At 55.9% G+C, this 96359-nt stretch carries 94 protein-coding genes and 1 pseudogene; 44 read left to right on the top strand and 51 right to left on the bottom strand.

The genetic code is table 11. The features are described from left to right. Nucleotides 1-110: 110 nt before the first annotated feature. The 7 genes from BLW10_RS03700 to BLW10_RS03670 all read right to left on the bottom strand — a co-directional run bounded on the left by BLW10_RS03700 (nt 111) and on the right by BLW10_RS03670 (nt 6744). Nucleotides 111-680, bottom strand: a complete 570-nt coding sequence (locus BLW10_RS03700; protein ID WP_091332442.1) for a Uma2 family endonuclease — start codon at nt 678-680, stop codon at nt 111-113. 46 nt (nt 681-726) lie between these two features. After that, entirely contained in the window at nt 727-1581 is an 855-nt protein-coding gene (locus BLW10_RS03695) for a glycosyltransferase family 2 protein (protein WP_091332441.1), read from the bottom strand. A 107-nt stretch (nt 1582-1688) separates the two neighbouring features. Next, nucleotides 1689-3671 (bottom strand): hypothetical protein, encoded by a 1983-nt coding sequence (locus tag BLW10_RS13685; RefSeq protein WP_143116997.1) that lies wholly within the window; start codon nt 3669-3671, stop codon nt 1689-1691. 82 nt (nt 3672-3753) lie between these two features. Beyond that, on the bottom strand, nt 3754-4185 hold the full coding sequence (locus BLW10_RS14395) for a pilin (RefSeq protein WP_091332439.1): 432 nt from the start codon (nt 4183-4185) through the stop codon (nt 3754-3756). Nucleotides 4186-4550: 365 nt separating this feature from the next. Beyond that, nucleotides 4551-5708, bottom strand: coding sequence for an RNA-guided endonuclease InsQ/TnpB family protein (locus BLW10_RS14190; protein ID WP_245709073.1), 1158 nt, complete (start codon nt 5706-5708; stop codon nt 4551-4553). Then, on the bottom strand, nt 5674-6219 hold the full coding sequence (locus tag BLW10_RS03675; RefSeq protein ID WP_091332438.1) for an IS607 family transposase: 546 nt from the start codon (nt 6217-6219) through the stop codon (nt 5674-5676). Before BLW10_RS03675 ends, BLW10_RS14190 begins: the two co-directional genes overlap by 35 nt. A 33-nt stretch (nt 6220-6252) precedes the next feature. Continuing rightward, nucleotides 6253-6744 carry a tRNA (cytidine(34)-2'-O)-methyltransferase gene (locus BLW10_RS03670; RefSeq protein WP_091332437.1) on the bottom strand — a complete coding sequence of 164 codons (492 nt, stop codon included), beginning with the start codon at nt 6742-6744 and terminating at the stop codon, nt 6253-6255. A gap of 105 nt (nt 6745-6849) precedes the next feature. Here BLW10_RS03670 and BLW10_RS03665 point away from each other — a divergent pair, with 105 nt between their 5' ends. The 6 genes from BLW10_RS03665 to ssb all read left to right on the top strand — a co-directional run bounded on the left by BLW10_RS03665 (nt 6850) and on the right by ssb (nt 10612). Continuing rightward, on the top strand, nt 6850-7074 hold the full coding sequence (locus BLW10_RS03665; protein ID WP_091332436.1) for a hypothetical protein: 225 nt from the start codon (nt 6850-6852) through the stop codon (nt 7072-7074). A 163-nt stretch (nt 7075-7237) separates the two neighbouring features. Beyond that, complete coding sequence (locus BLW10_RS03660) at nt 7238-7657, top strand: DUF2384 domain-containing protein (RefSeq protein WP_091332435.1); 420 nt, start codon at nt 7238-7240, stop codon at nt 7655-7657. Nucleotides 7658-7748: 91 nt separating this feature from the next. Further along, nucleotides 7749-8297: an ATP-dependent protease subunit HslV gene (hslV, locus tag BLW10_RS03655; protein ID WP_091332434.1), complete on the top strand. Its 549-nt coding sequence runs from the start codon at nt 7749-7751 to the stop codon at nt 8295-8297. A gap of 65 nt (nt 8298-8362) precedes the next feature. Then, complete coding sequence (gene hslU, locus BLW10_RS03650; RefSeq protein ID WP_091332433.1) at nt 8363-9691, top strand: ATP-dependent protease ATPase subunit HslU; 1329 nt, start codon at nt 8363-8365, stop codon at nt 9689-9691. 18 nt (nt 9692-9709) lie between these two features. Continuing rightward, the gene (locus BLW10_RS03645) at nt 9710-10072 is read left to right on the top strand and encodes a gamma-butyrobetaine hydroxylase family protein (RefSeq protein ID WP_091332432.1); all 363 of its coding nucleotides are present in this window, start codon (nt 9710-9712) and stop codon (nt 10070-10072) included. 30 nt (nt 10073-10102) lie between these two features. Next, nucleotides 10103-10612 (top strand): single-stranded DNA-binding protein, encoded by a 510-nt coding sequence (gene ssb / locus BLW10_RS03640; RefSeq protein WP_091332431.1) that lies wholly within the window; start codon nt 10103-10105, stop codon nt 10610-10612. 237 nt (nt 10613-10849) lie between these two features. Here ssb and BLW10_RS03635 read toward each other — a convergent pair whose 3' ends face one another. Continuing rightward, on the bottom strand, nt 10850-11269 hold the full coding sequence (locus BLW10_RS03635; RefSeq protein WP_091332430.1) for a sulfur globule family protein: 420 nt from the start codon (nt 11267-11269) through the stop codon (nt 10850-10852). Between the two features lie 186 nt (nt 11270-11455). Between BLW10_RS03635 and BLW10_RS03630 the strand changes: the two genes are divergently transcribed. From BLW10_RS03630 to BLW10_RS03595, 8 genes and pseudogenes are all read left to right on the top strand, one after another. Beyond that, the gene (locus tag BLW10_RS03630) at nt 11456-12412 is read left to right on the top strand and encodes an AAA family ATPase (protein ID WP_091332454.1); all 957 of its coding nucleotides are present in this window, start codon (nt 11456-11458) and stop codon (nt 12410-12412) included. Then, nucleotides 12396-13430: a DUF58 domain-containing protein gene (locus BLW10_RS03625; RefSeq protein ID WP_245709072.1), complete on the top strand. Its 1035-nt coding sequence runs from the start codon at nt 12396-12398 to the stop codon at nt 13428-13430. Before BLW10_RS03630 ends, BLW10_RS03625 begins: the two co-directional genes overlap by 17 nt. Further along, complete coding sequence (locus BLW10_RS03620) at nt 13427-13915, top strand: DUF4381 domain-containing protein (RefSeq protein ID WP_091332429.1); 489 nt, start codon at nt 13427-13429, stop codon at nt 13913-13915. Before BLW10_RS03625 ends, BLW10_RS03620 begins: the two co-directional genes overlap by 4 nt. A 30-nt stretch (nt 13916-13945) precedes the next feature. Then, complete coding sequence (locus BLW10_RS03615) at nt 13946-14782, top strand: metallophosphoesterase family protein (RefSeq protein WP_091332428.1); 837 nt, start codon at nt 13946-13948, stop codon at nt 14780-14782. Nucleotides 14783-14849: 67 nt separating this feature from the next. Next, nucleotides 14850-14963, top strand: a pseudogene (locus BLW10_RS03610) (UvrB/UvrC motif-containing protein); the annotation flags it as partial. A gap of 313 nt (nt 14964-15276) precedes the next feature. Next, on the top strand, nt 15277-16131 hold the full coding sequence (locus tag BLW10_RS03605; protein WP_091332427.1) for a RepB family plasmid replication initiator protein: 855 nt from the start codon (nt 15277-15279) through the stop codon (nt 16129-16131). 151 nt (nt 16132-16282) lie between these two features. Next, complete coding sequence (locus tag BLW10_RS03600; protein ID WP_091332426.1) at nt 16283-16987, top strand: NYN domain-containing protein; 705 nt, start codon at nt 16283-16285, stop codon at nt 16985-16987. A gap of 98 nt (nt 16988-17085) precedes the next feature. Further along, nucleotides 17086-18345 carry a TerD family protein gene (locus BLW10_RS03595; RefSeq protein WP_091332425.1) on the top strand — a complete coding sequence of 420 codons (1260 nt, stop codon included), beginning with the start codon at nt 17086-17088 and terminating at the stop codon, nt 18343-18345. A gap of 95 nt (nt 18346-18440) precedes the next feature. Here the strand turns inward: BLW10_RS03595 and BLW10_RS03590 are convergent, their stop codons facing one another. Together BLW10_RS03590 and BLW10_RS03585 are read right to left on the bottom strand one after the other, a co-directional pair. Beyond that, on the bottom strand, nt 18441-19610 hold the full coding sequence (locus BLW10_RS03590) for a dicarboxylate/amino acid:cation symporter (RefSeq protein ID WP_091332424.1): 1170 nt from the start codon (nt 19608-19610) through the stop codon (nt 18441-18443). Between the two features lie 3 nt (nt 19611-19613). Beyond that, nucleotides 19614-21113 (bottom strand): UDP-N-acetylmuramoyl-L-alanyl-D-glutamate--2,6-diaminopimelate ligase, encoded by a 1500-nt coding sequence (locus tag BLW10_RS03585; RefSeq protein ID WP_245709071.1) that lies wholly within the window; start codon nt 21111-21113, stop codon nt 19614-19616. A 100-nt stretch (nt 21114-21213) separates the two neighbouring features. Between BLW10_RS03585 and BLW10_RS03580 the strand changes: the two genes are divergently transcribed. Genes BLW10_RS03580 through mtaB form a run of 3 tightly spaced genes read left to right on the top strand, consistent with a single transcriptional unit; the run spans nt 21214 to nt 23566 of the window. Continuing rightward, a complete protein-coding gene (locus BLW10_RS03580) occupies nt 21214-21831 on the top strand; it encodes an Hsp20 family protein (RefSeq protein WP_091332422.1) in 618 nt (205 codons plus the stop codon). Then, the gene (locus tag BLW10_RS03575) at nt 21828-22256 is read left to right on the top strand and encodes a YybH family protein (RefSeq protein ID WP_245709070.1); all 429 of its coding nucleotides are present in this window, start codon (nt 21828-21830) and stop codon (nt 22254-22256) included. The genes BLW10_RS03580 and BLW10_RS03575 overlap by 4 nt, the downstream gene beginning before the upstream one ends. After that, on the top strand, nt 22253-23566 hold the full coding sequence (gene mtaB, locus BLW10_RS03570; RefSeq protein WP_177168973.1) for a tRNA (N(6)-L-threonylcarbamoyladenosine(37)-C(2))-methylthiotransferase MtaB: 1314 nt from the start codon (nt 22253-22255) through the stop codon (nt 23564-23566). Before BLW10_RS03575 ends, mtaB begins: the two co-directional genes overlap by 4 nt. 6 nt (nt 23567-23572) lie before the next feature. Here mtaB and BLW10_RS03565 read toward each other — a convergent pair whose 3' ends face one another. Genes BLW10_RS03565 through hemB form a run of 4 tightly spaced genes read right to left on the bottom strand, consistent with a single transcriptional unit; the run spans nt 23573 to nt 27194 of the window. Further along, a complete protein-coding gene (locus BLW10_RS03565) occupies nt 23573-23974 on the bottom strand; it encodes an EAL domain-containing protein (RefSeq protein WP_177168972.1) in 402 nt (133 codons plus the stop codon). Continuing rightward, nucleotides 23959-24900: a PAS domain-containing protein gene (locus tag BLW10_RS03560; protein ID WP_091332420.1), complete on the bottom strand. Its 942-nt coding sequence runs from the start codon at nt 24898-24900 to the stop codon at nt 23959-23961. Before BLW10_RS03560 ends, BLW10_RS03565 begins: the two co-directional genes overlap by 16 nt. Nucleotides 24901-24934: 34 nt before the next feature. Next, nucleotides 24935-26140: an AMP-binding protein gene (locus BLW10_RS03555; RefSeq protein WP_245709069.1), complete on the bottom strand. Its 1206-nt coding sequence runs from the start codon at nt 26138-26140 to the stop codon at nt 24935-24937. Nucleotides 26141-26180: 40 nt separating this feature from the next. Further along, the gene (hemB, locus tag BLW10_RS03550) at nt 26181-27194 is read right to left on the bottom strand and encodes a porphobilinogen synthase (protein WP_091332418.1); all 1014 of its coding nucleotides are present in this window, start codon (nt 27192-27194) and stop codon (nt 26181-26183) included. Between the two features lie 396 nt (nt 27195-27590). Between hemB and BLW10_RS03545 the strand changes: the two genes are divergently transcribed. From BLW10_RS03545 to BLW10_RS03520, 6 genes are all read left to right on the top strand, one after another. Then, complete coding sequence (locus BLW10_RS03545) at nt 27591-29744, top strand: molybdopterin-containing oxidoreductase family protein (RefSeq protein WP_091332417.1); 2154 nt, start codon at nt 27591-27593, stop codon at nt 29742-29744. Then, entirely contained in the window at nt 29741-30271 is a 531-nt protein-coding gene (locus BLW10_RS03540) for a 4Fe-4S dicluster domain-containing protein (RefSeq protein WP_091332416.1), read from the top strand. The genes BLW10_RS03545 and BLW10_RS03540 overlap by 4 nt, the downstream gene beginning before the upstream one ends. Further along, nucleotides 30268-32451, top strand: coding sequence for an FAD-dependent oxidoreductase (locus tag BLW10_RS03535; RefSeq protein ID WP_091332415.1), 2184 nt, complete (start codon nt 30268-30270; stop codon nt 32449-32451). The genes BLW10_RS03540 and BLW10_RS03535 overlap by 4 nt, the downstream gene beginning before the upstream one ends. Before the next feature lie 85 nt (nt 32452-32536). Next, nucleotides 32537-33019: a DUF2939 domain-containing protein gene (locus BLW10_RS03530; RefSeq protein ID WP_091332414.1), complete on the top strand. Its 483-nt coding sequence runs from the start codon at nt 32537-32539 to the stop codon at nt 33017-33019. A 173-nt stretch (nt 33020-33192) separates the two neighbouring features. Beyond that, entirely contained in the window at nt 33193-34047 is an 855-nt protein-coding gene (gene modD, locus BLW10_RS03525; protein ID WP_091332413.1) for a ModD protein, read from the top strand. Nucleotides 34048-34159: 112 nt separating this feature from the next. Next, a complete protein-coding gene (locus tag BLW10_RS03520) occupies nt 34160-35365 on the top strand; it encodes a TraB/GumN family protein (protein ID WP_091332412.1) in 1206 nt (401 codons plus the stop codon). A gap of 28 nt (nt 35366-35393) precedes the next feature. Here the strand turns inward: BLW10_RS03520 and BLW10_RS03515 are convergent, their stop codons facing one another. Then, on the bottom strand, nt 35394-36317 hold the full coding sequence (locus tag BLW10_RS03515; RefSeq protein ID WP_091332450.1) for a hypothetical protein: 924 nt from the start codon (nt 36315-36317) through the stop codon (nt 35394-35396). Between the two features lie 182 nt (nt 36318-36499). Here BLW10_RS03515 and BLW10_RS14390 point away from each other — a divergent pair, with 182 nt between their 5' ends. Further along, nucleotides 36500-36628, top strand: a complete 129-nt coding sequence (locus BLW10_RS14390) for a hypothetical protein (protein ID WP_281241124.1) — start codon at nt 36500-36502, stop codon at nt 36626-36628. Between the two features lie 72 nt (nt 36629-36700). Continuing rightward, nucleotides 36701-37366: a protein-L-isoaspartate O-methyltransferase family protein gene (locus BLW10_RS03510; RefSeq protein WP_091332449.1), complete on the top strand. Its 666-nt coding sequence runs from the start codon at nt 36701-36703 to the stop codon at nt 37364-37366. A gap of 117 nt (nt 37367-37483) precedes the next feature. Here BLW10_RS03510 and BLW10_RS03505 read toward each other — a convergent pair whose 3' ends face one another. Next, entirely contained in the window at nt 37484-38992 is a 1509-nt protein-coding gene (locus BLW10_RS03505) for a M48 family metalloprotease (RefSeq protein WP_091332411.1), read from the bottom strand. Between the two features lie 251 nt (nt 38993-39243). On the opposite strand from BLW10_RS03505, the gene BLW10_RS03500 reads away from it, so the two are divergent. Next, on the top strand, nt 39244-39441 hold the full coding sequence (locus tag BLW10_RS03500) for an Alvin_2107 family globule sulfur oxidation protein (RefSeq protein ID WP_091332410.1): 198 nt from the start codon (nt 39244-39246) through the stop codon (nt 39439-39441). Nucleotides 39442-39629: 188 nt separating this feature from the next. On the opposite strand, the gene BLW10_RS03495 is transcribed toward BLW10_RS03500, so the two are convergent. Both BLW10_RS03495 and BLW10_RS03490 read right to left on the bottom strand, forming a co-directional pair. Further along, a complete protein-coding gene (locus BLW10_RS03495; RefSeq protein ID WP_091332409.1) occupies nt 39630-40232 on the bottom strand; it encodes a hypothetical protein in 603 nt (200 codons plus the stop codon). Between the two features lie 44 nt (nt 40233-40276). After that, nucleotides 40277-41455, bottom strand: coding sequence for an efflux RND transporter periplasmic adaptor subunit (locus BLW10_RS03490; RefSeq protein ID WP_091332408.1), 1179 nt, complete (start codon nt 41453-41455; stop codon nt 40277-40279). A 126-nt stretch (nt 41456-41581) separates the two neighbouring features. Here BLW10_RS03490 and BLW10_RS03485 point away from each other — a divergent pair, with 126 nt between their 5' ends. From BLW10_RS03485 to BLW10_RS03475, 3 genes are all read left to right on the top strand, one after another. Further along, nucleotides 41582-42199, top strand: coding sequence for a TetR/AcrR family transcriptional regulator (locus BLW10_RS03485; protein WP_091332407.1), 618 nt, complete (start codon nt 41582-41584; stop codon nt 42197-42199). A 137-nt stretch (nt 42200-42336) separates the two neighbouring features. After that, nucleotides 42337-43851 (top strand): amidophosphoribosyltransferase, encoded by a 1515-nt coding sequence (gene purF, locus BLW10_RS03480; protein ID WP_091332406.1) that lies wholly within the window; start codon nt 42337-42339, stop codon nt 43849-43851. Further along, nucleotides 43829-45040: an O-succinylhomoserine sulfhydrylase gene (locus BLW10_RS03475; RefSeq protein WP_245709068.1), complete on the top strand. Its 1212-nt coding sequence runs from the start codon at nt 43829-43831 to the stop codon at nt 45038-45040. The genes purF and BLW10_RS03475 overlap by 23 nt, the downstream gene beginning before the upstream one ends. A gap of 39 nt (nt 45041-45079) precedes the next feature. On the opposite strand, the gene der is transcribed toward BLW10_RS03475, so the two are convergent. The 8 genes from der to ndk all read right to left on the bottom strand — a co-directional run bounded on the left by der (nt 45080) and on the right by ndk (nt 53271). Continuing rightward, nucleotides 45080-46483, bottom strand: a complete 1404-nt coding sequence (der, locus tag BLW10_RS03470) for a ribosome biogenesis GTPase Der (protein ID WP_091332404.1) — start codon at nt 46481-46483, stop codon at nt 45080-45082. Between the two features lie 5 nt (nt 46484-46488). Then, entirely contained in the window at nt 46489-47781 is a 1293-nt protein-coding gene (gene bamB, locus BLW10_RS03465) for an outer membrane protein assembly factor BamB (protein ID WP_091332403.1), read from the bottom strand. Between the two features lie 30 nt (nt 47782-47811). Continuing rightward, complete coding sequence (locus BLW10_RS03460) at nt 47812-48438, bottom strand: YfgM family protein (RefSeq protein WP_091332402.1); 627 nt, start codon at nt 48436-48438, stop codon at nt 47812-47814. 27 nt (nt 48439-48465) lie between these two features. Continuing rightward, nucleotides 48466-49728 carry a histidine--tRNA ligase gene (hisS, locus tag BLW10_RS03455; protein ID WP_091332401.1) on the bottom strand — a complete coding sequence of 421 codons (1263 nt, stop codon included), beginning with the start codon at nt 49726-49728 and terminating at the stop codon, nt 48466-48468. A gap of 68 nt (nt 49729-49796) precedes the next feature. Continuing rightward, on the bottom strand, nt 49797-50834 hold the full coding sequence (locus tag BLW10_RS03450; RefSeq protein WP_091332400.1) for a RodZ domain-containing protein: 1038 nt from the start codon (nt 50832-50834) through the stop codon (nt 49797-49799). A gap of 96 nt (nt 50835-50930) precedes the next feature. Further along, the gene (gene pilW, locus BLW10_RS03445; RefSeq protein ID WP_091332399.1) at nt 50931-51725 is read right to left on the bottom strand and encodes a type IV pilus biogenesis/stability protein PilW; all 795 of its coding nucleotides are present in this window, start codon (nt 51723-51725) and stop codon (nt 50931-50933) included. After that, a complete protein-coding gene (gene rlmN / locus BLW10_RS03440) occupies nt 51713-52819 on the bottom strand; it encodes a dual-specificity RNA methyltransferase RlmN (RefSeq protein ID WP_091332398.1) in 1107 nt (368 codons plus the stop codon). The genes pilW and rlmN overlap by 13 nt, the downstream gene beginning before the upstream one ends. A 23-nt stretch (nt 52820-52842) precedes the next feature. Continuing rightward, complete coding sequence (gene ndk / locus BLW10_RS03435) at nt 52843-53271, bottom strand: nucleoside-diphosphate kinase (protein WP_091332397.1); 429 nt, start codon at nt 53269-53271, stop codon at nt 52843-52845. Nucleotides 53272-53360: 89 nt separating this feature from the next. Here ndk and BLW10_RS13925 point away from each other — a divergent pair, with 89 nt between their 5' ends. Then, on the top strand, nt 53361-53537 hold the full coding sequence (locus BLW10_RS13925; protein WP_177168971.1) for a hypothetical protein: 177 nt from the start codon (nt 53361-53363) through the stop codon (nt 53535-53537). Between the two features lie 253 nt (nt 53538-53790). Then, nucleotides 53791-54852, top strand: a complete 1062-nt coding sequence (locus BLW10_RS03430; protein WP_342707500.1) for a metal ABC transporter solute-binding protein, Zn/Mn family — start codon at nt 53791-53793, stop codon at nt 54850-54852. Here the strand turns inward: BLW10_RS03430 and BLW10_RS03425 are convergent. The 8 genes from BLW10_RS03425 to BLW10_RS03390 form a co-directional block, all read right to left on the bottom strand. Then, nucleotides 54835-55137: an RnfH family protein gene (locus tag BLW10_RS03425; RefSeq protein WP_091332395.1), complete on the bottom strand. Its 303-nt coding sequence runs from the start codon at nt 55135-55137 to the stop codon at nt 54835-54837. The two genes, BLW10_RS03430 and BLW10_RS03425, sit on opposite strands and share 18 nt — an antisense overlap. Then, nucleotides 55134-55568: a type II toxin-antitoxin system RatA family toxin gene (locus BLW10_RS03420; protein WP_091332394.1), complete on the bottom strand. Its 435-nt coding sequence runs from the start codon at nt 55566-55568 to the stop codon at nt 55134-55136. Before BLW10_RS03420 ends, BLW10_RS03425 begins: the two co-directional genes overlap by 4 nt. 18 nt (nt 55569-55586) lie before the next feature. Next, nucleotides 55587-56921, bottom strand: coding sequence for a phosphoglucosamine mutase (gene glmM / locus BLW10_RS03415; RefSeq protein WP_091332393.1), 1335 nt, complete (start codon nt 56919-56921; stop codon nt 55587-55589). Nucleotides 56922-56924: 3 nt separating this feature from the next. Beyond that, entirely contained in the window at nt 56925-58835 is a 1911-nt protein-coding gene (gene ftsH, locus BLW10_RS03410; protein ID WP_091332392.1) for an ATP-dependent zinc metalloprotease FtsH, read from the bottom strand. A 72-nt stretch (nt 58836-58907) separates the two neighbouring features. Next, nucleotides 58908-59531 (bottom strand): 23S rRNA (uridine(2552)-2'-O)-methyltransferase RlmE, encoded by a 624-nt coding sequence (gene rlmE / locus BLW10_RS03405; protein WP_091332391.1) that lies wholly within the window; start codon nt 59529-59531, stop codon nt 58908-58910. A 119-nt stretch (nt 59532-59650) separates the two neighbouring features. Then, nucleotides 59651-60508: a hypothetical protein gene (locus BLW10_RS03400; RefSeq protein ID WP_091332390.1), complete on the bottom strand. Its 858-nt coding sequence runs from the start codon at nt 60506-60508 to the stop codon at nt 59651-59653. Between the two features lie 82 nt (nt 60509-60590). After that, the gene (locus BLW10_RS03395; RefSeq protein ID WP_091332448.1) at nt 60591-60959 is read right to left on the bottom strand and encodes a high-potential iron-sulfur protein; all 369 of its coding nucleotides are present in this window, start codon (nt 60957-60959) and stop codon (nt 60591-60593) included. 191 nt (nt 60960-61150) lie between these two features. Continuing rightward, nucleotides 61151-61642 carry a C40 family peptidase gene (locus BLW10_RS03390; RefSeq protein ID WP_091332389.1) on the bottom strand — a complete coding sequence of 164 codons (492 nt, stop codon included), beginning with the start codon at nt 61640-61642 and terminating at the stop codon, nt 61151-61153. Nucleotides 61643-61885: 243 nt separating this feature from the next. On the opposite strand from BLW10_RS03390, the gene trxB reads away from it, so the two are divergent. The 4 genes from trxB (at nt 61886) to infA (ending at nt 64698) form a co-directional block, all read left to right on the top strand. Then, nucleotides 61886-62854 (top strand): thioredoxin-disulfide reductase, encoded by a 969-nt coding sequence (gene trxB, locus BLW10_RS03385; protein WP_091332388.1) that lies wholly within the window; start codon nt 61886-61888, stop codon nt 62852-62854. A gap of 10 nt (nt 62855-62864) precedes the next feature. Then, entirely contained in the window at nt 62865-63602 is a 738-nt protein-coding gene (aat, locus tag BLW10_RS03380; RefSeq protein ID WP_091332387.1) for a leucyl/phenylalanyl-tRNA--protein transferase, read from the top strand. Nucleotides 63603-63612: 10 nt separating this feature from the next. Then, complete coding sequence (locus BLW10_RS03375) at nt 63613-64386, top strand: arginyltransferase (protein WP_218139686.1); 774 nt, start codon at nt 63613-63615, stop codon at nt 64384-64386. 93 nt (nt 64387-64479) lie between these two features. Next, nucleotides 64480-64698: a translation initiation factor IF-1 gene (gene infA / locus BLW10_RS03370; RefSeq protein WP_012971469.1), complete on the top strand. Its 219-nt coding sequence runs from the start codon at nt 64480-64482 to the stop codon at nt 64696-64698. Here infA and BLW10_RS03365 read toward each other — a convergent pair. The 3 genes from BLW10_RS03365 to BLW10_RS03355 form a co-directional block, all read right to left on the bottom strand. Next, nucleotides 64683-65462, bottom strand: a complete 780-nt coding sequence (locus BLW10_RS03365; RefSeq protein WP_091332447.1) for an HAD-IA family hydrolase — start codon at nt 65460-65462, stop codon at nt 64683-64685. The two genes, infA and BLW10_RS03365, sit on opposite strands and share 16 nt — an antisense overlap. 125 nt (nt 65463-65587) lie before the next feature. Next, the gene (locus BLW10_RS03360; RefSeq protein WP_245709067.1) at nt 65588-66658 is read right to left on the bottom strand and encodes an HD-GYP domain-containing protein; all 1071 of its coding nucleotides are present in this window, start codon (nt 66656-66658) and stop codon (nt 65588-65590) included. A 16-nt stretch (nt 66659-66674) separates the two neighbouring features. After that, complete coding sequence (locus BLW10_RS03355) at nt 66675-67856, bottom strand: PP2C family protein-serine/threonine phosphatase (RefSeq protein ID WP_177168970.1); 1182 nt, start codon at nt 67854-67856, stop codon at nt 66675-66677. A 440-nt stretch (nt 67857-68296) separates the two neighbouring features. Here BLW10_RS03355 and BLW10_RS03350 point away from each other — a divergent pair, with 440 nt between their 5' ends. Further along, complete coding sequence (locus tag BLW10_RS03350) at nt 68297-69592, top strand: MFS transporter (RefSeq protein WP_091332384.1); 1296 nt, start codon at nt 68297-68299, stop codon at nt 69590-69592. A 104-nt stretch (nt 69593-69696) separates the two neighbouring features. Here the strand turns inward: BLW10_RS03350 and cydC are convergent, their stop codons facing one another. From cydC to BLW10_RS03295, 11 genes are all read right to left on the bottom strand, one after another. Beyond that, nucleotides 69697-71424 carry a thiol reductant ABC exporter subunit CydC gene (cydC, locus tag BLW10_RS03345; protein WP_091332383.1) on the bottom strand — a complete coding sequence of 576 codons (1728 nt, stop codon included), beginning with the start codon at nt 71422-71424 and terminating at the stop codon, nt 69697-69699. Continuing rightward, a complete protein-coding gene (gene cydD, locus BLW10_RS03340; protein WP_091332382.1) occupies nt 71421-73199 on the bottom strand; it encodes a thiol reductant ABC exporter subunit CydD in 1779 nt (592 codons plus the stop codon). Before cydD ends, cydC begins: the two co-directional genes overlap by 4 nt. Before the next feature lie 35 nt (nt 73200-73234). Then, complete coding sequence (gene coaE, locus BLW10_RS03335; protein ID WP_091332381.1) at nt 73235-73879, bottom strand: dephospho-CoA kinase; 645 nt, start codon at nt 73877-73879, stop codon at nt 73235-73237. Further along, entirely contained in the window at nt 73876-74802 is a 927-nt protein-coding gene (locus BLW10_RS03330; RefSeq protein WP_245709066.1) for a prepilin peptidase, read from the bottom strand. The genes coaE and BLW10_RS03330 overlap by 4 nt, the downstream gene beginning before the upstream one ends. Further along, entirely contained in the window at nt 74803-76065 is a 1263-nt protein-coding gene (locus BLW10_RS03325; RefSeq protein WP_091332444.1) for a type II secretion system F family protein, read from the bottom strand. 21 nt (nt 76066-76086) lie between these two features. Next, the gene (gene pilB, locus BLW10_RS03320; RefSeq protein ID WP_091332380.1) at nt 76087-77802 is read right to left on the bottom strand and encodes a type IV-A pilus assembly ATPase PilB; all 1716 of its coding nucleotides are present in this window, start codon (nt 77800-77802) and stop codon (nt 76087-76089) included. Between the two features lie 33 nt (nt 77803-77835). Beyond that, nucleotides 77836-78669 carry a LabA-like NYN domain-containing protein gene (locus BLW10_RS03315; RefSeq protein WP_091332379.1) on the bottom strand — a complete coding sequence of 278 codons (834 nt, stop codon included), beginning with the start codon at nt 78667-78669 and terminating at the stop codon, nt 77836-77838. A 181-nt stretch (nt 78670-78850) separates the two neighbouring features. Further along, nucleotides 78851-80797, bottom strand: coding sequence for an acetate--CoA ligase (gene acs, locus BLW10_RS03310; RefSeq protein WP_091332378.1), 1947 nt, complete (start codon nt 80795-80797; stop codon nt 78851-78853). A gap of 123 nt (nt 80798-80920) precedes the next feature. Then, the gene (locus BLW10_RS03305) at nt 80921-81595 is read right to left on the bottom strand and encodes an exonuclease domain-containing protein (protein WP_091332377.1); all 675 of its coding nucleotides are present in this window, start codon (nt 81593-81595) and stop codon (nt 80921-80923) included. A gap of 278 nt (nt 81596-81873) precedes the next feature. Further along, nucleotides 81874-82920 carry a cytochrome-c peroxidase gene (locus BLW10_RS03300; RefSeq protein ID WP_091332376.1) on the bottom strand — a complete coding sequence of 349 codons (1047 nt, stop codon included), beginning with the start codon at nt 82918-82920 and terminating at the stop codon, nt 81874-81876. 43 nt (nt 82921-82963) lie between these two features. Continuing rightward, nucleotides 82964-83683: a Crp/Fnr family transcriptional regulator gene (locus BLW10_RS03295; protein WP_091332375.1), complete on the bottom strand. Its 720-nt coding sequence runs from the start codon at nt 83681-83683 to the stop codon at nt 82964-82966. Between the two features lie 204 nt (nt 83684-83887). On the opposite strand from BLW10_RS03295, the gene BLW10_RS03290 reads away from it, so the two are divergent. Together BLW10_RS03290 and BLW10_RS03285 are read left to right on the top strand one after the other, a co-directional pair. Beyond that, a complete protein-coding gene (locus BLW10_RS03290; protein ID WP_091332374.1) occupies nt 83888-85861 on the top strand; it encodes an alpha-amylase family glycosyl hydrolase in 1974 nt (657 codons plus the stop codon). A gap of 83 nt (nt 85862-85944) precedes the next feature. Continuing rightward, nucleotides 85945-86466 (top strand): DUF7931 domain-containing protein, encoded by a 522-nt coding sequence (locus tag BLW10_RS03285; protein ID WP_091332373.1) that lies wholly within the window; start codon nt 85945-85947, stop codon nt 86464-86466. A gap of 62 nt (nt 86467-86528) precedes the next feature. Here the strand turns inward: BLW10_RS03285 and BLW10_RS03280 are convergent, their stop codons facing one another. Beyond that, a complete protein-coding gene (locus tag BLW10_RS03280) occupies nt 86529-87236 on the bottom strand; it encodes a hypothetical protein (protein WP_091332372.1) in 708 nt (235 codons plus the stop codon). A gap of 355 nt (nt 87237-87591) precedes the next feature. Here BLW10_RS03280 and ppsA point away from each other — a divergent pair, with 355 nt between their 5' ends. The 6 genes from ppsA (at nt 87592) to BLW10_RS03250 (ending at nt 94487) form a co-directional block, all read left to right on the top strand. Continuing rightward, nucleotides 87592-91173: a phosphoenolpyruvate synthase gene (ppsA, locus tag BLW10_RS03275; RefSeq protein ID WP_091332371.1), complete on the top strand. Its 3582-nt coding sequence runs from the start codon at nt 87592-87594 to the stop codon at nt 91171-91173. 394 nt (nt 91174-91567) lie between these two features. Next, entirely contained in the window at nt 91568-92347 is a 780-nt protein-coding gene (locus BLW10_RS13675; RefSeq protein ID WP_143116995.1) for an HNH endonuclease, read from the top strand. A 164-nt stretch (nt 92348-92511) separates the two neighbouring features. Next, nucleotides 92512-92724 carry a hypothetical protein gene (locus BLW10_RS03265; RefSeq protein ID WP_091332369.1) on the top strand — a complete coding sequence of 71 codons (213 nt, stop codon included), beginning with the start codon at nt 92512-92514 and terminating at the stop codon, nt 92722-92724. A 6-nt stretch (nt 92725-92730) separates the two neighbouring features. Continuing rightward, nucleotides 92731-92937, top strand: a complete 207-nt coding sequence (locus tag BLW10_RS03260) for a type II toxin-antitoxin system HicB family antitoxin (RefSeq protein ID WP_091332367.1) — start codon at nt 92731-92733, stop codon at nt 92935-92937. Next, nucleotides 92937-93158 (top strand): type II toxin-antitoxin system HicA family toxin, encoded by a 222-nt coding sequence (locus tag BLW10_RS03255; RefSeq protein WP_218139685.1) that lies wholly within the window; start codon nt 92937-92939, stop codon nt 93156-93158. The genes BLW10_RS03260 and BLW10_RS03255 overlap by 1 nt, the downstream gene beginning before the upstream one ends. Before the next feature lie 510 nt (nt 93159-93668). Further along, on the top strand, nt 93669-94487 hold the full coding sequence (locus tag BLW10_RS03250) for a PDDEXK family nuclease (protein ID WP_218139684.1): 819 nt from the start codon (nt 93669-93671) through the stop codon (nt 94485-94487). 41 nt (nt 94488-94528) lie between these two features. On the opposite strand, the gene BLW10_RS03245 is transcribed toward BLW10_RS03250, so the two are convergent. Then, a complete protein-coding gene (locus tag BLW10_RS03245; protein WP_091332362.1) occupies nt 94529-95779 on the bottom strand; it encodes a DNA cytosine methyltransferase in 1251 nt (416 codons plus the stop codon). Next, complete coding sequence (locus BLW10_RS13670; RefSeq protein WP_143116994.1) at nt 95776-96048, bottom strand: hypothetical protein; 273 nt, start codon at nt 96046-96048, stop codon at nt 95776-95778. The genes BLW10_RS03245 and BLW10_RS13670 overlap by 4 nt, the downstream gene beginning before the upstream one ends. Between the last annotated feature and the right edge of the window lie 311 nt (nt 96049-96359).

The following is a 96359-nucleotide window of genomic DNA, read 5'->3' as shown; positions in this document are numbered from 1 at the left end:
GTGAGTCTCAAGTTTACTTAGCGTCTAGTCGATTGTTGCTTCGCCAAATTTGCAATAATCAAGTTCGCTATAAATTAGCCGCTGGCTAGAAAAAACTGATTTGCCAGTTTCTAGACAGCCTCTGATAGCGGCACATCTTCATACAACGTCTCTAACGACACCTCAACATCCAGACATTCAATCCGCACGCTACCCTCCGTAATACGCTCCAAAGCCCAGCCACGAGCGCGGCGATGAATTTCAACAGCGCGACAGTTTTGCTCAATCAATATATATTCTTGCAGACTAGGAATAGTCTGATAAGCAAAGAATTTCTCGCGCCGATCAACTCGCGCTGTTGAATCTGAGAGCACTTCGACCAATAAGCAGGGAGCCGTACAGTAATAGGCCGCCCGATCATCTGCATTGCAGCTTAGAACGAGGTCAGGATAATAAAAAATATCCTGATCAGCGATTTTAAGTCGGACTTTCATGTCATTAGCGAAAAGCTGGCAAGGCGTACCGCGTAGTCGGGAACGCAGAAAAGTAGCTAAGTTAAGCGTAATGAGACCATGATTGCGACTGGCACCGGTCATAGCATAGATTTCACCGTCGATATACTCATGGCGAATCTCTGCACCATCTTCAGCGGCAAGATAATCATCGACGCTCAGGCAAAATTGTCGGGCTAGGTTAGTCATGGATTCAGCCTCATAATAAACTCAGAATATGGCAACAAATCAAATTCTATTGATCGCCTTCACGATATGAGAGGGCAGTAATTTGCTCCGAAATCAATCCCATCATAAATACCACGATGGCGGCAGTGAATAATAACGCACTCATATTCGTAAATTTGTGCATCGTCGCAAAAGTATAAAAATAGTAACCCAATCCGGTGCAAAACAGCGCACCACTGACGGGAAAAAACACTTTAAGCGGTGAATACAGTGTAGCGACCTTAAACAGGATCAGCAAAAAGCGCACACCATCGCGCAGTGGGTGCAGATGGCTAGGGCGACCTTGACGCGGCCCAGCGTGGATCGGGACATACGCAACCGGATAGCCAGTGCGAAAGAAGGCCATCGTAATAGTGGTTGGATAAGAAAAGCCATTCGGTAGCAGATACAAAAAACGCCGGAAATGACCAGCACGCACCGCACGAAAACCTGAGGTCAAATCCTGAATGCGATGTCCCGTCATCAGTGACGCAAAGGCGTTGTAAAACATATTGGCCATAGCGCGTCCAATGCTGGCCTGCGAGCCGCGACCGCGTGCGCCGACAGCCATGTCATGTCCAGCGTTCAGGCTGGCGAGCAGGCGCGGGATGTCAGCGGGATCGTGCTGGCCGTCGGCGTCCATAAAAACCAGAATCTCGCCGGTCGCTGCGCGAGCACCGCTCTTGACCGCCGCACCATTGCCTAAGCTGTAAGGGTGGCTAATGACCCGAGCACCGTGTTCACGCGCAATCTGGGGCGTGTCGTCGGTCGAGCCGTCATCGACCAAAATGAGTTCAGCTTCGGGCACTTGCTCGCGCAAGCGCGATAGCAGCGACCCGAGACAGGCCGATTCGTTTTTGGCGGGGAGGATGATAGATAGCATACGGAAAGCCAGTAAATAGAGATTGTGTTGTGTGCCGTTTGGATTGAACCATTTAACATCAATCTCGTATCTGGCACACAACCTAACCTACGCAACTGAAAATTTACTCACAAATTTCTACAAACCGCTGCTGATGTTACTCCAGCACGAGCTTGATCTTCATTCAGTGTTTGCTCTAATCGAGCGATTTCATCCTCATACCAAGTAGGTGGGAAGCGTAACTTAGCTTGAGCACCGAGCGGTATCTTAGCTTTAGCCGATTCGAGGAAATACCGTGCATCGGCATAACGTTCATGACTAGCCATCAAAGCAAAAATAAGCAGATCAGTGCCAATATTTCCAGTCAAAGCCTGCATCTGACCAAAAGCTCGACAGGAGTCTTCCATGTTGCCGTCGTGTAGTTCAATCAGGCCGCGTGCATAAGCGTAAGACTGAAGATCCAATCGATCGGCATACGCTTCGCGTTGTTGAAAGGCATCTATTACAGCCAAATTGGATGCGCGGGATAAGGCCCATGGTTTGTTGTCGGCATAAGCATCAGCCAACGGTTCGATTATATCCGGAGCATGAATATCCAAAGGTCCATTTTTAATAGCTGCAATAGCGTGCTTGACCTGCAAATCAGACTCTTCGTGTCGACCGGCGCTATTCAGATAACTCATATAACTTAACTGTAAGGCCGGAGAATCTGGATGGCGATTCAGCGCATCTTCAAGCAAACTAAGAGCCAGTGGTAAGTGTTGTGCTTTGGCGAGCGCACCTGCTGCTACCACTTGAGCACGATAAGAATCCGGATTTTTATGTGCCCAATAATAAGACAATTCCAGCGGTCGTCCCCAAAGCGAAGCATGGCTAAAAGTCATGCTTGCAAAAATAAATGCTAAAGAGACGCCGGCAAACAATCCGATCAAGTGCAAGCGTACTACTAAAGCTGTTATGATCGGCAAAAATAAAAATATGGAAGGTAAATAACTGCGATGCTCAAATTTAAGCTCGAGCATTAAGATGCTTGATTCAATAATATGACCCGCAAAGAAAAAAAGAATAGCTAAAGCTAAAAGAGGTTGATGACGACGCCAAAAAAATGCTGCGAAAATTAAACCTAAAACAATCAAAATTTGAAAGATTGTAATCGGTGGGGATAGCAGTCCGTGCGCAAACGGATAGTTTTCTTGAAAAAGCCCGGCATAACCCGGTTTTGGAATCAAAAGATCACCAAGATATTCAAGAAGTATTCCGGGTTGAGTGATGAGACGCTCATACATGGAAAAAGGTCGAGTATGACCTTGTACAAAAAAGCTCTCGACATCGATATGGTGAGTGAGATAAAGGAGTAGGGCAAGGCTTGGCAAAACGAGAAGGGTCAGTAGCAGGCTGCGTTCAGTCCAACTTGAGGGACGCAGTTTCCATAGTTGACGAACCGCTGCGAACTCAACTACTAGAATAAGCAACGGAAGTACGGCGGCATTTTCTTTAGAAAAAACACCTAGCACAGTTCCAGCGCCAATGCCAATAGCGGTAATCCACCAACCTTTACGCTGTTTTACGGGTGAATCGGAAATTGTGAGTAAGCGGCCTTGTAAGTAAAGCACTAATCCAAGCAAACAAAAAGTCGCTGAAAGTATCGCCATCCGCTGTACAGCATAAAGAACAGTTGAAACCCAGTAAGGATGGAGAAGCCAAAGTAGTGCGGTGAGTGTGGCGATTGTCAACGCCTGGCCGGCAAAACGCGTATCTTGAGCAGGTTTCAACAACAACCAACAGGCTAAAGCCAATAAAGTCGCGTTGATAGCATGAAGAATGGCATTAGTGCGCAGAAAGGGCTTGGGGTCTGTCGGCCAAGTCTGGGCGTCGATCAAAAACGAAAGTAACGATAGCGGGCGACCAGTTGGGCCAGCGATGCCTGAAAATAAATAGCTAAAAAAATCGTCGAGTGAATTAATTTTCCCAAAATCGCCTAGCGCAGAAAGATTTGGGTAATCGTCAAAATGAAATGCACCATTGCTAATACCAAAAGAGTAAATGAGTATTCCAATTCCAATAAAGACTATTGAGTATAATATAGCAACAAAAAAACGCCACTGCGCCATCAGTAAACCTATTTTTTAGTAGAAAACAAAAGCCCTAACTATCCAGTTAGGGCTTTTTGAAATTTAGTCTAAGCGTGGTTATTTAGCTGTCACGACAGTCGGCAGGAAGATACTTTTCAGCAATTGCGCCTTTTTGGCAATCCCAATCGACCTTAGCAGCACTCGTAACTGGACTTAAATAAAAAGCTATAGTACCTAATGGTGCGCCTGGCACAACATTAGCTTTTAGTGTAACGTTAACTTTATTGCTTGCAAATTTAACTGAAGCAACATATTTGGAGTCTATGTTTGTCATAAATCCAGCTACAGCTTCAGATGCAGGCAGTTCGCCTTGAGAAATAAAATACTCAGAAACGCTGGTTTTTGCTGGTGCGGCTGCCATAACAGCTTCTGATACTTTTGCGCGAACGGTGTAATCCTGATAAGCAGGAACCGCAATCGCCGCCAAAATACCAATGATCGCCACAACGATCATCAGTTCGATCAAGGTAAAGCCTTGCTGATACTTTTTCATGGAAGTGCTCCAGTAATGCGTGAATTGGGAGTCGTCTCGCTCGGAGACGCAAGCGGTTTCGGCTCCACCGCTCTGGTCTTTTTAGTTCAAAGATTGGGCCAACTCTGCGCAATCCATGCAAGTGATTGATTTATCAAGTTGTCAACAATTCGACCCCAAGCCCTCAGTCCGCCTGGCACACCTGCTACCTGTGCCAAATGCGGTTTGGCACACCTCAGCACTGTGCCAACAACGGTGGCGACTTTGCTGTACGCGCCAAGTTCTACTAAAGTAGGACGTGCAACCGACAGGAGATTTCCCCATGCAGCAAACACTTCGCAAAGCCGGCGGTTCACTGGTGATGACCGTCCCCAAAGCCGATACTTTTATGCTAACGCTTGCTCACAAGCGCCAACACATGCACACTCATTTTTGAGTGAGGGTGTATCGACCAAAGCACGCAGGAAGATCCCGCGTGCGCCATTGAGGTCACGATCCAGCGTGACCCCGCCGCTGGTGATCGTTTTCGCGCCGCCAATCGGCTGGATCTCGCCAGTCCAACTGGCCGTTTTCGAGGTGTAGGCTTCGTTGACGCGCAACACGACCTTGCCGAGCCGTTTGGCCGCCGCCTCCAAGCGTTGACCGAAACGAAAGAAGGCATAGCCGAGCAGGGAACGCACCGACTTGGCGCGAATCCGGCGTTTGGAGCGCCGCACCATCTCGCTGGTCTCAAAGGTCGGCAGCAGGATCAAATCGAAGCGATCGAGCAGGAAGTGGATGGCCTGAAAGTGCAGTTCATCGACCAGATCGCGGATCTTCCAGCGCAGTCGGTTCGCCGCCTTCTTGAGCCGGGCTTTTTGCCGACAGCGTGCTTGAGCGATCTGAGACAACAGTCGGTCAAGGTGATGACACAGCCGAGCGAGGCGGGCGAAATCGCCCTGACCGATCTTGAACGCCTGATCTTCAGCAAAGCCGGTTAAAAAGGTGCGGATGCCCGGATCGAGCGCCACCACCCGACCTTGATTCTCGGTCGGGGCGATGGGCACACGGTAGGGGACGATCACGAACCAGCGCCCTTGTTCAAAGACCAAGCGCGAATCCCTCGGGTTGTCGGGGAACTCCTCAGCCCGTTTGAGGCTCCCGGCGATCCGGGGGTAAACGCCCGTGTCCTTGAGGGCGGAAGAAGGAATGAAACAGGATTGCTTCGGGTTCTTGCGTGAGCGCAAGCGAAGATCAAACGGCGCTCCGGTGTGTTTCCATTTCCGAATGCCATTTGAAAACGCGGTATAGGCATCTTTAACGGCGATCTTCTTGATCTGATACGGGATCGCTCCGGCCCAGTCCGGCAGGCTCGCCAGGATGATCTTCGCCGCGCCCATCCAGTGCCGCTCCCGCTCCTCCTTGGGCAGACCGAGATGCTTGACGGTCGCGTTGTAGACGTATCTTGAGGTTCCGAGCCACTGCCGAAATAGGCTCTTCTGCTCCGATGTCGGATAGAGCCGAATCCGCTTAGCTTTGATGACTGCGCCGACCGGGCAGTCCACCCGCGAACTGATGGAGGATGGCGAGTAGATCGGCGGTGCGTTCGGCTTCTCGGGATGGATCCACTGGCTGATCGAGAACCACGATCTCGCCGCCGTTGTGTTCGACGAGGAAGGCGATGAGGTCGAAACCGAAACGGGCGAGTCGGTCACGGTGGGCAACCACAACCCTGAGCTTGTCTCCGCGCAGGAGGCGTTCCAGTAGGGTGCGCAGTCCTTGGCGTTTGAAGTTGAGTCCGCTGCCGATGTCTTGGATGACTTCCGCGTCGGGGTAGACGCGCCGCAACCGCTCGACTTGTCGGGCCAGATCATCGCGGTGCTTGGCGCGACTGACGCGGGCGTAGACGACGGTGCAAGCTCCAACAGCGCGGCGCAGATAGGCGTCAACGTCAAACAATCGCTGCCCGGCGGGGTTGCGGATTGTTGGGATGCGTCCTTGATCAGCATAGCGGCGTAGCGTGTTGGGGTGCAGCCCGAGTTCGGCCACAGCCTTGCGTAAGGGGACGTAGGCCATGTGTTATTAAAAGTAATTAAAAGTAAGTTTATGTTAGTTTATGGCTAACTGTTTCGCAACCTCAGCCGCCCCGCTAAATCCCTGCTGTCGCCACGCTTCATACAACACGACCGCGACGGCATTGGACAGATTCAGACTGCGATTGCCCGGATACATCGGGATGCGCAGCCGCTGCGCTTCGGGGATCGACGCGAACGCCGCATCGGGCAAACCGCGTGTTTCGGGGCCGAACAAAAACGCATCATGCGGTTGAAATGCTACTGCCGCATAGGGCACGCGCCCACGGGTGCTCACCGCCAGCACACGCGGCGGCTCTAGTGCAGCAAGACAGGTCGCCAGCGAGGAATGCACGCGCACCTCAGCCCATTCTCGATAATCCAGCCCCGCCCGCCGCAGTTGCCGATCCTCCAGCGTAAATCCCAGCGGTTCAATCAGGTGCAAACGCGCCCCCAAATTGGCCGTCAGGCGCATCACATTGCCGGTATTGGGCGGGATTTCTGGCTCGTAGAGGATGATGTCGAACATGGCGCAGTGGTTTAATCTTTTGTAAGTCGCGTGCTATATTAGTGCATTCTCATCGCTTGTAACCACAAGGCTTCACAGCCAATCCCAGATTGGGGGACACGTTTCATGACCGACATCGCCGCGCTAAAAACCGAAAAGCAAGAATTGATTAACAAGATGCTGGAGATGCAAAAGCAGTTCATCGAGCATGAACATCAGAACGGCGTCTCCGGTAAGGATTACTGGGCTTCTGAAGACGGGCTGTTGGCGAATTATCGCCAAGAATACATGGACATGGCCAATCGAGTTGTGGACTTAGCGCACGAGATCGTCGGTTCATCGCGCAATTGATGCTGTAACCTTCAGCGCACCGGCTCACGGTGACGCGCTCGGAGGTTGCTCAAAAAAACCCGTGCTCTGTCGCGGGTTTTTTTTCGGCAGCTTGCCGCCATCTCGCTCCCTACCTACTCACACCGCACATCAGCGGCGATTCCACTGGCGCGAGAACCGACCTATGACCCACCTCACACGCGATGAACGATTGCTGTTGACGCGGCGCACTATGCAGCTACTCGAAGATTGGGGCGCGACCGCACGCGATATGATCGACCTGCTGCAACTGCCGAACACGATCAAGGCGCGTCATCTCGGGCGCTTCCGCGATCAAGATGTGTTCCCAGATGATCCGGTCATCAATCGCCGTATCGCCTATTTGGAGCGCATCGAGCAGGCGCTGCACACCTATTTCCCGCGCAATCCTGAGATGCGCAAACTCTGGGTGCGGCGTGCGCATAAACAATTCGGACAACGCGCACCGATGGCGGTGATGATTGAGGACGGCGAAAGTGGGCTGATTGCGGTGCTGTCGCATCTGGATTGTACGTTCGCTTGGGATCTGACTGGTTCACGCGCTGATTATCAGCGTGCGTCCTAACAGGCGTGAGGACTTCGGGATTGCCGCGCTTTCGATTAAGATGATCGCTTGTTCACACACACGCGACAGATCGCGCAACAATTCAAGTTCAATGGATAATTTTCGCGGTACGACAATCCTTTCGGTGCGGCGCGGTGCGACCGTCGTGATCGGCGGCGATGGCCAGGTTTCGCTCGGCTCGACGGTGATGAAAGGTAATGCCCGCAAGGTGCGGCGGCTCTACAAAGGTCGGGTGTTAGCCGGTTTTGCTGGCGCGACAGCCGACGCTTTCACCCTGTTTGAGCGGTTTGAAGGCAAGCTCGAAAAGCATCAGGGTCATCTGACGCGCTCGGCGGTGGAAATGGCAAAAGATTGGCGCACGGATCGGACATTACGGCGGCTTGAAGCCCTGTTGTGTATCGCTGATGCGACGACTTCGCTGATTTTGTCGGGCAATGGCGACGTGATCGAGCCAGAACAGGACATTATGGCGATTGGGTCGGGTGGTTCTTTTGCGCTCTCAGCAGCGCGGGCGCTGTTTGACAATACTGAATTATCAGCACGCGCAATTGTCGAGAAAAGTCTGCATATTGCGGCAGATATTTGCGTCTATACCAATCATAATTTAGTGATTGAGGCGTTGGATACGCCAGATTGCTAATTGCTTGCACGTTGAATAAACGCCACCTGCCTTCCCTCTGATGCGACGCTTACATTTATTACACCATGTCTGAAATCACCCCCCAACGTATTGTCGCCGAACTGGATAAACATATCGTCGGCCAACATGACGCCAAACGTGCCGTTGCAATTGCCCTGCGCAATCGCTGGCGGCGCAGTCAAATTGATGAGCCATTGCGCTCAGAAATCACGCCGAAAAATATCTTAATGATCGGCCCCACCGGAGTCGGTAAAACCGAAATTGCCCGGCGCTTGGCTAAATTAGCCAATGCGCCCTTTATTAAAGTTGAAGCAACGAAATTTACCGAAGTCGGCTATGTTGGGCGCGAAGTGGATTCAATTATTCGTGATTTAGCCGACATGGGCGTCAAAATGGCCCGCGAGCAAGAAATGGCGAAACTCGCCGATCTTGCTGAAGCGGCTGCCGAAGAACGGATTCTCGACGTTTTATTACCGCCGCCGTCCGATTTTGAAGAAGACAGCCGCTCAACCGTCAGTTCAGCAACCCGCGAAAAATTGCGCAGTAAATTACGCGCCGGTGAACTCGACGAGCGCGAAATTGAAATTCAAGTTTCTGCTGCGCCGCTTGGCGTTGAAATCATGGCTCCGCCTGGCATGGAAGATATGTCGAGCCAACTGCAAAGCCTGTTTCAGAATCTCGGCCAAAGCCGCACTAAACGGCGCAAATTACGCATCCGCGATGCGCGAAAAGTTTTAAATGATGAAGAAGCTGCCAAGCGCGTGAATGATGAAGAGCTAAAATTACGCGCTCTGGAAAATGTCGAACAAAACGGCATTGTCTTTATCGACGAAATTGATAAAGTCGCCAAGCGTGAAGGCACCACCGGTGTTGATGTTTCACGCGAAGGCGTGCAGCGCGATCTATTACCATTAGTTGAAGGCTGTACGGTTTCAACCAAACATGGCGCAGTGCGCACCGATCATATTTTGTTTATTGCTTCGGGCGCATTTCATTTATCCAAACCCTCGGATTTAATTCCCGAATTACAGGGTCGCTTGCCGATTCGCGTCGAACTGAAAGCTTTAACCACTGATGATTTTGTGCGCATTCTCACCGAACCGGATGCTTCACTTACCGATCAATATCAAGCACTGCTGGCAACTGAAGGCGTGACGGTAGAATTTACCGATGATGGTATTCAGCGCATCGCTGAAATTGCTTGGCAGGTGAATGAAAAAACCGAAAACATCGGCGCACGGCGCTTGCATACCGTCATGGAACGGCTGCTCGAAGATGTGTCGTTCAATGCTTCAGAACTCGACCGTGTGACCGTGACCATCAATGCCGCCTATGTTGAGCACAACATGGCTGATTTAGCGGCGGATGAAGACCTGTCGCGCTATATTCTGTAAACAACGGATTTAACCATCATGCCCATCCCTATCGAGTTAAGTTTGCATCGTCATTCCCGCGTGCTTGAAATCGCTTACGAGGATGGCACGCGCTTCAAATTACCCTGTGAATATTTGCGCGTGTATTCGCCCTCGGCGGATGTGCAAGGTCATAGCCCAGATGAGCGCGTGCTTCAGGTCGGTAAAGAACAGGTCGGCATTGATAAAATCGAGCCGATTGGTCATTATGCAGTGTGTTTGCATTTTGATGATGAACACAATACCGGCATTTATTCTTGGGAGTATCTCTATCGTCTTGGCAACGAATATGAGGCGCGTTGGAACGCTTATCTCGATGAACTCAAACAGGCTGGTCATGTGCGCAAAACACTTGACGCCTAATTGTCATTCGTGCAAATAGGAGAAAATACGATGTCGCGTGGTGTGAATAAAGTTATTTTGATTGGTAATCTTGGCGCTGATCCTGATGTTCGCTATATGCCGAGCGGTGATGCAGTCGCTACGGTCAGTTTAGCGACTAGCGAAGCTTGGAAGGATCGCAATACCGGCGAAATGCAAGAACGAACTGAGTGGCATCGCACGGTTTTCTTTGGCAAACTTGCTGAGATCGTCAAGCAGTATCTACGCAAGGGGTCTAAGGTATACGTTGAGGGTAAGCTACGCACGAAGAAGTGGCAGACTCAGGATGGGCAAGATCGCTATACCACTGAAATCATCGTAGATAACATGCAAATGCTTGATAGTCGCCAGGGCGGGCCGTCTGCGGTGCCATATCCAGATGATGCGGCACCAGTGGGGCGGAGTCAGAATGCGGGTGCGAATCGTCCGGCAGCGTCTGAAGCGCCGCGTTCAACTGCACCGGAGAGCGGAAGTCATCATTTCAGCGGTGCGGCTGATTTTGATGATGATATTCCGTTTTAAGCCGGTTTGTTTATTAGACAGGATTAACAGGATGATTCAGGATTGACAGGGTTTTGAATTTAATCTGTCTAATCTATTCAAGCCGGTTAATGCTGTTTATTGGGTTTTATCTGAAAAACTGCTGAAAGCTGGCCGCTGAAAGCTGATTGCTAATAAAAACGCCCCGGCTCAAATAAGCACGGGGCGTTTTTGTGCCGTAGCGCAAACGTGCCGCTACGTTTTTAAAGCAACTGCTGCTTAACGGTTCGGAGCGGCCTGCTGCTGAACCGGAGCGGCCGGCATCTGCTGGGGCATCATCTGCGGCGGCATCACACCATAGGGTGCGCCATAACCGCCGCCATAGGGCGCGGCGCCGTAAGGTGCGCCATAGCCGTAGGGGGCACCATAACCATAGGGAGCGCCATAGCCATAGGGGGCATCATAGCCGTAACCGTAGCCATTGCCGCGACCATATCCACGCCCATAGCCGCGACCGCCGCCGCCCATGTTCATGTTGAAGTCGCCATAGCCATCACCGAACATGTCACCCATGTTGTCCCAGAGGCCGTTGCCGCCGTTGCCGTAACCTGGGCCGCCCCACCACGCGCTTGCGGAGAAGGAGGCACCAGCGAACAGTGCGGCGAGTGCGCAAGCGGTAATCCGGTTGGATTGAATCATTGTGTCGTGTCCTCGATTAGTGGTGCCGGAATGGCGGTTTCAGTATAGGGGCGCGATTGCCGCTCGGCAATGGACGACATGCGAATCTTACAGTTAGGCTAAAAACGGAGAGTTGTTTTGGAACTGCATCAGCCATCGATCCATCAACATTCGCCCGCTCCGTCAGCGGTTGCGGGTACCGCGCAACTGGCGCACCGCTTTGCGGCACTGCGCGATCAAATCGCCCGCCGCATTTTGGGGCAGCGCACGCTGGTCGAGCGGCTGCTGATTGCGCTGCTGGCCGATGGGCATTTGCTGGTCGAGGGTGCGCCGGGCTTGGCGAAAACCACAGCGGTTAAGCATCTGGCCGCTGGGCTGGAAGGTGATTTTCATCGCGTGCAGTTTACGCCCGATCTGCTGCCCGCCGATCTGACTGGCACCGAGATTTATCGTCCGCATGATGGCAGTTTTCGCTTTGATCGCGGCCCGATTTTCCACAATCTGCTGTTGGCCGATGAGGTCAATCGCGCTCCGGCAAAAGTCCAATCCGCATTGCTCGAAGCGATGGGCGAGCGTCAAGTCACAGTCGGGCGTGAGACTTACCCGCTGCCAGACCTGTTTTTGGTCATGGCGACGCAAAATCCGATTGAGCAAGAGGGCACCTATCCGCTGCCCGAAGCGCAGCTCGACCGCTTTTTGCTGCATGTGCGCGTCGATTATCCCGATCTGGAGACCGAACGTGCGATTTTGCGCCTCAACCGCGAGCAAGCGCGACACACGCCGGATACGGAGCCGAGCGTGATCTTGACACAAACCGAAGTGTTCGCAGCACGCCGCGCCATTCTCGATCTGTATATGGCCCCAGAAGTCGAGGATTATTTAGTGCATCTGATTCTGGCCACGCGCCGCGCTGGTGCCTATGCGCGTGAACTAGAGGGCTGGTTGCGCTTTGGGGCCAGTCCGCGTGCGACCATCGCGCTCGACCGCAGTGCGCGGGCGCGAGCATGGTTAGCGGGACGGGATTTTGTCTCGCCCGAAGATCTGCAAGCACTGGCGGGGGATGTATTGCGACATCGCGTGTTATTGACCTACGAAGCTGAAGCCGCCGGACGGAGTGCTGATGATTTCATCGCGGCACTGTTAGCCCATGTTCCGGCCCCCTGAGCCGCCGCCGATGTTTCAAGCGCATCCGTTCACCGCAAATACCGCGCACACTGCGCAAATTGATCCGCAATCCAGTGCGCAAGCAAGCGGCGTTCGCGCCGAGTTGCACCAACTCATTACGCTCCGCGCTCAAGCACAGCGGCTCGATCTAGCACCGCGTGGGCGGGTGCTGGCCACGCGCAGTGGCGGGCATCTATCGCGCTTGCGCGGGCGCGGCATGGAGTTCGATGAATCGCGGGTGTATCTGCCGGGCGATGATCCACGTAACATGGATTGGCGCGTGACGGCGCGTGCTGGCACCCCGCATGTCAAATTATTTCGCGAAGAACGTGAGCGCCCAGTCTGGTTGCTGGTCGATCAGGGGCCGTCGATGCGTTTTGGTACGCGGGTCGCGTTTAAATCAGTGATCGCCGCGCAGGTGGCGGCATTGCTCGGCTGGGCGGCAGTGGATCGCGGGGATCGTGTCGGCGGGTTGATTTTTGATGAATCGCGCCAGCTTGAGCGCCAGCCGGCAGCGCGTCATGCCGGATTGTTGCCGCTGTTGGAACGACTGGCCACGCCACTCGGCGCAACCAGCGTGACGGATGATCGGCACCGCCTCGCCACCCTAGCCGCACAGTTGGCAACACGGGTGCGGCCGGGGAGTTTGATCGCGTTAATCAGTGATTTTGCTGCGGTCACTGAAGCCGATAACGCTTGGTTGGCGCGGTTGGCGGCGGGGAATGAGGTACTGTTCATCATGGTTCACGATCCGCTTGAAGCGCAGGCGCCCGCGCTCGGGCGCTATCCGGTGCTGCGCGATGGGCGACGCGGGATCTGGGATCTCACTACCGCTGAAGCCCGCTCGCGCTATCAGGCGGCCTTTGCGCAACGGCTTGAGCATTTGGAACGACTGGCACGCTTGCACGGCGCACATTGGGTGCGCTTGACGACCGCCGATCCCGTCGGCCCGACACTGGCGCAGGCGTTGGGTGGGCGACGGGCGCGGGGTGCGCTGAATGCGAGGTCAACACGATGACCGCCGATGCGCTTGCCGAGTTACGCGACTGGCATCTGCCCGATCCGGTGTCTTGGTGGCCACCGGCGTTCGGCTGGTGGCTGGTGGTAGTGGTAGTGCTGATCCTGATTGCGCTGATCGTGGCGCGATCTCGCGGATGGCAGTGGCAACACTGGCCGCGCCGCACCATGCTGCAACGGGCGGCGCGGCGTGAACTGGCGCAGTTGCAGCGCGAGCTAGAGGCCAGTGGCGACCGACGGCGTTATCTGGCAGCCATTTCGCGACTGTTGCGACGGCTGGCGCTGGCACAGTATCCCGCCGCACAGGTCGCTGGCCTGACGGGTGAAGCGTGGCTGGCTTTTTTGGATGCAACCGGCGGTGCTGGGGCATTCAGCGACGGCGTTGGGCGGGTATTGATTGAAGCGGCATATCGGCCTGATCTGGCCGATAACTGCGATATTGAACCCGTCGCGGCGCTGGTGGAACGCTGGGTTAAACTGCGTTAAACCGCGTTCGCTCACCAGAGGTTGTTCCGCATGAAGGTCGCCATTTTCTCCGATGTGCAAGGCAATCTCCCCGCCTTCAACGCGGCCATCGACCGCATCCTAGCTTGGGGGCCAGAGCTGGTGGTGATGGCCGGCGATCTTATCAATCGCGGCCCCAGCAGTCTGGCCTGTCTCGAACGCTTCGATACCCTGCGCCGCTCGCACGGTTGGCTGCCGGTCAATGGCAATCACGAGACTTGGATTCAGCAATGCGGACGCGAGCCGCCCCGCGATGCGCTGGCCGCCGAGATGCGCCGCTTTGCCGATTGGACGTATCAGCAAATCGCCCCGCGTCTCGATGCGCTGGTTGATTGGCCGGATCATCTGTGTTTTCACGCCGAAACCGAGGCATCCTGGGTGCATGTTACGCATGGCACGCTGGCCAGCAATCGTTGCGGCATTAGCGACCGCGTGCCGGATGCTGACCTGCGCGGGGTGTTGCCGCAGGATGTGGCGCTGTTTGTGACCGCGCACACGCATCGCCCGCTGGAGCGCGTGCTCGATGGTCTGCCGATTTTGAATGTCGGCTCGGTTGGCTCGCCGTTTGACGGCGATCCGCGTGGCAGTTTTGCGCTGCTACGGTTTGAGCGCGGTGCGTGGCGCTCGGAGATTGTGCGCTTTGCTTATGATCGGCAGCAGGCGGCGCGTGATTTTGATGATCTGGGTTTTATCGAACAGGGCGGGCCGGTGGCGCGGATTCTGTTTGAAGAGTGGAAACGCGCCCGTCCACTGATGTCAGGATGGCGGAGCGATTTTGAGCCTGCGGTATTAGCCGGTGAGCGCGAGTTGTCGGCAGCGGTTGGGGCATTTTTGGCGACGTTGGGGTGACGTTGGGGTGACGTAGCGCAGTAGTCGTAGGTTGGGTTGGGAATACGCAACCCAACTAGATCTAGATCTGGCTAAGCGTTTAAAAACGCTCGAAAAACAGATGTATCAGCACGCGAAGAATCTGGAATTTGAACAGGCGGCGGCGATCCGCGATCAGATTCGGGCGTTGCAACTGACCTGATAGATGAGTTGATCGGCGCAGAGCGGCGCAGAACACATAATGTTTGCAATCTGTAGCTCGAAGCGATCCACGCAAAGCTGACGCTCAACGTGCTTTGCAGCGCGGATTGCTTTTCTGTTTTATGTTTTAAACCTTGTTTTAAGCGCCGTTTTTTGTTTTGAAATCAATAGCTTATAAGCCTATTGTGTGACAAATTCCGACAATAGTGAGACAAATCCCGAACAATGTTGTGACAAATCCCGAACAATAGTGAGACAAATTCCGAATATAATGTGATACGTTTTTAGCACTAAAAATCACATGATCCGCAACGATGCCGCGCAAACCAAACGTTGTCGTTACCAAATCTAATCACTTGGTTGAAGCGACCTACGCGCTTTCATTAGCTGAACAACGGTTGCTGTTGCTGTTGCTGGCGCTGGCGCATGTGGACAGTCGCCAGCCGCTCACTGTCGGAATGTGTCACACCATTCGCTTGACTGATGTGATGGAGGTCTATGGCGTGAGCCGCCCGCAGGCCTATGAGCTGTTATGCCAAGTTGCCCAGCGTCTGTATGCGCGTTCTGTCGTGATTCATGGGCCGTTTGCCCATCAGCCCGATATCGCTCAGATTGAAACGCGCTGGGTTGCTTCGATCCGCTATCACGATGGGCAGGGGGCGTTGTCGCTGGTGTTCGCGCCGGACATCCTGCCGTTCCTGTCTCAGCTTCGGGAGCGATTTACGTCCTATCGCCTCAAATCAGTGGCCAGCATGACCTCTGGTTATGCGATTCGGATTTATGAAATGTTGGTGCAGTGGCGTGAGGCGGGCAGTCGCACGATTGAACTGCGCTGGCTGCGTGAGCATTTGGATCTGGGCGAGAAGTATCCGAATATCCGCGACTTCAAAAATCGCATCCTCAATCCCGCTATCGCGCAGATCAATGCCCACAGTGATCTGTGCGTCAACTGGGAACAGCATAAACGCGGGCGTGTGGTGTATGCGCTGACCTTCATTTTTAGCCCTAAAACCGAGCCGCCGCAGTCTGACGACCCGTTTTTAACGCCATCCGAATCAAAGCCGCTCAAAGTTCCGCTCACCCGCGAGTATGTTCAGCAACACGCCCAGCCGGGTGAAAGTTGGGATGATGCTTGGGAACGGTTGCGGCGCAAACAGGACAAGCTTTAGCTTTATTAGCGTCTGCAATGCGCCGCAGATGACACATTGACCGGGGCGTATGCAGTTGCTAGGATAAAAACATCCCGCCCATGGCAGTAAGCGTGTCCTTATCCATATCGGATGCGCTGATCCCTTGGGCGTTTTTGCGTATGGAGAACCGATGCTAACTGCAATTTTGATTGATGGGGCTTACTTTGTGCGGCGTTTTCGCGCCATTGAGCCGCATAACTACCACGATGCTGCGCGTGCGGCTGATCTAGCTTACCGTTGGGCGATGCTGCACTTATCAGAAGGCCGCCGCTCAAAATCTCATAGCACGCCAACATACCGCCGTCATCTATACCGTATTTTTTTCTACGATTGCCCGCCACTCGATAAGAAACTACACAATCCAATCTCTGGTTTGGCTTGCGATTTTAAAAAATCCGATGAAGCTGTTTTCCGTCTAGCACTTCATTCAGCGTTGTTAAGTAAGCGCAAAGTTGCCCTGCGTCTTGGTCATCTCTCCAGCGACACTCCTTGGACGATTAAGCCAACGAAGATTGAGGAATTATTAAAGAAAAAGATCAAGTTTGAAGACTTGACTGAATCTGATGTAATCCCGAATGCACGTCAAAAAGGTGTCGATATGCGAATTGGTCTCGATATTTCATCTCTAGCTTACAAGAAGCAAGTAGACCAAATCGTGTTATTCGCTGGAGATGCCGATTTTGTGCCAGCAGCTAAACTTGCACGTCGTGAAGGCATTGATTTTGTGCTTGATCCGATGTGGCGCTCGATCCCTGATAGTTTAAAGGAACACATTGATGGCCTTCGCTCAACCTGCCCAAAACCAATAAAGCACATTCAACAGCCCAAAAGCTAACCAGATCGGCGCTGTCAGCGGTTGTAATGGTTCACGACTTTCCATTCTGACCGCCGCTTGGGTAAGATCGGGGCGTCAATTCATCAAAGGAGATCGGGATGGGCGTTGAGCTGCAACAAGGCGCAAACGCGCCGATTCAAAAAGATCATGTTTTGATCGGCATTGGTTGGGGCGCGGGGACTGCGTTGGAGGCTGATGTCAGCGCGTTTCTCGTTGATGCGTCCGATAAAGTGCGTAGCGATCAGGATTTTGTGTTCTACAACCAACCTGAGACGCCATGCGGAAGCCTCGCTATGGAGCCTGATTTTGACCGAGATCGTTGCGCCTTCCGTGCATGGTTAGATCGTGTCCCCAACGATGTCGCCAAAATCGTCTTTACCATCACCATTGGTACGGAAGCTGACGCAGATGGCCGCCCGCACTGTGGAATGATGAATGGTCTTTATATCCGGGTCGCGCAACCGACCGGCGAAGACTTGATCCGATTTCCGTTGACGCACATCAATCAAGAGCGTGCCTTGATGCTGGGCGATCTGTATCGCCATCAAGGTGCGTGGAAATTCCGCGCCGTTGGGCAGGGCTATAACGGCGGATTGGAGGCGTTGGCGGCCTCATTTGGCGTCAATATTGGCGAGCCGGATGCCGAGAGCGCGACGGGGCAAGGTGATGTAGTCGCGATTGGGGGTCGCATGCCGCCGCGTGAGGTATGGATTGAAAAAGCGCGGGCGATGCAACAAGCATTGCGGGCATTTTTGCCACAAATCAGCGCCGCCGTGGCGAACGGTATCAACGAAAGCAATACGCGCATGATCCTAGATCGCATCCTAATCGATGTGTTCGGATATTCGATGGACGAAGTTAAAGCCGAGCAGAAGATTCAGGGTCGCACGGCTGATTATGTGCTGGCCGTCGATGGTGCCGATTTAATTGTTGGTGAAAGCAAACGCGCCGGTACGCCATTGCGGGATAAGCATGTTTTTCAGGCTACGTCCTATGGTGCTTATTCTGGCATTGGTTGGGCATTGCTCACTAACCTCTCAACGTGGCGGATGTATCACATTTCGACCCAAAATATTGTCGATGCCAGCCTAGTCTTTTCAGTCGATCTGTTGCCAGATGTCAGCTTGGAGGATTGTGAAAAGCTCGTCCTGATTTCACGATTTGGCATGGAAAATCCAGCGGCATTGGAAAAATGCTGGCGGGAAGTCAACGCCCTAACACGCGAAAGCCTGATTCGTGCGATTTTGACAGATGATGTCGTCAGCAAGCTTCGGTTTGTGATTCAGCGTGATACTGGCTGTGATTTCGATAATGAAATCGTGCAACAGGTTTTACTGGATGTGCTCATTCATCCTTAGCGCAGTAGCAGTCGGTTGGATTGCCCGTCCGTTCATCATGCCATCATCACGCCGTTAAGGTTCATGGACGGGCAACTCAACAGTGCCATTGACCGCTAATCGCTAACCGTCTCAGCTACACTCGCCGCCACCACTAAATCTCCCCAGACATTGACCGCCGTGATCGGATAATCAAAAAAGCGATCCACGACCAAATACAGCGCCAAATAGGTCTGCGGCAAACCCAAAAAATCGAGCATAAACGCCATCATCGCAATACCCCCACCCGGAATCCCCGCCGTGCCTGCTGAAGAGGCCATCGTGAGCAGCACAATCAACGCTGCTTGCCCGAGCGTGAGATCAACACCAGCTAACTGCGACATGAAAATCAGCAAAATCGACTGATAGAGCGCCGAGCCGTCCATATTCAGCGTTGCGCCGAGCGGTAGGGTCAGACTGGTGACACGCTCCGGCACGCCGAACCGCTCCAATGCCCGTTTTGAGACCGGATAGGTCGCCGAACTCGATGCCGTCGCAAGCGCCGTCAACAGCGGTTCCCGACAAGCACGCAGCAGCGGCCAGGGTGCGCGATGCGTCAACAGGCGATAGAGCAGCGGCAGCACCAGCAGCGCATGTAGACCGGCCGCCAGCGCCACCGCCCACACAAATGAATGCAATTGCAGCATCTCATGCCATGCCATCCCCGCCAAGCTGCTGTACACCAGTGCCGCAATGCCCAGCGGGGCCAGCGTCAAAATGCCGCTTAAGGCCTGCATCAGCAGCGCATCGAGTGCGCGTGCTCCAGTGAGCAGCGTCAGGCGTGGCGCATCAAGCAGTCGCCGCGAGGCCAGTGCCGCAAGCACCGCAATCACCACGCTTTGCAAAATATTCCCCTCTGCCAGCGTCGCAAACAGGTTGGTCGGGATCACATTGGCGATCAATCGTTCCAGACTAAATCCCGCGCCCTCGGCGGCGACCGGCTCCAGATCGAGCAATCCGACCGGCACGCCCTGCGCAAAAAACAATCCGATAGTCGTACCGAGCGTGGCGGCGATGGTCGAGGTGATGAGGTAATAGAGCAGCGTGCGACTGCCGAGACGCTGAAGATCTGTGCCGCCGGCCAGTGACGCATAGATCGAGACCAAAATCAGCGGCAAAATCAATAGCTTGAGCAGAGATAAAAAAATCTGCCCAATCCACGCAACATAGGGCGCACCCTGTGGCAGCAGCAGCGCCAGCACAATGCCCAGCAGCAGACCAATGGGGATCGAGTACAAGCGGCGCATAGCTCAGACCCCAGTGTTTCCAGTATTTCCAGTGTTTTGAAGCGTCCAGCCGAGCCGCTGAAGAGCGTGCGCGACCTGTTCTTGATCGCTGTACGGGGTTTTATGGCCGTTTTGGTCGATATACCGTTCATGGCCCTTGCCAGCGATCAACGCTACCCAGCATTCCTCAGCGGGGCGGGTGTCAAGCTGATCGAAGAGTGCGGCAATGGCTTGGGCGCGATCCACAATCACGCGGTAATCCTGATCGGCTGGAATGCCGCGCACAATGTCTTCAATAATCCGCTCCGGTGCTTCGTGGCGCGGATTATCTGAGGTGACGAAGATTGCGTCGCTGTGACGTGCTACTGCCGCGCCCATTAAGGGCCGTTTCGAGCGGTCACGATCCCCGCCACAGCCGAAGAGCGCGGCGATCCGCGCCTCAGGAAAGCCGCTGCGAATCGCGCTTAAAATCGTGTCGAGCGCATCCGGCGTATGGGCGAAGTCGATGACAATGGCGCGTTGACCGTAGACTTGACACTCAAAGCGCCCGGCGACGGGCTGAAGCTGGCGCCACGCATCCGCTGCTGGCGCGGTGCCCAAGACGCATTCAGCGAGCGCCAGCGCCAGCGCATAGTTAGCGCGATTGTGTGCCAACGCTAAAAACGGCTGGGCGGTCAGCGCCTCGGGCGCAAGCTGCGCCGGTTCCAACAGCGTGACGGCAACCGGCAGCGCCCCAGCTGCGACATCTGCGGCGAGGCGCTCGACGACCGCCGGACTGGTGCAGTAGAGCTGTCCGCCGGGCTGAATCAGCGCCAAAAGTCGTGCTTTGGCCGCAAAATAGTGCGCTTCGTCGCGGTGATAATCGAGATGATCTTGGGTGAAATTCGTCCAACCGCCGGCCTGAAATGGAATGCCAGCGACCCGCCCTTGATCGAGCGCATGACTGCTGGTTTCCATCAGCACCACATCAGCGTGATCTTGATGTGCGTGTAGCAGACGGCGCAATTCGATCAGCGGCGGCGAGGTAAAGCCGGTTTCAACCAGCCGTTCCCCGTCCAAAAAGACGCCCAATGTGCCAATCGACAGCACGCGCTGGCCGTGAGCGGTCAAGAGTGCTTCGAGATATTTAACCGTCGTGGTTTTACCATTGGTGCCGGTGACGCCGATAAAGCGCAGGCGAGCGGTATCCAGCGGATAGACCAGATCGCAGAATTGGCGCACCACCTCAGCCCAGCGTTCGGGGCCGGTGACAGCGAGCGCGATTGTCGGCGGTAGCTGCTCAAAACAGTCGAGCCGCCGATTCGTCACCAGCGCGGCGAAGCTGCGACCCGCAAAATAGCGTTGATAGAGTTCCGCATCGGTCAGATTGTCGTCGAATCGCTGAAAAAACAGGATCGACCGCGCATCACAGGCATCAGCACGCCATTGAATATTCGTCAAGTGCGGCGCGGTCGGCGCGGGACGACTCCAGATAAAATCGGTCGTTGCAAGCAGTTGGGCGAGGGTGGTGGTGGGCATAGCCATCTGGTGAGCTGAGGCGAAATTTGGAATAACTGGCCTTATACTGAGTCGGCAGTCTGTCCGTCCATTCTCACATTCCCGAACCTGACTTGCGGAGCACCTCATGCGTCGAATCCCGCTTACTGCCCTAGCCGTTTCAGCGTTGTGGCCGATGCTGACAGTCGCCCAGCCCTGGACGCCGCCTGCTGGCCCGCAATCGGGCTATCCGGGTGCCTATCAACCCTATCCTTATGGGCCGCCGGCTGGCTCGGATCAGTGGTCAACACCTCCCGAACCGCCCCATGCACTGCGCCCGATGCCGCCGCGTGATCGTGATTGGCGAGATCAGGACGAGACGCCTTGGTCACAGCAAGATGATGACTGGACAGCGCCCCGCGCTCCAACTGCTGAACCGCGTCTGGATGTGCGCCGCCGTGCGACTGAAAAGGCGTACATCATTGAATTGCGGCTCAATCAGCTCTCGCCCGATCAAATCGAGGTGCGTCCGGTCGCACGCGGCCTGCTGATTCAGAACAACGCGGCCAGTCATTTCAGACAGCACCAGATGCGACCGGATGGCCAAGGCTATCAGTATCAGCAATCGCGGCAGCGTGATGCGAGCAGTCGGCGCATCGGTTTACCGCCGGATGCGAACGTTGCCGGCATGACCCGCGAAGTCAAAAAAGGCCGACTGATTATTCGTGTCCCACGCGGTACGCCACAAACGGGCGGACGGCGGTGAGCGAGCCGATGGGCTGTTTTGCTACCCCACAAGCCGCCGAAGATGCCTTCTATGATGCGTTGGAAGCGGGCGATCTGTCCGCGATGATGGCGGTCTGGGCGGATTCGGCGGCGAGCTGTTGTCTGCTGCCGATGCTACCGCTGGCCGTCGGTGCGCCACAGATCGAGCGCCTGTGGCAGACGCTGTTTGCACATGGACACGGCTTTGAGTTGCAGATTGCGCATCGGCTCTGGATCGAACAGGACGACTATGCCGTGCATCTGGTCGAAGAACAGCCGCTCGCCACGCCCCAGCCGCCGCCGCTCTATGCGCTGCATGTGTTTACACGCACGGATACGGGCTGGCGCTTGCTGGTGCATCAAAACTCCCCAACGCCACCGCCCGCGCCCGCTTGGATCGGCAGCGGACAGACGGCGGTCGCGTGAACGTGCCGGGCGCGGTGCAGCGTGTGCGACTGCACACGCTCGGCTGTCGTCTCAACGAAGCCGAGTTAGAAGCTTGGGCGCGGGCGTTTTTGGCGCATGGCTGCGAACTGGTCGAGGATGCACAGGCTCCAGCAGATTTAATCGTCATCAACACCTGCGCCGTCACTGCCGAGGCGGTGCGCAAATCGCGTCAGCTCGTGCGCCGAGCGCGGCGCGTCCAGCCTGCCGCTCGCGTGATCGTCAGCGGCTGTTGGGCGACGCTCGATCCGACTGCCGCCGCTGCTGCTGCCGATCTTGTTATTCTTAATCAGGATAAAGATCAACTAGTTGAGATCGCACGAGCGGCGCTGAATCTCACTGGAGATTCACGTTCAGCCGTCACTGCGCTCGATCTGTCAGTGCCACTGTTTGCGCGGGGCCGTCAACGCGCATTTATTAAGATTCAAGATGGCTGCCGCTATCAGTGTACGTTTTGCATCACTACCCGCGCACGCGGCGCTGAACGCAGTCGGCCACCATCGGAGATCGTGCGCGAAGTCAGCCAATTTGAACGCGCTGGCGTGCAAGAAGTGGTGTTGACTGGCGTGCAACTTGGCGGCTATCGCGCCGATGACGGCACCGATCTCGCCGGCCTGCTGGAGCGGCTGTTGCGTGACACGGCGATTGCGCGGATCCGCCTCGGCTCGCTCGAACCCTGGGATCTGCCCGAACGCTTGTGGGCGCTGTTTAGCGATCAGCGCCTGATGCCGCATCTGCATCTGCCGCTGCAATCTGGCTCAGACGCGGTGCTCAAACGCATGGCGCGGCGCTGCAAACGCGCTGAATATCTGCAATTAGTCGAGCGAGCGCGGCAGGCGATTCCCAATCTGAATCTGACCACCGACATCATCGTCGGCTTTCCGGGCGAAACGGACGCTGATTGGCAACACACGCTGGAATTAGCCATTCGCGTCGGCTTTGGTGATATTCATGCGTTTGGCTATTCACCGCGCCCGGGCACACTGGCAGCGGGGTTGAGCGAGCCGGTAGACAGTCGCACCCGTCAGCGGCGTCTTGCCGAACTGGACGCGGTGGCGCAGGCGTCGCGGCAAGCAGTGATGCGGGCGCAAATCGGCCAAACGGCGCCAGTGCTGCATGAACGGGTGCCGACGCTGCCCGCTGCGACCGCGCTGCGCTCCGGCTACACGCCGAACTATCTGCCGGTGCAGGTGCGGAGCGCGATGCCGATGTGCGAAGGTCAGGTGGTGAGGGTGCGCCTGATGGATCTGGATCCGGCGGCTGAGGTGTTGGTTGGGGAGGTGGTGCCATAAAAGTCCTCACCCAAACTCAGCAAACGCCTGCTCCGGCGCAATGGGCCGCGACCACAAATAGCCCTGCCCCCAATCACAGCCAATTTCAGTCAAGCGTTCAAGCTGGCGCGGGGTTTCAATTCCTTCGGCAATTACTTCTTTGCCGATTGAATGCGCCATCGCAATCATACCGGCGACGAGATTGCGGTCACGCGCTGTCTCAATACCGCGAATAAAATCGCGATCAATTTTTAAACTGCTAATCGGCAATTCCCGCAGATAAGCCATCGAGCTAAAGCCGGTGCCGAAATCATCAAGTGATAATTGAATCCCGCCACGATTGAGGCTGTGCAGCGTTGTTTTTACGCTGGCGGTCATGCGCAATAATAGCGATTCGGTGATTTCAATTTCAATCAACTCCGGCGGCACATCAGCACATCGACGGCTTCCTGACAGACGCGCTTGATCTCATCGCTGGCGCGTAAACGGCGCTGGAATGATTCGATATCAAAACCGCGCATCCGTACATCGTGCTCCATTTCGCCATACGGCTCGATTTCCAGCAACAGCCGCTCATGCCAGCGATGCAGCCGTACTGATAAGGCGTGCGCATCCAGCGGCGCACGGGCAAGAAAGAATGACGGGACAAAATGCGCCGTCGCCACATCCGCTGCCAGCGCCGCGTAGAGCGCAGTGGCATGAGCACTGGGCAACGCCTGTTCCAGCGGGGCATCAAGCAGCAGCTCAGGAGTGAGGCCGAGATACATTTCAGTATTGGCGCTACAGGCTTGAATGTGCTGTGAAACGGGATCGACGACCAATAAACAGCCGAACGGCTGAATCATCCCGCAGGTACTGATGGGTTCCAGATCGCACTGCGAAAAATCAAAGGATGCAGCGGAGACAGCGGCGATATGTTCGCAAAACTTACCAGCGATCAGGTCATAGGCCGTCTGTTCATTGCGCGGCGATAAGCGATCTTGCGGCTGCACGATGATCCAGAACTCACCGGCTCGCTCGGCGGCCCGCATGGTGATGCGTACCCGCACCGGAGCCATTTGAAAATCAAAGATAAATTCAAAGGTTGTTTCGAGATGGCCGGTGAGCACGCCGCGCCGAAAGCGCCCGTAAAACTCCGGCACCACAGTGCAGGGCGCGACCTCGGAGAAAAAATTGCGCCCGAGTACGGTTTCAACTTCGCGCTGCGACAGCACTGATTGAGCGCGGCTATAAAACAGAATCCGCCCTTCGGCATCGACGCGGATGGTGCCAACAGGCAAGTGATCCAGCTCGGCTTCGGTCAAATGATCGAGGCGGCGCGGGTCGTGGATGTCGATGGCGTCTTCGAGATTCATCATTATGTTATGAGCTGAAAACTGAAAGCTCTATTCACTCCCAATCTGCCGCCTTGCCGAGTGCCGATTGCGGCAGACTGGAGCCGAGGGTGATGGATTTGGGGCGTTCTGCTGGAGCGAGATGATCGGCTAACCAGGCATTGAGCCGCGCTGGTAGTCCGGTGTGATCGACGCATAGCGCACTCGGCACCACGAAGGCTTTGAGCCGCTGATCGGCACCGATTTCATAAGGACGTACCTGTGCGGCTGCGACTTCGGGATGCTGGGCGATGCAGGCTTGCACCCGCTCCGGGTAGACCTTGAAACCGCCAATCTGTACCGCGCCATCGTGGCGCTTGAGTACCCGAAGCTGGCGCTCGTCGCACCATGCGACGGCATCCGGCAGCGCGACCCGCTGCGGCACACCAACGGTCGGCTGCCGCTGGAGCGCGTCGGGTGCATCCGCTGCGCGTGACCAATAGGGCAAGAGTGCAAAGGGCGCATCTGCCGCCTCGCGCCAGCCGATCCCGGCCGTTTCCGAGGAGCCGTAAATCTCAATCAGCCGCGTACAGCCGCGCTCGGCAAGCCGCTGCCACAGAAGCGGCGGACAGGGACTGGTTGAAGTTAGCGCCACGACATCCGGCTGCATGGTCAAGGCGGCGCGGGTAGCTAGATCGAAAAACGCCGGATGTCCAAGCACCAGATCGCCCGGACGGGCTTGGCGCAAAATCGCGCCGGGCAGATTGGTGCGGATGTCGAGCACCGGAATGCCCAACTGCGCCGGCAGCATGAACGCAAATAAACAGCCGTAAATATGATGACTGGGCACGGCACGTAGAATGCGCCGCCGATCACCGAGCAGGGTGGCGAAAAAGCCGATCTCTTGCTCCAGATGCGCCGTCTGATGCACACAGAGTTTCGGCTGGCCGGTTGAGCCAGAGGTGAAAAACCCAAGCGCCTGATCGTGCGCGGCGCGGCTCTCAAGAATGCTCTCGATCCAAGCTGATAGCTGACGAGACGGAATCAGGGCCGCATCGTGTCCGGTTTCATGCAACTGAAATTGCACCGCCACCGTTGTCGCCAGATCGAGCCATTCCAGCGAATCCAATGCGAGGCTGTCAAAATCATCGCACTCCAGATTGCGCACACACCGCTGTGCAACATCCGGTTGCACACCGGGGCGGCGGCGCGTCAATTCCGCTTCAATCAGATCGAGCAACAGTGCGCGGACACTGTTTGGGTTCCACCAAGGCTTTAACACACCTGCATCCAACCGACGACACCGACCATCCGCACCACCGTTACTCGGCCAACCAACGGGCGACATCCTTCGCGTAATAAGTCAGGATGCCATCGGCTCCGGCGCGTTTCATCGACACCATCGCTTCCAGCACGACGGCGCGTTCATTCAACCAGCCGTTCATGCTTGCGGCTTTGAGCATCGCGTATTCGCCGCTAACGTGATAGACAAAGGTCGGTGCGCCGAATTGATCTTTAATCCGGCGCACGATGTCCAGATAAGGCATTCCGGGCTTGACCATCACCATATCCGCGCCTTCGGCCAAATCGAGCGCGACTTCGTGAATCGCTTCGTTGGAATTGGCCGGATCCATCTGATACGTGTATTTATTCCCGGCGCCCAAATTGCCGGCCGAGCCGACGGCATCGCGGAACGGGCCGTAATAACTCGACGCATATTTTGCTGAATAAGCCATGATGCGGGTGTGAATATGCCCCGCTGCTTCCAGCGCCGCCCGCACCGCCCCGATGCGCCCGTCCATCATGTCCGAAGGCGCGACAATATCGGCTCCGGCTTCAGCGTGTGAAACAGCCTGACGCACCAGCACATCGACGGTTTCGTCATTCATCACATAGCCGGAGGCGTCGATCAAGCCATCCTGACCATGCGTTGTAAACGGATCAAGCGCGACATCAGTCATCACGCCCATATCGGGAACAGCCGCTTTGAGCGCCCGCACCGCCCGCTGTGCCAGCCCATCAGGATTGAACGCTTCGCGAGCATCGAGCGATTTGACTTCCAGCGGCGTGACTGGAAACAGGGCGATCACCGGAATGCCGAGCTGATAAGCCTCGCGTGCTGCTTCAACTAATAGATCAATACTCAGGCGCTCCACACCGGGCATCGAGGCCACCGCCTCGCGCTGATTCTGGCCTTCGAGCACAAACACCGGCCAGATCAAATCATTGGGCGTTACGGTTGTCTCGCGCATCAGCCGCCGCGAGAAATCATCGCGGCGCATCCGGCGCATCCGTGTAATCGGGTAAGGCGAGCGGGGCGTATCAAGATCAGCCATAGTCTTTTAGGGAACCTCAGAGGTTAGATGCGGCACAAGCTGACTAAAATAGCTCAGGCGTGACCGCGGCTCCAGTGTTGGGGTGTTTTAGGTGTTTTAATTTCAGCGTTTTTCAGCGTTTTCAGCGGCCAACAGCAAAGACTCTTGGTCAAGCCAAACGCTTCAAGATGGCATTTTTCCCCAACTCCCGCCATAATTTTGCTGTAGCGATCTCCCGCATACACAACTCTCCCGCCGCCGTTGCCCCGCGTTACTCCGCGACCCGCACGGCCGTTTTCTTCTTCAATACCAACAACTACGGAGGACGCGAGTCCGACGGACTGAGCACGCCTTGTGCGCTGATCTCGGTCATCGCGCTTGATTTGAGCGCGGAGTCTGGCTCGCTGAAAGTCAATAATGAATGCAAATTTGGCAACTGCCGGACGCGGATCGGATGCTCCCGACACGCGCACGGTCTACAGCCTCTGCGGCATGTGCGCCGTCCGCTGCCCGATTGAAGTACAGGTGCAGGACGGGCGCGTTACTTGGATTCAAGGCAACCCACACGACACCGCGCTGGGCGCGAGTCTGTGCGCCAAAGGCGGCGCGGGCCAATCATTCCAGAACGATGACGAACGCCCACAAACACCGCTAATCCGCAGCGGCGAGCGCGGGGCCGGCCAGTGGCGGTCAGCGTCTTGGGACGAGGCGCTGGACTACATCGCCGAGCGCCTACAACAGACACTGAACGAATGTGGCGGACGCGGCGTGGCGCTTTCCGACCGAGGCGGCCCGTTCACCGACCTGACGCGCACCTTTATCCGCTCGCTCGGCTCACCGAACTATTTCAATCACGATGTCACCTGCGCCAGCAATGTCTACAATGCGGCGCGGTCGCTGTTCGGCTTCCCGCATTCCAAGCTGGTGCTGGATATTAAAAACACCAAGCATCTGGTGCTCTACGGGCGCAATATCGCCGAATCGCTGATGGTCAAGGAAGCCAAAGCCTTTATGTCGGCAGTCAGCAACGGGATGCGCGTGACCTATATCGACCCGCGTGCCACCGTGACCGCCTGCAAAGCGACGCGCTATTGGCAGATTCGGCCCAACAGCGACTACGCCCTGAATCTGGCGCTGATTCACGAGATTCTGAAACACGATCTGTACGATCACGACTTCGTTGCGCGATACGTGTCGGGACTCGACGCACTCCGCGCCGCCGTCGCTGAAACGACACCCGAATGGCAAGAAACCCACACCGGCATCCCAGCGGACGACGTGCGTGCGCTGGTGCGCGAGATCGCCGCCGACGCCCCACAGGTGATCTTCCATCCCGGCTGGATGGTAGCGCGTCACAGCCAGTCATTTCATGTCAGCCGCACCGCGCTCATTCTCAATGTGTTAATGGGCAATATCGAAATGCCCGGCGGCTGTCTGCTTGGCAAATCACCCGAATTTTATGGCCGCGCCAGCCTCAAGCGCCTGATCGACCGCGCACCGAAGGTCGATGAACCGCGTGTCGATGGGGCCGGAACCGAGCATCCGAGCTGGGATCCGGCCATCGGTGTGCTGCATCGGCTATTCGCTGCGCTGGAGACCGACCAGCCCTATCCGATTGGCGCGTATTTTATCTATCGTCACGATCCACTGACGGCGATGCCCGACGCCGAGGCGTTGCAACGGGCGCTCGACCGGCTCAAGCTGATTGTAGCGATAGATGTCCGCTATTCGGAAACGGCTTGGTATGCCGATGTCATCCTGCCCGAATCGACTTATCTGGAACGCGCCAACATTCTGGGGCTGACACAGGGCGCGGTGCCAACGCTCATCATGCGCGATCAAGCGGTAGCGCCGCGTTTCGACAGCCGTCCGGCGTGGTGGATTTTCCGCGAGATTTTGCGGCGTGTTGAGCGCGGTGCGGCGCTCGATTTTGAGCACATCGAAGAACTGTGGAACTATCAGCTCGACGGCGTCGGCGTGAGCGTTGATGAACTGCGGGCGCGGGGCGTCATGGCGCTGGCCGATGCGCCACGTTTACAGGAACGCGATGCGCTCGAATTTCCCACCCCCTCAGGCAAGATCGAGTTTGACAGCACGTTGCTGGCGCAAGCTGGACTGCCGAGTCTGCCGCCCTATGCGTCCAAGCCCGCGCCGACCGGCGACAGCTTTTATCTGCTGTTCGGACGCGCCGCGACCCTGACCCATGGCCAATCGCTCAACAATCCGCTGCTCAACGAGATCGCGCCCAAACAAGAACTCTGGATGCATCCCGACCGCGCTCAGGCACTTGGCATCACCGACGGCGCACTGGTCGAGATCACCGGCGGCGGCCGCTACAGCGGTCAATTGCCCGCAAAGGTCACGCCCTGGATTCACCCCGACGCCGTGTTCATGCTGCACGGCTATGGCGCAACAGTGCCGCTGGCCACCCGCGCTCACGGCCTCGGCGTGGCCGATCAACGCTTGCAGCATGGCAAGCTCCATGACTTCGATCCAGCCGGCGGCGGCTGCTCGCTGACCGAAACTCAGGTGCGCGTGCGTCCGGTCGCATCCAACGGAGGTGCGGCATGAGTCGCTATATCCTGCGTCACGACGAGGCCAACTGCATCGGCTGCGAAGCCTGCGAGGTGCATTGCAAGGCCAATAAAGCCCTCGAACCCGGGCCAGTGCCGTGCAAGATCGTCACCATCGGCCCGATTGCGGTTGATGGCCGTCCGCGCATCCGCTTTGTGTTCATGCCCTGCTATCACTGCGAAGAGGCGTGGTGCGTCAAAGCCTGCCCGACCGGAGCCATGCAGCAGCGTGCTCAGGATGGCATCGTCTTTGTCGAAGCGAGTCTCTGCATCGGCTGCAAAAGCTGCATCGCCGCCTGTCCCTGGGGCACGCCACAATGGGATCCGGTCACGCGCAAGGTCGTTAAATGCGATTACTGCAAAGATCGCCTCGATGTTGGACTGAAACCGGCCTGTGTCAGCAAATGCGTCACCGGCTGTCTGTCCTTTGAAGAAGCCAACGCCGCGCCCGATCCGCGCCGCGACCGCTATGCGCGGGCGCTGATGGCTGAATCCTGCATCGAGACCAACGGAGACCGCCGATGAGCACCGCCATGCAACCGACGATTCAATCTAATCTTGCCGATCCGCTGGCTTCGGTCAATGAACATGTCTGCGTGGTGCGGCTGACGCGCCAAGCACTCTATCGCACCTGGGATCTGGGCGAAGGGCTGGCGGCTCCGGTGCGCGGACGGCTGGCGCGGGCGCTGCGGCTGACCACTGAAATCACCCTCGGACGCGCCACCCCCGGACATCTGACCGCACTGGCTGCGCTGGTGCCGCAACTGGCCGCCGATGGTCTCGATGTGGCCGACACGCTAGGCCGGGCGCTGCGTGATTTCCGCGATCAGTGGGACGCACATATCCGGCGCGAGTCCTGCCCCGAGGGGCGCTGTCTGACCCTGAACGCCGCGCCCTGTCACAGCACCTGTCCGGCCAATATCGACATCCCCAGCTTTATGGCCTATCTAGGACACGGCGATCATCGCGCCGCGATTGCGGTGATCCGGCGCGACAATCCGCTACCGCTGGTGTGCGGTCTGGTTTGCCCCGCGCCCTGTGAATCGGCCTGTATGCGGGCCGACCATGATGGCTCGGTGTTTATCCGTCCGATGAAAGCGCGAGCGGCGGAACTGTGTTTGGAAGAAGGCGGCTATCCGCATCCCGAACTGGCCGCGCCAACCGGACAGCGCATCGGCATTATCGGCTCTGGCCCCGCTGGTCTGACAGCGGCGTACTATCTGCGACTTCAGGGGCATGAGGTCGAGATTCTCGAAGCACAGGAACACGCGGGCGGCATGTTGCGCTACGGCATTCCGGCCTATCGGCTGCCGTCCGAGCTGCTCGAACGCGAACTCGATCAAATCCGCACACTGGGCATCTCGATTCAAACCGGCGTCAAGATCGACCATCTCGCCGACTTCCGCGCCCACTATGACGCAGTATTCATCGCCGTCGGCACCCAGAAATCGCGCTTCATCCCGATTGACGGCGGCGATCAGCCCTGGGTGCTCGGCGGTATCGACTTTTTGCGCGAGGTGCGCAGCGGCGAGCCGGTGCGGGTCGGGCCGCGGGTCGTGGTTATCGGCGGCGGCAATGTCGCGGTAGATGTGGCGCTCACGGCCCTGCGTCAGGGCGCGACTGATGTGGCGATGGTGTCGCTGGAACAGCGCGACGAGATGCCCGCCAGTCCGCACGAGATCAAGGCGGCGCTGGCGCATAACGTCCAGTTATATCCGGGCTGGGGGCCGTTGCGCATCGAGGCCGAGGGCGCGGCGGTGTTCCAATATTGCGCACGGGTTAAGGATGAACTTGGGCGCTTTGCCCCGAGCTTCGATCCCGAGCGGTTGTTGCGACTGGAGGCCAATCAGGTGATTCTCGCCGTCGGTCAGGGCACGGATATGGCGTTTTTGGATGGCAGTGACGTCGAAACCCAGCGCGGCTTCATCGTCACCGATCCCGATACCCTGATGACGACTGTGCCGGGCGTGTTTGCCGGTGGCGATGCCCAGCATGGGCCGCGCACGGCGGTCGAGGCGATCCGCTCCGGCAAGCTGGCGGCGGCGGCAATCGATGCGTGGTTGATGCAAGCGGAACTCGACAGCAGTCGCGGTCAGCCACAGCGCCGCGCCGAGGTGGTGCCGTTGCGGGTGGCAGCGGGCAAACGCGCTCAACAGGCGCGTGCCGAGATGCCCGAAAAACCGATCAGCGCGGTGCTGGGCGACGGCAACTATACGCAGATCGAAAATGGCCTGACTGAGCATCTGGCTCATGACGAAGCCAGCCGCTGTCTGCGCTGTGATATTTGCATCGGCTGTGGACTGTGCGTGGCGGCCTGTAGCGAGATGGGCGTCGAAGCATTGCGGATGGCGACCACGACCGCAGATCGGCTGGTCTATCTCGATTTCGAGCGTCCGGCATCGCTCTGTATCGGCTGTGGAGCCTGTACCCAAGTCTGCCCGACCGGAGCCATTCGCATCGAAGATCAGGACGGAATGCGCCGCACGGTGATTACCGGTACTGTGGTGCGTGAGCAGCCGTTGCTTCGATGCAGTCACTGCGGAGTGCTGACCCAGACAGCGGCACAGCGCGATTTCATCCGTTCGCGACTGCCGGCGCACATGGCGCTGTCACTGGAGCGCGAACTGTGCCCAGACTGTGCGCGGGCGCTGGCGGATCGGCCGCTGACTGGGGCGCATATAGCGGCAGTGGTTGAAGTCGCGTAGGATCGCGGTAGAGCACGGCGCTTGGCATCCCGTAACGCGCCGTGCTAACACCACAGACAGTCCGCACTGAGAGGGGTAACACGTCATGCGCTTAATCGGTTATTTCCTGTTGTTGCTGCTCATCACCTACGGACTGTGGCCGTATTACAGTCTCTATCGGCTCGATGGTGCGCTGGTGCGTCCAGATACCAGCGAACTGGCCACGCTCGTCGATCTGCCGAGCATTCGCGCCAATTACAAACGCCGTTTAGCCAATGGCGTCGGCAATATGCTGCCGGCGCATCAAAATCCGCAGAGCATCAGCGGCTGGTTACGCCAGAATGTCGAGCGGCTGGGCGATTCGGCACTCGAACAGGCGATTACGCTAGATTGGGTGCGCGAGACCAGCGGCGATGCCATTAGTCAGGTCACCGGCCAGCGTCCACCCTATTTAATCGGCGCGGTGGAGTTTGCGTTTTTTGAATCACACGACCGCTTTTTGATCCGGCTGGGGCAACTCGGCGAAAACGCGACCCATATTCGGCTGTCGCGGATCGGCGCACAGTGGAAAATCACTGACATTATTTGAGCTTTCAGCGGCCAGCGATTAGCCGCCAGCTCAGGCCAGTCATTCCAAATCTTCTCGTGACGAAGCGCCCGCTTCGTCATGCTTCAAGCGCACCCTGCGCTCGACCGCAACACTCCGGCCTTGTTCTTGCTTAACCCGCGCTCAGTTCAGGCATTCTCACAGGAATCAACACCATGTACACTGCTGAAGGGTGCGCACTCAGCGACCACGCTCTACACAATTTGCTTGCCGAAGATGTCCCCTTTGGTGACTTAACCACAGAAACACTGGGTATCGCCGCCCACAGTGGCGAGATTCAGTTTGCGGCCCGCGATCCGATGCGCGTCTGTGGCATTGAAGAAGCCGCCCGCCTGCTGACGCTCTGCGGTGCAGTGGCTGAGATTCTGCTGCCTTCGGGAGCCGATGCGCCCTCGGGCACGCCGTTACTGCGGGCACGTGGGTCAGCCGCTGCGCTACATCGCGGCTGGAAAAGCGCACAAACGCTGGTGGAATGGTGCTCCGGCATCGCCAGCAGTGCGGCGGCGATTCAGACCGCCGCTCGGCGCGGTCATCCCGAGGCTGTGGTTGCCGGAACCCGCAAAAATGTCCCCGGCACGCGCCAGCTTGCGGTCAAAGCATTTCGCGCTGGAGGCGCGGTCATGCACCGCTGTGGCTTGTCAGAAACCATCTTGATCTTTGCCGAGCATCGTCAATTCTTGGGTACGGTCACACCCGCAGTTGCGATTGCGACGCTACGCCGTCAGGCACCCGAAAAACGTATCGTGGTCGAAGTCCATTCACACGCCGAGGCGCTTATCTGGGCTGAAGCGGGCGCGGATGTGCTGCAACTGGAAAAATTCCCGCCCGCTGCTGTCGCTGAGGTGGTTGACGCAGTGACGGCGCGTGCTGCCGCCGTGTTAGTCGGGGCCGCTGGTGGGATCAATGCGCACAATGCTGAGGACTATGCCCGCGCCGGTGCGCGTTTGCTGGTCACCAGTGCGCCACATCAAGCGCCGCCACGCGATGTTCAGGTGCGGTTTGTGGTGTGAGTGATGCGCAACAATGCGCAATGCGTCTTCAAACCGTTCGAGCAGTGCTCCATCCGCCCCCCACTTGCGCTAGGATGCCAGCCTTGATGTCACCTTCCACGAAGCATACAGCATGGTTGATGCGATAGAACCTCGGCGTGATCTCGTGATCGATGGGGTCGAACTGACGCTGCTTGGCACGGCGCATATCTCACGCGCCAGCGCCGAGCAGGTACACAAACTCATTCAATCGGGTGATTACGATGGCGTGGCCGTTGAGCTGTGCCGCAGTCGCTTCAATGCCCTGATGGATCCGCGCACCCTGGCGCAGATGGATCTGTTTTCGGTCATCCGTCAGAACCGCGTCTATATGGTCGCAGCCAATTTGGTGCTGGCCGCCTATCAGCAGCGGCTCGCCGATCAGTTCGGCATCGAACCCGGCGCGGAACAACGGGTCGCGCTGCGCTTGACGAAAGAACAGAATCTGCCGCTGCTGCTGATTGATCGAGAAATCGGTATCACGCTCAAGCGTATCGCGGCGAATCTCGGTTGGTGGAAACGCGCTGGGCTATTTGCCGGACTGCTGTCGGCGATGCTCAGTTCCGAAACCGTCACGGAAGATGAAATCGAGCGCCTCAAAGAAGGCGATGTGCTCGAAACCGCCTTTGCTGAGTTGGCAGCCGATCGGCGCGATCTCTATGTCCCCTTGATCGAAGAGCGCGACCGCTATATCGCCGCCAAGCTCAAGCGCGAGGTCGCTCGCGTCGGGGCACAGCGCGTGCTGGTGGTGCTGGGCGCTGGCCATCTCAAAGGGGTCACAGCAGCACTGGAACACGAGCGCGGCGATCCAACAGCGGTGCTCACGGAACTCGAACAGGTGCCGCCGCCGAGTCGCTGGTCGCAGGTGTTGACCTGGACGCTGCTGCTGGTGATTTTGGCTGGCTTTGCCTATGGCTTTGCCGTCAGTCCAGAGCTGGGGCTAGACCTGTTGCTCAGTTGGGCGCTGATTACCGGCGGTCTCTCCGCGCTCGGCACGCTGCTGGCCGCCGGACATCCGCTCACCGTGCTCGCGGCACTGTTCGCGGCACCGCTGACGACGCTCAACCCGGCGATTGGTGCGGGCATGATTACCGGTGCCGTCGAACTGTATTTACGCAAACCGAGTGTCGGTGATTTCAGCCGCCTACGTGCTGATGTCGCGACCTGGAGCGGCTGGTGGCGCAATCGCGTCTCACGGGTGCTCGTGGTGTTCGTGTTGAGCAGTCTGGGGGCAGGTCTCGGCACCTATTTTGCGAGTTTGCAGTTAATTAAGCAGTTATTGGGTGCCGAGCTCCCCTAACGCGCCCGCGTCGGTCAGGCGCTGGCGGTTACGCCGGAACGCTCAAATACGATTCGATATAGGCGCGGCGGAATTGCTGGCAGCGATCAATATATTCGCGGGTGCTTTTGGGCATTGGCACCCGCGCCCGCACGATAAAACCGATTAAATCCGTGCCATCGTGGAGCAGCCGCGACCCCTCGACCGCTTCGCGCACATCGACGGCATCATGCTGTGCCGGCATGATCGGCTCAAGATTGCGCACGCGGTCACTGGCGACGACATAGCTCGGCCAGATGTCGAACACCGCCGGATCGGTGCGCAGAATCTCGCATTTGCGTTTGGCGGTGACATTAAGTTCATCGAGCCGTGCATCCAAGCCGACGATCTGCCGACTGCCGACAAAGGTCGCTTTCATCGCGCCGGTGATGCGATCAACATCGTGCATCGTCATGGCGATTTTGAGATAGCGACTGGAATAAAACGCATCAATCGGCATCGAAAAGGCTTTAAACGGCTCGCCCCAGAGTTCGTCAATGCCCTCATCGCCACCGCGATGACGCACCATCTTGCCCAATTCGAGTGCCTCGATCAGACAGCGCCCGCATTGACGCATCAACGCATGATCGGGCGAAATTTCGACTCCGGCCGTTTGCAAATCAACAAGGCTATGAAAAATATCGGCGGCGCGATTAAACAGCGCCCCGGCAAGCATGGCCCCATTGACCCGTTTGCGTTCGGTATCGGTTTCGGCTTCATAGGCTTCGCGGGCTTCTTTCAGCCGCGAGCCGGGGATATTGATGCCGGGTTCAACATGGTTGAACAGGCGGCGCGTGAGCGCCTGAATCAGCTGGCGGCGCACCTCGAAGCTATCCGGCGGTGGTTCGTAATACTTGATCCAATAGCCGTCATAATAGACCCGCGTGACGCCATCGATTGTGCGTTTACTGCCATTGAGTGGGGACTGATACATCATGCGGCGCATCAACGTCCGTAATCATGGAGAGAAATGAAGGAAGAGGGTGAGGAAGCCGCGCCCGAGCGCGTCGGCTACGGGTATTTAATCACGCAACCGCTGCTTGGTGCATCGACGATTATGGGATAATCGGACTTCAGCGCGAGGCGGGCGCGGCCCTGAACCACGAGGATTCAAGCATGATAGTACTGTTGATTGGTGTAGTAATTGGCGTGATGATCGGCTGGAATTGGCCGCAACCGCACTGGGCGCGTCAGTTACAACAGCGCTTTGTGATGCTAGTGCGGTTGCCGGAGAAGCGCGACTGAGCGCGGCGCTGAATCGACACTTGGCATTCAATCATTATCAGACGGGGGCAGCAGATGGGGGACATCGAGTTCATGGCTAACAGCAGCGATTTAGCCCGTTTTAACATGATTCAGCAGCAAATTCGCCCCTGGGGCGTGCTCGATGACCGCGTGCTGGAGGTGATGGGCGCGTTGGAGCGCGAACAATTCGTTCCAGACGCTTATCGGGCGCTGGCCTATGCCGATCTTGAGATCCCGAACGCTAACGGCTCGCTGATGCTGGCCCCCAAGCTAGTCGGGCATCTGTTGCAAGCATTAGCGGTCGCACCCGGGCAGCGCGTGCTAGAAATCGGCACCGGTTCGGGCTATGTTGCCGCGTGTTTGAGCCGACTGGGAGCGCGAGTGATAAGTCTGGAACTCGACGCGGCGCAGGCCGAGCTGGCCCGCTCGCGGCTGGCGGCGCTCAAATGCGATTGGGTTGAGGTGCGCGAGGGCGATGGACTGGCGGGCGCAGTGAGCGGCGGGCCGTTTGATGCGATTGCTGTCAAAGGATCGCTGCCGACTGAGGACGCATTGCCACAGCTTTGCGAGCAACTCAACATCGGCGGGCGGCTGTTCTGCATTCTGGGCACTGCGCCAGCGATGGAATGCGTGCGCATCACCCGCGCTGGACGTGACAGTTATCAGCGCGAATCGCTGTTTGAATTTACCGTGCCGCCGCTGCGCAATGCGCCGGAAGCGGCTGGCTTTGTGTTTTAAATAATTTGAACCGCAAAGCACGCAAAGACCCCAACGTTTTTTGATTGTTAATTAAACAATTTCTTAGCGTTCTTTGCGCCTGTGCGGTTCCCAAAAGCCCGTCAGCTAAACGGCTGATTATTCGCGTTCACGCCGTTTCGCCTCGCGTTCTTCCGCTTGCCACATTTCCAGTCGCGCTTGAATCTGCGCCGCTTCGTGATACGGCAGGTCGCGTTGACGGAGCGCGATTTCAAGCTGACGGATCGCCGGTTCGCGGTCGCCTTCTGCATACAGTTTTTCTGCACGAAAACGATGCGTTGCCGCCTGCTGACCGGCGCGAAATGCCGCCTGCTCCAGCTTGTCGTACAACATCGGGTTGCCGGGACGTAATCGCGCTACGGCACTTAATTCATCCATCGCCTGCTTCGGTCGTCCGGCGTGCAATAGCGCCTCAGCATAGGCCACGCGCAGCGGCCAATGACTCGGCGACAATCCGACCGCTTGCGCGAGATGCTGCACCGCCCGCTCGCTCTGCCCCTGTGCGTGATCGAGCCGCGCTTCGAGCACGACAAATTCCGGCACACTGACATGCGCCTGCATCGCTGTTGTCAGCGCCGCCCGCGCCGCCTCAAGCTGACCAGCGCGGGTCAGCGCCAGCGCATAGCCATAGTGTTCAGCGATGCTACTGCGGTGGCGACCTTCGCGCAGGGTGTCGCGGAAATGCGCGACCGCTTGTTCGGGTCGTTTATAGCTACGTTCCCGCAATGCCGCCCGCGCTAGATGAAACCTTAGGCTATCGGGATGCTGCCGTGCCCCAAAATCATCGGCCCGCCCGAGTGCCTCAGCGATACGATTGCTATTGACTGGATGGGTGCGCAAAAACTCCGGTGCGCTGTACGCCGCGATCCGACTGGATTTCGATAACCGCTCAAAAAACCCCGCCATCGCATAGGGATCAAATCCGGCTTTAGCCAGCGTCGTGATGCCGAGGCGGTCAGCTTCGTGTTCATTCTCGCGGGTGAAGTTAATTTGACGTTGCAGCGCCGCCGCTTGCACCCCAACCATCGCCGCTGCGCCAGCATCCGGTGAAACCTGCGCCCCGAGAATCGCTGCCGCGATCATCAGCGCCATCGCTGGCACGCTGATTTTGCTTTGATCTTCCAGCCCGCGCAGCAGATGACGCTGGGTGACATGGGCGATCTCGTGGGCGATAACGGCAGCGAGTTCGCTTTCGGTCTCAGCGGCGAGAATCAGCCCGGCATAGACGCCGATATGACCGCCCGGCCCCGCAAACGCATTGACGACAGGTTGATCGATCACAAAAAAGGTAAAGCGTCCCGCCGCTGCGCGGTCGGCGCTGACCAGCGTTTGACCGAGTGACTCGATGTAATCCGTCAACAACGGCTCATCGAGCACCGGCAGCGCCTCGCGCACGCGCCGCATAAACACCTGCCCCAAACGCACCTCCGCGCCGCTTGAAAGCAGCGTTTCAGCCGAACTGCCCAGATCGGGCAAGCGATATGTTTGCGCGTGCAGCGGTGACAGACTGGTCAGCAGCACCAGACCGCTTGCCAGTTGCACCGCCGTGCGCTGCCAGATGCGATCCCAAGTCAGATTCAAGCGAGCGAGCCGTTGCGCACAAGACATAATTAGATGCCATCTTCGGTTAGGTACGCGCTGTCCAAGCGTACTTGTCGCCTATTAGAAAAACGCTGTATTCTTAACCCTCTTCTCGTCCCCGCGATCGCGTCCGTCCCCGGGCGGCGTTCCGTCCAAACGATGTAGCGAGAGAGGACAGGGCGGCTAGCTTAAGATCAGCCGTCTGCATAACGATATCGAGTTGGCGCAGTCGGCAACGACTCAGCCCTCAACCACATGACATTGCTCGGAGACCGGAAATGAATCAGTTCTACTACGACGCCGTGACCAAGATGGAACAGTTGGGCGTCGATGATGAGTACATCCAGGGGTGGCAGTGTGGTTTCCTGCAAAACCCCAAGCGCGAAGAGCAGCGCCTGACCGAGGCGTATGAAGCCGGTTACAGCGACGGCGAAGAGAAGAGCACCGACAATTTCGAGCAGTGGGTCACGGCCTGATTGGTCTAGCCGACTCTGGCGCATCGCTCGGCACGCGACTGCATCCCGCATGGCAGTTGGGTTGCCCGTCCAGTTTACACCGCGTCGTTTAATCGCTCACCAGCGTGGACGGACAACCTAACCTATTTCGATTGCAACACACCGCTCGAATCGCTGTTTGGGCGGTGCGCATCTTCTCTCTAGCGCAGTTATAAATAGCGCAGTGCCGCAATAACCAACATCGTCATCGTGGCGATAAATCCGATCAGCCACATAAACTGTTGATCGTGACGCTTGAGCATTTCATCAAAACGTTTATCGACTTTTTCAAAGCGTTTATCAACCTGCTCGAAACGCTTTTCCACCTGTTCAAAGCGTTTGTCTATATCCTCGCGCAGTGCCGCGAATTGTCGATCAGCTTGCTCGAAGCGTTTATCGACCTGCTCGAAGCGTTTATCCATCTCCACGCGCAGCGCCGTGAATTGCCGATCAGTTTGCTCGAAGCGTTTATCTATATCCTCGCGCAGCGCCGCGAATTGTCGCTCCGATTGCTCAAAGCGTTTATCCATTTCACTGCGTTGCGCCGCAAAACGTGCGTCCATGTCGATCCGCAACGCGGCAAAGCGTTCGTCCATGCGCTCAAAACCTTCGCGCATCAGGTCGCGCTGGTGTTTGAGTTCCTCTTCAACACGCACCATCCGTTCACGCAGTTCGATTTCGTAAACAACCGGCGGCCGACCGAGGCTCTGTTCGGCCAGCCATTCGCCAAGATGTTGTTTAATAAAGGCGATATCTTCTTGAGCAAGCGCCATGTGGGACTCTCCAACTGTGAAAACGCGAGCGCGTTGCGCGGTTTTCAAGCACCATCCGAGGGCGCATCCAGCACCACCGGCTTGGCCTGACCGCCCGGCCGCACCTTCTGCAAGCCGTCGATAATCAACCGCTCACCGCCCGTCAAGCCATCGTTGATTAACCAATCGCTCCCGAGCGCACGATCTATCTGCAACATCCGCTGTTCAACCACCCCGTCCGCATTCAACACCAGCGCATAGGGTTGACCACGCCGATCACGCTGCACGCCGCGCTGTGGCACCAAAATCGCCGCTGGGCGTGTACCTTCTTCGACCCGTGCCCGCACGAACATGCCGGGCAGAAGCACCTGATTGGGATTCGGAATAATGGCCCGCAAGGTGACGGCCCCTGTGCCCGGATCGACGCTCACCTCGGAAAATTCCAGTCGTCCCGCGAGCGGATAATCACTGCCATCTTCTAACACCAGCGTCACACGCGGCAGCGTATCTGCCGGACGCTGAAGCCGCCCATCTTCCAGCGCCCGCTGTAAACGTAACAGTTGCGCACTCGATTGCGTCAGATCGACGTAAATCGGATCCAATTGCTGAATCGTCGCCAGCGCCAGTTCCTGATTGGCCGTGACCAGCGCACCTTGCGTGACCACCGAGCGCCCGATGCGCCCATCAATCGGGGCCATCACCCGCGTGTAATCCAGATCAATCCGCGTCCGCGCTAATTCCGCTTCATCGACGGCGACACTGGCTGCGGCTTCTTTGAGCGCCGCTTCAGCATCATCGAAATCTTCCTGACTGACCGCCTTCACCTTGACTAGATTGGCGTAGCGTTCAGCCTTCAATTGCGCCCGCTCGAAGGTCGCACGCGAGCGATTCAGCGCCGCCTGCGCACTATCATAGGTCGCCTGATAGACCGCCGGATCGATCTGATAGAGCATCTGTCCGGCGTGAATCAGCGCCCCTTCTTTAAACAGCCGCTGCTGAATAATCCCGCCGACCTGCGGCCGCACCTCGGCGACCCGATATGAGGTCGTGCGTCCGGGCAGTTCGGTCATCAGCGCCGCCGCCCGCGCCTGCACCGTGATAATCCCGACTTCCGGCGCTGGCCCTGTGTGGCCGCTCGGCCCACCCGCTGGCGGGGCCGCTCGCTCACAGCCCAACAAACTGAGGGCGGCGATGAGTACGCCCACTCCAATCACCATGCGTGACCAACCAAGTACGGAATCCATCGCAACCTCAAAATCGGGAACTAGATAACAGGGGAACTAGGTTTGCTAGAACAATCATTCTATACTAGACGCTCAAGCTAGTCACTCCTAACTATCGCGTCAAGCGCAACCGAGGCCTCCCCGACTATGCCCCAGCCCAGCCCAGCCGCAGAACCCGAACCGTCACGCAGTCAAGCGCGGCGGCGGCAGATTCTCGACGCAGCGGCGATCTGCTTTGCGCGGACGGGTTTTCATGGCACCAGTATTGCCGCGCTTTCGCACGCAACCGGCATGAGTCCGGGCCATATTTATCACTTTTTTGCGAATAAAGAAGCGATCATCACCGCGTTAATCGAGCGCAAGCTCGAACGCTCATTAGAGTTAGTTCAGCAATTTGAAAAAGCTGAAGATATTTTTCAGGCACTGATTGATCGCGTCGATGTCGGATTCTATGAAAAAACCGATCTCGATAATGCCGCGCTGGAATTAGAAATTTTAGCGGAAGCGGCCCGTAATCCGCGTGTTGCCGCGAGTGTGCAAGCAGCAGATCGAATTAAACGCGAACGTCTAATCGGCGTTTTGCGGAGCGTTCAAGATGCACAGCATCCCGCGCCTGAGCGTGCGCAAACCGCCGCGATGACTGAGCTATTGATGGCGCTGTTTGATGGACTCGCGGTGCGGATTGTTAATCATCCGACTATTGACCGCGAAGTTTTATTACCGCTGCTGCGCACGGCTTTGCAGCTATTAATTGCCCGACTTTAAATCTTGAAATCACAGCATTCGCCTGCGCATACAGCCGTCTTGATACGGATAGCTTGATGCTATAGGTACGCTTCGGTTATTCTGCACTGTTACTAATCACTTGCGCCACCCCGTCGCGGTGTGGTCGAGGCTCTTTCATGTGTGGAATCGTTGGCATCGTTGGCCAAACGCCGGTCAATCAATCCCTGTATGACGCGCTGCTCGTCCTGCAACATCGCGGTCAGGATGCCGCCGGCATTGTCACCTGCGAAGGCGGCAAACTGCATCTGCGCAAAGACAACGGGCTGGCGCGCGATGTTTTTCAAAACAAGCACATGCAGCGATTGCGCGGCGCGATGGGTGTCGGCCATGTGCGCTATCCGACCGCTGGCGCGTCGAGTTCGGCCGAGGCCCAGCCGTTTTATGTCAATTCACCGCATGGCATTGTGCTCGCGCACAATGGCAATTTGACCAATGCTGGCGAACTGAAGCGCGATCTAATTGTTGAAGATTTGCGCCATCTGAATACCGAATCTGATTCAGAAATTCTGCTCAATATTCTCGCGCATGAATTACAGGTACAAGGCCGCTTGCGGATTGATGAGCAGGATATTTTTCGCGCTGTCGCTGGTGTGCATCGGCGCTGTCGTGGTGGCTATGCCGCTGTTGCGATGATTCCGGGCTTTGGTTTATTCGGCTTCCGCGATCCGTTTGGTATTCGCCCATTGGTATATGGTCGGCGCGAAACGCATGAAGGCTGCGAATATATGATCGCTTCCGAAAGCGTCGCGCTCGATACCAGTGGGTTTGAATTGATCGCTGATGTCGCACCGGGCGAAACCGTATTGATTACCGTCGATGGTCAATTACATACGCGCCAATGTGCCACGAACGCATTGCTGTCGCCCTGTATTTTTGAATTTGTCTATTTTGCACGCCCTGATTCAATTATTGATAATATTTCAGTACATAAAGCGCGTTCTCGAATGGGAAAAAAGCTGGCAGCAAAAATCAAACGCGAATGGTCAGATCATGATATTGATGTTGTGATTCCGATTCCCGATACCAGCCGCACCGCTGCCTTGCAATTAGCGAATCAGCTTGGCGTACATTATGCCGAGGGGTTTATTAAAAATCGCTATATCGGTCGCACCTTTATTATGCCCGGACAAAAAGTTCGGAAAAAATCGGTGCGTCAAAAACTCAATGCGATTGATTTAGAATTTCGCAAAAAGAATGTGCTGTTAGTCGATGATTCGATTGTGCGCGGCACAACTTCACAGCAAATTATTCAAATGGCCCGCGATGCAGGAGCCAAGCGCGTCTATTTTGCTTCAGCGGCCCCGCCAGTGCGATTTCCGAATGTTTATGGTATTGATATGCCAGCGGCCAGCGAATTGATTGCTCACGGTCGCACCGAAGAAGAAGTCGCCCGCGAACTCGGCACTGATGGGTTAATCTTTCAGGATTTAGCTGATTTAATTGAAGCGGTACAGAAAAAAGGCAAATCCTATGTTGATCGATTTGATACCTCGGTGTTTGATGGTCAGTATGTCACGGGTGATGTGACGCCCGATTATCTCCAAGCGCTCGAAAATCGCCGCAATGATGGGGCGAAAGAGCAGCGCACTGCCCAGAGCGAGAGCACCCTTGATCTCCACAACTCCAATTGATTCCGAGGCCGAGGCGCTCGGTTTTGCGACCCGTGCGATTCGCACCGGCCATCAGCGCACGGCGGAAGGCGAGCATAGCGAACCAATTTTTGCCACCTCAAGCTTTGTCTTTTCCAGCGCCGCCGAAGCAGCGGCGCGATTTTCTGGTGAACAGGCGGGTAATATTTATTCGCGCTTTACTAATCCGACGGTGCGGGCATTTGAAGAACGGCTTGCGGTATTAGAAGGCGGTGAATCCTGCGTTGCAACCGCATCCGGCATGTCAGCGATTTTAGCGGTCTGTCTTGGATTACTCAAAAGCGGTGATCGGATACTAGCTGCCCGCAGTTTATTCGGCAGCACGACCATGCTGTTTGATAAATATCTGACGCGCTGTGGGATCGAAACCGACTATGTGCCGCTGAGTGATTTAATGGCGTGGGAAGCCGCATTGGAACGCGACACCGAGCGTCGCATCCGTTTATTGTTTTGCGAAACGCCCTCTAATCCGCTCACCGAAATGGTTGATTTACAGGCGTTGGCAGCAATCGCGCACCGCTATGATGCGCGATTGGTGGTTGATAATTGCTTTTGCACGCCGGCGCTGCAACGTCCGCTTGCATTGGGCGCGGATATTGTGGTGCATTCGGCGACTAAATATCTCGATGGTCAGGGGCGCTGTGTCGGCGGGGCGGTGGTCGGTGATCGCAAGCTGGTCGGCGAGGAAGTCTACGGCGTGTTGCGCACGACCGGGCCGACGCTCAGTCCGTTTAATGCGTGGGTGTTTCTCAAGGGGCTGGAAACGCTCGAACTGCGGTTGCTCGCGCAGTCGCGGGCGGCGGCGGATTTGGCAATCTGGCTGACTCAGCAACCGGCGGTTGAGCAGGTGTATTACCCGGGATTGGCTGACCATCCGCAGCATCAGCTTGTCGGCACGCAACAGCGCACGGGTGGTGCGATTGTCGCGTTTCGGGTGCGTGGCGGACGGGCGGCAGCGTGGCGGGTGATTGACGCGACGCGGCTGCTGTCGATCACGGCCAATCTGGGCGATGTCAAGACGACGATCACCCATCCGGCCACGACAACGCACGGGCGTTTGACACCTGAGCAACGCGATGCGGTGGGGATCAGCGAGGGGTTGATTCGGGTCGCGGTCGGTTTGGAAGCGCCAGCAGATATTCAGGCGGATTTAGCGCGGGGATTGGGTTAGTTAGAGCGGCCAGCTTGCAGCGACCGGCCGCTCACAACCTCACGATTTCCGCTGGGTAAATTTCTTCAACCGCTGCTTTTTGGCAATCTGCCGCGCCGTGAGAATATTGCGCTTGCCCTGATAGGGATTGGTACCGCTTTTGAATTCCAAGCGGAGCGGCGTGCCCAGCAAGTCGAGTTCTTTGCGGAAGCGATTGATTAAATAGCGTTTATAGGTTTCGGGCACCACATCCGTTTGATTGCCGTGAATCACAATGATCGGCGGATTGCGTCCGCCCTGATGGGCGTAGCGCAGTTTGATGCGTCGCCCATGCACCAGTGGTGGCTGATGTTCGATCACCGCCGCTTCCAGCAGGCGTGTCAATTCCGGTGTCGATAGATCGCGGGTCGCATTGGCATAGGCCAAATCGACATCATCGAGCAGATGCCCAACACCACTGCCATAGAGCGCCGAGACGCGGTGCAGCTTGGCAAAATCGAGAAACGCCAGCTTGCGCATAAATTGATCGCGCACGCGATTCCGCGCATCGGGGTCGAGACCATCCCATTTGTTAATCGCCACCACCAGCGCCCGCCCGCTGTCGATAATGTGTCCGGCCAGCGTCGCATCCTGCTCGCCGATGCCCTCGTGTGCGTCAATCACCAAAATGATGACATTGGCCGCTTCAATCGCTTGCAGGGTTTTGATGACGCTGAATTTTTCGATGGGGTCATTGACCCGCGAGCGCCGCCGCAATCCAGCGGTATCAATCAGGGTGTAACGCTGCGCGTGGCCCGGGCGCTCGAACGGAATAAAAATGCTATCGCGGGTGGTGCCCGGACTGTCGAAGGTCACGACCCGTTCTTCACCGAGCAGCCGATTGATGAGCGTTGATTTGCCGGCATTGGGCCGCCCAACCACCGCGACCTTGATCCGCCCGTCGTCGCTGTCCGGTGCATCGCTGTCCTCAGCTTCGGGCAACTGCGCAAATACCTGCTCGATCAGCGGGCGCACGCCTAGCCCTTGCGTCGCCGAAGCCGCCCAAGGTTCACCTAATCCGAGCTGATGAAAGTCCGTCACAGCCAGCGTCGGATCAGTCGTATCGCTTTTGTTGACAACCAGCGTGATCGGCTTGCCGAGACGGCGCAGACGCTGCGCGATGTCGAGATCGTCCGGTGTGCAGCCGTCGCGGGTATCGACCAAAAACAGCAGATGATCGGCCTCGGCAATGGCGCGTTGCACTTGGCGTTCCATCAGGGCTTCAACGCCCTCAGCGGCGGTGCCGATGCCGCCGGTATCGACGATGATGTAGGGACGCGGCCCGATGCGCCCGATACCGTATTGACGGTCGCGGGTCAGGCCCGGAAAGTCCGCAACCAGCGCATCGCGGGTGCGCGTGAGGCGATTAAACAGCGTCGATTTGCCGACATTGGGACGGCCGATCAGAGTGATGACGGGCAACATACAGATCAGCGTTTCCCTTGAGTGGTGGCGGGCGGTGTCGGTTTGGGTGTAACGGTTGCGTGCGGGTTGGGTTTTGGGGCCGGTGGCGAGGCCGCCGGTTGGGTCATCGTCGGTGCAGCAGTCAACGCGGCCAGCGTGCCATCTTCAGCGTAGACATACACACGATTGCCGACAACCAGCGGGCGGGCGCTGAGGCTGGCTTTGGTCAAGCGCGTGCGCCCGACAAGTCGCCCATCGTGTTTATCGAGCAGATGCAGATAGCCTTCAAAATCACCGACGATGAGCCAATCGCCGAGGCGTTCCGGCGCAGTGAGTCGGCGATAGCGCAGTTGATCTTGTTTCCAGCGACCCGCACCGTCGCTGCGTTCCGCGCCCCAGACTTGATCTTCGGAATCGGTCACATAGAGTCCGGCATCATCGGCGGCGAGTCCGGCATGAGCCGACAGTTCACGTCGCCATAACACCTCGCCCTGCTGCATGTCTACGGCGGCCAGATCGCCATTGTATGCGCCGACATACACGGTTGAATCAATAACAATCGGATCGGCGTCGAGATCGGCAATCCGCGCCAGCTCGGAACGGCCACGCGGTCGCGTCACGATCACTTCCCACAGCGGCAGACCATCAGCCGGATCGAGTTTTACCAGCTTGCCGCCCGATAGCCCGACGATAATGCCGCTATCAGTCAGCGCCGGCGTGCTACTGCCGCGCAGGGTCAGCACCGGCGGCGGATAGGTTACGCGCCACTGCACTTGACCGGTTGCTGGATTCAAGCTGAATACACTGTCATCGAGTGTATGGACGATCAGCCGTTCCGCCGATTCCCAGCGCGGCTGCGCCAGCACTTCGCTCCCCAACGGCGTGCGCCACAGTTCGCGGCCATCTTGGGTGGAAAGCGCGATCAATTCGCCCTGACTGGTGCCGAGCGCCAGCCGCTCGCCCTGCACCGCTGGCCCGCCACTGAATGCTAAACCGGTGTCACGTCGCCACAGTTCGCGCCCCGAATCTGCCGCCAGCGCGACGATGAGGCCTCGCGCATCGGCGACATACAGCCGCCCGGCCGCCAGCGCCGGCACCAGCGCCAGTTGTCGCCCATCTGTCCCGCGTGTCGGGCGCTGTGACCAGAGCAGATTGAGCGTCACCGTCGGCGCAACTGTCGGTAGCGGCGACGGCGGCATGGGATCGTCGTCCTTGCCCAACCCAAACAGCCCACCGCCACCGCAGCCGACCAGCGTCTGCGTCAGCAGCACCACTAAGCTGAGTCGTACCAGCACCGATCCAACGCGCACGCTATTCATGGATATGTGTCCGTTACCCGTGATCGTCGGCTAACCGGCAGCAGGCAGGTTATCGAGCTTGAGACGAATCAGCGATGACAGGCTACTACCCAGCTCAATGGCGCGTTGATAGGCGGCGCGGGCGGCATCCAGATCGCCGCGCACCGTCGCTAAATCACCGCGCACGGCGGCAAATTCAGCGGCAAACGCCGGGCTGACATCGTACTGTGCGAGCGTTTTCGCCGCCGCATCAAGCTGTTGCGCGGCTAACTGCAACCGCGCCAAGCGTAACGCGGCGACGTGCGCAATCGCTGGATCGGGCGCGGTGTCAATCGCCTGTTGCAGCGCCGTCAGCGCCGCGTCGTGTTGCCCAGCTTCGTGCAAGGCTTTGGCCGCGACCAATGCGCCTAGTGCCGCGTAGGGCGTGGCGGCAAAGTCATCATGCAGTGTCGCCGCCTGCTGAGTCACAGCGTCGGTTTTATGGTCACCGGCATCGAGCATCAGTTGCTCAAATACGGTCGAGGCGTGCATCGCGGTGCTGTCTTGATAATTGAGCCACAGCCGCCAGCCCCAGATGCCGCCCAAGCCAACCAGCGCCCCGGCGAGGATCGACAGACCATTCTGTTTCCACCAAGTTTTGATGGCTTCGACTTTTTCGTCGTCGGTTTCGTAGCTCACACCAGTCTCCGTTCAATACAGTTAGGGCTAAAGCCGGGCGGCGAGATACGACGCCAGCTCGGCTTGCGACGGCGTGCCTTGTTCTGAGTCACCGCGCAGATCTTTAACGCCAATCACGGCGCGGTCGAGTTCATCATCGCCGAGAATCAGGGCGAAGCGTGCGCCGCTTTTATCAGCCTTTTTGAACTGGCTCTTAAAACTGCCGCCGCCACAGTGACATTGCATCCGTAAATTCGGCAGCGCATCGCGCAGCCGCTCGGCCAGTGCCGGAGCTGCCAATTCAGCGCGTTCGCCGACCGCCACCAGATAGACATCCAGCGCCGGAGCCGCCGTAAAACCGGATTGCTCCAAAATCTCAACCAGCCGCTCTAAACCCAGCGCAAAGCCGACCGCTGGGGTCGCACGTCCGCCGAGTTGCTCGACCAGCCCATCATAGCGCCCACCGGCACACACCGTCCCCTGTGCGCCGAGATCATCGGTGATCCACTCGAACACAGTGCGGTTGTAATAATCCAGTCCGCGCACCAGACGCGGATTGATCTGATAGCGCACCCCGGCCGCATCGAGTCCGGCGCACAGCCGCTCAAAATGAGCGCGGGTTTCGCTGCCGAGCACGTCGAGCAGACGCGGCGCATCCGCCAGCAGGCGCTGAGTTTCGGGATGCTTGGAGTCAAGAATGCGCAGTGGATTGGTGCTCAGGCGGCGCTGGCTGTCAGCGTCAAGCTGATCGGCGCGGGATTGGAGATAGGCGACCAACTGTTCACGATAGAGCTGACGCTCGGCACTGTCGCCGAGCGTGTTGATTTCTAAACGAAATCCGCTCAATCCCAGTCGCTGCCACAGTCGCGCTGTGAGCAAAATCACCTCAATGTCGATATCCGGCCCGGTCAGCCCAAAGACTTCAACGCCGATCTGATGAAACTGACGATAGCGTCCGCGCTGCGGGCGTTCGTAGCGAAACATCGGCCCCTGATACCAGAGCCGCTGCGGTTGCGTCAGCAAGCCGTGCTCAATCGCCGCTCGCACACAGCTTGCCGTCCCCTCGGGGCGCAGGCTGAGGCTATCGCCATGCCGGTCGGCAAAGCTGTACATCTCTTTTTCGACAATATCGGTCACTTCACCGATGGAGCGTTTAAAAAGCTCAGTCACTTCGACGATTGGGGTACGAATTTCGCTGTAACCATAGCTGGCCAGCACGGCGCGGGCGGTGTGTTCGATCTGCTGCCACAGGGCGAGACGCTCGGGCAGAATATCGTTCATGCCACGAATGGCTTGGATGTGTTTACGCATGGATCAGGGCGGTTGGAATCAGAGCAGATACGGGCGGGCGGCGGATCGAAGCTTGGCAACAGTCCGGCTTATTCAAACGATTTTGGATCAAGCGCAAAGCGGGCAACATTGCCCTGAGCGCGGCGTTTGAGATCAAAGGGTCGCCCGCCGATGGTCAGTTGGGTGGCAGCGGCATTGCCGATGACAAATTTGTAGGGCGGCTCACCTTCCAGCACGCGCCGGTCGCCGGAGCGCATCTCGCCGTTGAGCACAACCCGTCCATTGGCGGCCCGCACATCAACCCACGAGGTGCCGACAAACTCCAGCACGACTTCTGTTGAGGTGGGCGGCGGTGCCGCCGTCTCAGCGGCAGGTTTTTTATCGGGCGGATCGGCGTCCTCCTGATCGGCGTCGCGTTCCTCATCAACCAGCGCGGCGGGTTGACTCGGCACCTTAGCCAGGGTCGTTGCCGCAACGAGGGTTTCAACTGGCGCGGGCACGGCGGCAGCCGTTGGTGTCAACGCGGGCGTCTCGGTCGCAGCGGTGGCTGGCGCGGGCGTATTGCGCAGTGGAATGCTCTCCGGCGGCGCGGCCTGCACCGTCTCCGTCTCCGAGGCAGCGGCTGTATTCGCTGCTGCATCAGTTTGCGTCGAGAGCGAGAGCACATCGCTTGCTTGCTCGGCGGCCGTCTGAGCACGAATCCACAGCGTCGCCGCGCCGATAATCACTCCCAGCAACACCACACCGAACAGCCAAATCCAGCGTCCGCTTGACCCGAACGAGTGCGGCATATCCGGCGGCGTCAAAGCGGGAGTCAAGGTCAATTCACGCGGCGGGGAGAGACGGCGATAGGCGTCGAGAATTGGCGTCGGATCGGCCCCGAGCAAGCGGGCATAATTTTTGAGATAGCCGACCACGAACACCGGCGCGGGCAGGGCGTCGTACTGATCGCCCTCAATCGCCTCCACGACCGCATGCTGAAGATGCAACTGTGCGGCCACGCGCTCGATGTCGAGTTTTCGCGCCTCGCGCAACGCCCGCAGATGACTCCCCGGACTGGGGAGCGACTCCGGCGCAGGGGCGGCATCCGCGTCAGCATCAGCAGGGGTGTGGATCGATAAACTCATGGCGTCATCAATATTTGGTGTTCAATGGGCGGTATCACAGTCACTGGCGGTCGCGCCGTCAGCGCCGCTGCGCCGGTGGGATGCGGGCGGTTCAGGCTAGGGCGCACGACCGGCAGCAGCGGGCGCAGCCGGAAAATTGCTATCGAGCGCATTGCGATAAAACGCCGCCCGTTTGCGATTGCCGAGCGCCTGTTCAGCCTCGGCACCGACTTGCAGCGCGATGCGGGAATCCGACGGCAGCCGCACCGTGTCCGGCTTAAAATAACGGTCAATATAATCCTTAGCGACTTTGGCATCGCCGCGTTTGAGCGCCTGTTGCGCCAAGCTCGCCAGCGGTGCGCCGAAATTTGGGTTGCCCAGCAAGGCAGCGCGATAATGGGTTTCGGCTTTGGTCGGATCGCCGGCTTCTAGCGCACAGTTGCCAGCATTAGTCAGCGCAATCCAGGGCGTTGGATACACCGGATTTTTCGACGCCTTGACAAACTGCGCATCAGCCTCGGCATAGCGGCGTTGATTGCACAAAAACGAACCATAGGCGTTGAGCACATCGGGATTATTCGGCGCGAGCTTCATCGCCCGTGCATAATGATCCGCCGCCTCATCGGTCTGGCGCAGTTGTTCGAGCAAAAACGCCAGCCACACATGCGCCGGGGCATAGCTTTTATCGGTCTTGACCGCCTGTTGCGCTCGGCGCAAAGCGACCTCGGTCTGACCGAGACGATGATATTCCTTCGCCAACGCCACATAGAGTTCGGCTGGGCTATCTTGCTGCGCCAAACCCAATTCCGTCGCCCCGCTCGCTGAGCGCGTGCTCTGACCGCCACAGGCCAGCAGCGACCAAGCACCAACGACGCTCACCGCGACCCGCACCGCGTTGCTTATGGACTGCATCGCGCCTCCCGCTGGGTATCCAGTGTCACGCGCAACCGCTCGCGCCGTCCCGTGCGATCCTCGACCCGCCCGACCAATTGCCCGCAGGCCGCTGCGATCTCATCGCCGCGTGTTTTGCGCGTCATGGTAAAAATCCCCGAACGCGCCAATCGCGCCCGGAACGCCTCAACCCGTTCCGGCGGTGAAGTGCCAAACGCACTGCCGCTGAACGGATTAAACGGAATCAGATTGACTTTCGACGGCACGCCTTCGAGCAAGCGGATCAACTGCTTGGCGTGCGCCAGACTGTCGTTGATGCCGTCGAGCATGACATATTCCCAAGTCACTTTGCGCCGCGTGTCACCCGCGACATAGTGCTTACATGCTGGAATCAGCTCGGCGAGCGGATATTTGCGATTGATCGGCATGAGTTCATCGCGCAGGGCATCGGTCGGTGCGTGCAGCGAGACGGCCAGCGACACCTCACTGACTTCGCGCAACCGATAGATATTCGGCACAATGCCCGACGTGCTCAGGGTCACGCGCTGTTTGGCCAGCATATAGGCCAGATCATCCTGCATGATGTTCATGGCCGTCACCGCCGCCTCAAAATTGGCCAGCGGTTCACCCATGCCCATCATCACTACATTGGTTGGCGCAACACCGAGTTGACGCGCCGCCTGCCACACCTGACCGATGATCTCGCCGACGCTCAGATTGCGATTAAACCCCTGCTGCGCTGTAGCACAGAAGGCGCATTCCAGCGCACAGCCGACCTGCGAGGACACGCAGAGCGTGCGGCGCTTGCCTTCGGGGATAAACACCGTCTCGACGCGCTGACCGTCGTCGAGTTCCAGCACCCATTTGATCGTCCCATCAGCGGACGGATGGGACTGCAACACCTGCGGCACGCGGATCGCGACCTGTTCGCGGAGCACCGTGCGCAGTGCTTTGGGCAGATCGGTCATGGCGTCAAATTCGCTGACGCCGTGTTTATGGAGCCATTTGAACAGATTGCGCCCATGAAACGCCTTAAATCCCAGCCCAGTCAGCAGCGACTCACACCCCGCAAGATCGAGGTCGAGCAGATTCAACGGGCGCGACGCGGTGCGCATGGTGCGGCGGGACGGCGAGCAGTTCAGCGGGTGCGCGGGCAGACGCCTTCGGGGAAGAAGAAGGCGATCTCCACGGCGGCATTGTCCGGTGAATCCGAACCGTGCGCGGCATTTTCGGTGAACGAGTCAGCGAAATCCGCCCGAATCGTGCCCGGCGCGGCCTGTGCTGGATTGGTTGCACCCATAATCTCACGGTTTTTGGCAACCGCGTCCTCACCTTCGAGCACCTGCACCATCACCGGGCCAGAAATCATAAAATCGACCAGTTCATCAAAGAACGGTTTGCCCTGATGAATCGCATAAAACGCGCTGGCTTGCTCGCGGCTCATGTGCAACATGCGGGCAGCGACGATCTTGAGTCCAGCGGTCTCAAAGCGGCCGAGAATGGCACCAATGGCATCTTTGGCAACAGCATTCGGTTTGATAATAGACAGGGTGCGCTCAATAGCCATACTGGCTCCTAACACTGGGGCATTGATCTGAATGAAAGACTTGGTTTAAGGCGGATTGGAAACGCGCTTGAGAGGCGGCGGGATGCCGTGTGTCTGACAACGGCCCACAGGCGGCTGACAACTCGATTGCCGATCCGGGGCGGCGGATGGTACGCCATCTGCTGTTAGCTGCTGCTCCATTTAACTTGAGCAAACTTGCTCAATGGATTTATCTGCACTTGGTTGACGCGGCGAACCGCCCAACTCAAGCCCGTGACGCTCAGTAGCGCCGGATTCCCTCAATCGATCAAGCTCTCCAAAGGTTTCATCCCCTTGCGGTAAAGCGCCAAACCGAAGCTTGGCCACTTGCAATGTCCTCTATCAGCTCGTCGTTAAACCGCTGTTAGCGGCCTCAAGCAATGCTCATCCTGAGCATCTGTCAACACATTTGAGCAAAAATCAGCGATCAGTTAGCAGCTCCAAGTATCTGTGAGGCAACCGCCACGCGAATACAACGATAAGATTAACGCGCATTGGGTATTGAAACAACCATTTCGGGTACCGACGAGCACGGCAACCGCGTGCGTTCCAGCGAACGGCGCAGTTGCCGAGGCCAGCGATGATCTCATCCATCTTGAACCGACTTACCGCCTACACCTAACCGTATACCTAACCCTGACTGAGGTCGCCATGCACCGGTATGTTGTTACCTTCATCTTTCTACTCTGTCTGCCAGCAACCCTACTGAGCGCCGAGCCAATCCGCGTGTTTGTCACCGTGTTACCGCAACAAACCTTCGTCGAACAGATCGGCGGCGAGCACGTACAGGTCGAGGCGCTGGTCAATGCGGGTTCTAATCCGCACGCTTATGAGCCGACTCCAGGGCAAATGGCGCGACTGGCACAGGCCGATCTTTATTTTCGGATTGGTCTGCCCATTGAAGCAGCATGGATGGAGCGGATTCGCGCCGTTAATCCAACGCTGCGCGTTGTTGATCTCAGCAATGGTATTGCTCGCCGTCGTTTAGAAGCGCATGACCATGACCATGAAGATCAACATGCGCATGAGCATGAACATCAAACCGAAGCCGAGATTGAACCCGATCCACATATTTGGATGAGTCCACTATTAGTGATTCGCTTGACCGAACAGATTGCGCTGACATTAAGCGAATGGGATCCGGCGCACGCGGCTGATTACCAAGCACGGCTGATGCAAACCAGCGCCGAATTAAATGCACTCGATGCCGAGATTCGCGCCCAGTTAGATGTATTACAGCATCGCCGCTTGATGGTCTATCACCCAGCTTGGGGCTATTTCGCCGATGCCTATGGCTTAACCCAGATTCCCATTGAATCCGAAGGCAAAGAACCTGGGCCGCGCTATTTAGCTGCGCTGATTAAACAAGCACGCCGTGACCGAGTGCGCGTGATTCTGGCCCAGCCGCAGCTTTCAACAAAGGCCGCACAACAGGTTGCGCGTGAAATCGGCGGGCGCGTGGCAGTGATTGATACGCTATCGGCGGATTATATCGGTAGCCTGCGTCATCTGGTGCAGGTGCTCACGGCAGTTGATTCGTCACAGCTAGATACGGGTCGCTGAAAGCTGGCGGCTGGACGCTGACTTCCGCGCCGCTTTCGGATCGGCTAATAACGGGCGGTAAATCTCAATGCGGTCGCCTTCTGCGACCGCTTGATCGAGCTTCACCAGCCGACCAAAGATGCCCACTTTATGAGTAGTCTCCAGATCAATTTCGGGGAATTGATCGAGCAGACCGCATTGCTCAAGCGCATCGCGGACACTGGTGCCGGTGCGGACTTCCAGTGCCCGCAGTGCTTGATCAGATGTGCCAACATAGGCCACAGCGATTTGCAAATACTCAGTCACTGTCGATAGACCTCATCGGCACGTTTGCAAAACGCATCGACTAAGGTATTGGCAATTTGATTAAAAACACTGCCAAACGCTTTATCAATCAAGCGCCCAGAAAATTCAAATTCCAATTCCAATTCGACTTTTGAGGCATCGTCGCGCAGTGGCGTAAAGCGCCACGCCCCGACTAATTTCCGAAACGGCCCATCGAGTAAATCAATGTGCATCAAGCGGTCGCGTTCAAACCGATTACAGGTGCTAAAGGTTTGACGAATGCCCATGCGATGCACGCCGATTTGACCGCAGATTTTTTCATCAGTCTCCGAAATGACGCTGGCGCTATCACACCAGGGCAAAAATTGCGGATAGGCTGTCACGTCATAGACGAGATTAAACATACGCGCCGCTGAATACGGCACCAGAGCACTTTTTCTAACAATAGCCACGATGGTTCCGAAACACGATTAAACGGTGAGTGGCGCACGCACAGCGGCGGCGAGGTGTTCGGCCAGGTGTTCGACCTGAACCCGCTCCGCCCCCTCAACCATCACGCGCACCAGTGGTTCCGTGCCCGACGGACGCAACAGCACCCGTCCACGTCCGGCCAATTCCTGCTCGGCAGCCGTCACCGCTGCTTGTACCTCGGGCCGGTCGAGCGCCGCTCGCGGTTGGTCGAGCCGGACATTGATGAGCACCTGTGGATAGCGTTCGACTTCCGTGGCGATGTCTTCGAGCCGCGTGCCGAGTCGGTCGAGCGCCGCCAGCACTTGCAGCGCCGCAACGATGCCATCGCCGGTCGTCGTGCGGTCGCGGCAGATGAGATGCCCCGAAGGTTCGCCGCCGAGAATGCCATCCTGTGCCTTGAGCCGCTCCATGATGTAGCGGTCGCCGACCTGTGTCCGCGCAAAGCCGATACCGAGCCGCTTGAGCGCGTGTTCAACGCCGAGATTGCTCATCAACGTCCCGACCACATCGCCGCGCATGGCGCCACTGAGTAGACGCGATTTGGCGATCACGTACAGTAGTTGATCGCCGTCGATCAGGGTGCCGTGCGCATCGACCATCAACACGCGGTCGCCGTCGCCATCGAAGGCGATGCCGAGATCCGCGCCCTCGCGTACCACCGTCTCACACAGCGCGTTCGGTGCGGTCGAACCGACGCCCTGATTGATGTTAAAACCATCCGGTTCGGTGCCCAGCCGGATGACCTCAGCGCCCAATTCCTCGAACACAAATGGTGCGGTATTGTAGGTCGCACCGTGAGCGCAATCGACGACCACTTTTAGCCCGCGAAAATTCATACACGCCGGAATCGTGCTCTTGCAAAACTCGATATAGCGCCCGTTGGCATCATCGATGCGTTTAACTTTGCCGAGTTCGCTCGATGCTACCGTGCGCAACGGCTGGGCGAGTTCAGCTTCAATCGCCAGCTCGACCTCATCGGGGAGCTTATCGCCGTCAGCCGAGAAGAACTTGATGCCATTGTCATCGAACGGATTGTGCGAGGCGGTGATAACAATTCCGGCGCAGGCGCGAAAGGTGCGCGTCAAATACGCAACGCCGGGCGTGGTCATCGGGCCGAGCAGCCGAATATCGACCCCGGCCGCGACCAAACCGGCTTCGAGCGCCGACTCGAACATATAGCCAGAGATGCGCGTATCCTTACCAATCAAGATCTTACCGCGACCCTGCCCGAGCACGCGCCCGGCGGCCCAGCCGAGTTTGAGCACAAAATCCGGCGTGATATGACCGCGACCGACCCGCCCGCGAATGCCATCAGTGCCAAAATACTGGCGCATCGCTCAGTGCTCCCCGGCCGGTCTACCGACCTCAAAGCCATCGTCGCTATCATCTTTCTGTGCATGCTGAGTCGGCACGCGCCGATGCGGCTCATCATCCTCCCAATCACGCGGCGGACGCGGCTCACGTCCGGCCAAAATATCGTCAATCTGTGAAGCGTCGATGGTCTCATATTTCATCAACGCGGCGGCCATCGCGTGCAACTGCTCTAAATGCTCGCGTAATAGATTGAGCGCCCGCACATAATTGCGATCAATAACGCGGCGAATTTCTTCATCAATTAAATGCGAGGTTTCATCAGAGACGCTTTTATGCTGCGTGACCGAATGACCCAAAAACACTTCTTGCTCTTCTTCGCTATAGGCTAATGGCCCGAGTCGATCCGATAGCCCCCATTTTGTGACCATATTCCGTGCAATTTCAGTCGCACGATGAATATCATTCTGCGCACCCGTGGTGACGCTATCGGCACCGAAAATTAATTCCTCGGCACAGCGCCCACCGAAGAGACTGGAAATATTACTTTCCAGCCGCTGCTTGCTATAGCTAAAGCGATCATCTTCGGGCAAAAACAGCGTCACGCCGAGCGCCCGCCCACGCGGAATAATGCTGACTTTATGCACCGGATCATGATCGGGCACCAGCCGTCCGACAATCGCGTGACCCGATTCGTGATAGGCCGTCAGGCGCTTTTCCTCTTCGGTCATCACCATTGAGCGGCGTTCTGCGCCCATTAAAATCTTGTCTTTGGCCTGTTCCATGTCGCTCATTTCGACCAATTTTTTATTGGCGCGAGCGGCAAAGAGCGCGGCTTCATTGACCAGATTGGCTAAATCAGCACCGGAAAAGCCCGGCGTGCCGCGTGCCAGAATCGACGCTTTGACATTTTCGGCAGCGGGAATTTTGCGCATGTGAACTTTCAAAATCTGCTCGCGTCCGCGCACATCCGGCAGCGGCACCACGACCTGCCGATCAAAACGCCCGGGCCGCAACAGCGCCGGATCGAGCACATCGGGGCGATTGGTCGCAGCAATCACAATCACGCCCTCATTGCCCTCAAAGCCGTCCATCTCGACTAAAAGCTGATTTAAGGTCTGCTCGCGCTCGTCATGCCCACCGCCGAGACCCGCGCCGCGATGCCGTCCAACGGCGTCGATTTCGTCGATAAAGATGATGCAGGGCGCGTGCTTTTTGGCCTGCTCGAACATATCGCGCACCCGCGATGCGCCGACGCCGACGAACATCTCGACAAAATCCGAGCCGGAAATGGTGAAAAACGGGACTTTAGCTTCACCAGCAATCGCCCGCGCCAGCAGCGTCTTACCCGTCCCGGGCGGGCCAACCATCAGCACGCCTTTGGGGATTTTGCCGCCAAGTTTTTGGAATTTGGCCGGATCTTTAAGAAAATCGACCATCTCGACGACTTCTTCTTTGGCCTCTTCCGCGCCGGCGACATCCTGAAATGTGACCTTGACTTGATCTTCCGAGAGCATCCGCGCTCGACTTTTGCCAAACGACATCGCCCCGCGCCCGCCGGCGCCGCCCTGCATTTGGCGCATGAAAAAGATCCACAGCGCCACTAACAGCAACAGCGGGAACCAGTTAATCAACAGTTGCATCAGCAGCGACTGCTCTTCCGGCGGTGCGGCCTTGATAATGACGTTGTGATTGAGCAGATCGCCGACTAAACCATCATCGCCCGGGCTGTAAGTATGAAACCGCTGACCGGCCTCGGTGACGCCCTCGATCACCCGCCCCTGAATCGTCACTTCCTTCACGCCGCCTTGCTTGACCTGCTCAATAAAATCGGAGTAGTCCAGATCGCGCGGCGTCGAGTGGGTCGCGGTGAAATTATTAAACACGGACATCAGCACAATGGCGATGACCACCCACAGCAGTAAATTTTTCGCCATATCAGTCACGGCTCACGACCCCGTAAAAAAAACGCGACAACGCGGGAAACAACGACGCTCGATGCAGGAATTTTAGGGCCGAAAAAAGCCCTTTGCGACCAAAAACACTTCACGACTCTCAGCGCGTGATGCGTTCGGCTTGCGCGAAGCGACCTGTTTAAAGCTCGCCCGCAGGGTGCGCAGATAGTCATCAAAGCCCGCGCCCTGAAACACTTTGGTAACGAGCGTTCCGCCGGGTTTTAACTGGCTGTGCGCCAGTTCTAAGGCTAATTCAACTAGATACATCGCCCGAGTTTGATCGACAACCGCCGTGCCGGTGATATTCGGGGCCATATCCGAGAGCACGACATCAAGCGGTGCATCGCCGATTGCGTCGCGTAGTGCTGCAACCACCGCTGCTTCCCGAAAATCACCACAGAGCACGCTGACGCCAGCGATTGGCTCCATCGGCAAAATATCCAGCGCCACCACACGCCCAGTTACGCCGACCAATCGCTGGGCAATCTGTGACCAACTGCCCGGCGCTGCACCCAGATCGACCACGCGCATTCCAGATTGGAGAATGCGGTCTTTTTCTTGAATCTCCAGCAGTTTATACGCGGCCCGCGAGCGGTAGCCGTCGCGCTGCACGCGCTGAACATAGGGATCATTGCGATGGCGGTCGAGCCAGCGGCGACTAGATGAACTGCGTGCCATGCGTGTCACTACCAATCTGCGATCAAATAGACCAATAAACTGAACCGGCCCGCCGCAGCGGGCCGCGAATCGGACAGCCTACCACAGGCGCAGCGGCTATCTGCGTGTCTGCAACCCGCTTAGACATCATGTACCCAGGGAAAACGGAAGAGTTCGAGCAGCATTCCCGCCAGACCGCCGCCGAGTAGTCCACCCAAAAAAGCGGACGGAATTTCATCGTGCATCGTCAGACTCGCCAACTGCCAGAACCCAGCCGCTTCCAAGCCGAGCAAGGGCGAGACCACCATCCAGACGCTACCAGCGGCAATCGCGCCCAAAATCGCCATCGTGACGCCCTCGATCAGCTCACAGGGATGCGACTCCATTCCAATGCGCCGCGAGAGCTGAATCCAACCGCGCACGCTGCCAGCGTATAAAATGCCGTTGGCGCTGGTTAAAAAGGCCAGCGCAGCAAAGGTCGAAAACGCATGAGCGTGCCAGGGTTCGGCGATGGCCAGTACCGCGCCGACAAAGGCTCCGGTCACCACGCCGGCGACTAATTTACCGGGAACATGGCGCGTGCAGCGACGCGGAAACGACAGCGTAACGCCCACCACCGCCGCCAACAGCGCGGCAATAACGACTGTATTGGTTAGGCTCGCTTGCGCCGGAGCCAGAATCAACAGTCCCAGACCCGACACGGCACCAACACCCGTGCTAATCAACGCCAACTCACGGGCACCGTAGAGAATCGCGCCCGCGCCGCCAGCCAGTGCAGCGGCGAGTACATAGGACACACTGCCCAATTCAGCCCCGCGTGCCAGTGACAGTAGCCCGATGAACAACGGAGCATAGATCATCCCGATTAGGCTCCAAATAATGCCGCGCACAAAGACCAGTGATAACCGTCGTGGTGCGGCTGATTCGGGCGCAGTGTTCGCGTTCAAGCCTTTGTAGGGACGGGCATGGGCAAATTCGCTGGAACCTTCGGATGACATGCGTAGAACCCCAGAAATGACACGACCACGAAAAACGGGGCCAGCGGCCCCGTTTGCATCCGAACCGATCAGGCGTGGGCGATTAGCCAGCCTTCAGCGTCCAAGAAGCGCACCAGCCGTTGACGTTAATCAGCTTGCCGGGGAAGAGCTGGCAGCCTTTCCACTCATCAGTTGCGCCAGCGGCGTCAGCCTGCATGAACTGGCAGTTAGCGCAGTGCTGTTCTTCCGGCGGCAGACCCGGACGGGCTGCCGAGACGCGCTCGGACTTGGTGGCGTCCTGATTGTACTTCAGGGCAATCGCGGTCGCATCGTCGGCGGACACAGCATTAGCCGGAGCTGAAGCGCGAGCAGTGCCGAAACCGACTAAGTTAATCATCGGGATGGCGGCAGCGGTGCCCAGCATCACTTTGACAGCGTCACGACGGCTCTGGCTGATTGGCTGATCGGACATGAATGTCACTCCTAAATAGAATATCGAGGTGATGAGTTCAACACTTCCGGCAGACAACCGGAAGCCGTTCGGCATTGTGCTACAGCTTGACTGAAAAGGCGAGCCTGTTTGCCGCTTTGAACCGTGCTTTTCAATCAGGCTGCATCCACGCCGCGTTCTGTATCATGGCGCGGATGCGTGCTTTGAAGGTGTTAGCGCAGATAGGTTCCCGCACCAATGTAATGCTTGTTCCAATATGGCGTATCAAGCTGATCGACGCGCACCTGACTGCGCGAGGTCGAGGCATGAACAAAGCGTTGCGGGTCGATCATCAGCCCGACGTGATAATCCGTTGGCCCAGTTTTGAAAAACACCATATCACCCGGTTTTAATTGACTGCGCGGCACCGGATGCGCTGCCCGTTGCTGATCGGCGGCGGTGCGCGGAATCGCTAACCCGGCTTGACGATGGGCATAATGGGTCAGGCCGCTGCAATCAAAGCCTTCTAGCGGTGACTTGCCGCCGTAGACATAGGGCGTGCCGACTTGGGCGAGGGTTTTGCCGACTAATTCAGCGCGGCGGGCGCTCAGTCCGTCATCCTGTCCGCCCTTGCTGGCACAACCAGCTAGAATCGCCAGCGCCAGCAGCCAGAGGCTCAGGTGCAGGAGACGGGGACGTGTGGGGGGCGTGGTTTGAATCTTCATCAATCACTCGCAAACACTGAGCTAGATCACTGGAATTGTTGAATTTTGCGTTTGTAGCGCCGCGACGGGTCGGCTGTCAATCGCGCTGAACCCAGATCGCGGCCGGCTGGTCTTTACGCTACATTGCAGTGCGTTTACAGTGATACGCCACAACACCACTGTGTTTTATGACCTTCCGTTATGGTTGTGCCGCTCTGGAAAGCACATTGCAGGCCAGTGCTGGCGCTTGCGAGTACATAAAAAATGAGCAACACCAAACACTGCCGACTGTTAATTCTCGGTTCTGGCCCCGCCGGTTATACCGCTGCCGTGTATGCCGCCCGCGCCAATCTCAAGCCGGTGCTGGTCACTGGCTTAGAACAGGGCGGCCAATTGATGACGACCACTGAAGTGGATAACTGGGCGGGCGATCCCGACGGGGTGCAAGGCCCGGAGCTGATGGAGCGGATGCGCCGTCATGCCGAACGCTTTGAGACTGAGATCATCTTCGATCACATCCACACCACGGATTTATCCGCTCGCCCGTTCACGCTGATTGGCGATTCGGCGACCTACACCTGTGATGCGCTCATCATCGCCACTGGCGCGAGTGCGCAATATCTGGGGCTGCCGTCAGAACAGACATTTCGCGGGCGCGGCGTTTCGGCCTGCGCGACCTGCGATGGGTTTTTTTATCGCAATCAAAAAGTTGCGGTCATCGGCGGCGGCAACACTGCCGTCGAAGAGGCGCTCTATCTCTCGAACATCGCCTCGGAAGTCACGCTGGTGCATCGCCGTGACACGCTCCGCGCTGAGAAAATCTTGCAGCAACAACTGCTCGATAAAGCTGCAACCGGCAATGTGCGGATTGCGTGGAACCACGTACTCGACGAGGTGCTCGGCGATGCTACCGGCGTCACCGGTATGCGCATCAAGCAGGTGCAAACTGGCGAAACGCAAGAGATTGATTTACAAGGTATCTTTATTGCCATCGGCCACACGCCGAACACGGCGATTTTTGCCGGTCAACTGGAGATGGAAAACGGTTATATCAAAGTCCAGAGCGGCACCCAGGGCAACGCAACCGCGACCTCGGTACCGGGCGTGTTCGCCGCTGGCGATGTGATGGATCAGGTTTACCGGCAAGCGATCACCTCAGCGGGCAGCGGCTGTATGGCGGCGCTCGATGCCGAAAAATATCTCGAGGCGCTCGCGCTCGCCGGACACGCCTGACGCTTGCATCATGTTGACGCTGCTTGATCCATGCGACTGCACGCGCTTTCCCGATCCGGCGCTGGCGCTACGTGAACCGAATGGTTTGCTCGCTGTGGGCGGCGATCTCAGCCCCGAACGTCTGCTCCACGCTTATCGGCGCGGCATTTTTCCCTGGTTCAGTGCCGGCGATCCGATTCTGTGGTGGTCGCCCGATCCGCGTGCGATTTTGCTGCCTGAGCACTTTCACGGCTCGCGCAGTCTGCGCAAACGCTTGCGGCGCAGTACGCTGGTGACGACGCTAGATCGGGATTTTGCCGCTGTGTTGCACGGCTGTGCCGCGCCCCGTGATGCCGAGGGCGGTACCTGGCTGGTGCCGGACATGATCGTCGCTTATCAACGATTGCACGCGCTTGGGCTGGCGCATTCGGTCGAGGTCTGGCAGGACGATATGCTCGTCGGCGGCCTCTATGGGGTGGCGATTGGTCGGGCGTTTTTTGGTGAATCCATGTTTAGCCGTGTTAGCGATGCCTCAAAAATCGCGCTGGCGCGGTTGTGTGAACAGCTACGCGACTGGGGATTCGGGGTGATCGACTGCCAGATGACCACTGCGCATCTGTTGCGCATGGGGGCGCGTGAAGTGTCTCGCGTCGAGTTTTTAACGCGCTTGGCGCATCATGGCTCACGTCCGGGCTATGTCCACAGTTGGGATGATGGCGGCGAGCGTCCGGCCAGTGCCATCCAGATCGTCACGGCGGCTGACGCTTAGAATGCGCGTGATGAAACTCGACACGGGCCAGTTACTATCGCTGTATGTGACGGGCGAACATGACTGCGCGTATCTCGACAGGCAGCAAGCGCGAACGCTGTTTGTCGATCCGCGTGTGCGTCTCGACAGCGAGAGTTATCAGGCGCTTATCGATTGTGGCTTTCGCCGCAGCGGTGCCCATATCTATCGACCGGCTTGTCAGAACTGCACCGCCTGCACACCAGTGCGTTTGCCGGTGGCAGCCTTTGTGCCGAATCGCTCGCAGCGGCGCACCTGGCAGCGCAATGCCGCTGACATCACTTGGCATGACGGCCCGGCTGCATTTTGCGCCGAACATTTCGCGCTGTATCAGCAATATCTACAGGCGCGTCATGCGGACGGCAGCATGGCGGAGGATGCCTCAGAGGACAGCTACCGGCGTTTTTTAATCGACCCCTGGGGTGGAAATACACGCTTGATCGAATTTCGGCTCGGTGGGCGCTTGGTCGGCGTGGCCGTGACCGATCTGCTCCCGCTGGGGTTTTCGGCGGTGTACACCTTCTTCGATCCAGCATTGCGCGAACGGGCACTCGGTACCTTTTGTGTGCTGATGCAGATTCGGATGGCCCAGCTTTTTCGGCGACCGTATCTTTATCTCGGCTACTGGATCAGCGCCTCGCGCAAGATGGTGTACAAAGAACGCTTCCGTCCGATAGAAGCGTGGGATGGGCGGCAGTGGCGGCGTTTTGAGCGCGGGCAGGGGTTGACTGGCAGCTTGGGGCGCACCGGCGCAGGCAGTGCTTGAGAATCCGTGATCGGCTTCGCGTCTTTGGGAGCGAATGTGGTACACTCCTTTGTTTTCAAGGGCTACCCGCGCAATCCAAACCACGCATTTATTATGTCAAAAGACGACGTTATTCAGATGGAAGGCACGGTCACGGAGACCCTGCCAAACACCGTGTTCCGTGTTCAGCTTGAGAACGGTCATACCGTGACTGCGCATATCTCCGGCAAAATGCGCAAGCACTATATCCGCATTCTGACCGGCGATAAGGTCACAGTCGAGCTGACGCCCTATGATTTGACCAAGGGCCGAATCGTTTATCGTGCGCGGTAACAGTCAGCCGCAAGCTGTGTGAGCACAGCGAGATCAACCCACGCCCGCCCGCCCAGATCGCCGGCCAGCACCCGCACGGGTGAATCCGGTTCGCCGAGTTGATCGACCACCAGTGCCGCCGCGCCAAAGTCCTGATCGGCTGTGTAAGCGTTGACGGTGACGACTAGCGCCCGAATCCCCGCCGCCAGCGCCGCCTGTGCGCCGTTGTCTGAGTCCTCAATTGCTAGGCAGTCCTCCGGTTTTAGGTCGAGCTGTTCTAAGGCATAGGTGAAAATATCGGGTGCAGGCTTTTTGTTCGGCACCACATCGCCGGCGGCGATGACTTCAAACCAGCTTGCTAATCCGGGTTCGCCGGCATGTTCGAGCAGCGCGATGACATTCTCCGGCGTGGTGGTGGTCGCAATTGCCAGCCGCACCCCAGCGGCCCGCGCCTCGCGCCAGAGCCGCAACACCCCCGGCCGCAGTGGAATCGCACCCTGACGCAATAGCTTCACGTAGTGTGCGGTTTTATCACGATGCAGCGCCGCAATAGATGCCTCAACATCTACACTTGGGTCGAGCGTGATCCCCGCCCGCTGCATGAAATAGCGGATGCGTTCCTTGCCGCCTGTTACCGCTAACAGCTCCCCATACAGCGCCGGATCCCAGTGCCAATCCAGCCCAGCAGCGGCAAAGGCTGCGTTGAACGCCGGACGATGGCCGTCGCGTTCGGTGTCGGCGATGGTGCCATCGACATCAAAAATCAGTGCTTTTAATCCGTACATGCGCGTTGGCTCCGGTCTGCTGAGGGGGCGGGCGGTTGTGTCATCAAGCATTATTTGATGGTTTGTTAATTCAGCCGCTGAATGCGCAGAAAATCGCAGAATGAAGAGAATTTTTTAAATCTGTTTTAATTCAGCGGTTCATCAGCGAAGCGCAATTTGATTTCTAAAATTTCGTGCTGAATCCGTAAAAAATGATCGAGTAATTGTGGATCAAAATGCCGCCCGCGTTGTTCGTGCATCCAGTCTAAAGTCTGTTTGACTGACCAGGGTTCTTTATACGGACGCGCCGAGGTCAGTGCATCAAATACATCAGCAATCGCTACAATGCGTCCAGCTAATGGAATTGCTTCGCCCGCTAAGTGTTGCGGATAACCATTGCCATCCCAGCGTTCGTGATGGGTAAGTGCAACCGTCCGCGCCAGCGACATTAATGCGCTGTCGCGGCCTCCGAGAATCGCTGCGCCAATTTCTGGATGTTGACGCACGCAGGTAAATTCTTCATCCGTAAGCGGCCCAGGTTTGAGCAAAATGCCATCTGGAATGCCGATTTTGCCAACATCATGCAGCGGCGCAGCACGAAATAGTAGTTCCGTATTTGTTGCGTCTAACTCAGCCGCCCGCGCCAGCAGTCGGCTGTAATGGCTCATGCGTTGTACATGCTGACCAGTCTCGTTGTCGCGGAACTCAGCAGCACGTCCTAATGTATCGAGCAAATCTTGCTGGAGCCGTTCGTTTTCTTGAGTGCGTTCGGCGACACGCTGTTCGAGAACGCGCTGATTCTGAAAAAAAGCGAGATGCGCTCGCACGCGAATTTGTAATTGACGCGGGCTGATCGGCTTTGATAAATAATCAGTTGCGCCGTGTTCAAAGGCGCGGATTTCACAAAATTCGTCATTGTGACTGGTTAAAAAAATAATCGGTATGTGCTGTGTTGTCGGATGAATGCGCAGGGCATGGCAGACAGCATAGCCATCCAGTCCGGGCATGGCTAAATCAAGCAGAATTAAATCCGGGGATGGGTCGCGTTGCGCGAGATTTAAACCGTGTTCGCCGTCTTGTGCCGCCAAAATGCGAAATTCTTCACGTAACGCCGCATCAATAATCGACAGCGTCATCGGGTCATCATCAATAGCCAGCAGCGTTTGACGGGTGGTGAGTGCGTTCCAGTGGAGTGCGGTGCTGGGCGGTCGCATCATCGCAAAATGTGTCCTGTTACAGGGTCAATTCTAAGATCAAGACATCATCTTCAAGCGCAGTCCGGCCCCGATGATAGCGCAAGTCTGCAAGCATGTCGTGTAGCGAACCGCCGCGTTGCCACAGTGTTTGATAGGACGTAAGTAGCCGTTCTAGCCCAAATTGTTCACCATCGGGCGCAGTCGTTTCGAGTACGCCATCACTGACCAAGAGCAGCCGCGCCCCCGGCTCAACCCGCAACGTTTGCAGCCGATCCGGCGCAGCAAATTCAGGCGCAATGCCCAGCGCCAGTGCCCGTGAGGTCAGATGCTCACACGCCCCCGACGGCATAAAGAGCAGCCCTTCCGGCATACTCGCATTCATCAGCCGCAATTGCTGCCGGTCGGCAGATACCTCCGCAAGATAGGCCGCCATAAAGCGTCCTGTTGGGAGCTGTTCGTATAGATGTGTGTCGAGCGTCGCAATCAGCGTTTCCAGCGCATCACCAGCGGCGCAATGACTGTAAAAAATCTGTTTAACCAGTGGCCCGGCTAATGCCGCAATTAAACCATGCCCCGTAAAATCACCCACTAAGACCCATTGCCGATCATCCGGCGTCCAAGCAACTAAACACAAATCACCGCTAGTACGCTCAACCGGCTGCATGAAATACCGAACATAACGTGCATCAAAGCGTCGGTCGGTATGCAATCGCATCAGGCATGCTTCAACCAGCGCCCGCTCTTCGGCTAATTGATTCAGATGCTGTTGTAATGCACAGCGCACCCGCGCTAATTCAAGATGCGTATTTAAGCGAGCGTGCAGCACGGCGGGAACAATGGGTTTTGCCAGATAATCAACCGCGCCTAATGATAAGCCAGTCACTTCATGGCCTTCATAATCCAGAGCAGTTAAAAAAATCAGCGGAATCTGACACCAATCAGGATGCGCTTTAATTCGTCGGCAGGTTTCAAATCCATCAGGATCGGGCATCAAAACATCAAGCAGAATTAAATCTACGCCGGGCGCTTGTTCCAGAATCTCCAATGCCCGTAATCCGCTGTTGGCAACCAGAATGCTGTACTGGGCCTGTAACAGCGCGTCGATCTGGCAGATTACCTCAGGACTATCATCAACAATTAAAATGCGGGGCCGCATCGCTCGCGGCAGCGGAGCAGACGACACCAGCGCATCTGGGTCGTAGTCGTAAGCTGTATCCATTTTACACGCATTGGCAGGGAAACAATCCTCGCGCACTATAATCGAGAGCACCTGCCGCTTCGATGAAGATTCCATGACCTTTTCGGCGATCAGCGACTCGCAGGCAAAAAATCCAGTAACGGCGTGTTGTTTTGGCGGCAGTGCCCTGGCGCTTCCCGTAGTCCTTCAGTTCTGCCGATCCTCAGGGTTTGCCATAAACTGACAGGCGTCACACTTCAACCTGTTGGGGCTTGACAATTGAGAATTTTCAAATCATTCGCGGCGCATCATTGCTAATCTCGTATCCACGAAATCATCTACTCCTCCTGATATCGAGCCGCTCACAGTTTTTTGAGCGGCTTTTTTTGCTTCGCTGACCACTAATTCAAATCGAGACGTCGTGCGCGGCGGATGGAATAATGCACAGTTCCCTCCACCCATCCAGCCCTGAGATTCACGCGATGTCAGACCTCACTTCTACTGCGCCTACTGTCCGCCTCGGCCCGATTCAGCTTGTTTCGGGGGTTACGCGCTGGCAAGCCGCAACGCTGCTGTTTAGCGCCTTTTTTTCCATTGGCTTAATGACTTTTATCGCCATTGGGCAGACTTATATTCTCAACGCGCATCTTGGTATTCCGATTGACCAACAGGGCACAATTAGCGGTAATCTGGTATTTTGGACAGAGATTATTACCCTAGCATTGTTTATTCCGGCCGGGATTTTAATTGATCGCGTCGGGCGGCGGTTAATTTTCGCAGTAGGTTTTCTGCTGCTGGCACTGACCTATGTGCTCTATCCCCTAGCCGGTTCGGTTGATGAACTCTATTTTTATCGCGTCATTTATGCGCTGGGTGTGGTCACTGTGGCGACCGCCTTATCAACGGTGATGGCTGATTATCCCGCCGAATGCTCACGCGGTAAATTAGTTGCAACGGTTGGCTTTCTCAGTGGTTTCGGTATTGTTTTTATCAATCAATTCGTTGGTAGTCTGCCAAAACATTTAACGGCGAATGGCTTTGACACGATAACAGCCGGTTATATAACGCATTACTTGGTTGCAGGAATTGCAAGTGTAGTCGCGGTGCTGGTGTGGTTGGGATTACAAAAAGGCACACCGACGCATCATTCTGAGCGGCCCTCGGTGCGCGATTTATTGACCAGTGGTTTTGCCCAAGCACGCAATCCGCGTATTTTTTTAGCTTATTTGGCAGCCTTTATTGCACGCGGCGATCAAGCAGTCAATGCAACCTTTTTAATTCTTTGGGGTAACTTAGCCGCTCAAGCAGCAGGATTTGATACTGCTGAAGCGATCAAAAACGGTACGATTATTTTTGTACTTGCGCAAGTTGCCGCATTGATCTGGGCCCCAATTATGGGGCCGTTTATGGATCGCATCAATCGCGTAACTGGATTAGCGATTGCGATGGCATTAGCGGCGATTGGCAATTTAGCGGTGATTTGGATGACGGACATCACGCCAAGCGGGGCCTGGTTCTTCTGCGTGCTGCTGGGAATTGGGCAAATCAGCGTGTATTTAGCGTCACAGTCACTGGTTGGACAGGAAGCGCCACCGCATCAGCGTGGTTCGGTGATGGGCGCATTTAATGTCGCTGGTGCGATTGGCATTTTAATTATCACGGCGATTGGTGGGCGGCTATTCGACGGAATTGCTTCCTATGCGCCCTTTGTGCTGGTTGGTGCGATTAACGTCCTGCTATTAGGGTTATGTTTAGTGGTGCGTTTCAACGAAAAGTAAATTGATTTGTAACCACAAAGGGCGCAAAGATTTTTTAAAAATACTTAAAAAGACTTCGTGTCCTTTGCGCCTGTGCGGTTACATAAAACAATTCAAACACGGAACTATTCCACAGCCCGCAATGGCAACAGCACCGCCTGCATCGCCTGCGGAATCACCGAGACATCCCCCCGCGCCAGCTCGCGTCCCTGATCGAGCACCAGCACCTGATCGACCCAATCTAACCCCGCCGGACGATGCGTAATCAACAGCACCGTGCGCCCGACCATCAGCGCGTCAAGCGCCTGCATCAGATCGCGCTCAGTAGCTGCATCCAGCCCTTCGGTCGGCTCGTCGAGCAGCAGAATCGGCGCATCCTTGAGCAGCGCCCGCGCCACCGCGATCCGCCGCCCCTGACCGCCCGACAGCCGCACGCCGGTTTCACCGACCCAGGTGTCATAGCCCTCGGGCAGCGTGGCAATGAAATCGTGAATCTGCGCCACGCGACACGCCGACTCAATCGCGTCCTGACTGGCTTCAGGATTGGCCAGCAGCAGATTCTCGCGGATGGTGGCATCGAACAGATGCGTGTGTTGACTGACAACAGCGATGTGACGGCGCAGCGCGTCGCCGTGAAAATCCAGAATCTCATGCCCGCCGATGCGGATACTGCCCGCATCTGCCGCCCAAAATCGTAGCAGCAGATTAAACAGCGTGCTTTTGCCGGAGCCGGTCGCACCGATCACCGCCGCCCGCGTACCCTGCGGAACCTGTAGCGTGATATTGGTGAGTGCCGGACGTGCGGCATCGGGATAGCTGAAGCTGACAGCCGTGAACGCGATGTCAAACCGCTCCGGTTGCGGTGAAGGCGTACTTGGCTCGGCGACTGCCGGTTCGGTATCGACAATCGCAAACAGCCGCTGGGCAGCGGCCAGCGTGCGCCCGAGCATCTGGAAGGCTTGCGGCAGCGGCGCGACCGCCTCGAAGCTGGCAAGCATGAACAGCGCCAACATCGCCAATTGCGGTGGCAGCAGCCGTCCGCTCTCAACCAGCGGAATCGCAATCCACAGCAACACCCACAGGCTCAAACCAGCGCAGAGTCCAACCGCCGCTTGCGTCAGTCCGTGATCGCTCGACAGGCGTGCTTGATCGGCAATCAAACGGCGGCTCAGACCGTCGATATGCTGGGCGTGGCGCTCGGCTGCGCCATAGAGCGTCAGTTCGGCCAGCCCCTGCACACCGTCGATCACCGCCGAGCGCAACGCGGCCTCGTCCTCAGCAATGCGCTGTCCGGGTTGTCGTCCACGCGCTTGCGACCAAATCGGCAGCGCCACCCCAGCCAGCACCCAAAAAGTCAGACCTGACAGCGCCAGTAGCGGGTGATAGATCAACAGGAAAATCGTAAACAGCAGCAGGCTGACATTGGCCACCACCACCGGCACCAGCACTCGCACATAGAGAGTATCGAGCGCGTCGATGTCAGCGCGGATACGGCTCAACAGATCGCCGCTGTGATAGTGCTGTAATCGCGCCGGAGCGAGCGGTTCGAGATGCTGATAAAACCAAACACGCAGACTGGCAATCAGCCGAAAGGTCGCCTCGTGGTTGACGAGCCGTTCGCTGTAGCGGCCAGCGGTGCGTAGCATGGCACTGGCGCGAATCATGGCCGCCGGCGTGAAATAATTCATCGCCACGCCCGCTGCACCGGCTGCTGCCATCGCGGTCAGGAACCAACCAGCAGCGGCCATCAGCATGACATTAGCCAGCAAGGTCAGAATCGCTGCCAGCGTGCCGACTAGCATCCAAGCACGATAGGGCTGAAAAAGTTGCCATAAACGGCGCAGTTCGTTCATGCCGATTGACTCCGATGCTGACGCTGGCCGTGCGCCGCGATCATTCTTGCATAGCGTCCGTCGGCAGCCAGTAGCGCATCATGGGTGCCCTGCTCGACAATCCGCCCGCCGTCGAGCACGAGGATTTGATCGGCACGGCGCACGGTGTTGAGACGATGCGCGATAACTAACAGCGTGCGGTCGCGGGCCAGCTCGTCGATGCCTTCCTGAACCAGCCGCTCGCTCTCCGGGTCGAGATTGGCGGTTGCCTCATCGAGCACCACCAACGGCGCATCACGCAAAAAAGCTCGCGCTAACGCAATCCGCTGAATCTGCCCGCCCGACAGCCCCGCGCCACGCTCACCGACCGGACTGTCATAACCCAGCGGCAGCGCGTCGATGAACTCCGCCGCCCGCGCCCGCCGCGCCGCCTCGCGCACCGCGTCAAGTTCGGCATCTGGTCGCCCGAGCCGGATGTTATCGGCCAGTGTGCCCTGAAACAGACGCGGCGACTGCGGCACCCACGCCAGCTGTCGCCGCCAATCGGCCAGATCGAGGTCAGCTAATGCCTGTTCGCCAATCACAATCCGTCCGCCGCTCGGCACCAAAAACCCCAGCAACAGATTGACAACAGTTGTTTTGCCCGCGCCACTGGTGCCGACGAGCGCAATGCGTTGCCCGGGCGGAATCGCAAAACTCAGGTCAGTGAGCGCCTCGCGCCTCGGCTCATAACTAAAACACACGGCCTCAAACCGCACCCCAAGCGGACGAGTCACCGCCAGCGGCTGGGTGCCAAGATTGATCTGGGTCGGCGCGGTATCGAGCACCTGCATCAACTGTTCAGCCGCTGCGACTGCGCCCAATCGCGCATGATATTGGGTGCCGAGATTGCGTAAGGGTGCGTAAAACTCGGGCGCGAGCATCAGCACAAATAAGCCCTGTAAATAGGTCACATCGGGAATCACAATCCAAGTCGGCATCGGCACCGCCAGCCCGTAGAGCCGAAAGCCAATAAACACCGCGACAAGCGCAATCCCGACAGTGGCGAAAAATTCCAGCACCGCTGAAGATAAAAACGCCACTCGCAATACCTGCATCGTACTGTGGCGATACGCATCGGAAACCTGCGCAATAATCGCCACCTCGCGCCGACTGGCCCCAAATAGCTTGAGCGTGGTTAATCCCTGAATCACATCGAGAAAATGCGCACTCATGCGCGTCAACTGCGTCCATTGGCGCTGATTGCGTGCCTCCGCGCCTGAGCCAATCAAGATCATAAACAGTGGAATCAGCGGCGCAGTGACTAACAGCACCAGCCCGGCGAGCCAATCCATCGGCAAGACCGCCGCGAGAATCGCCAATGGCAGAATCATCACCAGCGTCATCGCCGGTAAAAACCGTGCGTAATAGCCCTCAAGATCGTCGATACCCTTCGTCAGCGTCTCGACGAGCGCCCCGCTACGCTGACCGGCGAGATAACTCGGGCCGAGCCGTTGCAGATGCCGCTGTACCTGATCGCGCAAGGTCGCCCGCACCTGCGCGGCAGCGTGAAACGCCGAGCGTTCGGCCAACCAGACACTCAGCGCCCGCATGCCAAATAATCCCAATAACCCCCACAACCAGGGCTGCACCGCGCTCAAACCCGCGTGTTTGAAGATCACCGCATCGAGGATCACCGCCAGCGCCCACGCCTGCATGATCGCGAACACGCCGTTTGCAGTGTTAAACCACACAGCACGCAGCAGCGCCGCTCCCGCGAGCGGACGGTGTGATTTCAGCCAAGCATTGACAGACATGCGCTATTCCTAATGCCGAATTCAGTGAGCCTGGATCACGAACGGTTAAAACCGTTACAAGCTGGACGCTGACCGCTGGCGGCTGAAAGCTGATACCGCACATGCAGCGCCCTCACCTGCGGTTCTAATTGCGCCAGCGAGCCGCTGTTATCAATCACATCATCCGCCCGTGCATTGCATGCTTGACGTGGAATCTGACTGGCGATGATGCGCCGCACTTCAATTTCTGTCAGACCACTGCGCTGCATCACCCGCGCTATCTGAATAGATTCCGGCACATCGACCACCAGCACTCGATCCGCGTGGCGCTCCTGTCCGGTCTCAAATAACAGCGGAATCACCAGCACGGCATAAACCGTCTGCAAGGCAGCAAGCTGCTCCAGCATGATTGCTTCGATACGTGGATGGAGAATTGCTTCTAATTGAGCGCGTGCGCCTGAATCCGCAAACACCCTGTCGCGCAAGCGGGCGCGGTCGAGTGTGCCATCAGCACAGCGCAGCGCCGCCCCGAAGGTCTCAATAATCGGCTCGAGCGCCGCGCCATTCGGGGCCGTCAGCGTCCGCGCAATCACATCAGTGTCGATCACGCCCGCCCCCAGTGCCGCAAGCCGATCCGCGACCGTCGTTTTGCCGCTGCCGATACCGCCAGTCAGCGCCACCACCAGCCCGACGCCGCTCACGTCAGGCCACTCAGACGCAGATAAGCACCGTTGATGACCTCGCCCCAGAGCAGGCTAATCCAGCCCGCCGCCGCCAGATACGGGCCAAAAGGCAGCGGTTTCCCAGCGGTATGCCGCCCCGTCAACAGCAGCGCGACACCAACCAGCGCCCCAACTAGCGCCGAGAGCATAATAATCTGCGGCAGCGCCGCCCAACCGAGCCAAGCGCCGAGCAGGGCTAAGAGCTTAAAATCGCCATAGCCCATGCCTTCTTTGCCGGTCGCTAATCGAAATAATTGAAACACTGTCCACAGACTTAAATAGCCCGCAACTGCGCCGATGATGGCGCTCTGACTCGCAATAAATACTTCAAAAAGACTGAAGACCAATCCCAACCATAAAACCGGCAGCGTTAAACTATCGGGTAATAATTGGGTATCGAAATCAATCAACGCCAGCGCAATCAATACCCAAGTCAAAATCAGCGCCGCTGCTGCTTGGGCAGTCAGGCCAAAATGCAGCACCACGATTAAACTCAAGACTGCCGTCAAGCCCTCAATGATCGGATAGCGCAGACTAATGCGGGTATGACAGGCAGAACAGCGTCCGCGTAATAAGAGATAACTCAGAATTGGAATATTTTCATACGCTCGAATCCGATGTCCGCACTGCGGACAGGTTGAAGGCGGATGCGATAAACTCAGCGGTTTTTCTAATGCGTCGGCGGTATTCGATGTCGTAATGACATCTGCATTTTGTTCGGTATTCGCATTGAGCAATTCAGTGCAATCGCGCCGCCAACTCGCTTCCATCATGCGCGGCAAGCGTGCTATCACAACATTGAGAAAGCTCCCGATTAACAAGCCCAATAGCACAGTGCTGCTATACAGCAGCCAGAGATGCTGCGCAAATAATTCGCGCCAAGTTGAGAGCACGTCCATCATTTAAACAACCGACGCCAATTTGAAGATCGGCAGATACATCGCCACAATCAAACTGCCCACCAAACCGCCGATGACTACCATAATCATCGGCTCCAGCAGACTGCTCAACGCATCAACCGCGTTATCGACCTGTTCTTCATAAAAATCGGCAACTTTCGCCAGCATATGATCGAGTGCGCCTGATTCTTCACCAATAGCAGTCATCTGAATCACAATATGCGGAAATAATTCACGCTGGCGCATGGCTAATTGTAAGGATTGACCTGTTGCAATATCTTCGCGCATTTTCAATACGGCATCTTGATACACGATATTGCCGGTAGCACCAGATACGGATAACAGCGCCTCGACCAATGGCACACCAGCAGCAAACATGGTCGAAAGCGTCCGCGCAAAGCGGGCAATCGCCGCTTTATTCAAAATCGGGCCAATGATTGCGATTTTGAGACTCGCACGATCAATCATTTCACGAAATGCCCGTGAACGTTTAAAGGTTTGACCAAAAATATACGACACAGCTCCGAGTCCGGCGAGTAACGCCCACCACCATTCACGGATCATATCTGATAACCCAATGACCATTAACGTAAAGGCTGGTAGATCAGCACCAAAACTCGTAAACAAATCTTTAAATTGTGGAATGACAAACAATAAAATTACGACTGTAACGACAATCGCAACGACAATAACCGCTGCTGGATAAAACAAGGCTTTTTTAATTTTCCCTTTGATTGACTCGGTTTTTTCTTTGTAGGTTGCAATTTTATCGAGCAGTGCATCTAGCACACCCGCTTGTTCACCAGCGGCCACTAAACTGCACACTAAATCATCGAAATAGAGTGGATGTTTAGCCATTGCAACTGACATTGCCGTTCCGCTTTCGATGTCCTGCTTAATCGCAAGAATTATATCTTGCATTGCCGGGTTTTCATGTCCACGCCCAACAATATCGAATGCCTGTACTAAGGGCACGCCAGCGGCCATCATCGTTGCCAATTGTCGCGTGAAAATCGACAAATCTTGGCTAGTAATTTTCTTTTTACCGCTACCCAATAACGGCTTGGGTTTAGCTTTGATTTTATTGACATTAACACCTTGCCGACGCAAATCGGCACGCACCACATTCGGATTCAATGCGCGTAATTCACCTTTGAGCTTTGAACCGCGCCGATCCGTGCCTTCCCAGAGAAAGACTTTCGATTCGTCCGTTTTCGGTTGCGATTTAGACGCCGGCTTGAGCTTGGTGTTTGCGGCAAGTGCCATGCGCATATGCTCCGTAAATAATTATTCGGTTGTAACGCGATTGATTTCTTCCAGACTGGTAATTCCAGCCTTGACCTTACGTAATCCAGAAGCGCGTAGATCGGCGATTCCTTCGCGGCGTGCTTGATCGGCAAGCTGTATTGCATTGCCGCCTTCAAGAATTAAGCGCGTGGTTTCTTCGGAAATCGGCATGACCTGAAATAAACCAATGCGCCCGCGATAGCCTTTATTACATTTATCACAGCCAACCGGCCCATAAATAGTTAAACCAGCGTCAATCTCTGCCTCACTAAAACCCGCTGTTAACAGCGCCGGATGTGGCAAATTCAGCACGGTTCGGCAATGAACGCATAGCTTACGCGCTAAACGCTGCGCCATAATTAATAGCACCGAAGAGGCGATATTAAACGGCGGCACGCCCATATTAGCTAATCGGGTTAGGGTTTGCGGTGCGTCATTGGTGTGCAATGTTGACAGCACTAAATGTCCCGTCTGCGCAGCTTTTACAGCAATTTCGGCGGTTTCTAAATCACGGATCTCACCGACCATGAGAATATCTGGATCTTGACGCAAAAAAGCACGGAGCGCAGCAGCAAAGGTTAAGCCGCTTTTTGGATTTAGATTGACCTGATTGATGCCGGCCACCTGAATTTCGACCGGATCTTCGACAGTAGAAATATTGATTTCTGGATCGTTGAGAATATTCAGCGCGGTATAGAGTGAAACGGTTTTACCGGAACCAGTTGGCCCAGTGACCAAAATCATGCCATAGGGCTTTTTAATTGCATTGAGAAACGCATCACGTTGTTCCGGTTCAAAGCCAAGCGCATCAATGCCAACTTGCGCCGAACTGGAATCCAAAATTCGCAATACAATCTTTTCGCCATAAATCGTCGGCAGGGTATTGACACGAAAATCAATATCACGATTACGGCTGAGTTTGAGTTTAATGCGCCCGTCCTGGGGTACGCGCCGCTCGGCAATATTCATGCGTGACATGACTTTAAGACGCGATGTCAGCCGACTGGCCATATTGAGCGGTGGATTAGCAACTTCGCGCAATAAGCCATCTTGACGAAAGCGAATACGAAAGTATTTTTCAAATGGCTCAAAGTGAATATCCGAAGCGCCAGCGGTAATCGCATCGACCAGAATTTTATTGACATAGCGGACAATCGGCGCTTCATCTACAGCAGCGTCGAGATTTTCCGTGTCTTCGCTTTCGGTATTTTCAATTTCGAGTTTTTCTAAATCAGCATCGCCGAAATCGCTAATACTACTGGTATCTTGCGCATGACCGGATTTTTGAATCGCTTGGCTGAGTTTCTGTTCATCGACCAGAATCGGATCCGTTGCGAGACCGGTATTAAAGCGGATTTCTTCGAGTGCTTGATCATTGGTGGGATCAGAGACGGCTAAAAAGAGCCGATTACCGCGCCGCATTAAGGGCAGGGCGCGATGTTTATTGATGAGCCGCTCATCGACGAGCGTGAGCGGCAGGGTGTCGGTCTCGAATGCGTCTAAATCAAGCAGGGGAACGCCAAATGCTTGCGAGGCAAGAATTGCGAGCTGGCGGCTATCGAGGATTTTTTCCTCGACGAGATGTTGCACAAAGGTACGTCCTTTATTGCGTGCTTCCTGATAAGCTGCCTGCATTTGCGTTTCAGAGATTAATTGCTCTCTGACTAATTGCCAAGCTAATCCCGATGGTTTATATGCGGCTGGTTCCTTTGACATCGGCGACCCCTTCTGGCTGACAGCGGCTGATGATTAGCGATTGACCGAGAAAGCTAATCTCACATTATTGGCAACTAGGCCGTTGTCTTTTTGCTCGCTTTCGTTGACATAAAATTCGAGGATGGTTTCGCGGTTCATCAACAAATCTTCGGTCACTTCATCGGCGACTTCATTGGCGTGACAGAAGATGCTGATATAGGGCGAATCTGGTTCGCGTGGATCCGTGACCCAGAGATTCGGCGAGATGTTATTCATCACGCGCAAAAAGCCGTAGCCTTTTTCAGGGAACCATTTGGTGCAGACCCCACGCACGCAGGAATTAGGTTTGCCCCATTCATTGCGTGGTTCGTAATAAATCGGGAGCAATTCAGGAATAATAAAGCCCGAATAAAACGCATCAACCCGCTGCTGTAACAAGCGCGAGACGTTTTTAAAGCCGATCAATTCAACGCGGCAGCCAGTATTTTGCAAGGCTTCGACAACTTGCAGAAAATCGCCGTCACCCGTAACCAGTAATACCTGATCGAGCCGATTCGCTTGCAGCATGGCATCAACCGCCATGTCGAGATCGGCATTGGCTTTGGTGGTCACATTGCCGTTTTCATCGGTATAGCGGCGGACGGTTTTGGCGGTGATTTTCCAGCCAAAATCACGCACCATTTGCTGATAGGCGTGGGCCTTCTTTTTGTATTCGTAATCTTCGCGGGCACGCTCGGCATCAAAAGCCATGTAGGTATTGAGGCGTTGCAAAACACCGCCTTCACGGGCGGCAAAGCGGCGCAGAATGTCGTAACGCATCTGATAACCGCCGTTGTAACGCACATTTTCGGCGTCAACGAAGACTCCAACTCGAAAATTAGCAGACAAGATAAACCTCGTGAGATGAAACGTTCAAACGGTTTGGTAAATAGATGAACACATGCGTGTTATTGATGCAGACCGTTTGAAACCAGTTATAAAAACAATCAAGTTCAATCCCTGTGGGTCAACTGACCGAGTCCTTGTTCAAGACGAGTAGCGCGGCCCGGCGCACCAGGCCGCGAGCGTCTTACTGGATGGCGCGGTTGGCGATCAGATCGTCTACCACGGTTGGGTCGGCGAGGGTGGAGGTGTCGCCGAGCGAGTCGATCTCATTGGCGGCGATCTTGCGCAAAATGCGGCGCATGATTTTGCCTGAGCGCGTTTTGGGCAGTCCGGGTGCCCATTGAATGATGTCTACAATGGCAATCGGGCCGATTTCGCCGCGTACCAGTGACACCAATTCCTTTTTCAGTTCGTCAGTCGGCTCCACGCCGGCCATTGGGGTGACATAGGCATAAATGCCCTGGCCCTTGAGATCGTGCGGATAGCCGACGACGGCGGCCTCGGCGACATGCGGATGCAGCACCAGCGCCGATTCGATTTCTGCTGTGCCGAGCCGATGCCCGGAGACGTTGAGCACGTCGTCGATGCGGCCGGTGATCCAATAGTAGCCGTCGGCGTCGCGGCGTGCGCCGTCGCCGGTGAAATAGTAGCCCGGATATTGCTTGAAGTAGGTGTCGATATAGCGTTGATGATCGCCGTAAACAGTGCGCATCTGGCCCGGCCAGGGTTTGCAGATGACCAACGCGCCTTCGCCCTCGCCTTGCAGCGGTACGCCGGTCGAGGGATCGACCAGCTCTGGCACCACGCCGAAGAATGGGCGCGTAGCCGAGCCGGGCTTGAGCGCGGTGGCACCCGGCAGCGGGGTAATCAAGTGACCGCCGGTTTCGGTCTGCCACCAGGTATCCACGATGGGGCAACGCTCATCGCCGACCACGCGGTAATACCATTCCCAAGCTTCGGGGTTGATCGGCTCGCCGACTGAACCGAGCACGCGCAGCGATTGGCGCGAGGTCTTTTTGACCGGCTCTTCACCGGCACGCATCAGCGAGCGGATCGCAGTGGGCGCGGTGTAGAAGATCGAAACCTGATGTTTATCAATCACATCCCAAAACCGCGACATATCGGGATAGTTCGGGATGCCCTCGAACATCAGCGTGGTCGCGCCGTTGGTCAACGGGCCATAGATGATATAGGTGTGCCCCGTGACCCAGCCCACGTCGGCTGTACACCAATAGACCTCGCCGTCTTGATAATCGAACACATATTTATGTGTCATCGCCGCATAGACGAGATAGCCGCCGGTGGTATGCAATGCGCCCTTTGGCTTGCCGGTCGAGCCGGAGGTATAGAGGATGAACAGCGGATCTTCAGCGTCCATCTCGACTGGAGCGCAGTCGGGCGCGGCGGCATCTAAGGCTTCGTGATACCAGACATCGCGGCCCTCGACCCACTCGACGTTACCCCCAGTGCGGCGCACCACGAGCATGGTCGAGACATTCGGGCATTCGCGCAGGGCAATATCAGCGTTCTTTTTCAGCGGAACATGCCGCCCACCGCGCACGCTTTCATCGGAGGTGATGACCAGCTTGCATTCGGAATCGAGCACGCGGTCGCGCAGCGAGTCGGGCGAAAAACCGCCGAACACAATCGAATGCACCGCGCCGATGCGGGTACAGGCAAGCATGGCGACAGCGGCTTCGGGGATCATCGGCAAGTAAATGCAGACGCGGTCGCCTTTATTGACGCCGTAGGTGGTGAGCACATTGGCGAGGCGGCAGACTTCGGCGTGTAGCTCGCGGTAGGTGAGCTTGCGATCTTCGTTCGGGTTATCGCCTTCCCAGATGATGGCGACTTGATCGCCACGGGTGGCGAGATGACGGTCGAGGCAGTTGTAAGAGACGTTGAGTTGACCGCCGTCAAACCATTTGATATGCAGATCGTCGGCGTGGTAGCTGTAATCGAGAACCGTATTCCATTTTTTGCTCCAAGTGACGAAGGTTTCAGCCTGTTCAGCCCAAAAACCCGCCGGATCATCGAGGGAACGCTGATACATGGCCGCGTACTGCTCGGCGTTGACGTGCGCGTTAGCGGCGATGGCCGCTGGAACAGGATAGAGCTTTTCTTCAGACATGAATCGGATCTCCTCGATCTCTTCGATGATGTGTTGCCTGCTTCGATCAGGGGGATCGAAACAGACTAATAGTAAACCGGCGACTCCGTGCCGATCTAGCAAAGTCGCGCCGAGTGGGTGCGTTTAGCTTAAAAATTCTGAAAGATTGAGCCGCTTGCCGTCATCGCGATAGGCGGCTTGGGCTAAAAACAGCTCGGCAGCGGCCAGCGCATCGCTCAGGGCATTATGCGCACTGTGGCGCGGCAGATTGTAGCGGGTCGTGAGGGCATGTAAGCGTAAATCGCCGGATTTGAACGGAATTTGTCGTCGCTCGAAGGTGCGATGAGCGAGCGTTTGGGTATCGACGATGCGCAGCGGCAGACCGCGACCCCAGCAGCGTTTACAGGCATTGGATAAAAACCCCTGCTCAATGCTGGCGTGGTGGGCAATCAGGACGCGCCCGCTGAGAGCGGCGAGGGTGTCGCCGAGCACCGCGATGAGTTCGCGGCCGGTGGCGGCTTGGTCGTCGGTGATCTGATGAATCACGGCACTGGCTTCGGGAATGGAGCGGTCGATGCGCACCAGATGATGCCGCGCAGTTGAGAGGTCAATTTCTGGGCCGTGAAGTGCGACATAGCCAACGCTGAGAATCAGGTCGTGGTGGTGATCGAGGCCGGTGGTTTCGAGGTCGAGGGCGAGATAGTCAACGTCTCGATAATTGGTGCTCGGATGCGGCAGGGGTTGGGCGAGATAGTCGCGCAGCGGGCCGGGTGGGGCGCGGTGATGATGCCAGCGGCGGGGCCAGTCGGTGAGTAGCATGGGGTGGGGGCTAGTTCAATTTTGTTTTCTGGTCACGAGTCTGGAGCTTCGTCACGAGAGAAGCAGGGTCAGTTAATCAATAGCGAAACCAGCTTCGGCTGGAGCATATCGTTAAATGATTGTCCGGTTAATTAAATTTCTCAGAACTAAATTGAACCTGACCTCTTTAATTTGACCACTTTAATTCGCTGAGGTGGTGCGACGAACGCCGCTTTATAATTTTCATCACAAAGCGGCGTTTTTTGAGCAATCGCCAACTGCCGTCAATCAAATAACTTTCACAGTTGCGGACGTGGTGTGCTGACTGTCTCAACTGGCAATTGCGGATACTGAATTTGCGGTGCAACGCCGGTCAGTGATTTGAGAAATTCGGCAATCTTGCCTGCGTCCGCATCGCTGAGAGCTAAACCCAATTGCGCCGTGCCCATCACGCCGACCGCCTGTTTCAAATCCCACACCTGCCCCGAATGAAAATAGGGGGCGGTCACTGCGACATTGCGTAGCGGTGCGGCGCGGAAAACATATTCATCAGATGCCGAATGCGTGACTTCAAAACGGCCTTTATCTTCAGGTGGCAGAATATCTGCGCCCGGACGTTTAATGAGACCGAAGGGAAAGTAATTCTGTCCGCCAACATTGACGCCACTATGACAGGCAGTGCAGCCGCGATCAACAAATAGCGCCAGCCCTTCTTTTTGCTCGGCGGTTATTGCAGTATCGACACCCTGCATAAAATGATCGAAGGGCGCATTTGGGGTGAGCAATTTGACTTCAAAGGCTTCAATTGCTTTAACAACATTTTCAAAGTTAATCGGATCGGCTTCGTCGGGAAAGGCCGCGCTAAACCAGGTTGCATATTCCGGCATACTTTTCAGTGTTGCCACAACATGATCCGGTTTATTAGCCATTTCAACACCGGCTTGAATTGGCCCCTTCGCCTGCTCTTTGAGATCGGCAGCGCGACCATCCCAGAATTGCGCCCGATTAAAGACTGAATTATAGACCGTCGGCGCATTACGCGGCCCTTGTTGCCAGCCATGCCCAACTGAGGTTGACATATTATCATCGCCACCCATGCCGACATTGTGGCAGGTATTGCAGCTAATCAATCCGCTGACTGATAACCGTGGCTCAAAAAAGAGCGCCTTGCCGAGCTGCACTTTTTCAAGCGTCACGGGATTATCAATTGGATCCGGTGCGCTTTCTGGTAATGGCGCGAGTCCAGCGCGGGCGGCTTTATCGCGCAAGGCTTGATCGTCGGCCAGCGCACTGCCTGAAATCAATAGCGCCAGTGAAATACACGCTGTCAATTTTGAGTGTTTCATAAAATCAATGGATTCCTTGTTTGTGGTTTAACTTGCGCAAAATTCAGGGACGTTGCGAACCCAAACTGCCGATTGAGATCGGGCCGGGTTCGAGCGCGTCGGTTAATTCAGCGATTTCCAGCAGTCGGTGCGGATTAAGCGCGCGCACCAGCGTGCCATCCATGTGAATAATACCGCGCTCACTGAGCGATTTGATGACACGCGAAAAGGTTTCCGGCTGTACCGATAGCCGCGAGGCTAACACGCCTTTGCGCACATCCAGTTCGAGCGTATCGGCTCCGGCTGGCAGGCGCGAGGCCAGATAGCGGGCGACGCGGCTGGTTGCAGTGTGAAGGGTGAGATCGTCGATTTCGCCGATGAGACCGCGCAACCGCTGGCTCAGGGCACCGAGCAACATAAAACAGGTATCCACAGATTCGCGCAACATCGCGGCAAAATCGGTGGCATCAATAGCGAGCAATTCAGAATCGGCGAGCGCAGCGGCGCAGACTGGATAGCGCGGAGCGTTGAGAAACATTAGCGCCTCGGCGAAAGTCTGGCCTGGACTGACAATCTCGATGACCTTTTCGGCGCCCTCAGGCGAGAGCCGAAATAAGCGCATCTGACCGTTGAGGAGCAAATAAAAGCGCGTGGCGGCATCCCCTTGACTGAATAGCAGTTGTTCTGCCGTCAAGCTGACACGACTGGCACGCCGTGCGATACGCTGGAGTTGTACCGACTCCAGACGCGCAAGCAACGGCGCACGGCGTAGTTCGTCGATCATCAGTGTTGCGCGAGCACCTCGTTGTTGAGAGCGGGGAGGGATAGCGTGCCGCATCTAGCGCGCTTCGTTCTTTGTCAACAGGAAGAACTTAACGACCTGCTCGGACAGATCCTGACAAGCTCAGAACAGAGGATAGCGCATTTTGGAATATGATTACACGGTATCAAGCAGGTAGTATTCATCATTTAATTGGACATTCTTACCATGTACGAACAGGTTTCACACGCCCTGCTCAACGACATTCTCGACGATCTCAGCCATCAGGTCGTGCGCGAGGATTTGCGCCATTTTTACACGCGATTGGGCGCGAACTTTTATGCTATTCACTCGCTGTTCGCGCATCTCTACGGCCATCGCGAGGATTTTAAAGAACGCCTCACCGAACTGACCGAGCGGCTGGCGCGGGCTTATATCGCCCGTCCTGAACCCCTGCGCCAGCTCGATATGACCCGCGAGGAAAACCACACCTGGTTTTTAAGTCAAGACTGGGTTGGCATGGCGCTGTATCTCGACGGCTTTGCCGGTGATCTCGCGGGACTGATGCAGCGGCTGCCCTATCTGCAAGAACTCGGCGTCAATTTGGTGCATGTGATGCCGATTCTGCGCTGTCCGCTTGGAGCCAGCGACGGCGGCTATGCCGTGAGCGATTTTCGCAACATCGATCCCCGCGCTGGCACGGTTGCCGACATCCGCGCCCTCAGCGAGGCGATGCGGGCACGCGGGATGCTGCTGACACTGGATGTGGTGGTTAATCACACCTCAAATGAACACGACTGGGCGCAACGGGCGCGGAGCGGAGACAAAAGCTATCAGGATTTTTATTACGTGTTTCCGAATCGCGATGTGCCCGATATGTTCGAGGAAACATTACCAGAGATTTTCCCCGAAACCGCGCCGGGTAATTTCACTTGGGATGCGGAAATGGGCCGCTGGGTGATGACGGTTTTTAACAGCTATCAATGGGATCTGAATTATTCTAATCCGGCTGTTTTTATTGAAATGCTGGATATTGTGCTCTTTTGGGCCAATCAAGGGGCAGATATTTTGCGACTTGATGCGGTGGCGTTTTTATGGAAAAAGATCGGCACTACATCGCAAAATGAACGGGAGGCGCATCTGATTTTGCAAATGATGAAAGATTGCTGTCAGGTCGTCGCTCCGGGCACCTTATTTATTGCTGAAGCTATTGTTGCGCCATCGGAGATTATTAAATATTTTGGTGAAGATGCGGTGATCGCTAAAGAATGCGAGATTGCCTATAACGCGACCTTTATGGCACTGCTCTGGGATGCGGTGGCGACAAAAAATGCCAAGCTACTGAGTCAAGGGATTAAAAGCCTGCCGGTTAAGCTCGACCGTGCGACTTGGCTTAATTATGCCCGCTGCCATGATGATATCGGATTGGGATTTGATGATGCGGATATTCGCGCCTGTGACTATGACCCGCACGCGCATCGCCGCTTTTTAGTGGACTGGTTTACCGGCACATTTGATGGCTCGCCAGCGCGTGGGCGACCATTTGGAGTGAATCACAAAACGGGTGATGCGCGGATTGCTGGAGCTTTAGCATCGCTGGCGGGGCTGGAAGCGGCGCTCGAATCCGGTGAGCAGAACGCGATAGATCAAGCTATTGCATTGATTTTAACTCTGCACGGCATGATTTTAGCGTTTGGCGGGATTCCATTGATTTGGTATGGCGATGAAATCGGCACGCTCAATGATCGTTCTTTTCTGGATGATGTGAATAAAGCCAGTGATGCGCGGTGGATTCATCGTCCGCGCATTGACTGGAATCGGGCTGAACGTCGCCGCGAATTGGGAACCGTTGAACAGCGGATTTTTGATGGACTCAAGCGCCTGATTGCGGTGCGCAAGAATATTCCGGCTTTTGCTGATTTTAATAATCGTGAATTGATTGATGCCGCCAATCCGCATATTTTTGCGTTTTTGCGCACCCATCCGAGTTTGCCGGGGAGTTCGGTGCTGGTTGCAGCGAATTTTGATGCCGCCCCGCAATATCTTGATCTGGATGCACCAGCATATCGCGGATTATTCCGCAGTGGTCAAATTCAAGATTTAGTCACGGGCGATGCGCCAGCGGTGCTAAATAGGCGCGTTGTGATTCCACCGTATCATTTTTATTGGCTTGCCGACCAGCGGGCGCGGTCATTACTTTAGTCTGCTTGGTCTGTTTGAGCATGAGTGAAACGCAATGCACAGTTTAACGCACAGTTGCTGCGGTGGAATTAGGAACAAGTTGTATGTCGAATGACGTTGAATATTTAACGCGCACGCTTGGTGATACAAGCGGGCGCATACAACTGATTGGCCGCCAAGCGATTGCCGCTGTCAGCACGCATCTGGTCGCGCAGGCGCGACGCGAGGTGTTGATTCAAGATCCGGTGCTTGATGCGACGATATACGCGCAGGAGCCATTTGTGCAGGCGATCAAGCGGCTGGCGCTCGAACGTCCGAGCTACTGTGTACGGGTGTTAATCAGCGATCCACGCACCGCGCTTCAGCGCGGACATCGGCTGATTGAGTTAGCGCGGCGGTTGACCTCGCGTATTGCGATTCAGCGCGTGGCCGATGATGAACCAGATCAGCTTGAAGCGATGCTGATTGTCGATGCGACTGGCTATATGCGGCGGCGGTTGGTCGAGCGGCTGGAAGCGGTGGCCGATTATGATGATTCGGTGCTGGCGCGGCGCTGGCGGTTGGAATTCGAGCAGCGGTGGGAACGGAGCGTGGCGGATGTGGAATTGCGGCAGTTTGTGATTTGAGGCGAGGGGGTCATGCGTTGCTGAAAGACCAGCAACGCACGACTTGAACCGAGCGGACTGTATTATTTCGGTGCAGAGAGCGGAGCCATGTGCAGCATCCAAGCGGGCATTGGGCGCTGAACCGGAGCGGCAGGTTTGGCGACCGCTTCAACAGCGACCGGAGCCGGAGCGGTTTCAGCGGCAACAGGAGCAGCTTCTTCAACAGCCGGAGCGGTTTCAGCGGCAACAGGTGCAGCTTCTTCAACAGCCGGAGCAGTTTCAGCAGCAACAGGTGCAGCTTCTTCAGCAGCCGGAGCGGTTTCAGCAGCGACTGGTGCAGCTTCTTCAACAGCCGGAGCGGTTTCAGCAGCGACTGGTGCAGCTTCTTCAGCAGCCGGAGCGGTTTCAGCGGCAACAGGTGCAGCTTCTTCAACAGCCGGAGCGGTTTCAGCGGCAACAGGTGCAGCAGCTTCTTCAACAGCAGGCGCGGTTTCAGCGACTGGAGCAACAGCTTCCGCGTTTTCCGCGTTTTCAGCGGCAACTGGCGCAACCTCAGCGACCGGAGCTGGAGCTGGCGGCGTCACCAACGTCACATTACCAATCGGAACGACATTGGCTTCGATCTGCGCCAGCGGCAGCGGCGGAGCATCGCCATAGAGCGCATCGGTGGACACCACATAAAAAGTTCCAGCGGCGACGGCGATACTCAAACCGCGCACGATCAATTGACTGGTATCGCTTGCGCCCAACATCGCCCGCAATTGTGCAAGGCCGGGTAATTCTTCGCTCATGTGACTTGTCCTCTCGGTGTGAGTAATCGACTAGATCGGTTCAGAAACGGCTCGGCACAACTAGGCTGCCCGAACAACGCCGTTGATTCAAGATAACAATTGCCGTGACCGGAACACCAGCGCATCCGGGGCGCGACACACTATCGGCTAATCTGCCACTTCAATGCTCAGGATTGATGGACTCTCAGGACGTTTGCTGTCCGGCTGGGGTATATTTTCCAGATTATAACGCGGTTATTGCAACCGACGATCACCCGTTCCACGCCCGCTTTGACTGATCCAGACTGTGACGGCACGGCTGAATCACCCCTCGCGCACGATCTTACAGACAAGACATGACTGGAGTAGCACAACGATGACCGACTACGTCCGCTGGCTCAGCGACCTCGGGATGGACGATGTTCCCGTCGTCGGAGGCAAGAACGCCTCTCTCGGCGAGATGATCCAGAACCTGACCCATCTTGGCGTAAGCGTGCCGGGCGGCTTTGCCACCACCGCTGACGCTTACCGCGAGTTTTTGGCCAAAGATGGACTCGATGAGCAGATTCAGTCCGTGCTGGATGCACTGGACGTAGAAGATGTCAGCGCCCTCGCGGAAGCTGGCCCGCGCATTCGCGGCTGGGTGATGGCGCAGCCGTTTCCGGCCGAACTCGATGCCGCGATCAACGACGCCTACGCCAAACTGACCGCTGACGCTGGAACCGATGAAGTTTCGTGGGCGGTGCGCTCCTCAGCGACGGCAGAAGATTTGCCGGATGCGTCCTTTGCGGGTCAACAAGAAACCTTCTTAAACGTCCACGGGCTTGACAACATCAAGCATCGGATCAAAGAAGTCTTTGCCTCACTGTTCAACGATCGCGCGATCTCCTACCGCGTGCATCAGGGCTTTGAGCATCGCCACGTCGCGCTATCGGCGGGCATTCAGCGGATGGTGCGCAGTGATCTAGCCGCTTCGGGCGTGATGTTCACGCTCGATACCGAATCCGGTTTCCGTGACGCTGTATTCATCACCGCCAGCTATGGTCTGGGCGAAATGGTGGTACAGGGCGCGGTCAATCCCGATGAATTTTATGTCCACAAGCCGACCTTAACGGCCGGGCGTCCGGCGATTCTGCGGCGCACGGTCGGCGATAAAGCCATTCGCATGGTCTACAGCGACCCAGACCATGATGCGCATGTCAAAACCGAGCCAGTGCCCGAAGACCTGCGCCCGCGCTTCAGCATCACCGATGCCGAGGTGCAAGAACTGGCCAAACAAGCGATTCTGATTGAACAGCATTATGGCCGCCCGATGGACATTGAATGGGCAAAAGACGGCACCGACGGCAAGCTCTACATCGTCCAAGCACGTCCTGAAACCGTGCAAAGTCGCACCGGCAATGTCATCGAGCGTTATCTGCTCAAAGGCAAGGGGCCGGTGCTCACGACCGGACGCAGCATCGGCAACCGCATCGGCGCGGGGGCGGCGCGGATCGTCGAAAGCATCGCCGATATGCACAAAGTTCAGCCCGGCGATGTGCTGATTACCGATATGACCGATCCCGATTGGGAGCCGGTGATGAAGCGTGCGGCGGCGATTGTCACCAATCGCGGTGGGCGCACCTGTTTTGCGGGCGATACAAAACTGTTGACCAACAAGGGCTTTATGTCCTTCGCGGAAGTCTATGCCCAGGGTCACGAAGGCTTGAGCGTGCCGGCGCTCGACCGCACGACGCTCAAAGTTGAGTGGAAGCCGGTCGAGGCGGTGATGAAAAAACAGGCGCAGACCATCCGCGTTGAGGTCTCGCAAACCGGACGGATGCAGGGCAATACGCTGACGCTGACGCCCGATCATAAGATGCTCAATCTCGCCGACGGCGCACTCGTCGATAGCGAAATGCAGCAGATGCTGGCCAATGACGACGCGGTGCTCTTAGCCCAGCAGTTACCGGCACTCGCCAGCTCGACCGGCAAGGAACGCTCGCTGGCCTATCTGCTCGGCGGTCTGATGAGCGATGGGCAGATTCATCTGACCCGCACGCATGGCGAAGTCGCGTTTATCCAAAAACCGACCGAACTCAAGCAACAGTTCATCGAGCGCATGAATGAGGCGCTAGTTGAGAATTACGGCAAACGCTTCAGCGTCTCGACCAAAGCCGTGTCAACGGGCGTGATTCGTGGCGCACAGGTCATCGGTCAGGCCAATGCCTATCGCTGTTATTCCAAAGCGATTGCTGAGGATCTGAGCCGCGAACAGGACACCATTGTCACCACGCTGCTGAAATCTGACCGCGAACTGGCCGCGCATTTTCTCGCTGGTCTGATTGACGGCGACGGCTGTTTTAACAACGGGCGCGTGAATCTGTATGTGTCCGATACCGAAACGCTGCAAGCCGTGATCGTCGCCTGTCTGCGTCTCGGCACCGTGCCCCAGGTCACACGCAACCGCCATATTCATAACGTGCAGATTGTCGAGCAACTCGATCTGATCGGCCGCTATACCCAGCGCGTTGCCTGTCGTGATACCCGTCAAGTCGGCAGCCGCTTCTTTAATGCGCGACAACTGTTTGCGCCCAACGTCAATTCCGACATCAACAATCGCGTCCGCAAAGGCTATCTGGTCACCGAACAGGCAATCCGCGCCGCACTACCGAAGCTAGAAACCGCACACGCCCAGCGGTTAGAAACCCTGCTTGATTCCGATCTGCGTCAGGCGCGGGTGCGGCTGGTCGAGGACGGCGGTGAACAGGCGGTCTATAACATCACGGTCGCCGATCATCACAACTACATCGTGTTCACCGAGCGTTATACGCCGGTCATGGTCAACAACTGCCATGCCGCGATTATCGCCCGTGAACTCGGCGTTCCGGCGGTCGTCGGCTGCAACAACGCGACCGAGGTGGTGCAGGAAGGTCAGCCGGTCACGGTGAGCTGTGCCGAAGGCGATACTGGCTTTATCTATGATGGCAAGCTGGATTTTGACTACAAAACCGTCGAACTCTCGGCCATGCCGGAGATTCCGGTCAAAATCATGATGAACGTCGGCAATCCCGACCGCGCCTTTGCCTTCTCCGCTACCCCAAATGCGGGTGTTGGTCTGGCGCGGCTGGAGTTCATCATCAACAACATGATCGGCATTCATCCTAAAGCTCTGCTCGAATTCGACCAGTTGCCGGCGGATCTTAAGGCGCAGATCGCCCCGCGCATCGCCGCCTATGCCAGCCCACGCGAGTTCTATGTCGCCAAGCTTGCCGAGGGCATCGCCACGCTCGCCGCTGCGTTCGCGCCGAATACTGTCATCGTGCGCATGTCGGATTTTAAGTCGAACGAATACGCCAATTTGATCGGCGGCCCGCGCTACGAGCCGGAAGAAGAGAACCCGATGATCGGCTTCCGGGGCGCGGGACGTTATGTGGCCGAAAACTTCCGCGACTGCTTCGAGATGGAATGCGAGGCGCTCAAGTGCGTGCGCAATGACATGGGGCTGACCAATGTCGAGATTATGATTCCGTTCGTGCGCACCTTAGGTCAGGCGCAAGCCGTGACCGAAGCACTGGCGGCGCAGGGGCTAGAGCGCGGCAAGGATGGACTGCGGCTGATTATGATGTGCGAGCTGCCGTCGAATGCGGTGCTGGCTGAGGAGTTTTTAGAATACTTCGACGGCTTCTCAATCGGCTCGAATGATATGACTCAGCTCACGCTTGGTCTGGATCGTGATTCGAGTCTGGTCGCCGAGCATTTCGATGAGCGCGATCCGGCCGTTAAAAAGATGCTGTCAATGGCGATTCGTGCCAGCCGTGCTCAGGGTAAATACGTCGGTATTTGCGGTCAGGGGCCGTCGGATCATAAGGATTTTGCCGATTGGTTACTCAAGCAAGGGATTAGTAGTATTTCGCTCAATCCCGATACGGTAATTGATACTTGGCTTTATTTAGCTGAACAGGCTAAAACGCTTTAAGCTAAGACGATTGATTCCGTAACATAAAAAATCCCCCATTTGGGGGATTTTTTGTTGGTGGGTAGAGTGATAAGCGATGTAGGTTGGATGACCGCTTGCGCTGAGTCTTGGGTTGCCAAAAGTGGCAACCCTTACCCTGCTGTTCAGTCTGCAAGGCGCACTGCTTGACCCGCAGCTGGTCACTCACCTGATCGAGTAAACGAGGCTTTTGCTCGGAAACCGAAATGCCGTCTCAAATCAGAGTCACGCCAGATGGTTGAACGTAGATCATTGATAAAGTGAAGCCAGAATAAAATTTGACAATGCCTAGCCAGAATGATAAAATTTTATTACCTTATATTTTAGGTAGATATGTCGTTAGACATCGTGAAATGAAAAATCGAGGTTAGTATAAATGGAACACAGTTTTTTAATTATTATTATAGAAGTAACAATTCTAATTTCAGGATTTGTCGGATTATGGTTTTACAAAAACCAATTTGCTTTAAAAAATAAAAAGAATTCTGAATTTTATTCAGATTATTTAAATTCAAAAAAATGGGAAGATTTAAGAAGAAAAGCATTAGAGCGTTCTGATTATAAGTGTGAATTTTGTAGCTCACCTTATAAAGCAGTTCATCATGTTAGGTATCCCAAAAAATATAAAGAAGACCATCTTGATAATTTGTTAGTAGTATGCGATAAGTGTCATGCAAAACTTCATGGCATTCGTGATGAAAAAATGATAGAGAAAAACGAGAAAATAGTAGTTAATGAAAGCGAAAATTTATACTCAGAAGAAGTTAAAACTGGAAGCCATATATACTATTTTCATGTAAGGTATTTTGCTGAGCAAAAAAAGTGTCTCCGCATCATAGAGTCAGGAAAAAGAGGAGAGCGACAAGTTGAGGTAACAGAAGATGACTTAGAAAAATTTGCTCAAAACATAACTGAAGGACTTGCACTCCTCAATAATAAAGGATACGTACAGTTTGAAGAAAAGATACTAGCAAACAACTGTACTTATTTTTTTGAAATAAAATCTGCGATCAACGAAAGTAAGTATCTTAAAATTACAGAATCAAGAAGGAAAGATAATTCAGTCTTTGAAAAAGATCATGTCATAGTTTTTGAAGACGAAGGAAAATTATTTTTAATTGGTTTCCGAAATACGATAAATTTTGTAAAAGGTTAGCAAGATAGGATGGGTAGAACGGCCACGCGATAAGCTTGACGGTTGCTCTAATGTTTGTTAGCCGTGAAACCCATCATTCACCGCAGCAGATGTGAAATGATGGGTTTCGCTTTGCTTTTTGCGATCGGCGGGATGCGTGATGTTAGCGGACAAAGGAGAACGAAATGGGCGAATGGTCAGAATATTTCGAAGATTTTCCAGAAGAGAATCCAGCCAATTGGGCAAACGTTCAGTTTATTCATTCAAATTCGGAGGAAGCTATAACCATAGCACACGCAAAAAAGTTGCAAAATCTATTGAAAAATAGAGTGGCAACTGAGCAAACCAAACTCGATGCTGAAATTTGTCAAATTATCCAAAAGCACAGCAAAAGGTAACCTGCTATGAATTTTACAGTAACAGTTGATCGCGACGAAGATGGAATTTGGATAACGGAGTGTCCTTCAATCCCAGGTTGCATTAGTCAAGGTGCAACAAAGAATGAAGCATTAATTAACATAAAAGAAGCTATTGAATTATGCTTAGAAGTTCGAGCGGAAAAAGGGTTTCCCTTAACTATTGAAACAAGGCAGATCGAGGTTGCCGCCTGATGCCTCCTTTGCCAGTATTGAGCGGAAGGGAGGTCGTTCAAATATTTGAACGATTTGGGTGGAAAGTTGCCCGTCAAAACGGAAGCCATATCATTTTGATAAAGGACAATAGCATTACTACGCTATCGGTTCCAGATCATAAGGAGATAGCAAAAGGAACTCTCAGAAGCCTAATAAAAGCTTCCGGCCTCACTGTTTCCGAATTCAACGAAAGATGCTAACAAGTGAATAAACGGCGACCCAAAAACCGCGTCTAGCTCTGTGCCAGCATTAAACCATTAAACATTAAACGACATTAAACGGGTGACATTAAACCATTAAACGCATTAAACGGGTCAGGTTCGGTTTGATTTTCAAGACCGAATCTAATTCATTAAACCATCTAACACGGTGCTCCAGCCGAAGCCAGTTTCGCTCTCGCTCAACCGGCTCGGCTAATCGCGGCGTTCGTCGAATGAAATGCGTCCACATACTCGGCAACACGTTCGACCGAAAACCAGTAAACGAGGCTTTTGCTCGGAAACCGAAACGCCGTCTAAAACCGGAGTCACGCCAGAGGGTTGAACGTAGATCGTTGATAAAGTGAAGCTAAAAGAAAAATTTGACGGCGTTCGGCTAGAGTGGTAAAAGCTTTACACCTTATATTTGAGGTGTAATCAAGCAGAATTTAACCTCATTTTTGAGGTCGAAATGTCGTTAGGGCTCCATCCATATCGAGCAAAGGAATATTAATGAAGAGTAGGCAAGAAGTTGTATCAGGGGTTAAAGAATGGGGGAAATGGTGGATTGGGCAGCGACGAAAAAAGCTTGAAGACCAATTAAGTGAGACGATGTCTATCAATCCTTTCATGATGCCATTTCTCTTTGACTACCATGATTTGAAGAGCTTTGAAGATCTTGCTGATTTAGTAATTGCAAGCCATTTAATGACTGGGCATAACACTGGATTTGGCAAGCTGATAGACGAAAAAATACTCCCCAATGTATTTGGTGCTCAAAAATTAGACGCCAATTTTAGAAGATCAACACCACCATTTAACGAATCCTGTTTTGATGAAATTGACCATGTCATTACCCGTGAGGATGGTAAAAAAGAACTGCTCTCGTTAAAGGCTGGAAAGTGGACTATTCAATTAACAATGGCCGTCCAGCTCAACGTCGCTTTTAATGAAATTAGACATAGGCACCCAGGCGTTGCCGACAATATAGCTGTTGGCGTTTTCTATGGTACTAAAGATGGGCTAACAGATAAATACGATATTCTTCGAGGTGTAAATCGTGGTGCAAACCATGACGTTGTCGATTTAACAGAGCACGTACATGTTTATGCTGGGAGAGAATTTTGGACTTGGTTAAGTGGAGGAGCCAACGATACACAGGAGTGGGTCTTAGAGGGCATTAAACAAGCCTTGGACGAAGAAAAAATACATGAAACAGCTTCCGCGCTTCTTGATCTATTTAAAGCTAGTGTAGTTGAGAAGTACGAAAATGATGTCCGGGTTGACGGAAAGCTCGATTGGAACAAACTATTAAAAAAAATAAATGGTTAGGATTAATTAATAGGCGGAGCAAGCTCCGCCTATTTTTCAAGTTAGATTAGCTCAAGCTGTTTTTCTACGGCTTCACTATCGTAATAGCATTTGTCGCCAGCAAAAGATTCGCCGTCTTTCCAGAATGTTCTCGTTCTAACATGCGGCCTTAAGTGCGTAATTGTGTGACCGCATTTTGGATCTTTAGCTTTGCCTTCGCTGTTTATTTTATCCAAAAGTTTTAAGATAACTTCACCAGCTATTTTACCAAGCCTAGTTGGAACAGCATTGCCGACTTGTCTAAATTTAGCTGTTGTTGTGCCCTGAAATTCCCATTCACGGGGAAACTCTTGAATAGCTGCTGCTTCACCAATACTAATGGCTCTTAATTCCTTTGGGTGACACATGCTGGTACCAGCATGATTTGGCATAGTAACAACCGTAGGGCTTGGGAACGCATATGAAAGCTTTCTCCAATATGCGCTTCGACCACCTTTCAAGTACCAGCTTTTACCCATTGATTCCTTTTGAATATCAACTGGAAGGCTTCGCCAGTTTCCACCTTCGGGTACCATAGATAAGTATTTAAGCTTTCGAGGGCTAAAATTCATAACCTCAGGGCAGTTATCTACAAAGCCATGTTCTGGGGAAATAGCTTGGCCAAGCGTTTTGAATGGAGGTAATTTATCCTCTGGTCGATTGCTGAATCTTGGTTCTGGGAAGTCTGCAGAATAACCAAATCTATTTCCTATCAAAAGAACTCGTTCTCTAATTTGAGGTGCTCCGTAATTAACTGAATTAACAACGAAACAGTCTACGTGATAACCGAGCTTGTTAAATTCGTCAAAGATTTTTTGAAGCAAAGAGCCTTTTTCAAAAAATTCTCTTGGAATTTTAGGGTCTTCTAGCAGCTCCTTTTTATTTGGAGCAATAGACATCGAGAGTAGCCCTCGGACGTTTTCCATAAAGAATGTTGCGGGTTTAGCTTCTTCGACTACTCTCAAGAATTCAAAAACTAACTGCCCTCTGGCATCTTCAATGCCTAATCGATTTCCAAATACGCTAAAAGCTTGGCAAGGTGGTCCACCAGCTACCAATGGAACTAGAGAACTCCCAAATTTTGCAGCTTTTTTCAGTTGACTGCCCGTTACATCCTCGATTGAACAATCAAATACAGGAAGGTTTGGGCGGTTGTGTTTGATAGTGCGCACAGCCTCTTTATCATTCTCAACGCACACGCCAGTTTCGAAACCAGCCATTTCAAGACCTAAATCAAGTCCCATAGCCCCACTAAATAACGAAATATACTTCATGCTTTTGCCACCTCCATGTGAGCAATATGATAAGTTGAAATACCATGACCTCTCAGCCAGTCATTCAGGGTATCCAGTGATGCCCACTCTCTGTCTGACCCACGTGAGGACGTGAGTGAAGATATGTTTCCATTGGATAGGGTAATCTGGACTATCCAAACAGGCTTCCCTGCTTCTAAAGACTTGCCTTTGGATGGTTTGGTTTCTTGAGCAGTTATATTGGAGATTATCCCTTGAGACAAAAGTTCCAAAAATGAATCCAGTTTCATTGTTTTTGTTTCTCAATATTATATATGTTGCGTTCCATTATCTATTATAATGATGCTTTCATCAAGCCTTAGCTGTTCCGTCCCGTGGGATTATATTCCGAAAAGGAGCTATCCTTTGTTCCAAGCCCGCGAGGCACTGCGCACACTCAGTGATGAGCTGAAGACGACCAAGCGGCGACTGCCGACGACACTATCACCGACTTAAGGGAACATCTAATCATGAATCTGAACCTACATCGCAACGCCCGCACCACACCCGCGATTCGTCAGGAGCTACGCGAGTCCACGAAGTCAGAGCGCGAACTGGCACG

The sequence above is a fragment of the Allochromatium warmingii genome, from assembly GCF_900107145.1.
Lineage (GTDB): Bacteria > Pseudomonadota > Gammaproteobacteria > Chromatiales > Chromatiaceae > Thermochromatium > Thermochromatium warmingii.
This window is presented reverse-complemented; position numbering and strand designations above follow the sequence as displayed.

What these genes read in the sequence shown, in the direction of transcription:
- BLW10_RS03700 (WP_091332442.1), bottom strand. Translation starts at nt 680, where the DNA reads ATGACTAACCTAGCCCGACAATTTTGCCTGAGCGTCGATGATTATCTT.
- BLW10_RS03695 (WP_091332441.1), bottom strand. Translation starts at nt 1,581, where the DNA reads ATGCTATCTATCATCCTCCCCGCCAAAAACGAATCGGCCTGTCTCGGG.
- BLW10_RS13685 (WP_143116997.1), bottom strand. Translation starts at nt 3,671, where the DNA reads ATGGCGCAGTGGCGTTTTTTTGTTGCTATATTATACTCAATAGTCTTT.
- BLW10_RS14395 (WP_091332439.1), bottom strand. Translation starts at nt 4,185, where the DNA reads ATGAAAAAGTATCAGCAAGGCTTTACCTTGATCGAACTGATGATCGTT.
- BLW10_RS03675 (WP_091332438.1), bottom strand. Translation starts at nt 6,219, where the DNA reads ATGGCCTACGTCCCCTTACGCAAGGCTGTGGCCGAACTCGGGCTGCAC.
- BLW10_RS03670 (WP_091332437.1), bottom strand. Translation starts at nt 6,744, where the DNA reads ATGTTCGACATCATCCTCTACGAGCCAGAAATCCCGCCCAATACCGGC.
- BLW10_RS03665 (WP_091332436.1), top strand. Translation starts at nt 6,850, where the DNA reads ATGACCGACATCGCCGCGCTAAAAACCGAAAAGCAAGAATTGATTAAC.
- BLW10_RS03660 (WP_091332435.1), top strand. Translation starts at nt 7,238, where the DNA reads ATGACCCACCTCACACGCGATGAACGATTGCTGTTGACGCGGCGCACT.
- hslV (WP_091332434.1), top strand. Translation starts at nt 7,749, where the DNA reads ATGGATAATTTTCGCGGTACGACAATCCTTTCGGTGCGGCGCGGTGCG.
- hslU (WP_091332433.1), top strand. Translation starts at nt 8,363, where the DNA reads ATGTCTGAAATCACCCCCCAACGTATTGTCGCCGAACTGGATAAACAT.
- BLW10_RS03645 (WP_091332432.1), top strand. Translation starts at nt 9,710, where the DNA reads ATGCCCATCCCTATCGAGTTAAGTTTGCATCGTCATTCCCGCGTGCTT.
- ssb (WP_091332431.1), top strand. Translation starts at nt 10,103, where the DNA reads ATGTCGCGTGGTGTGAATAAAGTTATTTTGATTGGTAATCTTGGCGCT.
- BLW10_RS03635 (WP_091332430.1), bottom strand. Translation starts at nt 11,269, where the DNA reads ATGATTCAATCCAACCGGATTACCGCTTGCGCACTCGCCGCACTGTTC.
- BLW10_RS03625 (WP_245709072.1), top strand. Translation starts at nt 12,396, where the DNA reads ATGTTCCGGCCCCCTGAGCCGCCGCCGATGTTTCAAGCGCATCCGTTC.
- BLW10_RS03620 (WP_091332429.1), top strand. Translation starts at nt 13,427, where the DNA reads ATGACCGCCGATGCGCTTGCCGAGTTACGCGACTGGCATCTGCCCGAT.
- BLW10_RS03615 (WP_091332428.1), top strand. Translation starts at nt 13,946, where the DNA reads ATGAAGGTCGCCATTTTCTCCGATGTGCAAGGCAATCTCCCCGCCTTC.
- BLW10_RS03605 (WP_091332427.1), top strand. Translation starts at nt 15,277, where the DNA reads ATGCCGCGCAAACCAAACGTTGTCGTTACCAAATCTAATCACTTGGTT.
- BLW10_RS03600 (WP_091332426.1), top strand. Translation starts at nt 16,283, where the DNA reads ATGCTAACTGCAATTTTGATTGATGGGGCTTACTTTGTGCGGCGTTTT.
- BLW10_RS03595 (WP_091332425.1), top strand. Translation starts at nt 17,086, where the DNA reads ATGGGCGTTGAGCTGCAACAAGGCGCAAACGCGCCGATTCAAAAAGAT.
- BLW10_RS03590 (WP_091332424.1), bottom strand. Translation starts at nt 19,610, where the DNA reads ATGCGCCGCTTGTACTCGATCCCCATTGGTCTGCTGCTGGGCATTGTG.
- BLW10_RS03585 (WP_245709071.1), bottom strand. Translation starts at nt 21,113, where the DNA reads ATGGCTATGCCCACCACCACCCTCGCCCAACTGCTTGCAACGACCGAT.
- BLW10_RS03580 (WP_091332422.1), top strand. Translation starts at nt 21,214, where the DNA reads ATGCGTCGAATCCCGCTTACTGCCCTAGCCGTTTCAGCGTTGTGGCCG.
- BLW10_RS03560 (WP_091332420.1), bottom strand. Translation starts at nt 24,900, where the DNA reads ATGAATCTCGAAGACGCCATCGACATCCACGACCCGCGCCGCCTCGAT.
- hemB (WP_091332418.1), bottom strand. Translation starts at nt 27,194, where the DNA reads ATGGCTGATCTTGATACGCCCCGCTCGCCTTACCCGATTACACGGATG.
- BLW10_RS03545 (WP_091332417.1), top strand. Translation starts at nt 27,591, where the DNA reads ATGAATGCAAATTTGGCAACTGCCGGACGCGGATCGGATGCTCCCGAC.
- BLW10_RS03540 (WP_091332416.1), top strand. Translation starts at nt 29,741, where the DNA reads ATGAGTCGCTATATCCTGCGTCACGACGAGGCCAACTGCATCGGCTGC.
- BLW10_RS03535 (WP_091332415.1), top strand. Translation starts at nt 30,268, where the DNA reads ATGAGCACCGCCATGCAACCGACGATTCAATCTAATCTTGCCGATCCG.
- BLW10_RS03530 (WP_091332414.1), top strand. Translation starts at nt 32,537, where the DNA reads ATGCGCTTAATCGGTTATTTCCTGTTGTTGCTGCTCATCACCTACGGA.
- modD (WP_091332413.1), top strand. Translation starts at nt 33,193, where the DNA reads ATGTACACTGCTGAAGGGTGCGCACTCAGCGACCACGCTCTACACAAT.
- BLW10_RS03520 (WP_091332412.1), top strand. Translation starts at nt 34,160, where the DNA reads ATGGTTGATGCGATAGAACCTCGGCGTGATCTCGTGATCGATGGGGTC.
- BLW10_RS03515 (WP_091332450.1), bottom strand. Translation starts at nt 36,317, where the DNA reads ATGTATCAGTCCCCACTCAATGGCAGTAAACGCACAATCGATGGCGTC.
- BLW10_RS14390 (WP_281241124.1), top strand. Translation starts at nt 36,500, where the DNA reads ATGATAGTACTGTTGATTGGTGTAGTAATTGGCGTGATGATCGGCTGG.
- BLW10_RS03510 (WP_091332449.1), top strand. Translation starts at nt 36,701, where the DNA reads ATGGCTAACAGCAGCGATTTAGCCCGTTTTAACATGATTCAGCAGCAA.
- BLW10_RS03505 (WP_091332411.1), bottom strand. Translation starts at nt 38,992, where the DNA reads ATGTCTTGTGCGCAACGGCTCGCTCGCTTGAATCTGACTTGGGATCGC.
- BLW10_RS03500 (WP_091332410.1), top strand. Translation starts at nt 39,244, where the DNA reads ATGAATCAGTTCTACTACGACGCCGTGACCAAGATGGAACAGTTGGGC.
- BLW10_RS03495 (WP_091332409.1), bottom strand. Translation starts at nt 40,232, where the DNA reads ATGGCGCTTGCTCAAGAAGATATCGCCTTTATTAAACAACATCTTGGC.
- BLW10_RS03490 (WP_091332408.1), bottom strand. Translation starts at nt 41,455, where the DNA reads ATGGATTCCGTACTTGGTTGGTCACGCATGGTGATTGGAGTGGGCGTA.
- BLW10_RS03485 (WP_091332407.1), top strand. Translation starts at nt 41,582, where the DNA reads ATGCCCCAGCCCAGCCCAGCCGCAGAACCCGAACCGTCACGCAGTCAA.
- purF (WP_091332406.1), top strand. Translation starts at nt 42,337, where the DNA reads ATGTGTGGAATCGTTGGCATCGTTGGCCAAACGCCGGTCAATCAATCC.
- der (WP_091332404.1), bottom strand. Translation starts at nt 46,483, where the DNA reads ATGTTGCCCGTCATCACTCTGATCGGCCGTCCCAATGTCGGCAAATCG.
- bamB (WP_091332403.1), bottom strand. Translation starts at nt 47,781, where the DNA reads ATGAATAGCGTGCGCGTTGGATCGGTGCTGGTACGACTCAGCTTAGTG.
- hisS (WP_091332401.1), bottom strand. Translation starts at nt 49,728, where the DNA reads ATGCGTAAACACATCCAAGCCATTCGTGGCATGAACGATATTCTGCCC.
- BLW10_RS03450 (WP_091332400.1), bottom strand. Translation starts at nt 50,834, where the DNA reads ATGAGTTTATCGATCCACACCCCTGCTGATGCTGACGCGGATGCCGCC.
- pilW (WP_091332399.1), bottom strand. Translation starts at nt 51,725, where the DNA reads ATGCAGTCCATAAGCAACGCGGTGCGGGTCGCGGTGAGCGTCGTTGGT.
- rlmN (WP_091332398.1), bottom strand. Translation starts at nt 52,819, where the DNA reads ATGCGCACCGCGTCGCGCCCGTTGAATCTGCTCGACCTCGATCTTGCG.
- ndk (WP_091332397.1), bottom strand. Translation starts at nt 53,271, where the DNA reads ATGGCTATTGAGCGCACCCTGTCTATTATCAAACCGAATGCTGTTGCC.
- glmM (WP_091332393.1), bottom strand. Translation starts at nt 56,921, where the DNA reads ATGCGCCAGTATTTTGGCACTGATGGCATTCGCGGGCGGGTCGGTCGC.
- ftsH (WP_091332392.1), bottom strand. Translation starts at nt 58,835, where the DNA reads ATGGCGAAAAATTTACTGCTGTGGGTGGTCATCGCCATTGTGCTGATG.
- rlmE (WP_091332391.1), bottom strand. Translation starts at nt 59,531, where the DNA reads ATGGCACGCAGTTCATCTAGTCGCCGCTGGCTCGACCGCCATCGCAAT.
- BLW10_RS03400 (WP_091332390.1), bottom strand. Translation starts at nt 60,508, where the DNA reads ATGTCATCCGAAGGTTCCAGCGAATTTGCCCATGCCCGTCCCTACAAA.
- BLW10_RS03395 (WP_091332448.1), bottom strand. Translation starts at nt 60,959, where the DNA reads ATGTCCGATCAGCCAATCAGCCAGAGCCGTCGTGACGCTGTCAAAGTG.
- BLW10_RS03390 (WP_091332389.1), bottom strand. Translation starts at nt 61,642, where the DNA reads ATGAAGATTCAAACCACGCCCCCCACACGTCCCCGTCTCCTGCACCTG.
- trxB (WP_091332388.1), top strand. Translation starts at nt 61,886, where the DNA reads ATGAGCAACACCAAACACTGCCGACTGTTAATTCTCGGTTCTGGCCCC.
- aat (WP_091332387.1), top strand. Translation starts at nt 62,865, where the DNA reads ATGTTGACGCTGCTTGATCCATGCGACTGCACGCGCTTTCCCGATCCG.
- BLW10_RS03375 (WP_218139686.1), top strand. Translation starts at nt 63,613, where the DNA reads ATGAAACTCGACACGGGCCAGTTACTATCGCTGTATGTGACGGGCGAA.
- infA (WP_012971469.1), top strand. Translation starts at nt 64,480, where the DNA reads ATGTCAAAAGACGACGTTATTCAGATGGAAGGCACGGTCACGGAGACC.
- BLW10_RS03365 (WP_091332447.1), bottom strand. Translation starts at nt 65,462, where the DNA reads ATGTACGGATTAAAAGCACTGATTTTTGATGTCGATGGCACCATCGCC.
- BLW10_RS03360 (WP_245709067.1), bottom strand. Translation starts at nt 66,658, where the DNA reads ATGATGCGACCGCCCAGCACCGCACTCCACTGGAACGCACTCACCACC.
- BLW10_RS03355 (WP_177168970.1), bottom strand. Translation starts at nt 67,856, where the DNA reads ATGGATACAGCTTACGACTACGACCCAGATGCGCTGGTGTCGTCTGCT.
- BLW10_RS03350 (WP_091332384.1), top strand. Translation starts at nt 68,297, where the DNA reads ATGTCAGACCTCACTTCTACTGCGCCTACTGTCCGCCTCGGCCCGATT.
- cydC (WP_091332383.1), bottom strand. Translation starts at nt 71,424, where the DNA reads ATGAACGAACTGCGCCGTTTATGGCAACTTTTTCAGCCCTATCGTGCT.
- cydD (WP_091332382.1), bottom strand. Translation starts at nt 73,199, where the DNA reads ATGTCTGTCAATGCTTGGCTGAAATCACACCGTCCGCTCGCGGGAGCG.
- BLW10_RS03330 (WP_245709066.1), bottom strand. Translation starts at nt 74,802, where the DNA reads ATGATGGACGTGCTCTCAACTTGGCGCGAATTATTTGCGCAGCATCTC.
- BLW10_RS03325 (WP_091332444.1), bottom strand. Translation starts at nt 76,065, where the DNA reads ATGGCACTTGCCGCAAACACCAAGCTCAAGCCGGCGTCTAAATCGCAA.
- pilB (WP_091332380.1), bottom strand. Translation starts at nt 77,802, where the DNA reads ATGTCAAAGGAACCAGCCGCATATAAACCATCGGGATTAGCTTGGCAA.
- acs (WP_091332378.1), bottom strand. Translation starts at nt 80,797, where the DNA reads ATGTCTGAAGAAAAGCTCTATCCTGTTCCAGCGGCCATCGCCGCTAAC.
- BLW10_RS03305 (WP_091332377.1), bottom strand. Translation starts at nt 81,595, where the DNA reads ATGCTACTCACCGACTGGCCCCGCCGCTGGCATCATCACCGCGCCCCA.
- BLW10_RS03300 (WP_091332376.1), bottom strand. Translation starts at nt 82,920, where the DNA reads ATGAAACACTCAAAATTGACAGCGTGTATTTCACTGGCGCTATTGATT.
- BLW10_RS03295 (WP_091332375.1), bottom strand. Translation starts at nt 83,683, where the DNA reads ATGATCGACGAACTACGCCGTGCGCCGTTGCTTGCGCGTCTGGAGTCG.
- BLW10_RS03290 (WP_091332374.1), top strand. Translation starts at nt 83,888, where the DNA reads ATGTACGAACAGGTTTCACACGCCCTGCTCAACGACATTCTCGACGAT.
- BLW10_RS03285 (WP_091332373.1), top strand. Translation starts at nt 85,945, where the DNA reads ATGTCGAATGACGTTGAATATTTAACGCGCACGCTTGGTGATACAAGC.
- BLW10_RS03280 (WP_091332372.1), bottom strand. Translation starts at nt 87,236, where the DNA reads ATGAGCGAAGAATTACCCGGCCTTGCACAATTGCGGGCGATGTTGGGC.
- ppsA (WP_091332371.1), top strand. Translation starts at nt 87,592, where the DNA reads ATGACCGACTACGTCCGCTGGCTCAGCGACCTCGGGATGGACGATGTT.
- BLW10_RS13675 (WP_143116995.1), top strand. Translation starts at nt 91,568, where the DNA reads ATGGAACACAGTTTTTTAATTATTATTATAGAAGTAACAATTCTAATT.
- BLW10_RS03265 (WP_091332369.1), top strand. Translation starts at nt 92,512, where the DNA reads ATGGGCGAATGGTCAGAATATTTCGAAGATTTTCCAGAAGAGAATCCA.
- BLW10_RS03260 (WP_091332367.1), top strand. Translation starts at nt 92,731, where the DNA reads ATGAATTTTACAGTAACAGTTGATCGCGACGAAGATGGAATTTGGATA.
- BLW10_RS03255 (WP_218139685.1), top strand. Translation starts at nt 92,937, where the DNA reads ATGCCTCCTTTGCCAGTATTGAGCGGAAGGGAGGTCGTTCAAATATTT.
- BLW10_RS03250 (WP_218139684.1), top strand. Translation starts at nt 93,669, where the DNA reads ATGAAGAGTAGGCAAGAAGTTGTATCAGGGGTTAAAGAATGGGGGAAA.
- BLW10_RS03245 (WP_091332362.1), bottom strand. Translation starts at nt 95,779, where the DNA reads ATGAAGTATATTTCGTTATTTAGTGGGGCTATGGGACTTGATTTAGGT.
- BLW10_RS13670 (WP_143116994.1), bottom strand. Translation starts at nt 96,048, where the DNA reads ATGAAACTGGATTCATTTTTGGAACTTTTGTCTCAAGGGATAATCTCC.